The organism is Xanthocytophaga agilis (assembly GCF_030068605.1).
GTDB lineage: Bacteria > Bacteroidota > Bacteroidia > Cytophagales > 172606-1 > Xanthocytophaga > Xanthocytophaga agilis.
In genome coordinates this window covers 173,014-288,356 of sequence record NZ_JASJOU010000002.1, presented here as the reverse complement: position 1 = coordinate 288,356, position 115,343 = coordinate 173,014, and the positions used below count along the sequence as shown (strand labels likewise).

Annotated in this window: 108 protein-coding genes and 1 riboswitch (2 of these 109 only partly in view); of the genes, 61 read left to right on the top strand and 47 right to left on the bottom strand. The window is 38.1% G+C overall.

What is annotated here, in order from left to right:
* Positions 1-1,238, top strand: partial view of a vanadium-dependent haloperoxidase gene (locus tag QNI22_RS07980; protein WP_314510111.1) — the 3' portion only. Its footprint begins 142 nt before the window's first position; the window shows 1,238 of its 1,380 coding nt (coding positions 143-1,380); its start codon lies off the left edge, out of view; its stop codon occupies positions 1,236-1,238.
* A gap of 89 nt (positions 1,239-1,327) precedes the next feature.
* On the top strand, positions 1,328-1,570 hold the full coding sequence (locus tag QNI22_RS07975; RefSeq protein WP_314510110.1) for a hypothetical protein: 243 nt from the start codon (positions 1,328-1,330) through the stop codon (positions 1,568-1,570).
* 398 nt (positions 1,571-1,968) lie between these two features.
* Here QNI22_RS07975 and QNI22_RS07970 read toward each other — a convergent pair whose 3' ends face one another.
* The 3 genes from QNI22_RS07970 to QNI22_RS07960 all read right to left on the bottom strand — a co-directional run bounded on the left by QNI22_RS07970 (position 1,969) and on the right by QNI22_RS07960 (position 6,641).
* A complete protein-coding gene (locus QNI22_RS07970; RefSeq protein ID WP_314510109.1) occupies positions 1,969-3,273 on the bottom strand; it encodes a PAS domain-containing protein in 1,305 nt (434 codons plus the stop codon).
* A gap of 655 nt (positions 3,274-3,928) precedes the next feature.
* Positions 3,929-5,197, bottom strand: a complete 1,269-nt coding sequence (locus tag QNI22_RS07965; protein ID WP_314510108.1) for a DUF418 domain-containing protein — start codon at positions 5,195-5,197, stop codon at positions 3,929-3,931.
* A gap of 106 nt (positions 5,198-5,303) precedes the next feature.
* On the bottom strand, positions 5,304-6,641 hold the full coding sequence (locus QNI22_RS07960) for a hypothetical protein (RefSeq protein ID WP_314510107.1): 1,338 nt from the start codon (positions 6,639-6,641) through the stop codon (positions 5,304-5,306).
* A gap of 147 nt (positions 6,642-6,788) precedes the next feature.
* On the opposite strand from QNI22_RS07960, the gene QNI22_RS07955 reads away from it, so the two are divergent.
* The 3 genes from QNI22_RS07955 to QNI22_RS07945 all read left to right on the top strand — a co-directional run bounded on the left by QNI22_RS07955 (position 6,789) and on the right by QNI22_RS07945 (position 10,107).
* Positions 6,789-8,771, top strand: a complete 1,983-nt coding sequence (locus QNI22_RS07955; protein WP_314510106.1) for a sialate O-acetylesterase — start codon at positions 6,789-6,791, stop codon at positions 8,769-8,771.
* Between the two features lie 32 nt (positions 8,772-8,803).
* Positions 8,804-9,589: a L,D-transpeptidase family protein gene (locus QNI22_RS07950; RefSeq protein WP_314510105.1), complete on the top strand. Its 786-nt coding sequence runs from the start codon at positions 8,804-8,806 to the stop codon at positions 9,587-9,589.
* A 155-nt stretch (positions 9,590-9,744) separates the two neighbouring features.
* A complete protein-coding gene (locus QNI22_RS07945) occupies positions 9,745-10,107 on the top strand; it encodes a DUF4260 domain-containing protein (protein WP_314510104.1) in 363 nt (120 codons plus the stop codon).
* Positions 10,108-10,174: 67 nt separating this feature from the next.
* Here QNI22_RS07945 and QNI22_RS07940 read toward each other — a convergent pair whose 3' ends face one another.
* The 4 genes from QNI22_RS07940 to QNI22_RS07925 all read right to left on the bottom strand — a co-directional run bounded on the left by QNI22_RS07940 (position 10,175) and on the right by QNI22_RS07925 (position 12,070).
* Complete coding sequence (locus tag QNI22_RS07940) at positions 10,175-10,633, bottom strand: MarR family winged helix-turn-helix transcriptional regulator (protein WP_314510103.1); 459 nt, start codon at positions 10,631-10,633, stop codon at positions 10,175-10,177.
* A gap of 72 nt (positions 10,634-10,705) precedes the next feature.
* Positions 10,706-11,191, bottom strand: coding sequence for a glutathione peroxidase (locus QNI22_RS07935; protein WP_314510102.1), 486 nt, complete (start codon positions 11,189-11,191; stop codon positions 10,706-10,708).
* Between the two features lie 8 nt (positions 11,192-11,199).
* Entirely contained in the window at positions 11,200-11,649 is a 450-nt protein-coding gene (locus QNI22_RS07930) for a DoxX family protein (RefSeq protein ID WP_313974940.1), read from the bottom strand.
* Between the two features lie 7 nt (positions 11,650-11,656).
* Positions 11,657-12,070, bottom strand: a complete 414-nt coding sequence (locus QNI22_RS07925; protein ID WP_314510101.1) for an organic hydroperoxide resistance protein — start codon at positions 12,068-12,070, stop codon at positions 11,657-11,659.
* A gap of 341 nt (positions 12,071-12,411) precedes the next feature.
* Between QNI22_RS07925 and QNI22_RS07920 the strand changes: the two genes are divergently transcribed.
* On the top strand, positions 12,412-15,153 hold the full coding sequence (locus QNI22_RS07920; protein ID WP_314510100.1) for a T9SS type A sorting domain-containing protein: 2,742 nt from the start codon (positions 12,412-12,414) through the stop codon (positions 15,151-15,153).
* 105 nt (positions 15,154-15,258) lie between these two features.
* Here QNI22_RS07920 and QNI22_RS07915 read toward each other — a convergent pair whose 3' ends face one another.
* Together QNI22_RS07915 and menD are read right to left on the bottom strand one after the other, a co-directional pair.
* Positions 15,259-15,702 carry a DUF2141 domain-containing protein gene (locus QNI22_RS07915; RefSeq protein WP_314510099.1) on the bottom strand — a complete coding sequence of 148 codons (444 nt, stop codon included), beginning with the start codon at positions 15,700-15,702 and terminating at the stop codon, positions 15,259-15,261.
* A 134-nt stretch (positions 15,703-15,836) separates the two neighbouring features.
* Positions 15,837-17,555: a 2-succinyl-5-enolpyruvyl-6-hydroxy-3-cyclohexene-1-carboxylic-acid synthase gene (gene menD, locus QNI22_RS07910; protein WP_314510098.1), complete on the bottom strand. Its 1,719-nt coding sequence runs from the start codon at positions 17,553-17,555 to the stop codon at positions 15,837-15,839.
* A 171-nt stretch (positions 17,556-17,726) separates the two neighbouring features.
* On the opposite strand from menD, the gene trpA reads away from it, so the two are divergent.
* The 4 genes from trpA to QNI22_RS07890 all read left to right on the top strand — a co-directional run bounded on the left by trpA (position 17,727) and on the right by QNI22_RS07890 (position 23,755).
* Positions 17,727-18,518, top strand: a complete 792-nt coding sequence (trpA, locus tag QNI22_RS07905; protein ID WP_314510097.1) for a tryptophan synthase subunit alpha — start codon at positions 17,727-17,729, stop codon at positions 18,516-18,518.
* A gap of 450 nt (positions 18,519-18,968) precedes the next feature.
* On the top strand, positions 18,969-19,709 hold the full coding sequence (locus QNI22_RS07900; protein ID WP_314510096.1) for a phenylalanine 4-monooxygenase: 741 nt from the start codon (positions 18,969-18,971) through the stop codon (positions 19,707-19,709).
* A 99-nt stretch (positions 19,710-19,808) separates the two neighbouring features.
* Positions 19,809-20,396: an imidazole glycerol phosphate synthase subunit HisH gene (hisH, locus tag QNI22_RS07895; RefSeq protein ID WP_314510575.1), complete on the top strand. Its 588-nt coding sequence runs from the start codon at positions 19,809-19,811 to the stop codon at positions 20,394-20,396.
* 332 nt (positions 20,397-20,728) lie between these two features.
* Complete coding sequence (locus tag QNI22_RS07890) at positions 20,729-23,755, top strand: DUF4132 domain-containing protein (RefSeq protein WP_314510095.1); 3,027 nt, start codon at positions 20,729-20,731, stop codon at positions 23,753-23,755.
* 551 nt (positions 23,756-24,306) lie between these two features.
* Here QNI22_RS07890 and QNI22_RS07885 read toward each other — a convergent pair.
* On the bottom strand, positions 24,307-25,545 hold the full coding sequence (locus QNI22_RS07885; protein ID WP_314510094.1) for a DUF418 domain-containing protein: 1,239 nt from the start codon (positions 25,543-25,545) through the stop codon (positions 24,307-24,309).
* 79 nt (positions 25,546-25,624) lie between these two features.
* The gene (locus tag QNI22_RS07880) at positions 25,625-30,106 is read right to left on the bottom strand and encodes an amino acid adenylation domain-containing protein (RefSeq protein ID WP_314510093.1); all 4,482 of its coding nucleotides are present in this window, start codon (positions 30,104-30,106) and stop codon (positions 25,625-25,627) included.
* Between the two features lie 343 nt (positions 30,107-30,449).
* On the opposite strand from QNI22_RS07880, the gene QNI22_RS07875 reads away from it, so the two are divergent.
* Positions 30,450-31,106, top strand: coding sequence for a 4'-phosphopantetheinyl transferase family protein (locus QNI22_RS07875; RefSeq protein ID WP_314510091.1), 657 nt, complete (start codon positions 30,450-30,452; stop codon positions 31,104-31,106).
* Positions 31,107-31,135: 29 nt separating this feature from the next.
* On the opposite strand, the gene QNI22_RS07870 is transcribed toward QNI22_RS07875, so the two are convergent.
* The 3 genes from QNI22_RS07870 to QNI22_RS07860 form a co-directional block, all read right to left on the bottom strand.
* Positions 31,136-32,023, bottom strand: coding sequence for an SDR family oxidoreductase (locus tag QNI22_RS07870; protein WP_314510090.1), 888 nt, complete (start codon positions 32,021-32,023; stop codon positions 31,136-31,138).
* 60 nt (positions 32,024-32,083) lie between these two features.
* Complete coding sequence (locus QNI22_RS07865) at positions 32,084-32,989, bottom strand: ROK family protein (RefSeq protein WP_314510089.1); 906 nt, start codon at positions 32,987-32,989, stop codon at positions 32,084-32,086.
* Positions 32,990-33,134: 145 nt separating this feature from the next.
* Complete coding sequence (locus tag QNI22_RS07860) at positions 33,135-34,445, bottom strand: NupC/NupG family nucleoside CNT transporter (RefSeq protein WP_313974918.1); 1,311 nt, start codon at positions 34,443-34,445, stop codon at positions 33,135-33,137.
* Between the two features lie 418 nt (positions 34,446-34,863).
* Between QNI22_RS07860 and QNI22_RS07855 the strand changes: the two genes are divergently transcribed.
* Positions 34,864-36,264, top strand: coding sequence for an APC family permease (locus QNI22_RS07855; protein WP_314510088.1), 1,401 nt, complete (start codon positions 34,864-34,866; stop codon positions 36,262-36,264).
* Between the two features lie 228 nt (positions 36,265-36,492).
* Positions 36,493-38,055, top strand: a complete 1,563-nt coding sequence (locus QNI22_RS07850; protein ID WP_314510087.1) for a thiol-activated cytolysin family protein — start codon at positions 36,493-36,495, stop codon at positions 38,053-38,055.
* 62 nt (positions 38,056-38,117) lie between these two features.
* Here the strand turns inward: QNI22_RS07850 and QNI22_RS07845 are convergent, their stop codons facing one another.
* The 4 genes from QNI22_RS07845 to QNI22_RS07830 form a co-directional block, all read right to left on the bottom strand.
* Positions 38,118-38,720, bottom strand: coding sequence for a bifunctional nuclease family protein (locus QNI22_RS07845; protein WP_313974912.1), 603 nt, complete (start codon positions 38,718-38,720; stop codon positions 38,118-38,120).
* A gap of 220 nt (positions 38,721-38,940) precedes the next feature.
* Positions 38,941-39,906 (bottom strand): electron transfer flavoprotein subunit alpha/FixB family protein, encoded by a 966-nt coding sequence (locus tag QNI22_RS07840; RefSeq protein WP_314510086.1) that lies wholly within the window; start codon positions 39,904-39,906, stop codon positions 38,941-38,943.
* Between the two features lie 101 nt (positions 39,907-40,007).
* Positions 40,008-40,388: a type 2 periplasmic-binding domain-containing protein gene (locus QNI22_RS07835; protein ID WP_314510085.1), complete on the bottom strand. Its 381-nt coding sequence runs from the start codon at positions 40,386-40,388 to the stop codon at positions 40,008-40,010.
* 73 nt (positions 40,389-40,461) lie between these two features.
* Positions 40,462-41,199: an electron transfer flavoprotein subunit beta/FixA family protein gene (locus tag QNI22_RS07830; protein ID WP_313974906.1), complete on the bottom strand. Its 738-nt coding sequence runs from the start codon at positions 41,197-41,199 to the stop codon at positions 40,462-40,464.
* Between the two features lie 293 nt (positions 41,200-41,492).
* Here QNI22_RS07830 and QNI22_RS07825 point away from each other — a divergent pair, with 293 nt between their 5' ends.
* The gene (locus tag QNI22_RS07825; RefSeq protein ID WP_313974904.1) at positions 41,493-41,810 is read left to right on the top strand and encodes a tetratricopeptide repeat protein; all 318 of its coding nucleotides are present in this window, start codon (positions 41,493-41,495) and stop codon (positions 41,808-41,810) included.
* A 393-nt stretch (positions 41,811-42,203) separates the two neighbouring features.
* Here the strand turns inward: QNI22_RS07825 and QNI22_RS07820 are convergent, their stop codons facing one another.
* Both QNI22_RS07820 and QNI22_RS07815 read right to left on the bottom strand, forming a co-directional pair.
* The gene (locus QNI22_RS07820) at positions 42,204-42,965 is read right to left on the bottom strand and encodes an SDR family NAD(P)-dependent oxidoreductase (protein ID WP_314003810.1); all 762 of its coding nucleotides are present in this window, start codon (positions 42,963-42,965) and stop codon (positions 42,204-42,206) included.
* A 66-nt stretch (positions 42,966-43,031) separates the two neighbouring features.
* Complete coding sequence (locus QNI22_RS07815; RefSeq protein ID WP_314510083.1) at positions 43,032-44,681, bottom strand: UxaA family hydrolase; 1,650 nt, start codon at positions 44,679-44,681, stop codon at positions 43,032-43,034.
* 307 nt (positions 44,682-44,988) lie between these two features.
* Here QNI22_RS07815 and QNI22_RS07810 point away from each other — a divergent pair, with 307 nt between their 5' ends.
* Both QNI22_RS07810 and QNI22_RS07805 read left to right on the top strand, forming a co-directional pair.
* Positions 44,989-47,028, top strand: coding sequence for a beta-L-arabinofuranosidase domain-containing protein (locus tag QNI22_RS07810; RefSeq protein WP_314510082.1), 2,040 nt, complete (start codon positions 44,989-44,991; stop codon positions 47,026-47,028).
* A 53-nt stretch (positions 47,029-47,081) separates the two neighbouring features.
* Positions 47,082-48,185 carry a glycoside hydrolase family 2 TIM barrel-domain containing protein gene (locus QNI22_RS07805; RefSeq protein ID WP_314510081.1) on the top strand — a complete coding sequence of 368 codons (1,104 nt, stop codon included), beginning with the start codon at positions 47,082-47,084 and terminating at the stop codon, positions 48,183-48,185.
* A gap of 757 nt (positions 48,186-48,942) precedes the next feature.
* On the opposite strand, the gene QNI22_RS07800 is transcribed toward QNI22_RS07805, so the two are convergent.
* From QNI22_RS07800 to QNI22_RS07790, 3 genes are all read right to left on the bottom strand, one after another.
* On the bottom strand, positions 48,943-49,071 hold the full coding sequence (locus QNI22_RS07800) for a hypothetical protein (RefSeq protein WP_314510080.1): 129 nt from the start codon (positions 49,069-49,071) through the stop codon (positions 48,943-48,945).
* Positions 49,072-49,079: 8 nt separating this feature from the next.
* On the bottom strand, positions 49,080-50,315 hold the full coding sequence (locus QNI22_RS07795) for a nucleoside recognition domain-containing protein (protein ID WP_314510079.1): 1,236 nt from the start codon (positions 50,313-50,315) through the stop codon (positions 49,080-49,082).
* A 61-nt stretch (positions 50,316-50,376) separates the two neighbouring features.
* Complete coding sequence (locus tag QNI22_RS07790) at positions 50,377-51,828, bottom strand: M14 family zinc carboxypeptidase (RefSeq protein ID WP_314510078.1); 1,452 nt, start codon at positions 51,826-51,828, stop codon at positions 50,377-50,379.
* Between the two features lie 215 nt (positions 51,829-52,043).
* On the opposite strand from QNI22_RS07790, the gene QNI22_RS07785 reads away from it, so the two are divergent.
* A complete protein-coding gene (locus QNI22_RS07785) occupies positions 52,044-52,430 on the top strand; it encodes a hypothetical protein (protein WP_314510077.1) in 387 nt (128 codons plus the stop codon).
* Positions 52,431-52,497: 67 nt separating this feature from the next.
* On the opposite strand, the gene QNI22_RS07780 is transcribed toward QNI22_RS07785, so the two are convergent.
* From QNI22_RS07780 to QNI22_RS07770, 3 genes are all read right to left on the bottom strand, one after another.
* On the bottom strand, positions 52,498-53,625 hold the full coding sequence (locus QNI22_RS07780) for a trans-sulfuration enzyme family protein (protein ID WP_314510076.1): 1,128 nt from the start codon (positions 53,623-53,625) through the stop codon (positions 52,498-52,500).
* A 169-nt stretch (positions 53,626-53,794) separates the two neighbouring features.
* Positions 53,795-54,622 (bottom strand): energy transducer TonB, encoded by an 828-nt coding sequence (locus tag QNI22_RS07775; protein ID WP_314510075.1) that lies wholly within the window; start codon positions 54,620-54,622, stop codon positions 53,795-53,797.
* Positions 54,623-55,119: 497 nt separating this feature from the next.
* The gene (locus tag QNI22_RS07770; RefSeq protein WP_314510074.1) at positions 55,120-55,632 is read right to left on the bottom strand and encodes a gamma carbonic anhydrase family protein; all 513 of its coding nucleotides are present in this window, start codon (positions 55,630-55,632) and stop codon (positions 55,120-55,122) included.
* A 198-nt stretch (positions 55,633-55,830) separates the two neighbouring features.
* Between QNI22_RS07770 and QNI22_RS07765 the strand changes: the two genes are divergently transcribed.
* From QNI22_RS07765 to QNI22_RS07715, 11 genes are all read left to right on the top strand, one after another.
* Positions 55,831-56,205, top strand: a complete 375-nt coding sequence (locus QNI22_RS07765; RefSeq protein ID WP_314510073.1) for a hypothetical protein — start codon at positions 55,831-55,833, stop codon at positions 56,203-56,205.
* A gap of 199 nt (positions 56,206-56,404) precedes the next feature.
* Positions 56,405-56,932: a ferritin gene (locus QNI22_RS07760; RefSeq protein ID WP_314510072.1), complete on the top strand. Its 528-nt coding sequence runs from the start codon at positions 56,405-56,407 to the stop codon at positions 56,930-56,932.
* Positions 56,933-57,336: 404 nt separating this feature from the next.
* Positions 57,337-58,473, top strand: coding sequence for a hypothetical protein (locus QNI22_RS07755; protein WP_314510071.1), 1,137 nt, complete (start codon positions 57,337-57,339; stop codon positions 58,471-58,473).
* 184 nt (positions 58,474-58,657) lie between these two features.
* Positions 58,658-59,500 carry a hypothetical protein gene (locus tag QNI22_RS07750; protein WP_314510070.1) on the top strand — a complete coding sequence of 281 codons (843 nt, stop codon included), beginning with the start codon at positions 58,658-58,660 and terminating at the stop codon, positions 59,498-59,500.
* A 50-nt stretch (positions 59,501-59,550) separates the two neighbouring features.
* A complete protein-coding gene (locus QNI22_RS07745; protein ID WP_314510069.1) occupies positions 59,551-62,469 on the top strand; it encodes a tetratricopeptide repeat protein in 2,919 nt (972 codons plus the stop codon).
* Positions 62,470-62,635: 166 nt separating this feature from the next.
* A complete protein-coding gene (locus QNI22_RS07740) occupies positions 62,636-63,529 on the top strand; it encodes a hypothetical protein (protein WP_313974877.1) in 894 nt (297 codons plus the stop codon).
* Positions 63,530-63,613: 84 nt separating this feature from the next.
* A complete protein-coding gene (locus QNI22_RS07735) occupies positions 63,614-64,153 on the top strand; it encodes an ATP-binding protein (RefSeq protein ID WP_314510068.1) in 540 nt (179 codons plus the stop codon).
* A 201-nt stretch (positions 64,154-64,354) separates the two neighbouring features.
* Positions 64,355-65,554 carry a GRAS family protein gene (locus QNI22_RS07730; protein ID WP_314510067.1) on the top strand — a complete coding sequence of 400 codons (1,200 nt, stop codon included), beginning with the start codon at positions 64,355-64,357 and terminating at the stop codon, positions 65,552-65,554.
* 234 nt (positions 65,555-65,788) lie between these two features.
* Positions 65,789-66,190 carry a hypothetical protein gene (locus QNI22_RS07725; RefSeq protein ID WP_314510066.1) on the top strand — a complete coding sequence of 134 codons (402 nt, stop codon included), beginning with the start codon at positions 65,789-65,791 and terminating at the stop codon, positions 66,188-66,190.
* 1,006 nt (positions 66,191-67,196) lie between these two features.
* Positions 67,197-68,732: a pyridoxal phosphate-dependent decarboxylase family protein gene (locus tag QNI22_RS07720; RefSeq protein WP_314510065.1), complete on the top strand. Its 1,536-nt coding sequence runs from the start codon at positions 67,197-67,199 to the stop codon at positions 68,730-68,732.
* A gap of 47 nt (positions 68,733-68,779) precedes the next feature.
* The gene (locus QNI22_RS07715; RefSeq protein WP_314510064.1) at positions 68,780-69,451 is read left to right on the top strand and encodes a hypothetical protein; all 672 of its coding nucleotides are present in this window, start codon (positions 68,780-68,782) and stop codon (positions 69,449-69,451) included.
* 44 nt (positions 69,452-69,495) lie between these two features.
* Here the strand turns inward: QNI22_RS07715 and QNI22_RS07710 are convergent, their stop codons facing one another.
* The gene (locus QNI22_RS07710) at positions 69,496-69,900 is read right to left on the bottom strand and encodes a hypothetical protein (protein ID WP_313974865.1); all 405 of its coding nucleotides are present in this window, start codon (positions 69,898-69,900) and stop codon (positions 69,496-69,498) included.
* Positions 69,901-70,496: 596 nt separating this feature from the next.
* Positions 70,497-70,592, top strand: a riboswitch (TPP riboswitch).
* 52 nt (positions 70,593-70,644) lie between these two features.
* Between QNI22_RS07710 and QNI22_RS07705 the strand changes: the two genes are divergently transcribed.
* Together QNI22_RS07705 and QNI22_RS07700 are read left to right on the top strand one after the other, a co-directional pair.
* Positions 70,645-73,008 carry a TonB-dependent receptor gene (locus QNI22_RS07705; protein ID WP_314510063.1) on the top strand — a complete coding sequence of 788 codons (2,364 nt, stop codon included), beginning with the start codon at positions 70,645-70,647 and terminating at the stop codon, positions 73,006-73,008.
* Between the two features lie 132 nt (positions 73,009-73,140).
* Positions 73,141-74,139, top strand: coding sequence for a potassium channel family protein (locus tag QNI22_RS07700; protein WP_314510062.1), 999 nt, complete (start codon positions 73,141-73,143; stop codon positions 74,137-74,139).
* Positions 74,140-74,195: 56 nt separating this feature from the next.
* Here QNI22_RS07700 and QNI22_RS07695 read toward each other — a convergent pair whose 3' ends face one another.
* Both QNI22_RS07695 and QNI22_RS07690 read right to left on the bottom strand, forming a co-directional pair.
* Positions 74,196-74,930, bottom strand: coding sequence for a tetratricopeptide repeat protein (locus tag QNI22_RS07695; RefSeq protein ID WP_314510061.1), 735 nt, complete (start codon positions 74,928-74,930; stop codon positions 74,196-74,198).
* A gap of 144 nt (positions 74,931-75,074) precedes the next feature.
* Positions 75,075-75,656: an RNA polymerase sigma factor gene (locus QNI22_RS07690; RefSeq protein WP_314510060.1), complete on the bottom strand. Its 582-nt coding sequence runs from the start codon at positions 75,654-75,656 to the stop codon at positions 75,075-75,077.
* A gap of 253 nt (positions 75,657-75,909) precedes the next feature.
* On the opposite strand from QNI22_RS07690, the gene QNI22_RS07685 reads away from it, so the two are divergent.
* Both QNI22_RS07685 and QNI22_RS07680 read left to right on the top strand, forming a co-directional pair.
* Positions 75,910-76,521, top strand: a complete 612-nt coding sequence (locus QNI22_RS07685) for a thioredoxin family protein (protein WP_314510059.1) — start codon at positions 75,910-75,912, stop codon at positions 76,519-76,521.
* Between the two features lie 136 nt (positions 76,522-76,657).
* A complete protein-coding gene (locus QNI22_RS07680; protein WP_314510058.1) occupies positions 76,658-76,840 on the top strand; it encodes a hypothetical protein in 183 nt (60 codons plus the stop codon).
* A gap of 61 nt (positions 76,841-76,901) precedes the next feature.
* On the opposite strand, the gene QNI22_RS07675 is transcribed toward QNI22_RS07680, so the two are convergent.
* Positions 76,902-77,381 carry an Lrp/AsnC family transcriptional regulator gene (locus QNI22_RS07675; protein ID WP_313974851.1) on the bottom strand — a complete coding sequence of 160 codons (480 nt, stop codon included), beginning with the start codon at positions 77,379-77,381 and terminating at the stop codon, positions 76,902-76,904.
* Between the two features lie 201 nt (positions 77,382-77,582).
* Positions 77,583-77,987 carry a hypothetical protein gene (locus QNI22_RS07670; RefSeq protein WP_314510057.1) on the bottom strand — a complete coding sequence of 135 codons (405 nt, stop codon included), beginning with the start codon at positions 77,985-77,987 and terminating at the stop codon, positions 77,583-77,585.
* A 574-nt stretch (positions 77,988-78,561) separates the two neighbouring features.
* Here QNI22_RS07670 and truA point away from each other — a divergent pair.
* Both truA and QNI22_RS07660 read left to right on the top strand, forming a co-directional pair.
* Positions 78,562-79,314 (top strand): tRNA pseudouridine(38-40) synthase TruA, encoded by a 753-nt coding sequence (gene truA / locus QNI22_RS07665; RefSeq protein WP_314510056.1) that lies wholly within the window; start codon positions 78,562-78,564, stop codon positions 79,312-79,314.
* 53 nt (positions 79,315-79,367) lie between these two features.
* Positions 79,368-81,170 carry an ABC transporter ATP-binding protein gene (locus QNI22_RS07660; protein WP_314510055.1) on the top strand — a complete coding sequence of 601 codons (1,803 nt, stop codon included), beginning with the start codon at positions 79,368-79,370 and terminating at the stop codon, positions 81,168-81,170.
* A 24-nt stretch (positions 81,171-81,194) separates the two neighbouring features.
* On the opposite strand, the gene QNI22_RS07655 is transcribed toward QNI22_RS07660, so the two are convergent.
* Together QNI22_RS07655 and QNI22_RS07650 are read right to left on the bottom strand one after the other, a co-directional pair.
* Complete coding sequence (locus QNI22_RS07655) at positions 81,195-82,103, bottom strand: hypothetical protein (protein WP_314510054.1); 909 nt, start codon at positions 82,101-82,103, stop codon at positions 81,195-81,197.
* 315 nt (positions 82,104-82,418) lie between these two features.
* Positions 82,419-83,564 carry a leucine-rich repeat domain-containing protein gene (locus QNI22_RS07650; protein WP_314510053.1) on the bottom strand — a complete coding sequence of 382 codons (1,146 nt, stop codon included), beginning with the start codon at positions 83,562-83,564 and terminating at the stop codon, positions 82,419-82,421.
* A 926-nt stretch (positions 83,565-84,490) separates the two neighbouring features.
* Between QNI22_RS07650 and QNI22_RS07645 the strand changes: the two genes are divergently transcribed.
* Positions 84,491-84,673 carry a hypothetical protein gene (locus tag QNI22_RS07645; RefSeq protein ID WP_314510052.1) on the top strand — a complete coding sequence of 61 codons (183 nt, stop codon included), beginning with the start codon at positions 84,491-84,493 and terminating at the stop codon, positions 84,671-84,673.
* A gap of 64 nt (positions 84,674-84,737) precedes the next feature.
* On the opposite strand, the gene QNI22_RS07640 is transcribed toward QNI22_RS07645, so the two are convergent.
* Positions 84,738-85,352 carry a hypothetical protein gene (locus tag QNI22_RS07640; RefSeq protein ID WP_314510051.1) on the bottom strand — a complete coding sequence of 205 codons (615 nt, stop codon included), beginning with the start codon at positions 85,350-85,352 and terminating at the stop codon, positions 84,738-84,740.
* Between the two features lie 620 nt (positions 85,353-85,972).
* Here QNI22_RS07640 and QNI22_RS07635 point away from each other — a divergent pair.
* A complete protein-coding gene (locus tag QNI22_RS07635; protein ID WP_314510050.1) occupies positions 85,973-86,305 on the top strand; it encodes a DUF805 domain-containing protein in 333 nt (110 codons plus the stop codon).
* 95 nt (positions 86,306-86,400) lie between these two features.
* Here QNI22_RS07635 and QNI22_RS07630 read toward each other — a convergent pair whose 3' ends face one another.
* From QNI22_RS07630 to QNI22_RS07590, 9 genes are all read right to left on the bottom strand, one after another.
* Positions 86,401-86,904: a leucine-rich repeat domain-containing protein gene (locus tag QNI22_RS07630; protein ID WP_314510048.1), complete on the bottom strand. Its 504-nt coding sequence runs from the start codon at positions 86,902-86,904 to the stop codon at positions 86,401-86,403.
* A gap of 11 nt (positions 86,905-86,915) precedes the next feature.
* A complete protein-coding gene (locus QNI22_RS07625; RefSeq protein ID WP_314510047.1) occupies positions 86,916-88,100 on the bottom strand; it encodes a leucine-rich repeat domain-containing protein in 1,185 nt (394 codons plus the stop codon).
* A gap of 5 nt (positions 88,101-88,105) precedes the next feature.
* Positions 88,106-89,095: a leucine-rich repeat domain-containing protein gene (locus QNI22_RS07620; RefSeq protein WP_314510046.1), complete on the bottom strand. Its 990-nt coding sequence runs from the start codon at positions 89,093-89,095 to the stop codon at positions 88,106-88,108.
* A gap of 65 nt (positions 89,096-89,160) precedes the next feature.
* The gene (locus tag QNI22_RS07615) at positions 89,161-89,313 is read right to left on the bottom strand and encodes a hypothetical protein (protein WP_314510045.1); all 153 of its coding nucleotides are present in this window, start codon (positions 89,311-89,313) and stop codon (positions 89,161-89,163) included.
* A 376-nt stretch (positions 89,314-89,689) separates the two neighbouring features.
* Entirely contained in the window at positions 89,690-89,989 is a 300-nt protein-coding gene (locus QNI22_RS07610; RefSeq protein ID WP_314510044.1) for a hypothetical protein, read from the bottom strand.
* An 80-nt stretch (positions 89,990-90,069) separates the two neighbouring features.
* A complete protein-coding gene (locus QNI22_RS07605; protein WP_314510043.1) occupies positions 90,070-90,723 on the bottom strand; it encodes a hypothetical protein in 654 nt (217 codons plus the stop codon).
* A 57-nt stretch (positions 90,724-90,780) separates the two neighbouring features.
* On the bottom strand, positions 90,781-91,170 hold the full coding sequence (locus tag QNI22_RS07600; protein ID WP_314510042.1) for a hypothetical protein: 390 nt from the start codon (positions 91,168-91,170) through the stop codon (positions 90,781-90,783).
* 57 nt (positions 91,171-91,227) lie between these two features.
* Positions 91,228-91,749, bottom strand: coding sequence for a hypothetical protein (locus QNI22_RS07595; protein WP_314510041.1), 522 nt, complete (start codon positions 91,747-91,749; stop codon positions 91,228-91,230).
* An 81-nt stretch (positions 91,750-91,830) separates the two neighbouring features.
* Positions 91,831-92,226 carry a helix-turn-helix domain-containing protein gene (locus tag QNI22_RS07590; protein WP_314510040.1) on the bottom strand — a complete coding sequence of 132 codons (396 nt, stop codon included), beginning with the start codon at positions 92,224-92,226 and terminating at the stop codon, positions 91,831-91,833.
* A 106-nt stretch (positions 92,227-92,332) separates the two neighbouring features.
* Here QNI22_RS07590 and QNI22_RS07585 point away from each other — a divergent pair, with 106 nt between their 5' ends.
* Entirely contained in the window at positions 92,333-93,595 is a 1,263-nt protein-coding gene (locus tag QNI22_RS07585) for a sialidase family protein (protein WP_314510039.1), read from the top strand.
* Here the strand turns inward: QNI22_RS07585 and QNI22_RS07580 are convergent.
* Positions 93,584-94,639, bottom strand: a complete 1,056-nt coding sequence (locus tag QNI22_RS07580) for an acyltransferase family protein (protein WP_314510038.1) — start codon at positions 94,637-94,639, stop codon at positions 93,584-93,586. The two genes, QNI22_RS07585 and QNI22_RS07580, sit on opposite strands and share 12 nt — an antisense overlap.
* Before the next feature lie 197 nt (positions 94,640-94,836).
* Here QNI22_RS07580 and QNI22_RS07575 point away from each other — a divergent pair, with 197 nt between their 5' ends.
* On the top strand, positions 94,837-96,015 hold the full coding sequence (locus QNI22_RS07575; protein ID WP_314510037.1) for a hypothetical protein: 1,179 nt from the start codon (positions 94,837-94,839) through the stop codon (positions 96,013-96,015).
* Positions 96,016-96,215: 200 nt separating this feature from the next.
* Positions 96,216-96,956 (top strand): DUF3592 domain-containing protein, encoded by a 741-nt coding sequence (locus tag QNI22_RS07570; RefSeq protein ID WP_314510036.1) that lies wholly within the window; start codon positions 96,216-96,218, stop codon positions 96,954-96,956.
* Positions 96,957-96,970: 14 nt separating this feature from the next.
* Here QNI22_RS07570 and QNI22_RS07565 read toward each other — a convergent pair whose 3' ends face one another.
* Positions 96,971-97,723, bottom strand: coding sequence for a hypothetical protein (locus QNI22_RS07565; protein ID WP_314510035.1), 753 nt, complete (start codon positions 97,721-97,723; stop codon positions 96,971-96,973).
* Positions 97,724-97,808: 85 nt separating this feature from the next.
* Between QNI22_RS07565 and QNI22_RS07560 the strand changes: the two genes are divergently transcribed.
* Entirely contained in the window at positions 97,809-98,096 is a 288-nt protein-coding gene (locus QNI22_RS07560) for a hypothetical protein (RefSeq protein WP_314510034.1), read from the top strand.
* Positions 98,097-98,297: 201 nt separating this feature from the next.
* A complete protein-coding gene (locus tag QNI22_RS07555) occupies positions 98,298-99,245 on the top strand; it encodes a phage tail tape measure protein (protein WP_314510033.1) in 948 nt (315 codons plus the stop codon).
* Between the two features lie 282 nt (positions 99,246-99,527).
* On the opposite strand, the gene QNI22_RS07550 is transcribed toward QNI22_RS07555, so the two are convergent.
* Together QNI22_RS07550 and QNI22_RS07545 are read right to left on the bottom strand one after the other, a co-directional pair.
* Complete coding sequence (locus QNI22_RS07550; RefSeq protein WP_314510032.1) at positions 99,528-99,884, bottom strand: hypothetical protein; 357 nt, start codon at positions 99,882-99,884, stop codon at positions 99,528-99,530.
* A gap of 83 nt (positions 99,885-99,967) precedes the next feature.
* On the bottom strand, positions 99,968-100,855 hold the full coding sequence (locus QNI22_RS07545) for a S24 family peptidase (protein WP_314510031.1): 888 nt from the start codon (positions 100,853-100,855) through the stop codon (positions 99,968-99,970).
* A 31-nt stretch (positions 100,856-100,886) separates the two neighbouring features.
* Here QNI22_RS07545 and QNI22_RS07540 point away from each other — a divergent pair, with 31 nt between their 5' ends.
* The 20 genes from QNI22_RS07540 to QNI22_RS07445 form a co-directional block, all read left to right on the top strand.
* Entirely contained in the window at positions 100,887-101,177 is a 291-nt protein-coding gene (locus QNI22_RS07540; RefSeq protein ID WP_314510030.1) for a hypothetical protein, read from the top strand.
* 55 nt (positions 101,178-101,232) lie between these two features.
* On the top strand, positions 101,233-101,697 hold the full coding sequence (locus QNI22_RS07535; RefSeq protein WP_314510029.1) for a hypothetical protein: 465 nt from the start codon (positions 101,233-101,235) through the stop codon (positions 101,695-101,697).
* Positions 101,694-102,071, top strand: a complete 378-nt coding sequence (locus tag QNI22_RS07530; RefSeq protein ID WP_314510028.1) for a P-loop NTPase family protein — start codon at positions 101,694-101,696, stop codon at positions 102,069-102,071. Before QNI22_RS07535 ends, QNI22_RS07530 begins: the two co-directional genes overlap by 4 nt.
* 54 nt (positions 102,072-102,125) lie before the next feature.
* Entirely contained in the window at positions 102,126-102,419 is a 294-nt protein-coding gene (locus tag QNI22_RS07525; RefSeq protein ID WP_314510027.1) for a hypothetical protein, read from the top strand.
* Between the two features lie 32 nt (positions 102,420-102,451).
* On the top strand, positions 102,452-102,835 hold the full coding sequence (locus tag QNI22_RS07520) for a hypothetical protein (protein ID WP_314510026.1): 384 nt from the start codon (positions 102,452-102,454) through the stop codon (positions 102,833-102,835).
* A gap of 178 nt (positions 102,836-103,013) precedes the next feature.
* Positions 103,014-103,403, top strand: coding sequence for a hypothetical protein (locus QNI22_RS07515; RefSeq protein ID WP_314510025.1), 390 nt, complete (start codon positions 103,014-103,016; stop codon positions 103,401-103,403).
* The gene (locus QNI22_RS07510; RefSeq protein WP_314510024.1) at positions 103,400-103,621 is read left to right on the top strand and encodes a hypothetical protein; all 222 of its coding nucleotides are present in this window, start codon (positions 103,400-103,402) and stop codon (positions 103,619-103,621) included. The genes QNI22_RS07515 and QNI22_RS07510 overlap by 4 nt, the downstream gene beginning before the upstream one ends.
* A 19-nt stretch (positions 103,622-103,640) precedes the next feature.
* On the top strand, positions 103,641-103,955 hold the full coding sequence (locus tag QNI22_RS07505; protein WP_314510023.1) for a hypothetical protein: 315 nt from the start codon (positions 103,641-103,643) through the stop codon (positions 103,953-103,955).
* On the top strand, positions 103,952-104,341 hold the full coding sequence (locus QNI22_RS07500; protein ID WP_314510021.1) for a hypothetical protein: 390 nt from the start codon (positions 103,952-103,954) through the stop codon (positions 104,339-104,341). The genes QNI22_RS07505 and QNI22_RS07500 overlap by 4 nt, the downstream gene beginning before the upstream one ends.
* Entirely contained in the window at positions 104,301-106,544 is a 2,244-nt protein-coding gene (locus tag QNI22_RS07495; protein WP_314510020.1) for a DUF927 domain-containing protein, read from the top strand. Before QNI22_RS07500 ends, QNI22_RS07495 begins: the two co-directional genes overlap by 41 nt.
* A gap of 345 nt (positions 106,545-106,889) precedes the next feature.
* Positions 106,890-107,204, top strand: coding sequence for a hypothetical protein (locus QNI22_RS07490; protein ID WP_314510019.1), 315 nt, complete (start codon positions 106,890-106,892; stop codon positions 107,202-107,204).
* A gap of 186 nt (positions 107,205-107,390) precedes the next feature.
* Positions 107,391-107,729, top strand: a complete 339-nt coding sequence (locus tag QNI22_RS07485) for a hypothetical protein (RefSeq protein WP_314510018.1) — start codon at positions 107,391-107,393, stop codon at positions 107,727-107,729.
* Entirely contained in the window at positions 107,659-108,015 is a 357-nt protein-coding gene (locus QNI22_RS07480) for an HNH endonuclease (RefSeq protein WP_314510017.1), read from the top strand. The genes QNI22_RS07485 and QNI22_RS07480 overlap by 71 nt, the downstream gene beginning before the upstream one ends.
* Positions 108,016-108,022: 7 nt before the next feature.
* Positions 108,023-109,411, top strand: coding sequence for a DNA cytosine methyltransferase (locus QNI22_RS07475; RefSeq protein WP_314510016.1), 1,389 nt, complete (start codon positions 108,023-108,025; stop codon positions 109,409-109,411).
* Between the two features lie 22 nt (positions 109,412-109,433).
* The gene (locus QNI22_RS07470) at positions 109,434-109,778 is read left to right on the top strand and encodes a hypothetical protein (protein WP_314510015.1); all 345 of its coding nucleotides are present in this window, start codon (positions 109,434-109,436) and stop codon (positions 109,776-109,778) included.
* Positions 109,779-109,943: 165 nt separating this feature from the next.
* A complete protein-coding gene (locus QNI22_RS07465) occupies positions 109,944-110,198 on the top strand; it encodes a DUF4031 domain-containing protein (protein WP_314510014.1) in 255 nt (84 codons plus the stop codon).
* Positions 110,192-110,956: a hypothetical protein gene (locus QNI22_RS07460; RefSeq protein WP_314510013.1), complete on the top strand. Its 765-nt coding sequence runs from the start codon at positions 110,192-110,194 to the stop codon at positions 110,954-110,956. The genes QNI22_RS07465 and QNI22_RS07460 overlap by 7 nt, the downstream gene beginning before the upstream one ends.
* A gap of 182 nt (positions 110,957-111,138) precedes the next feature.
* Complete coding sequence (locus QNI22_RS07455; protein ID WP_314510012.1) at positions 111,139-111,735, top strand: hypothetical protein; 597 nt, start codon at positions 111,139-111,141, stop codon at positions 111,733-111,735.
* Between the two features lie 2 nt (positions 111,736-111,737).
* Positions 111,738-112,292: a hypothetical protein gene (locus tag QNI22_RS07450; protein ID WP_314510011.1), complete on the top strand. Its 555-nt coding sequence runs from the start codon at positions 111,738-111,740 to the stop codon at positions 112,290-112,292.
* A 2-nt stretch (positions 112,293-112,294) separates the two neighbouring features.
* A protein-coding gene (locus QNI22_RS07445; RefSeq protein WP_314510010.1) for an SGNH/GDSL hydrolase family protein crosses the window boundary here: on the top strand, positions 112,295-115,343 show its 5' portion. The gene runs 650 nt beyond the window's last position; the window shows 3,049 of its 3,699 coding nt (coding positions 1-3,049); it begins with the start codon at positions 112,295-112,297; the stop codon falls past the right edge of the window.

Below are 115,343 nucleotides of genomic sequence, written 5' to 3'. Positions count from 1 at the left end.
TGACTCAGGTCATTACCCATGATATATTTTCACCGACAGTTGCCAGCCGTATCTATATGTATTCCAGCGTAGCCGCTTATGAGGCTTTGGTACCCCTTAATTCGGATTATCAGTCACTAACTGGCCAGCTAAAAGGCTTTACCGCAGGGCCGAAACCAGAAGCTGCACAAACCTATTGTTTTCCGCTGGCATCTGTACATGCATTTATGAAAGTGGCTCGTACGCTTACATTTTCTGTAGAGATGTATGATGAGTTTGAAAATAAATTGTATGAAGATTACAAAGACATGGGCATACCTGATGATGTCTTTGACAGATCTATTGCCTTTGGTGATAGTGTAGCTGCACACGTGATACGATACTCCTCAAAAGATAACTACAAACAGACCCGTGGATTTCGTCATACCATTACCAATCAGCCTGGTACCTGGGTGCCTACTCCTCCTGGTTATATGGATGGTATAGAACCTCAGTGGTTTAAGATCCGTACTCTGACGCTTGATTCTGCTTCTCAGTTTAAACCTGTGCCACCACCTGCCTACAACACAGATAAGAACAGCGCCTTTTTTAAAGAAGCACAGGATGTATATGATGTAACTACACATATGACAGAGGAGCAAAAATGGATTGCCAATTTCTGGGATTGCAATCCTTTTAAACTCAATGTAGCCGGACACGTAAATTTTGCAACCAAAAAAATGTCTCCGGGAGGGCATTGGATGAGTATCTCTAATATTATTTCGCGTCAGTATAAAGCGGATATTATGAAAACAGCTGAGACTTACGCATTGGTATCTATTGCGTTGTTTGATGGCTTTATCAGCTGCTGGGATGAAAAATACCGCAGTGTGCGAGTGCGTCCGGAAACAGCCATCAATCAATTGATTGATAAAGATTGGACTCCTTTTTTGCAAACACCTCCATTTCCTGAATATACCAGCGGGCATAGTGTGATTTCGACTGCCTCTGCTACGGTACTTACTCATCTATATGGAGATAATATCTCTTTTGTAGATTCTACAGAAGTTCAATATGGGATTCCCCCTCGTTCGTTTAAGTCGTTCCGTCAGGCTTGTGAGGAAGCTGCTATCAGCCGTTTATATGGTGGTATCCATTATCGGTCTGCCATTGAAGTGGGGCTCGTACAGGGAGGTCAGGTAGGAGAATGGGTGTTGGGTCATATACAAACACATAAAGTGATAGCTACAAAATCGGAACCAACGAAACAAGCGAACTAGAATCACCTATTTAGTATATTTGCTATGTCAGACAGAAATGCTTCGTGCGCCTCTGTCTGACATTTGTGTTTTACTAAATACTGGAAAATATGAAAGTTATAGCTCAGATACCCAAAGAAGATTGCCATGTTACGCTTTTTAGCTGGAATGGAAAGTATATTGTTAAAATAGAGCAGGGGCTGCTGGAACAAACCTATAAAATCAATGCAATGGATATTACAGGAGAAAGCGATGTGTACAACCTGATTGAAAACGAAGCCTTTATGCAGTCGGTGCGGACGAGATTTGATGCTATGAATGAGTCATTGCAAATAGCTATGGATATTTTCTGATATATCTAACTCCACAATTTCTTATTTTGGAGTTAGAATTTATTTTGTCAGATCAGTAGTGTGTTTGAGTGTAGTTTGTAGCATAAGTGGAGCATGCGTATAGTTATATGCAAACTGCCATGTGAAGAATAGCTCCAGATTGTTCGGGTTAGAAAGTTTTTTACCCGGAACAAACCGCAAGTTTTGTGTTTGATTGGAATTCGGTGCAAAAAAAATCTACGTGTATGATTCAAGTCACACTTTTGATCTGAATATAACTAGGCACACTATATCCCTATGGTAAGCCTTTGATTTGTCCGTTCGGTTAGAATAGAAAGATTTTAGCTGAACAATAGCTGCTAAAAAAATAGTCAAAGATTGGCAACTAAAATGTCCAATCTTTGACTATTTAAACAGGGTTATGCAGATACTGTATCAGATGCTTTAGAAGCCGAGAGATTTAGTGATTGCAGACATTCGGCATAAAGGACCTCTGCTAATCTATCATCTGGAATGACATAGCGGGCACTGACATATTTTATGGGCTTGCCATTGTCGTCAAGTATAGGGGAGATGGTGGCATCGACCCAGTAATGAGTGCCATCTTTTGCTCTGTTTTTGATAACGCCTCTGAATATCTTTCCTTGTTTGATTGTCTGCCAAAGGATTTTGAATAATTCTTTAGGCATATCCGGATGACGGAAGATATTATGAGGTTTGCCTATTAATTCCTCTCTACTATATTTGGAGACTTTACACAATTTATCATTGACAAGAAGAATGGTCCCATGTTGATCTGATTCAGATAAAACAGTTGTATGACCAAACACTTGTTCCCGATTTTGTAATTCCTCTTTTAATACATCACTTTCATGCAACTGGCGAGTCAGTTCTTCCTGTGTGGCTGAAAGCTCTTCCATGTTCTGCCGCATCTCCTCTTCCTGACTGCGCAATGTTTCGGCCTGTTGTTGTGCCAGTTCCAGTAGATGCTTGGTTGTGCTATTAATTTTTAAAGTAGAAAATGTAGATGCAATACTTTCTCCCAACTTCTCAATAAAGCTAATTTGATAAGGCTCAAAAACATGAAAAGAAGCTAGTTCCAATACACCATATACTTTTTCATTCACTTTAAGAGGAACCAGCAACAGACAGGTTGGATTGGCTTTACCCAATCCGGAAGTGATATTTACATAATCCTCTGGAATATCAGTCAGAAGAATACTATCTGCTTCAATATAACACTGGCCTACCAGACCTTCGCCTACTTCTATTTTTTTGTGAAGGTATTTTTTACGATCATAGGCATAACAGGACAACATTTCGAGAAAGATCTCCTGTGGGTTTTCCTCATTAGTGACAAATAAACCTCCCTGATTAGCACCAATGTATCTGACCAGTTCTTTGATTAACAGACTAAAGATTTGTTCAAGATCAGTAGAATGTGAATGAAGTATTTCTGCAAATCGGGTATGTCCTTCATTTGCCCAGCTACGTTGGCGGTCTTCTTCTGCAATCCGTTTCATTTGTTCCTGCATTTCCAGCAATGAAGAGATCAATGGATTGTTTGTATCTGATATCTGAGTAGTATCCAGTTTCCCCTGGCCAATATTTTGAATCAAAAGCGTGGCATCTTGAGTTGCTACTCTTAATTCTTTGGCTTCTTCCCGAAATTTTTGATATTCTTTTAACTTTCGTCCACTAATGATATTAAATAGAAATGGCATATAGTATAAGCTGAATGACAAGAGAGTAATTACATTTTAACTTAGGCAATTATAATGAGCTTTGATATACCCTATGTTGACTCAAAGGAATAATACCTGATAGCTTCTTATACTTGTAAAATAAGGGAAATTGCCCGAGAAAGCTCAATTTGTAAACAAGTAGCCAGGCTTAAAAAGCGTAAGTAATAGCCATGTCTTTACCTTTTTAGAACATGTACTCTAGGTTTTTCTGTGGATAAGCACTTTAAAAAGTATCAGATACATTTTGGTTATATAAAAGGTTATACAAAGAAACACTTCATGATTTGACTATTACTAGTGCAATTGTATCCTGCAGAAAGCGAAGAAAATAATGAATCATAGCCGTATGTTGGGTGTATCCTTCTGACAAACTTTATATGGATATGCAAATGAAGACAAGAATAACATCTGGTAAGTATCTATATCACTTAAACAACATAGACGCATTTTCTATTTGAGGTATACTTATTTGATAAAACTTTCAATGTAAGACCTGTAGGAGTTTTTGTGTAAAAGTTTGATTAAGAAAAGTATACGAATAGTATAGTTTGTCAATGAAGGTATCTCAACAATAATATATCCACCTCTGAATAAAGCATATATTATTGTTGAGATACCTATACCCTTTGATACATTATAAGCGAAGTGGTTGCCATCTCAGATAGGTTGCGGAACGCCATATCCATTCCAGTGGTCCATACTTGAATCGGGATAACCACCATTTGCTAAACTGCATCTGTAGTAGAAAGATAGGCGCTGATAGCAAAAAGCAGATCCAAGGAGGAATTATTCCAACCAAACCCAAACCACAATACCCGTAAAAAAGTAAAAGGCCTATAATTGTTTGAAAAACATAGCTGGTGAGTGCCATTTTGCCTACTGGGGCAAAATGTAGCAACCTGGAATTCCAGACAGGTTTTGAGAATAAAAGTGTGATACCTACAATATAAAATAGTGTTAGTAATGCATTAAAAGAATCATAAATGGTCATAAAGATAAATAGAATAGCTGGAGGAGGTTGTGGGTTATTATTGTACATGACACCCAGACAAATACCTGTTATCAACAAGGCCAATGCTATAAACCCGCTGTATTGTAAGACCTTTTTGAAAAATAGTTTGTTTACAGGAAATTGTTCAAATATTTTTTTCCTACCTGCATAGAGACCTAGTAGAAAGAAGCCGAATGTAATATAGATGCGGCCACTTTCAATCTGGAAGTTTTTCTTCATTTCTAATGCTTTAAAATTAGCTTTTAGATTTTCTGCATAACTGCCATGCATCATAATCTGGTAGTATTGTTCTGTATCCTTCTCGGATTGCTTATTTTGTTGTTCCTGTTGTGCTTTAGAGGGTTGAGGCAGATATTGCTGATAAATAGCTGTAAGGCGTGTAGGTATGTTAATGACTAATAAAATGGCAAGAGTGAGTATGATTTTGTCAGGTAGTTTTCTGAAAAGGAGCAATAAAAATCCCAGAGGTGCATAAATACTCAGAATGTCTCCTCTCCAGTGTAAGCTGTGTACCAGACCAATCAGGCCAAGGATAACTAGTCGCCAGGCATAACGTCCTAAAAAATTACCTGCTTTCTTCTCAAAACTGAATAACTGGAGTGCAAAGCTTAAGCCAAACAGAAAAGAGAAGAAGGAAAAGAATTTTCCCCGAACCAATACTTCACTGATAAATTGAGTAATGCCATTTAGGATCTGTTGCCAGACTGGAATATTTTCAAATGCCTTCTGATAGATAGAGCTAGGTAAAGGGCCTCCATCAAACCAGCTAACAATATGCGCAATTAAAATACCTAGTAGTGCAAATCCTCGCAGGGAATCTACCACCTGAAGCCGGTTTGTAGCCGACTCAATGGTGAGTGCTTGGGGAAGGGTTTCAGTAGTTGTAGTCATAGTGAGTAGTTTTGGTATAATATCCGAAAACTACTCAACTAATAGGAGAGAATTGTGATATGAGGAGAGTAAATAGGTTGATAGTGAGTATTTTATATTTGTGTTGTTAGCGATTGAAGTGTAAAGATATGGGAGATTGTTCTTCCTGACTAATCATTTGATAGATAGCCTGAATGGTATCATATCCCTGTTGTCCTTCCCATAAAATACAAACGTTATTCTCTGTATTACTATTTGTTAGGCGGGCCCCAAAAACGCCCTTCCCCAAATGTTGCTGTACCAATTGTATCAATCTGTCTGCAACTGGGTTGCTCAGTCCTAAGGCTGCATAACTTGTATGAGATTGAAACATCCAGTTACCTAATTGTTGTAATGATTTTTGTCTTCGTTCTACCTCGTCAGTTTCTGGCATGTGTTGCAAGAGGAGAGAAAAATATTGAGCTCGTATGTTTTCGTAAATAGGATATACTGTAGCTTGAAAGACAGGATAGGAAATGTCTGGAAAGACAGATAAAGCTGGATCAATCAAGATACCTGACTTCTCCAGAAAAGTACTGCCTTGAACGTGCTTGGGTAGCCATTTATAACGATTGTCAAATTCATTTGGGGTAATATTTGCCAAGTAGCCATTATACAGCAGATTTTCTCGATTGCCAGTCTTTCTGGCTTTGTCTAATTCGTGTGGATAGGTACCATCGTAGAGGGAAATCATGGTATATCCTATGGATGCAGCAGTATAGGCTTGCCCCCGCAGAGTTGATTGCTTGTTTGATTTAGGACCCAGGTTAATGGCTGCAAAGCCAAGACCTTCTGGAATGATAAAAGTAGAAGATACGTGGTCAGGCTGACATAGTATTGGCAAAATGTGTCCTGGTTTTACATAGTAACTAGCCAATGTGTTGACCAATGGAAAATGATGGAGACTAAGCAACTGCAATGCAGTGTGAGCAAGCATTGGAAGTTCATTTTCGGTCAATATAATCTGATTAGCTTCTGCCAGTGCTTTCAATATACTTATGGCAAGAGCCTCCTCCTCAGATTCAGTTTCTGTTTGCTTTAAAGGCGATTGTATATAGATATCCAATCCTGTCAGAGCAATATTCTGTTGAATAGAAAACAGTACTATGCAGGCTGCTACTAGACCTGTTGTATAATGGCTAGCAGTAATATCACAAAGAATAGATTGGTTGACAGTACGATCTTGTTGTAGTAATGCAGATATATCAATCTGAAAGTCAGGAAATGCTGTTGTCGATTGTTTGTAAAGGCGAATCGTTGTATCATTGCGTAATGCAAGTATGATAGAAATACACGTCTGTACTGGCGTGAATAATACCAGTGATCCTGCATATTCTGCTGTTCCTCCCATCACATCCAGGCACTCGAAAGTAGATTGTGTAAAACGTGGATTTGTATTATTTACAAAGAAGTTATCTGAGCTCATAGTGCGAAATTAGTGTTTTTTTGCAGGAAATATACCTGAGTTCGTATATCGCTTTGAAGAGTTGATCAGATCCGGCAAAAGAGTACTAACGTTTACATTTCTATCTATCTAGCTACTAATCAGATACAAACCATATACCGTAACCCTATGAATAAATGTTTTACCGCCTCAGTATTTGTTGTATTTTTTCTGCTGAATAGCTTTCGCCTATCTGCAGAAGTTCATCTGCCTAAATTGGTTGGTGATAATATGATTATTCAGAGAGATACCCGAGTAAATATATTTGGTACTGCATTACGGGTAGAGCGGGTGACTGTTGTATTCATGAATCGTATTTATGCTGCATTGCCGGATGAAAACAGCGAATGGGTGATTTCATTACCTCCATTGCCTGCCGGTGGGCCCTACGAAATGGAGATCTTTGGGAAGAATACACTTAAGATCCGTAATATAATGATTGGGGATGTCTGGCTGGCATCTGGACAGTCTAATATGGAATGGAAGCTAGCAGATAAAGTAACTAATCACCAGATTGAAATCGCCAATGCCAATTATCCTGATATTCGATTTATAGATGTGAAAAATACCATTTCAGGGCAAGCAGAAACTGATTTTGAGTCGGAAGGATGGCAGGCATGTTCTCCAAAAACAGCAGGTAAATTTTCAGCGGTAGCCTATTTCTTTGCTCGTGATGCATTCAAAACCCATAATGTACCCGTTGGAATTATTCAGGCGGAATGGGGAGGAACACCTGCTGAAGCGTGGGTTAGTACAACTACGTTGAGGCAGTTTCCAGAGTTTAAAGATGCCGCAGAGAAGCTTGATAAATGTACTATCAATCTGACAGAATTGTCAACTGCATATACTACGCGTCTGGAAGCATGGAAGAAAACTGTGCCTAAACTAGATAGAGGGTATACAGGTAAAAGACCCTGGTATGAGAAAAAAATAAAAGATGAAGAAACCTGGAAGTCTATGAAGCTTCCATGCTACTGGGAAACGGCTGGATTGGGAGGATATGATGGTGTAACCTGGTTCCGCAAAGAAATTGAAATACCCCGATCAGAAGCAGGGCAAACATTGACGTTATGTCTGGGGAAAATAGATAATGAAGATATTACCTGGTTTAATGGAGAAAAGATTGGAGAGACCAAAGAAGCCAATCAAGTTAGAAAATACACTATACCTGGTAAGTTGGTTAAAGCAGGCAGAAATGTAATTGTTGTTCGGGTGAATGATACACATGGTAATGGAGGCATATGGGGTAATCCGGCTGATTTGAAGATATTGTCACCTTATTATTCAGTTTCTCTGGCTGGCGAATGGAAATATAAGACTGCAGTAGATGTAAGTCGTATGCCCAAATATCCAACCGAATTGCGGGATCAGAACTCACCAGGAGTGCTATTTAATGGAATGATTGAGCCTGTCATTCCTTATACTATCAAAGGTGTAATCTGGTATCAGGGTGAATCCAATGCAACACGAGCGTATCAGTATAGAAATCTTTTTCCTGCATTGATACGGGACTGGCGTGCTGCCTGGAAGCAAAAAGATGACTTTGCCTTCTTATTTGTACAACTAGCCAATTATAAGGCTGCTACTCCTCAGCCTGGTGAAAGTGACTGGGCAGAACTGCGAGAAGCACAAACCTTTACATTAAACGAACCCAACACTGGTATGGTGGTGAGCATTGATATAGGGGATGCAAACGATATTCATCCCCGAAATAAGCTGGATGTAGGAAAGCGTTTGTTTCTGGCAGCTCGTAAGGTAGCTTACAAAGATTCGACGGTAGTAAATGCATTTGGGCCTTTGTATAAGTCCATGACTATCGAAAACAATAAAATTCATATTCTTTTTGACAATGCCTCAGGTGGACTTAAATCCAAGAATGGTGCACTGAAAGGATTTGCCATAGCTGGATATGATAAAAAGTTTTACTGGGCTAATGCACGAATTGATAGCAATACCGTGGTTGTCTGGTCTGAGATGGTCCCAAAGCCAACAGCTGTACGTTATGCTTGGGCTGATAATCCGGAAGGATGTAATCTCTACAATGCAGAAGGGTTGCCTGCTTCTCCGTTTCGCACAGATCAATGGCAGGGACTCACATTTAATGCAAAATAAGGATTAAGAGAAAAATACATACTACAATTGCTATGAAAACCAGATCAAATGTTTGGGTTCTTTTTACATTGGGAGGAGTGTTAGTTATTGCTACCACATTGCTTCTATGTAGTGCTATCCCTGCTAAAAGTTTTAAAACTACTCAGCTTGAGTTTGAGCGGGTAAAAGATGCCTATGAGGAAAAAGAAACAGTGACACAGAAATTGTTTTCAGATAAAGGATTGACAATAAATCAATCGGAGATTTTTTTGAGGGTTTTTAAGAAAGAAAAGCAACTGGAGTTATGGGCTAAAGAGAAGGGCGCAAATAAAACTTTTCAGCTACTCAAAACTTATAAAATATGCTCTGCGTCTGGTGAACTGGGACCTAAACGCAAACTGGGAGATTATCAGGTGCCCGAAGGATTTTATGTTATCAATAGATGGAATCCTGTGAGCAATTTTCATTTGTCACTAGGAATTAACTACCCTAATGCTTCAGATCGAATCTTATCAGATAAAAAACATCCGGGTGATGATATTTTTATTCACGGTAATTGTGTCAGCATTGGATGTATGGCAATGACCGATCCTATGATTAAAGAGATCTATATTGCGTTTGTAGAAGCTAAAAATGCTGGACAAGGGCTAGTGCCTGTGCATATTTTTCCTTCAAAACTCAATGATTCATCCTGGGATTCTCTTCAGGTAACTACCTTGGATGATCCTTCTTTACTGGCATTCTGGAAAAATCTGAAACCTGGTTATGAATGGTTTGAGAACAAGAAAACGTTGCCTAAAGTGAGTGTGGATACCAAAGGAAGATACTCCTTCCAGTGAGTATTGTTCTAATGAGAATTTTGTTCGGATAAAGAACCTTGTTATGCATACCGATTTCCAGACAAAACGATTTCTTATCTTTTGTTAACGATTTTTCTGAAGTGAGTCTGTTAGCTTTGTCATATCAATAATCAGTCAACTAACAGATACTCATCATGAAACTTACTATCAAACTTGAAGAAATCGCTATGTTTATAGCTGCTGTCTATTTCCTTTCAATCTATAATCTTGGTTTGTCTGCCTGGGTTTGGTTTTTATTGTTTTTCGCTCCTGATCTGGGAATGTTGGGGTATATAGTCAATACGCGTGTTGGTGCATTGACATACAATTTGTTTCATCACAAAGGCATTGCAATCAGTTTGAGTTTGATAGGTTATTTTTTACATAATGATATACTGATTGCATCTGGAGCATTACTTGTAGCGCACGCAGCATTTGATCGTATGCTAGGTTTTGGCCTTAAATACAATGACAATTTTAAACACACTCACTTGAGCGATGTTGCTTATGAGTTATAAGCAACATTCCTGTAGAGAATAAATATTGCTCACATATAGACTAGAATATACATACTGCGGCTTTAGTCTAATCCATAGATTGATTCTTGTTAAGAAGAAAATCCAGAAGATGATGTAGTTTGTCTCTTAAATCAACTAACTCCTGCAGATTTAATTCTTCAGAGCTTAGGCAAGACATTAGTCTTCCGGGAATGGTGCTGGCTTGTTGTTGTAAGGCTCTACCTTTTTCTGTAAGGGCAACAATTACTTTTCTTTCATCTTCTTCTGAACGCGTGCGTTGAAGCAGTTCCATGCCTTCCATACGTTGCAAAAGAGGAGTCACTGTATTGGTATTTAAAATCAGCTTTTGCCGGATTTCATTGACTGTAATTTTATCCTTCTCCCATAAAACCAGCAGAACCAGGTATTGAGGATATGTTATTCCTAGCTCATCCAGAAATGGTTGGTACTCTCTTGTAATCAAGCGGGATGCTGCATATAAAGGAAAGCAGAGTTGATTTTCAAGTTTTAAGTGCTCTTCTATCATACTTTTAGCAACTATTAGATATCTGTCCAGCTCTCTATGATTTGGAAAGCTGGGTGTTATAAACAGACAAATTTACTGAAAAATCTTTTCCAGGTATTTTTCAATGGCTTCCGGTTTGGTAATAGGAGCAAATCGTTTGACTGGCTTCCCATTTTTATCGATCAAAAATTTAGTAAAGTTCCATTTGATGCGTCCTCCTAATAATCCCGGAAGTTCTTTTTTCAGGTATTTAAAAACAGGATGAGCATCTGTTCCATTTACCTCTATTTTATGAAACATCTGGAATGTGACACCATAGTTGATGACACAACCTTCTGCAATAGACTTTTCATCTCCAGGCTCCTGATTGCCAAACTGATTACAGGGAAAACCCAGAATGACAAGACCTCGGTCTTTGTATTTCTCATATAGTTTTTCAAGTCCTTCAAACTGAGGCGTAAGACCACATTGGCTAGCTGTATTTACTACCAGAACAGTTTTTCCTTTATAGGTATCCATAGATATGTCCTTACCCTGTAAACTGCGGGCAGACAACTGATAAAATGGCGTATTGCTCATATAAGTTTTTAGTTAGTGGATTGTCTGCTTTTTCTCCAACTGCTCCAAGCACCTGTAGACCACAATGCCCAGATTACCAGAACAGGCTGGAAGAACAAGCGGATCAGGCGAGCTTTGTCCGAATTCAATCCAAAAGCATCTATTTTATTTACATACTGAGATATATTTCCCGGAAACACAAGAACAAAAAATAAAGCAACTATCCACCCTACCATTGTACGGTATTTACCCAGAAAGATCAATGCAAGACCTAATGCAACCTCTACAATTCCTGATAAAATCACTACTAAATCTCCATTTACTGGCAGCCAGGTTGGGACTTGTGCCAGAAATTCAACTCGTGCCCAGGTAAGATGTCCAATTCCTGCAAATGCGAGATTAAGTCCCAGCAGTATGCGAAATACCGTCTGTACAGTGCTGGTTTGATCTTCTCGTGTTATGTGTGGATTGGCTTTCATAATCTGTTTATTTTAGCGTTACAGAAACGTTCACATTACTATGGATAGCTCTTGAGTAAGGACAGGTAGCATGTGCTTTTTCCAATAATTGTTGCGCTACTTCTCTGTCTACACCCTGAATATCTGCTTCCAATGCCGTTACAAGAGTTATGCCCTCTGTCTCGGATGACTGAAGACCTACGGTAGCTGTTACCTGACTTTCTATACGTAATTTCTGGCTACGTGCGACAAATTGTAACGCACTATCGAAACAGGCAGCATAACCTGCCGCAAATAATTGTTCAGGATTAGTATAATTGCCTCCGTTACCTCCCATCGAATTAGGTATCCGCACTTCCAGATTGAGTATTCCGTCTTCTGTTGAAACTTTCCCGTTTCTACCACCTGTAGCAGTGGCTTTGGTTTCATAAATTGTTTTCATGACTTTGTATATCGTTTGATTTTATATCGTTCACGATACAAAGTAAGTTGTTTTTTATATCGTGTGCGATATTTTTCTTGGTTTTTTTTGCCTGTTATAGATAATTATTTGATTATGAATTTGTTAATAATTTATGAGTGCAAGTGAATATCTCGGAGCTTGACTTTTACTATAAAAATATCCTGCCATTAGTAACTACAAGGCTTACGAGGTTAAGATATGTCTTGTCCAGTAAATTGTACAATAGCAAGGATCTTTTTTCTTTCTGTTTACTACATATACGCTCAACATACTAAGATTCAGATGTTTAAATCATAAAATTGAATCTTTGTTACTAGACTATGGAAAACTACAAAAACAACCTCTGGAAAAAAGCAGGTACATTATTCCTATGTTGGATGGCAATCTTTGCTGTTCAGGGAGCAACTATTTATGTGAAATCCAGCGCTGTTGGAGCTAATAATGGTAGCAGTTGGACAAATGCCTACACCAGCCTCCAAAGCGCACTTGCCACTGCTGTAATTGGAGATGAAATCTGGGTAGCAGCAGGCGTCTATAAACCATCTGTACAAATAGACTTTGATGCCAGTGGTGGAAGTAATATACGCGAGGTTACATTTTCATTGCCTAACGGAGTGAAACTGTATGGTGGCTTTATTGGAACTGAAGTATCTCTCGTTGAACGTAACTGGACACTAAACCGGACTATTCTTAGTGGAGATATTGATAACAATGATATCAATCTGGATGCGAATGCTATTGCAGAAAGTTGGACAGATATTGTTGGCAACAATGCATATCATGTGGTATATACTGCCAATGTAGCAGCAACTACTTTATTGGATGGGTTTATCATTACTGCAGGACGAGCTTATATAGCATCACCTCCCAATACTAATTCTCCTAATCTGGATGGGGCAGGGTGGTATAATAAAATCAGCGCACCACAAAATGCCAGCAGTCCTACTATTGTTCATTGTACATTTCAGGGGAACTATGCAGAATCTGAAGGTGCAGGCTTTTATACAACACCCGGCACTGTCTTCGTGACTATGGAATCTCAGATACGGGAATGTAAATTTATACAAAACAAAGCAAACTTTGCTGGTGGCGCAATTTTTCTGGGTTCTTTCCAGAAAGGAAAGTATTGGGCAGTAATCAGTCAGTGTGAGTTTACCGGAAATCAGGCATATCGCAGAGGAGGCGCATTGGCACTTACTGGTGACAGTACACGGATAGATACCTGTAAGTTTGTTAACAATCAAGCCATTGTAATTTCTGAAGATGGGACAACTCGTCCAGGTTCCGGAGGTGCTGTCAATATGGCTACTACAAAGGCTGGTTTTCGACGTTGTATATTTATTGGAAATTCTGCTACTGGTAATCCTACCGGAGCGTATGAAGGAGGCGGTGGGGGTGCTGTATATATGTCTACCAATGATCCTCAGACAACCACATTGGGAGCTTCCAAGCCGGTATTTATTGCTTGTGGTTTTTATAATAATGTTGCGCAAGGAAATGTAATGGCATGGGGAGGTGCTGCAGTACATTTGAATGATGCAGGGATTTTGAGAGTAAAATATATTAATTGTGTATTTGCTGGCAATCATGCTCAGAACGATGGTGGAGCAGTGGCTAATTTTACACGGGTAATCAGTCCACCTTCAGGGTTTTCTCCAGAAATACGTACAGAGTTTACCAATGCTACGTTCTATGGAAATTCAGCGAATAGAGGAGGTGCTTTATCTAACGACGGATATGTTTCTTCAGGTATAGAGATTCTGACTTCCCGAATTGAGAACTCAATTTTATATGGTAACACGGCTGTTTCCAGTGGGCAGCAGGTGTATAATGATGGAAATGTAAATACCGTATCATATAGTCTGGTACAAGGTTCCGGAGGTAGCGGAGGCGGATGGATTGCCAGTGTAGGTACAGATGGTGGCAATAATAAAGATGCATTTCCTTCATTTGTCAATGCAGCAGATGTAGATGGTGCCGATAATATTCCTGGTACTACAGATGATGGATTGCGGGTAAACAACGGATCTCCTGTTATCAATGCAGGTACTAATGCAGTACCTAATCTGGCAGGTATTACTACTGATTTTGCCGGTGATGCCCGCATCCAGAATAGTAAGGTGGATATGGGTGCTTATGAACGATACTCATTTATTGTTCTGCCGCCGAAATTTTACTGGCTCTATCCATGGAAAATCATTCGTCCGGGTTGTTTAACCTGTCCTTGGGCCATTCGATTTGATAGAGGGATCAATGAAAACCCGCTGGGTTTTGTCTGGCAATCTCCGGCTCAGTTAACAGATCATGGTGATTATGCAGAAGTAGTGGGTACTATTGTGAGTCAGGAAGATCGATCTGTACAGTTTGATGTATATCTCAAGTTAGTCAAACCACAAGACTGGTCAGAGTGGTCTTCCTTGCAGAGAACGTATAAGACAAATACACCTGAAGCGCGAAAAGTGGCAGAACGTACGCATGTTGACTGGACATACTGGACATTATCAGCTCGTGAAAGTTATTTGAAAGGAAAAGGAAGCATTGAAGGAACATTGCAGGTATCTCATGCACCAAAAGACCTGAATACAGGATTTCAGTTGGGAGTCGGAGCCAATGCTCAGGATGCCGATTCCGGATTGAGTGGAGAATTTTACTATCAGGGAACAATTACCACAAAGGCTCGTCTGAGACAGAATGCAACAGAGTGGAAGGGTATTGGAAGTTTAAATGTGGATGCTACTGAATGTACAGACGATTGTGATACGAAATCTGCCCGTATAGATAATGACTCAAATCTAAATACAGAAACTGAAAGCCGTACTTTCACAATCTATCCTAATCCGGCTCGTGAAAGCGTTGCTATATCTCTACGATCTGGTATAACGACCAGCTATTCTGTTGAGATGTATACGTTTCAAGGACAAAAACTCTCTGTTCCATTGTCTGAAGCAGGAGAGGGAACAAAAATGATAAATATAAAAGGCTTGGCTGCAGGTTTGTATTACTTGAAAGTTACCCAGGAAGGAGGAACTGTACAACATTATAAAGTAGTTGTACAGGAATAATCAATAACTGAAATAATCAATAGAAGTATTATATGGGATGAACCTGTTCTTTGTATAGTTATCAACGAACAGGTTCACAATTCCTTACTAAGATTCTTGTAGCGGTTATAAATATTTGACTTTCATTTCCACTCCAGTATTTGTGGAAGAGAGGTTTACTTTGAATTCATCAAAAGCAGGCTTTTTCATTTTTGTCAGAAAGAAGTTCGAAAAGCCAAATCCTTCCTGAGGTATTCCCACAAAGTTTTTATCTATCTCTCCATTATTGTTTTCATCATCTACCATCGCCATTCCATAAACGCCAGATTCAAGTGGTACAGAGACTATCATCGATCCATTTGTCAGGTCTTTTTTATCAAATACAAGGCGCTTAAATGGTTTCTCTGATTCATACGATTCTGCATTCTTAAAGATACTTACAATAATCTTCCCTTTCTCAGAGCGGATACCTGATACCTTGATTTGTCTGTTTTGCGCCCGCAAGCTAAAGGAGAATGTCACGAAAATCAGTCCGATAACTGACATACAAAAAACAATTTTCTTTCTCATAAACCGGATGTTATGTTTAATCGCTTGTTCTAACTGCTTTTCAACAGGAAGAGTTGTTATGCTATACGATATAAACTTTCGTACCAGTAAGATGTAGAATAGACTTGATGCCTTTTAGCTAGTAGGTTGTTTAGTTATCCCTTTTTAAATTTTTTCCAGACTGTCTCATTTAGTTTCCTCTCAGTTTCAATCTCTAGTAGCTTGGCTGTTCCATCCATTGCAAAGAAATCTGATGTTATCCCTTTTAATTCGTCCATCGTATGACAACGGAAATAAGGAATACCAAAGTCTTTGGCTGTATTTTCAGCAGTCTGATGCTGATGGGTTTCAAAGTAATCTTCGAGTTCGGGTTGTGTAGATGGACCATCAATGAGGCGGAAAATACCTCCACCGTGATTGTTCAATACGATAATGCGCAGATTAGGTGGAATACGATTGTGCCACAAACTATTACGATCATACAAAAATGCCATGTCACCTGTAATGAGAGTAACAAGCTGATGAGTGACCCAGGCAGAGCCAAGAGCCGTTCCTGTACAACCATCAATACCACTGGTACCTCTGTTTGCAAAGAACTCTATCGACTGCCAGTGATTAATTCCGACAAAGTTTGCATATCGGATGGGCATACTGTTAGCTACATGCAGCAGACCACTTTCCGGCAATGCACTCATGATCTCATATACAGCTTCAAACTCTGAGAATGGAGCATCTGTAAAGGTATTTTTCAGGCGTAGTCTGGCTTGTTGTTCCTGTTGCTGCCATAACTGAAAGTAGTCATCATTGTTCTCTACCTCATCTTCATTGAGGAAAGATTGATAATCAATATCTTCAAATAACTTCCTGAAGAAGTAAATTGGCTGTGTAGCGATAGTATCTGTAAGTGTTTGAAACGGATCTGCTACTTTTCCTGCAGGCTGGATATGCCAGTGTATCCGAGGATTGGCTTGGCGCAGAAATAATTTCAGGTTCTTGGAAATAACAGAATTGCCAAAAGTGATTAACAGGTCTGGGGCTAATTCCTTACGCAATACTTCATCTTTTTGCATCAGGATAGCATCTGCCAGCCGAATGGTTTCCGGGATTTCATGCAGATTAGATAGAATATCACCTACAACAGGTATTTGCAACTCCTGCTGGATCTGTTTTAATACATGAATCAGTTCAGGTTGATAAAGAGATTGACCTGCTACTATTAGCTTACGTGGACTATCTTCCCATATTTCTCGTATTTCTACCCATTGTTCTGGTGGTAATACTTGAGTTGTATTCCAGAATCGAACTATCTTCACCTGCTCCGGAAAGGTAATCTGCTCATCCGCTTTTGGATAAAATGGCTCCCGAATAGGCACATTGATATGTACAGGTCCTTGTGGATACGATTGACTTAGATTGATAGCTTCATTGACAGTACGTTCGATAAACCATATAGCATCCGGATGCGAAAAGTCCGCAGGAAGCTCGTAACTAGCTTTTACATGTTTGCCAAATACTTCCCTCTGGTTCAGCGTTTGTCCATCCTGTTGCTCCAGCCACTCCGAAGGACGATCTGCTGTAAGTATGAGCAGTGGTACCTGCTGGTAATAGGCTTCTGCGATAGCAGGCCCATAGTTTAGTACGGCTGTTCCGGAAGTGCATACCAGTCCTACAGTCTGGCGGCTTTTCAAGGCCATACCAAGTGCCAGAAAGGCGGCTGACCGTTCATCGGGAACAACACGTGTATGCATATTCGGATGGCGGGCCAATGATATAGTTAATGGAGCTGATCGGGAACCAGGCGAAATAATAAATTCTGTAACTGCTTTCCGGGCGCAGATCTGAACCAAACGAGTGATAGACTCCAGTACAGGCAAAATGATATCTCTTTAAGGTGAAAAACTTAACTGTCGCAAAAATACTCGCTTTTATGGAAAACTGCTTTTTATCCTGTAATTTTGAAAAGCGTTCAGGATACTTCCGCTTCTGTCGTCTGGTCGTTTGTGTTCAGTGCCAGTATTATTTTGTTCATTCTACTTTTACATACCATGACTAATCGTATTATACAGCTATTTGAGCAGAAGAAAAATGACATCCTGAATGTCTATTTTACAGCAGGTTTTCCACAGCTGGAAGATACCCGTTTGATTCTTCAGACACTTGCTGATGCAGGAGCCGATATCATTGAAATCGGAATGCCTTACTCTGATCCTGTAGCGGATGGCCCTACGATTCAGGCTAGTAATGATAAGTCACTGGAGAATGGCATGTCATTGAAAAAATTGTTTGAACAACTGGAAGGTATTCGTCAGTATACACAGGTGCCTATTTTACTGATGGGATATCTGAATCCTGTGGTACAATATGGAGTGGAGAGATTTTGTGAAAAGTGTCAGGAAATAGGTATAGACGGCCTTATCCTGCCAGATCTGCCTATGTATGAATATCTGGATTCCTATAAAAGTGTATTTGAGAAAAATAATCTTCTGAATATATTTCTCATTACGCCCCAGACTTCTGAAAGTCGTATCCGTCAGATTGATGAAGTATCCAAAGGCTTTATTTATATGGTGTCATCGGCCAGCATTACCGGGGCCAAGTCTGGTATTGCAGAGGAACAAGAAGTTTATTTTAAACGGGTGCAACAAATGAATCTAACCAATCCTACTCTGATTGGATTTGGTATTTCTAATCACAGTTCCTTTACAAAAGCTTGTCAGTATGCGAATGGGGCTATCATTGGAAGTGCATTTATCAAAGTGTTGGAGCAAAGCAATGACCTGAAAACGGATATTACAGATTTTGTGCAGGGCATCAAAGGTATACCTATCACTGCCTGAGGAAAAAATTTTAAGTTCAGGTTTGTTGGAAGATATAAAACGATTCTATTACCTTTGCCATTATGATTCGTACAAGCAACCAATATTATTATTACTACGGCTACCGGGAAGACCTTTTTCGGAGAGTAGGGTTGTTTGTGTAAAACTTGACGATTTTCACACAAATATACAGAAGCCTGATCCGAAAAAGGGGTCAGGCTTTTTTATTTTCATGCTAGCTGGGAATGTGTGAAAAAATTCTATTAATTCTGTGAATATTTTTATTCTGGAAAACGTATTAATAGTACCGGGCTGTTATACGTTATAAACGCAGAAGCTGGAAGTACTCGTCTGAATCAAAAATTAATAGAATGAATAAGTAATCTATGGCATTGAGTGCATAGACAAGAGCGAACCGTACCTATCTATGAAAAATGGTCAGCATCGACAAACAATTAAATTCTATCAACGATGAAACAGGAATATGAAAAGTATACCTCCGAAGATTTTGGAGTTTGGCGTATATTATTTGAGCGACAGATTGCTCAATTGCCCGGTATGGCAACAGACGAATACCTGGAAGGTATCAAACGTATTGGCTTTACAGCACATCAGATACCTGAGTTTGAACAGGTAAATACAGTATTGTCCAGTTATACAGGCTGGAAGCTACATGTCGTAGCAGGTTTGATTCCGAATAAAGAATTTTTTGAATTGCTGGAAAACCGATATTTTCCTTCCAGCACCTGGCTACGACGTATGGATCAACTGGATTATTTGGAAGAGCCAGATATGTTTCATGATGTATTTGGACATGTTCCATTATTAACTAATCCCCACTTATGCAATTTTCTGGCTGATCTGAGTCGTATAGCCCTTCGGTTTATTGATAATCCGTATGCTATCGAACTTATTTCCCGGTTGTATTGGTATACGGTAGAATTTGGGCTGATTCGGGAAAATGGTGAGCTACGGATTTATGGGGCTGGTATTTTATCATCTAAAGGGGAGACTCATTATTCTCTGAATGATACTACTCCCCGGAGAATTACTTATGATGTGAAAACAATCCTTCAAACACCTTATATAAAAGAACGTTTCCAGGATCAGTATTTTGTAATAGAGTCGTATGAGCAACTGTATAACTCAGTGAGTGAGGTTGAACGATTGCTTGTTGAAGCTATCGCTGAAGAAAATCTGATGCATCAATAATACGCTCTGTCGGAAAATCATTTGTTTGCCTGTCGGAATGATGCTATTTTTGTATATTGTTCATCAGGCGACAGTATGGCTTGCCTAATTATTGAATTTATGGAAGTAGCTATTATTAAATACAACGCAGGAAACGTTCAATCTGTTATTTATGCTTTACGCCGTTTAGGAGTTGAGCCTATCTATACAGATAATGAAGAAACACTGCGAAAAGTTGACAAGGTTATCTTTCCAGGAGTAGGAGAGGCTAGCTCTACTATGACTTATTTAAAAGCCAAGGGATTAGATAAAGTTATTCCTTCTCTGACACAACCTGTATTGGGAACATGTGTAGGAATGCAACTGATGTGCCGGTATTCAGAAGAAAATGATACAGAATGTTTGGGTATATTTGATATAGATGTAAAACGTTTTCCTCCTGTAAATGGCATTAAAGTACCACAAACGGGTTGGAATGATATTTATCAGTTTCAAAATCCACTTTGTACCGGATTAAAGGAACATTCCTATGTATATTATAACCATAGCTACTATGCTCCTTTGTGTGAGTATACAGTTGCCAAAACAGACTATGGTGTTGAATATTCTGCTATGTTGCATAAAGATAATTTTTATGCTGCGCAGTTTCATGCAGAGATTAGTAGTAAGGTAGGTGCCAGTATTCTGGAAAACTTTCTGAAGTTATAACATAGGTGAACACATATATCCCAAACAAAAAGCCGCCGACAAAGCGGCTTTTTGTTTGGGATATATTTTAAGGTATCTACCTACTATATTTTACGTATAAAGACTACATCTTGAGTTGTTAATTATATTTTTATTTGTATTGGTAATTTTTATTTAAAATAGTTATTAAAATATTTGTTTGTTGGATATTTGTAGCTACTTTTGAACTGCCAATATGAACAGAACTACTACTTATTCTTGCCAGTAAGGTATTAGTTAGCTTTCAGAATCAGTTATTTTCCTTATTCACAAACACTTATATTCAAATTATATTTTACCTAATCTTCATTTTTATGTCTTATCAGAAAATTACTCCCGAGCAGTTTCTTGAACAGATGGAACAGTATTCCAAATGGTACAGTGACCTTCCGCAACTAGCTCAGGAGATTCTGGATTATGTGAGTGGTGGTACTTCTACTATGCCACAACTAAATAATCACCATGCATGGTATTTCTCAAGTGCTGTGAATCTGCTCAATTTGCCTGACGCCTGGACAGAGATGGATAAAAATATTATCAAGCTTATTGTGCAGCATGATCAAAACTGGCAAAAAGGTAAGCCTAACCCTGATTACTATTTCGGACGTCGTTTCATGGATTGGGTAGAGGAGGTGATCAGAGAATATCCACAAAAGAATTATTTCCCGCTAGTTGTAGACGAACTTAAACGGAATGGGTTGAATGATGCTTGTATTTTAGAAGATACAATCAGTGAGTTAAAATATGTATTGATGGACAGAGAAGGTGGGCTTACCGGTGTGGGAGAGTATGTATTGTCCTTTTTACCTAAGAAAGAGAGTCAGATCCTGGGATGGGTTAAATCAAATAATGATAGCAGTCTGAATACTCTATTGGGATTCCTTCTAAAACATCGTGAGCAAACAGTTGAAGATCGGATAGAGAATTTTCTGGAAGTATACAATGGATACTATTCACAGACATATATCAGTGTAAGTAATATTGAGCTATTACTACAACACAATGCTCAAAAGTATGAGCCTGCTATCAAAAAAGCATTACATGCAGGAGGAATTGGGGCTGCTTCTACCTATGAAGCATTTGAAGCTCTAGCTAAACATTTACCTGATGAATATGAGCCAAAACGTCTGGAGGCTGGCTTTACTTATCTGATTACTCAGAAGAAGGAGGCCAATCCTAATCCTATACCTACTGGTTACTGGTATTATAGTGAAGGTAGTAAGCGTATACCTCCTGCCAACCCCAATGAATACTGGAAGTACATTCCGTATAGTGTCTATATTATAGACTATCTGCTGGAAAAAGATCCAGTAAATGCCAAGACTGCTGCTGTAGAATACTTAAAAGACAATACAAGTGTCAAAAGTGAGTTTTTAACAACGCTTGAAAAACATCTGCAGGGTGATGCTGTAGATATTTTGATAGAAGGTATTTACGCTGATCCAGGAAAGGTAGACAGTGATTATTTCCGAACCCTTCTGGGAATACTGTCTAAGCATGACTATAAACGTCATGAGGAAAAAGTATGGGCTTTGACCAGACACAAATCCAAACGATTGCGTGAGATTGTAGCTGTAACACTGAGCAAATTGGGAGATTCTTCTATTGCGAAAGCAGAACAGCTGCTGGCTGATAAAAAAGGGGATGTACGTCAGGCCGGAGCGTTGATTTTGTCTCTAATTGGAACAGATACGGCTAAATCTATATTGAGTAATGCCCTGAATGCTGAAAAAAATGATGAAGCACGAGATGTGATGTTGCAGGCATTAGGCGAGAAGTTATTTGAAGGTGCTTCAGAAGAAACAATAAAAGATATGGTTGCTGCAACCAAAAAACGAGGTAAGATTGAGAGGCCTGTTGAAGACTGGTTGCTGGAAAAAGATCTACCTGCCTTGTATTACAAATCAGGTGACCAGCTAGATGAAAACACGATACGTTTTCTGTTATATCGTATGGGACGTTCGAAAGATATTCGTCCTGACATAGAGGCTAAACCTTTGCTATTACAACTAGATCGTGAAAAAAGTGGTGACTTTGCAAAAAAACTATATGAATTATTTATCCAGAAAGGGTCTGACTCAAAGCAAAAATATTTACTGGCGTTAGCTGGATTATTAGGAAACGATGATCTGGTAGATAAGTTGAAAGCACAGGTAAATCAACTGGTTGAGGCAAACAGAGGAAAGATGGGAGAGTATACTGTGCAGGCTCTGGCATTGATTGGCTCCAACAAAGCACTTCGGGCAGTAGAGTTTCTGTCACGTAAATACAAGAGCAAAAACCGGAATGTAGGTGCTGCTGCTATGGATGCCTTTAAGATTGCAGCAGAGGAGTTGAATATCAGCTTTTATGAATTGGCAGATAGTATCATTCCTGATTTTGGATTTGAAGGCTTGTTTAAGTCCTTTTTGGCAAAAGACCAGGAATATCGAGCCTTTATTGATACAGATTTCAAACTGGCTTTTTTTGATGAAGACAATCGTAAGTTCAAATCACTACCTAAGGGAACTGCTAAAGAGGTACAAGACGAATTTAAGGAGATCAGTAAGGAGGTTCGTGACATTGTCAAATCACAATCTGGCCGGATGGAACAGTATCTGGTGATTCAGCGAAAGTGGGATGTGGAAACCTGGCAGGCATTTTTCACTGGAAATCCGATTATGTTTGTCTATGCAGTTCGATTATTGTGGGGCGCGTATGATGCTCAAGGGAATCTGTTGTATCCATTTATGGTAATGGAAGATACCTCTCTGATCAATCTGGATGATGAAGAGGTGATGCTTGAAGACGGAGTACAGCTAGGGATGGTGCATCCATTATCGCTTTCAGAGGACGATCTGCAAGCATGGAAAACCAAACTGTTTGATTATGGTATGGAACCTATCTTCCCGCAACTTGATCGGGCGATTGTACGGGTAGAAGACAAAGATCAGAATGTGAAAATCTCAAATGAGTTTGACAAGAAGAAGATTTCCAGCTATGCTTTTGGAGGTCAAATGGAGAAGCTGGGTTGGGCAAGAGGTTCTGTCGTAGATGGAGGCTATGTATCTGGATATTATAAAGCCTTCCCTGAATCTGCTATTGAGGTGTTTATAGAAACTGATGGTATTTACGTAGGTGGATATTATGAAGATTCTGCCTATTTAAGTCGACTGTATTTTGTGAAAATGGGTGCTGTTGCGATAGGTAATTATACATACGACGAGCCAAGCAATGAGAAAGACGAACGTCTTATCGCTTTTGGTGATGTCCCGGCTATTATCTACTCTGAAGTTATGAGTGATTTGAAACAGGTGATTATCCCAGAAGAAAAACAACAGGAAGAGCTTCAGGAGGCTTGAGCTGAATGATAAACGTTGAGTTATATTGTAAAGCCTGACTATCTACGTCAGGCTTTTTACTTAATGAAACAGATCTTCCTCAAAATGTATATCAATTCATGTTGTGGGGTACTATTTCAGGTATAAGTATTTGTAGTAAAATGTTTTATTTTTCTGTGTGATATGCTTTCCGGAAAATAAGAATGCTTGAGCAGAGTTATACAGAAATTTTCTGTTGAGTGTAGTTTGGTTCAAAACTTTCTGCTGAGCATAATTATGCTCACAATGTCGATTTACGAAGCGATCGACATACTGGTGTCAAAATAGTTTTTCGCTTGGAGTTTACCACAAATTTGCCTATGCGTTGAATAAACCACAACAATTTATTTTGAGCGAAACAAACCGCAAGAATTGTTTTTGAACAGATTTCACCACATAAAAAATAGTTGAACCGAATTCAACATAAATTATTTATGTTGAATTCGGTTCAAACTTTCAGATTGCATCTACTTATGCATACAACAGTATTATTTATAAAAAATCGTGCAACCTATAGTATTACAAGCATGTCTTTATCGTAGAAGAATCCGCCAAATATATTCCAGTGGTCCTGATTTAAAATAGGACAGATAAAGTTTACTACCCCATACCTGAAGCAGAAACAAGCCTAATGTAAGAGGAATACAATACGTTGGACCTACTGTTCCCCAAAAACCTAGACCAATTCCATAAAAGATGAGTATTCCAAACATGGACTGCATAATGTAGTTTGTCAGTGTCATACGTCCTGCATAGGCTAACACAGACAGTTGTTTTTGCAGGAAAGGAATCTGCAACAGAATATATATGCCCACAATATGTGACAGTACAATGAATGGCGTTTTGCTATGGAATAGAATAACTCTGAAAAGTCCATCCTGAGCAAAAAGCGACTTGATAGATACTCCTGCATAAACTAATGCTCCTACAGTGATAATTCCTGCTATAATCGCAGCACTGAATAGAACAATTGCCAGCTTAAAAATTTCCTGCTTGTGGTTCAGATATTGTTTTTTCCACTGGCCGGGAATAAACAATTGTAATCGGCCTACCCATACGCCTAACAAAAAGTAACCTGTAATGACTAATACATGACATAAATTAGCCACAAAGTTCATCCATTCTGCATTGACAATGATAAAGTTGGCTTTGAGCATTTCCCAATAGGAATGTGTACTTGTTAAGGTATATACAGCCAATGCCTCATCCGGTTTGGCGGATGTTGTATCAACAGACAATTGATGATATAGATCTTCTGCAATATTAGGAGTTACTACCAGAACTGCTCCTGCAAAGAAGAGAGCACGTGTAGGTAGTTTATAGAGTGGAATCAGAATTAATCCGGCAAAAGCATACCAGCGCAATATATCGCCTGACCAGAGCAGATAAGTATGTACTAATCCAAACAGAAAGAGTACACCCAGACGTTTTAGGAAATTCTGTGTAAAGGAAAGACCTTTCTGTTCGAATTTTTGTAACTGAAGATAAAAGCTTAAGCCAAACAACAGAGAGAATAAGGCTCTGAACTTTCCAATCGCAAAGAATGCAACCAGTTGATGCAGTAGCATGTCAGTATGAGCTGTCGGTAGGGTAGAAGCTTTTCCCGTAGTCCAGCCTGAGTATACTTCAACCATTCGAACAAGAAAGATACCAAATAAGGCATATCCTCTCAGTATATCTATTAGTGGAATACGTGTAATCGACAATGGAGATACAACTGCCTGAATACTGGACGGAGGCTGACTCGGAATAGCAAGAATTTTTGTGAGCATAGAGAGTTGGATAGAGTATAGGTAGAATGGGAACAACCACTGGCTATATGCTGAAAGTTATAGCCAGTGGCTACTTTTCTCAGGCTAGAATTTCCTGAGGAGTATGAGTTAAAGCAGATTTATTTAGTTCAGATTGAACAATGTTGCCTATCTGAGTAAGACTGTTTTCATTTTTAAACAGAGAGAAATGATTACCATCAATCTCATAAATACTAAGATTAGAGGTAATATGTTTTTTCCAGCCAAAATCTGAATTGGAGAGATACTTGGCTACATTGTTCTTGGCACGTATAAATACAACATTGCCATCATAGTCTTTATGCTGGTAGTTTCTTCCTGCTTTCCATGAAGCCCGAAGAACTTCTTCCCGTGTTACATATTCATCTCCAATATTTTCATCAAGCTCCTGTTGGGCATTACGAGCCGGAAGATTAAAATGAATGGCTACCGTATTTAGAAAATCCAGATGCATCTGCCGTATATCACCCACAATGCTCCACTTTTGTTTGAATGGAATACGGGGTGAGAATAACTGATTTTTCCAGCTTTTGAATATATACTTCAAGCCTACATGTTTATACTTGGCAATTCGGCGCTTTCTGGCTGGATAAGTATCAAAAAGAATTAATGTTGGTACTTCTTTACCCATTTCTCGTAATCTGATCGCAATTTCGTAAGCAACTAACCCTCCTATAGAATAGCCTGCCAGATGATAAGGGCCTACAGGTTGCTGGGTTAAAATTAGTTTCAGGTAATGATCTGCCATAGTATAGGCGCATTCGAGTGGAATATCTGTTCCATTCATTCCAACAGCCTGTAAGCCATAAACAGGTTGATCTGTATCCAGGTACGCTACGAGTTTATTGACATATTCAACACCTCCTGTAACAGGATGTATACAATACAATGGCGGTTTATGGCCATTGGGCTGTATGGAAACCAATGAGTTCCAGACTGAGTCCTGCATATTCTCTTCTAAAAATCTGGCAAAAAGAGTAATAGTAGGATTTGAGAATAACAATGACAAAGGCAGATTTTTACCTGTTTTCTGACTGAGTTGTGAAATGAATTGTACACCTAATAGTGAGTGTCCACCGATTTCAAAGAAATTGTCATGTATGCTGATTCTGGAACGTTGTAGTATTTTTGACCAGAGTTCAGCTACCAGATATTCAGAAGGAGAGCGGGGTGGTACATATTCATTCTGGGTATCTTCCTGTTCAGAAGGGGCAGGTAGTGCTTTGCGATCTATTTTACCACTTGGGTTTAGAGGCATGGCATCCAGAAATACAAATAGGGAAGGAACCATATACTCCGGCAATTTATCTTTTAGGAATGCTCTCAGGTCGGCTGACGCAGTTCCCTGAGCCGATTTGAGAACAACATAGGCTATCAAACGTTTATTTCCGGAAGCATCCGGCTGAGCAATTGTTAAAATTTCCTGTATGTTGGGATGCTCAGTGAGAACTGCTTCAATTTCACCTAATTCAATCCGATAGCCGCGTATCTTAACCTGATGATCTTTACGTCCTAAAAACTCGATATTGCCATCTGGCATATAACGAGCCAAATCACCTGTTTTGTAAAGCCGAGCACTGGAATCATTACTGAATGGGTCTCGAATAAACTTTTCCTGATTTAGTTCGGGGCGTTTAAAGTAGCCTTCTGCCAGACACTGTCCTCCAATGTAAAGTTCTTCTGCTACTCCCGGAGGTACAGGCTGTAAATTCGAATCAAGAATGTGATATTTAGCATTCTGTATTGGATACCCATACGGAATACTTACCCATTGTTCATCCAGTTGACGGGGAATTAAGAAATAGTTGGACCATACAGTTGCTTCTGTAGCTCCTCCCAGACTTACTACCTGTGTATTGGTAAAATGCTGTGTGATCCAGCCGGGCATAGCCAATGGTATCCAGTCACCACTTAGAAAGGCTAACCGTAATGAGGTTGTTGTTGGTTGTTCTACAATACTACTGAATGGCAGCAACTGGCTTAGAGTAGCAGGAGCAGAGTTCCAGAGTGTAATAGGTTCCTGATAAAGAATTTCCAATAGTTGCTGGGGATTTTGTAATTCGGTCTTGGACGCAATACGAACCGAACCTCCTGCTGCCAGCATTCCAAAAATATCATATACTGATAAGTCAAACCCAAGAGAGTTAACAAACAAGACCCTATCGGAAGCTCCCATCTGAAAGGTATTGTTTACCCATTCAATTAGATTGATAGCTGGCTTGTGGCGCACCATTACTCCTTTGGGAATACCTGTAGACCCTGATGTATAAATAATGTAGGCCAGATTATCAGAAGTGACAAAACTTATAGGATTACTGGTCCGTTGCGCCTTTAGTTTCTCGGTCTCTCCATCTACTGCAATGGTTGTAAAATCGTAGGTGTCAAACTTATATTTGAGTTTTTCCTGAGTAATAAGAAGTGTTAACTGTAAATCGTTAAGTACAATTCCTAGTCTGTCTTTGGGGGCCGTAGGTTCCAGAGGAACATAGGCCGCACCTGCTTTTTGAATTCCCAGTACGCCAATGACCATTTCCAGCGATTTTTCCATGCATATACCTACCAGCACTTCTGGTGCGGCACCATGTAATATAAGCAGATGAGCCAGTTGGTTTGCTTTCTCATTTAATTGAGCATAGGTCAGTTGGGTATTGTCAAAGATAACAGCTACTGCATTGGGTGTACGTGCGGCTTGCTGTTCAACCAGTTGGTGCATACAGATGTTTGTCTCATAGTCTTTTTTTGTGGCATTCCACTCAACAAGTATCTGATACTGCTCTGGTACAGAAAGGAGAGTATGTTGACTTACAGGTTCATGCAGATTCCGGATCAGTTCCTGTAACAAGGTAGCAAACTGATTGCTGATTCGTTCTACTGTCGTGAGATCTAGTTTAGAGGGATTTGCCACCAGATGGACAGATTGATCCTCCTCTGTTATCCAAACTGTCAGATCTCTTCCTAACTGCAGGTAATTCTCAGGATGTTTCTGCGCGTTAACAACTACAACCGGATATAATGGATTTTCTTTTATTTCATTTTTATTGCGAAGTGTCGAATAACGTGTTGTTACATCCAGAGCATACGTCTCTGATTTGAAAACGCGGGTTAATTCTTTTTGGGTTGCATTATAGATAGGTTCAAAGTCACTTTGTGAGTCAATATCTACCTGAAATGGAAGTGTAGTGGCAAAAAAATCAGGCAATTCATGAAGTTTGGTAAGTAAATGAGTTGTACTAAAACCCACCTGTATTTGTGTATTACCTGTAATCCGTGCCAGATACAACAGGTACGCAGATACTAAGAAATGGGTACTTTGCGAATTATTTTGGTAAGCAGTAAGAAAGTCTTTGGTAAAGTCAGAAAGGGGTATTGATACAATATGAGGCCGATCTGAATTGATCCCTGTCAGTGGAAGACGAGAGGCGAATGGAAGAGATGTGGGTTGAAGATCTGTTAATTTCTTTACCCAATAATTTTGAAATTTGGCAATCTGAGAGTCTATCTCTGTAATTCTCTGAATAGCTTGAGTTGTAATTTCTGGTAATTGAGAGCCTTCTTTTACTTTATATTTATCTTTTAGCTGAGAAACACTAAGGTTTTGACCATCTATTGTTGAGAATTGAGACAATACAATATCCTGAGTCGATGTAGCTATGGTTATTGTATCCTCTGATAAGGCTACAAGGGTTCCTGGTAAACTTATTGACTGTTTTTCTGCTATCTGACACTTACGCACCAAGATAAAAGTATTGTCTAGTGCAATTTTAGGCAAACCCAGCGGATTGATATAAAATCCAAAATCAGATGCTCTACATAGCAGTTCAATGGTTGTTGCCTCCTGGTTCCAGGAAAGAATACCACTATAGGGCGGACGTTTGTCGGTACCAAAATAAGATCTGGCTTGTGGATCTTGTTGAGTAAAGACAAGCTGATTTTGCCGTATAGCGTTTACTAATTCAGAAAAAGCATGAAATGCACCTTCAAAACATTTTATATTAAGTGTAAAGGATGTTTCATCCGGATCAATGTCAACCAGATGTTGTGTAAGAATAGCCCCTGTATCAATACCTGGTTCTATTACATGCCAGGTAATACCATGTTTTTTTTCTTTGTTTAGTAGAGCCCAGTAGGTGGCATGTAAACCTGCATATTTTGGAAGCGGGCCATCATGATAATTAATTGCCAGTTTTTTAACACGTGAAAGGGTTCTTTCAGGTATAATGTGGTGATTAATGATACTAAAAAGATAATCTACTGAATGTTTTTCTATAAATTCGGAGAGTGTATGAAACGAGTTTGAAACAGGAAGGTTTAATTCATGTGCAAAATTTTGTATCTGCTTATCTGCAGAGATGATCTGAATAATGGAAAATTCATTTTCTAGTAATAACCGGGCACATTGAGCTAACAATGCTCCTTCTCCAATAAGTACACATGTTGGATGATGGGAAGACTGTGTATTATTGGCTGAGACAGTAGAAAGATTATGTAAAGAATGATTAGTCGCAATGAGATCATTGCTTTCCAAAGCTGGCGTATTTTGCATAGAAAAATAGGATTTTTGTTATATCCTACTGATAGCGTGAATAGTAACCGCAAAATGTAAACTAAAAACATATTGTTTGTGTAACCAGACAGATTGTGACCTGTAACAGAAGAAGAAGAGCTGTTACAAGAATATTGGCTATGAAAAGGAGAGAGGGAGTTACTATTATATATGATTAAGGCTTACATAGGAAGGAATGGATTTGTTTCAGTATAACCTCCAGCGTATGGTGGTAAATAATATATTTCCGTGAATTAGGTGTAGTTGCTTGATAGGCAGTACTTTATGTTTATTCAGTGTTTGAGAATAGATACCATTGTTATCACATAAGTATGAGTTACATATGATTACTATTTTGTATGCAGATTGTTCTTCCAGCTATGTTTCAGAAGAGGCTTATTTTTATTGGCTGCCTTATCTCTCTGATACCATGCAAAAACAAGTGTTGAGTTATAAAATAAAACGGGATGCTTATTTATCACTTGCAGGAAAAGTTCTTTTATATAAGGCGTTACAAAAAGAGGATTCTAGCCATGCCAAACTATCTGAGATAACATATACAGATTTTCGCAGACCTTTTGTGCCTGATTTAGATATGGATTTTAATATTGCTCATTCAGAAGATTTTGCCATCATTGCCTATACCCGGTATGGAAAAGTAGGAATTGATCTGGAACGAATGATTGCAGTAAGGCCTGAGGATTTCAAAAGTCAGATGAGTATGGATGAATGGATGAGAATAGAAAATGCTGTAGACCAACAAACTGCATTTTATGTATACTGGACACAAAAAGAAGCTGTGTTGAAAGCCAATGGCAAAGGGATGTATATTCCTTTACAAAGCTTTCAGATTCAAACTGATTTTACTTACCTGGAAGGAGATAACTGGTTTCTAAAGGAAATCCAGATAGCGGATGGATACAAATGTCATCTGGCAATGAATCAGGAACAATCGGTTGAAATATACAATCTGACCAGAGAAATATGGAATATAGACTAATCAGATCAAGTGAACCACAACTGAATTTTCTATGAGTCAATGGTTTTGATATTGTACTTACGAATCACTCTTGATAGCAACGTTGGAAAAAATCGCTTCATATAGATACCAAGGATTTCTTTGCCTCCTATATAAACCTCTTCTTTATTCTTTTTGACAGCCTTTAGTATATGCCTGGCACAGACATCTGGCTGCATACCTTTCTCCTGGTTTGTATCCATTTTATTGTATTGCTCCCCATTTTCATCAATCGCATGTAGGGAGATCGCCGTTTTAATATATCCTGGACATACAATAGTAACTTTGATCTTGTCTTTCCAGTGTTCAGCTCGTAGAGAATCAAAGAAGCCATGCAAAGCATGTTTAGATGCTGCATAGGAAGAGCGCATAGGTGTTCCTATATACCCTACTACACTACTTGTAACAATGAACTGACCGCTTTGCTGTTTGACAAATGTTGGTAATACGGTTTTGGCAAGTCCTACTATACCAAAATAGTTAATTTCCATAATACGCCTGTCTACTGCTAAAGGGGTATCCTTTATAAAGGAACGTTGGCTGATACCTGCATTGAGTATCAGTACGTCAATTCTTCCGAATGTTTGAATAACAGTCTGTGTAGCTTTATCAAAGGTGTCACTTTGTTCTACATCCAATGGCAATATAAGAATATGTGCTGCAGGTAACTGAGTTTGTTGAGCTACACGATCCAATTCAGTTTTTCGACGGGCAGATAATACCAGTCTGGCCCCTTGCTGAGCCAGTGCATATACTAATGCTTCTCCTATTCCAGAGGAAGCTCCTGTAATCCAGACAACTTTGTTTGCGAAGGTATTGATAAGACAAAAATGTTTTATACAGTAAAATCCTGATCGAAGATAAGTAGAGGGAGGAAATTGGCAAAGGAGGGAATACAAAATAAAAACGCATTCCGAATAGTAGTCAGAATGCGTTTTTATATAGCTGATAAGTTTCTTCTACTTAAAACACAAGGCCGCAGCACCTAATATACCTGCATTATTACGTAATACTGCCAGTCTGATATCCAGTTTATCAAGATAGTATGGAGTTAGAAATTTTTGCATGGACTTCAATACCTGTTCCTGCATGAATGGATATCCTTTGGCTACACCACCTCCAATAATAAAGGTTTTAACATCCAGAATATAGGCTGCAGTAGCCAATGCTTCTCCTACATATTTGCCATAATAGGCAAATGCTTTTAGAGCAACAGGATCATCATCACGGGCTGCTTCCAGTAATACATCATCATCTATTTTGGCTACATCGCGCAGCACTGACTTGCCTTTATGTTCTTTAAGCAGTTCAGCTGCTTTGGCATAAAATCCAACTTTACCAATATTCTGCTCTATACTTTTTCCATTCCCTGCTACAATATGACCAAGCTCCAGTCCATTACCATCCGCACCTTTGAATATCTTATGATCTATGATCAGCCCGCTACCTACTCCTGTGCCAAGAGTAACCAGCAGGAAGTTTTCGGGAAGTTGCTGGCCTGAAAAATAATACTCCCCCAGTGCGGCTGCGTTGGCATCATTTTCCAGATAGAATGCAATACCAGGATTCGCTTTTTCCAGTAGTTCAACAATAGGAAGGCCATTTAATTCAGGCATATTGGCCAGTTCTACCAGGCTACGCCGATCCCGGGAAATCATTCCGGGGACGCCAATGCCTATTTCTTTGACCTGAGGATGATCTTTGATCCACTCTTGGATCGATGCTAATATATTTTCAGACAGAACACCTGAAGCACGTAATTCTTTGACTGGTACTTTCTTTTTCTCTAATAATTTTCCATCACTTTCTACCAATCCAAATTTAACACTACTTCCGCCGATGTCTATGCCCGTGAATATTTCCATGAGATAACTAATTAAGTGGTTAATTGTTACTTTGTTGTAAGTTGATAGCAAGTCCTGATATTTTTATACACAAATATAAAGATCCATGTTGGAATGGAAAATGATATCAGACTTGCTGGGTAATTGAATTATAGGTTGGTAAATCTTACTCTTCAATCAGAGTGCCTGCAATGGTTGCTGTCATCATGGTTGTTAATGTGCCACCCAATAGTGCAGTCATTCCTAGTTTGGAAAGATTTCCTTGTTGATTAGGAGCCATATTGCCAATTCCACCTACCTGGATAGCGATAGAACTGAAGTTGGCAAACGAACACAATGCATAGGTGGAAATCGTTACAGAACGGCGTGAGATTACTCCTGTACGTTGCATTTCTGCCAGATTAAGATAGGCTACAAATTCGTTGATGACTGTTTTCTGTCCAAGCAAGCTGCCTACCAGTAAGGTGTCCTTCCATTCTATACCCATCACAAAGGCAAAAAGTCGGAAAACCTGACCAAAAATGTATTCCAGCGAAAACTCTTTGAATGTACCTTCCGTTGAGGCTTTCACCCATGCATTCAGACCTGTAATGTCTCCTATACTGGATAAACCAGCATTGACCATATAGACAACTGCAATAAAGGCTATTAGCATGCCACCTACATTGAGTGCAAGTTTTAGTCCATCTGCGGCTCCAATAGACATGGCATCAATAATATTAACACCCAATTGCTCTTTGTGTACAACAAGCTTTTGATCTATGCTTTCAGTTTCTGGAAGCAATATTTTAGAGATTAAAATACCAGCAGGTGCACTCATAATAGAAGCACTCAGGAGATGGGCCGCAAATTCTGCTTTGGATTCGGGGCTATCTCCTCCCAGAAAGTTAACATAGGCTCCCATGACACTCCCTGCAATATTGGCCATTCCGCCTATCATCAGACAGAGTAGTTCTGAACGTGTCATAGTAGGAACAAAAGGACGTACCAGCAAAGGAGCTTCTGTTTGACCCAGAAATATGTTGCCGGCAGCAGAGAAACTTTCCGCTCCGGAAAGACGCATCGTGCGCGACATAACCCAGGCAATCCCATATACTACCTTTTGTAATATACCCAGATAATATAAGCCAGAAGTTACGGCTGAGAAGAAAATGATAGTGGGCAATGCCCTGAATGCGAATAAATAGCCTAAATGATGGGTGGCTTTAGGATCATTGGCTGCAAAGTCTTTAGTCAGATCTCCAAACAGGAACTTGGCTCCTTCTGCAGAGAAGTCCAGAAAGCGAACGAATCCCCGGCTAATCCAGTCAAATCCATCTGCTACAACATCCACTTTTATAACCAGTAATCCAAAAATCAATTGTAGTAAAATACCAGTTCCGACTAGTTTCCAGTCAATGGCCTTGCGATTGGATGAAAACATATACGCAACGGCAATCAAAAAAGCTAGTCCAAAGACTCCTCTAAGATAAATCATTTACGAAGAATGTGACTAATAAGGGAAAGATAAGGATAAATTAAAGGATGTTTAACACATGAAAGGCTGGTGCCTAAAAATAGTGTATTTCTATGAATGAAACAGGTTAATTCGACAAAAGATGACGCGGGCCTGTAGGGGAGGATGGGTAGATTTCTTCATATTTTATTGGTTAGGTTTGTTTTCTCAAACTTACTAAATCCTTCTTTGCTACCCAAACCCTGGTGAAGTGTTATTTGTGGAAGTGTTACCTTATGGGTACTATTGAAGCCTATAATTTGGAATATAGTCCCTAGTTTTGCAATTTGGGAAAAGAATCCAGGCATCTTTTTCTTTAGAAAACACATTTTCGGCAAAAAAGCCTTCGATTAACTTGCATTCAATTAGTTAGAAAAACATCCTTCATCTTATCAAACATATGTCTGAAAAACCACAGAAATCACTTACTCTACTTGATTCGGTTATGCTCATTATGGGCTCTATGATCGGGTCAGGGATCTTTATTGTTGCAGCAGATATGACTCGCGACCTACAATCGCCTGGTTTGCTGATACTTGCCTGGATCGTTACCGGATTTATGACATTTGCTGGTGCACTTAGTTATGGCGAGCTGGCTGGTATGATGCCTCAGGCTGGAGGGCAGTATGTGTATCTGAAAGAAGCCTTTAACCCATTGGTTGCTTTTATGTATGGCTGGACTTTTTTTGCAGTCATTCAGACTGGAACCATTGCTGCTGTAGCAGTAGCTTTTGCCAAGTTTACAGGTGTATTCTTGCCGATGATATCGGCAGAAAATTATATCATTGACTCTGCTTTTTTGAAAATATCAACACAACAAGTATTGGCTATTTTTTGTATAGTTCTGCTGACATTCTCAAATTTTAGAAGTATTAAAACAGGGGCCTTGATACAGAATCTGTTTACGTTTGCCAAGATAGGATCACTGGTAGCTATCATTTTGTTGGGTATATACATTGCCTTTACCAAGTCCGAAGTAACACAGAGCATATGGGATTTTAACAGAGCGGATGGACAAAGTCTACCTATGCTGGCTTTAGTAGGCATCTTTTTCTCGGCTATGGTTGGTTCTTTGTTTTCATCAGATGCCTGGAATAATATCACCTTTACTGCCGGGGAAGTAAAAAATCCGCAACGCAATGTACCTCTGGCGTTGGCCATTGGCACTGCCTCGGTAAGTCTGATCTACATTTTTATCAACATTACGTATGTGAGTAGTCTTTCGCTAACTGAAATACAAAATGCTCCTGCAGATCGTGTTGCTACTGTATTAATGGAAAAGATTGTAGGTGAAAAAGGTGTATTCTTTATTGCAGCTATGGTTATGGTTTCTACCTTTGGCTGTATCAATGGATTGATTCTGGCTGGAGGACGTGTGTATTATGCTATGGCAATTGATAAGCTTTTCTTCAAACAGGCTGCTCGTCTCAACCGTAACGGTGTACCTGCCAATGCATTGGTTTTTCAGGGAATATGGGCTTGTGCACTCACACTGAGTGGAAGTTATAACAGCCTGCTGGATTATGTTATGTTTGCTACCGTACTCTTTTATATTCTCACTATTTTGGGAGTCTTTATATTACGTGCCAAACAACCTAATGCATTGCGTCCCTATAAAGCGTGGGGATATCCCGTATTGCCTGCTCTATATATCTTATTGGCTAGTGGGTTTTGTATTAGTGCATTGTATTATAACTATCAATACACCTTGATAGGGTTGGGCATTGTGTTGGTTGGTATCCCAATATATTACCTTATCAAGACGGGCTTTAACCATAAGCAAGCGGAGAAAATAGCATAACTACTGTTAACCATAAAAGAGAAAAGCTCTATTCCGGATTAGAATAGAGCTTTTCTCTTTTACTGCCTTGTCTGTTTATATCAGATAATGCCTTTTCGTCAAGCATATTTTATATGTGATGCCTGTAAAGATATATCTGCTTGACAGGCATTATTTTTTATGCTATAACCTGTTGAATGGGTACTACACCAAACAGTATAGCCAATTTATTTATATAACAGCATAAGTATGTATTCAAACTTGTTACAATCCCGAAAACTGATTTCTGGCTTTCTACTTGTAATTGTCTACTTTGTTAGTAGCTGCAAAAAAGAAGAAACAGATCCTTTCACCCAGAATGTGAGTTCATTGATTAATTCCCTGGAATACGATCCGGCTAAATTGCTCAATGTTCAGAATATAGGCAATGAGCCTGATAAACGTGTAGAAACAGGTTCTGAAAATGGAGCATCCAGTCAATCTGGGGGATATATTACTACATGTGGAAAGACTATTTACACTTTGCAGACTAACAAAGAAGCTATTACCATACTTCGGCCTTTGCATGGAAACATCTGGCCTGGGGCATTGGTAAAAGGAAATGCTTCTCTATTGGATGGTGATCCGGATACAATAAAAATTGCCCGAAATCCTGTGACTATCAAGATAGATCTGCCAGGCATAGGAAACAATGGCTCTGTAACAGTCGATAACCCTTCAGATACAGCTATACAGAACGCTGTTACGAATGCCTTGAACTGGTGGAATGCAAACGCCTATCAGGAAGGATATGTAAATCCAAACTATACTTCGTATAAGACAGCACCTTCCTATTCTGCCCAGCAAGTAGCAATGGATCTGAATATGAATACAACCTGGGCAAACAGTACTATTGCCTCCCAATTTAATTATCCATCATCTTCAGCGAAGAAAGTTGCCATGATGGTGGTAAAACAAGGCTTTTATACAGCTTCAATGCCAGAACCCAATTCGCCTGCAGTTGTATTTGGTCAGGATAGTGACATTGCCACTATTGATGAAACTATTTCTAAAATCAAAGCGGTAGTTAGTAATGAGGCTCCTCCTGCCTATATTCAGACCGTGACATATGGACGTGTAATTCTGTTTCGTATGGAGACATCATTGTCTGTTACTCCCGAAGATGTAGAGGTTGCCTTACAATATGCAACTGGTGTAACGAGTGTAAGTGGGGATACAGAGACCAAAGTGAAAAATATTCTGGCCAATGCTACTATTACATTGGTAAGCATTGGGAAAAATGCTACTGTAAATTCAAGATCTTTGAGTGCACGAAGTTATGGCGAACTGGCAGGATATATAAATGATAAAAATAGCTTGTATACAATTCAGAATCCAGGTGTTCCTATCCAGTATACTGTACGCTTTTTGAAAGACAATCAGGTAGCCCGTATGGGATACACAACACAATATACTATAGAAGCATGTACTCGTACTTTAGTTCCTGAAGCTGCTGTTTCTTTAACAAATAATACAGGAACCCAGGGAGGCATAGGTTGGGATGTGCAGTATACCTTATCTTTTAAGGATAAAGATAATGCAGATCAGAAGCTGGAAAGTGGAACCATTGAAAAAGGAGCTAACAAATCAGTCACACTGCCTGCTGGTAGTTATAAAATTACTATGGAAGCAGAGTACAAAGATATAAACAAGTGGAAGAGCTTAGGAAAACAAAGTTGGGAAATAGCTACAAAAGGATGTTTTGAGGCTTATGGTAATTGGGAACTTTTTGGAAAGAAAGGTCCGGAATTTCGTTCCATTACCTGTCAGTAAATGATCTGACTAAGTGAAAAAATGAAAAGCCCCTTCCTAAGAAGAGGCTTTTCATTTTTATGTTAGTTTCTTTTATTCAATTCATCACGGATTTTAGCGGCACGTTCATAATCTTCTTTTTCCAGCGCCTCATCCAGCATTGTCTTTAGCTGATCACTGGAGATATCTTTCAGTTGTTCAGAAGTACCCGATTTTTTTACAGGATTCTTCTTTGTTTCTTCATCTTTACTTACTAATGTTTCGTCTTCTTCTGGCTCTGTAAGTACAATGCCTGCTTCTGATAAAATTGGTTCAAAAGTATAGATAGGCACTCCAAATCTTAGCCCAATAGCAATGGCATCTGATGGCCGAGCATCAATATCTATCATCTTTACTCCATCTGTACACACAATCTTTGCATAGAATACTCCTTCGCGCAAGTCAGATATCACAATCTCCAGAATAGAAAATTTAAAGGATTGTGCAAATGACTTAAACAAATCATGAGTCATAGGCCGGTTGGGAACAATTTTCTCAATTTCAATAGCAATAGCCTGAGCCTCAAACATGCCAATAATAATTGGTAAACGGCGGTTGCCACGTTCTTCACCTAACACCAATGCAAAAGACCCTGACTGTGATTGACTGGAAGATAGTCCTAATATTTCTAATTTAATTTTATCCACGTTCGTACGTTAATTTATAGCAATAGTCAGATATCGGATTTCCGGTTGCAATTTTATAATATTTTATGGATAACAAAAATTAATCACCAGATCATTCCCATAATTTTATGTGTTGAATCAGAAATGTATAGCTCTTTTCTGAAATAAAAAAACCTCTGACAAGTTTACTCTCATTCCATGAATGAGCAAAATGTCAGAGGTTTACTAAATAAGAGCAGATTTATTTGGCAGCCTGCACTGCTTTAGTCAGGCGGGGAAGTACATCAAATGCATCCCCCACAATGCCATAATCAGCTGCTTTGAAGAATGGTGCTTCCGGATCTTTGTTTATAACTACAATCACCTTAGAGGAATTGACGCCTGCCAGGTGCTGAATGGCTCCGGAAATACCTACTGCTATATACAGGTTCGGGCTTACCTTGATCCCAGTTTGTCCTACGTGTTCGTGATGTGGCCTCCATCCTAAATCTGATACAGGTTTAGAACATCCGGTTGCTGCATGTAATGCATGTGCCAGCTCTTCAATGATCCCCCAGTTTTCCGGACCTTTCAGACCACGGCCTCCGGATACAACGATATCTGCTTCAGTCAGAGAGATTTCTCCTGAAGCTTTCTCTTCGCCTGTGACTTTAATAGCAAACTCTGCCTCAGATAAAGTAGGTGTAAACGCTTCAATGGGAGCTACACTGCCTGTTTCTTCTGGTGTAAACACATTTTTCTTAATGGTCAGAATCTTTTTGGCAGATTTCATTTCGGTTACTGCAAAAGCCTTTCCGGTGTAAATGCTGCGTTTCACTTTAAACCCATTGCTCAGGTCTGGTAGTTCTGTAACATTAGAAGCAAGGCCCGCCTTTAATTTAGCTGCCAGTCTTGCACCAATAGCATCTGTTAATGCTGATTTGGCCAGAACTACAACTTCAGCATTTTCTTTTTCTGCAGCCTGTGCTATCACAGTGGCATATGACTGACTACTTGGTACATTCAAGCGATCATCTGTAGCATGCAGAATTTTATTGGCTCCCGACTTTCCTACACTATCCAGTTCGCCTGCATCAATTGTTCCAATGACAATAGCTATGGTAGTGCTACCTGTTTTTTTTGCTATTTCTGCCGCATATCCTGTGGCTTCCAAGGCTGATTTTTTAACTGCGCCTTCAGCAGTTTCTATAAAAACAAGAACAGACATATCAGAATTTTAATAATAGATTCAACTTGAGAATACCAGAAACGTGTGTTTCACCTGTCTGGTGTTTAAGAAATGATACATTCTTGTTTTGATATCTTGTTTTACTTCTTCGGCCTTCTCATCAGATAACGGGTAATGAAGATCCCTTTTCCGGAATCATCTGTCGCTCCGGTAGATACCTGGGCTACTTCCCAGCCTTGATCAGATAGTTCATTGATCTTATCTGTAATGACTTTGTCATTATTTCGAACATTCGAAAAATTGATACCACCCAGGCTAAAGAAATTTTCTAAGGGAAGTTCCTGTAGTTTTCCATTTGGATCTGTGGAAATCATCCGTGAACGACCCATACCTCCGGCAACCAGAGACTCAATGGTTGTTACCTGCATGTATTCATATTTCGGAACAACAGGGGCTTGAGAAAATGAGTGTTGAGTGAAAGCAAGAATAACAAATGATGCAAGAATGATTAACTTTTTCATAGTGTAGTTTAGATAAAATTTGAGTGTTAATTTAAAATTAATTGCATAGTCAGTTCAAAGCAAAAGTCGGGCCTTATATTACTTTCGCTTCATTTTTTAGTAGAGAAATTAGTTGTTCTGCATTTTCAGCTGGTATCATTTTAACCGCACCTTTAGGAGCAGGCAACTGAAACTCGGCAACTTGAGTAAGTGTGTCTTTAGAAGATGGTTCTATAACCTGAAGAGGTTTTGTGCGGGCCGACATAATACCACGCATATTAGGTATTTTCCATTCCGCAATAGGCTCCTGACAGCCAGCCACCAGTGGGAGAGATACTTCCACATATTCTTTTCCACCTTCAATCTCACGTGCCATCTTGGCTGTAGTACCTTCAATATCCAGTTTCATTACAGGTGAAACAGATGGAATACCCAGCATCTCGCCCACAATACCATGAACCTGACCACCATTGAAGTCGATGGATTCTCTACCCATCAGAATCAGATCGTAGCTATTTTGACGGGCTATATTGGCAATCTGTTCTGCAACAAAATAAGCATCTGTTGGCTCTGCATTGATGCGGATAGCGTCATCAGCTCCTACTGCCAGTGCTTTGCGAATTGTTGGTTCTGTATCGGCTTCTCCTACATTCAGAACTGTTACGGTTCCTCCTTGAGCTTCCTTCAATTCAATAGCACGAGATAATGCATAATCATCATAGGGACCTGTAATAAACTGTACTCCAGCCTTATTTAATTTGGTATTATTATCAGTAAAGGCAATTTTAGTTGTCGTGTCGGGAACATGAGTAATACAGACTAAGATTTTCATAAGCAATAAAAATGGTTATTTAGTAAAAATTGAAATACCTACAGAACGATTCCTGAATACCATTCATTGTTCTGTAACGTAACAGTGCAAATATAAAAGAATCTTCATGTGAAGAGTCATAAAGATCAACCGAAAAATACAAAAATGTGTTACAGAGTGTGATATTTGTATGTTGAATTGTAAAGTGGTTGGTTGTGAGCGGAATACAAACTAAAGTAGGAATTTGTTTTGCCATTCAAAGAAGCCTTACTTTGAGCCATAAGCGAAAGCAGATGATTAATTTTATTTATACAATGAACAGACTTGAGCAACTATTTGATTTTCTGAAGGAAGATCCCAATGATCCTTTTACTTTATATGCCATAGCAACCGAATACCTGAAATCTGATGTGCAGAAGGCTCTGACGTATTATGAAAAGCTCCTGACAGAGCATCCGGATTATGTAGGCACCTACTACCATGCCGCTAAATTATATGCAGACTTAGGACGCAATGAAGAGGCAGAGAACACCTTTAAGAAAGGAATCGAAGTAAGTGAAGCTGCTGGCAACCGAAATGCAAACAGAGAATTAAAAGGAGCTTACCAGCAATTTCTGGATGATCTGGAATAAAATAACCCTAATAGCAGAAACCTGATTCAGCCCAAATTTTAGAAAAAGCAGTATTAATAAGTCCAGCCACAAAGAGAGGGTAGATTCCTTTGATCGCGAAAGGTAGTGTAGGTGCGTTGGCCTTCTTTCCGCCGCGAGGTTGGCTTTGGGCCTTGCGGGCAGGAGGATCAGAGAAAAGGGTCTTTTTTTGCCTACTTTTTTGGACAAGCAAAAAAGTAGGATGCCACAAGTAGAGTGAGGTAAGGGAATTTGAGAAGACGAGGGAAGAGAAATTTCTGAAAAACTAATCAGCGCTTATACTTTTCGGAAGCATAAGCGCTGATTTTATAATCAGATTCCCATCCAAAATTTGGAATGACTTATGTAAATATAAAAGCAGTTTAAACCAGTTCTTTATTTAAGAGAAACAAATCCTCCATCTATGGAATAATCTGCACCTGTTACAAATCCAGCTTCATCTGAACAGAGATACAATGCCAGGGTTGCCATCTCTTCTGGTGTACCCATTCGGCCTATAGGTTGAGTCTTTGCCAGTTTTTCGAACATCTCCTTTTCCTGCCCTGCATAATTCTTTTTCAGGAAGTCATCCACAAACGGTGTGTGTACACGTCCTGGTGAAATGCAGTTACAACGTATCTTCTGATCAATGTAATCTCTTGCTACAGAGAGAGTCATTGTTAGCACCGCTCCTTTACTCATTGAATAGGCAAACCGATCCGGTATACCTACTGAAGAAGCAACTGACGCGAGATTCAGGATGACGCCTCCTCCTTGCTTTTTCATTTTTTCAACTGCAACAGACATACAATTATAGACGCCCTTTACATTTACCCTGAAAATGCGGTCAAAATCTGCTTCAGAGGTGTTTTCAAGCTTTCCGACATGAGAGACGCCGGCACTATTAACCAGAATATCTACTTTGGATGCCAGATCAAGCACTTTCTTTACTTCAGACTGATCTGATACATCACAACGGTAAAATACAGCTTTGCCACCTTCTCTGAGAATATCAGTTACAGTTTGGCTGGCACCTGTTTCATTCAGATCCAGAATAATAACTTCGGCACCTTGTTTGGCAAATAAACGGGCTATTGCCTGCCCAATGCCACTGCCTCCGCCTGTGATGACAGCTGTTTTATGAGTAAGAGAAAACATGAAACGAATAAAAACAGAATGAGTAATAGGTTGTATTAATTATAAAAGAGTCTCAATTTTTTACGTTTACAGACTTACCCCACGTTTCCATGGAATGAAGTCATCTTGTCCCAGTTCTACAGATTTGATCTTTTCCAGACCGCTGGCCGCACGAATACAATATTCCAGAATCTCTTCCCCTTTTTGCTCAATGGTGGTTTGTCCTGTAATAATATCGCCAGTATCAATATCAATAATGTCAGCCATGCGACGAGCCAGATCACTGTTTGTGGCTACCTTGATAACAGGGCATACCGGATTACCTGTCGGAGTACCCAGACCCGTTGTAAATAAAATCAGGGTAGAGCCTGATGCTGTTTTTCCTGTAGTTGCTTCTACATCATTACCAGGGGTACATACCAGATTCAGACCCGGCTTGGTAGCTGGTTCTGTATAGTCGAGCACATCTACAATAGGAGCAGTGCCTCCTTTTTTCGCTGCGCCTGCTGACTTGATAGCATCTGTAATCAGGCCATCCCGAATGTTGCCGGGTGAAGGGTTGGCATGGAAGCCTGAACCTACAGATTCTGCCTGTGCATTATAGGATTTCATCAGGTGAACAAACTTCGCCGCAATCTCTTTGTTGATGCATCTGTCGGCAAGCTCCTGCTCTACACCGCAGAGCTCTGGAAACTCAGCCAGTAATACAGTGCCACCCAAACCTACCAGCAAGTCAGCTGCATAACCAACTGCGGGGTTGGCTGATATACCCGAAAAACCATCAGAACCACCACATTTTACACCCAATACCATTTTGCTTAAAGGAGCCGGCTGGCGTTGTTGTGTATTGGCCTTAACTAAGTGTACAAAAGTTTGCTTGATCGCTTCTGAAATCAGACTTTCTTCCGATTGACTCTTTTGTTGTTCAAACATCAAAAGAGGTTTATCAAATTTGGAGTTACGCTGAAATATTTCCTGTTTGAAGTCATCCATCTGCAAGTGCTGACAACCTAGACTTAATACTGTAACTCCCGCTACATTTGGATGATCTGCATAGGAGGCTAGTAACTTACTCAATACAGCAGAATCCTGTCGTGTACCTCCACAGCCACCCTGGTGAGTCAGAAATTTGATGCCGTCGATATTTGGAAACAGGCGTTTGGTATGAAACATTTCTTCCTGCAAAGACAAGTCAGCTGATAACATAGTATCTGGCGACTGTCCTGATTCATACATGGATATCAGTTGACGGGTGTAATTCTTGTATTTTTCACTCTGACCATAACCCAACTCCTTATTCAATGCCTCTTTTATTACTTCCAGGTTCCTATTTTCACAGAATACAGTAGGCACAAATAACCAGTAATTAGCAGTGCCTACCCGTCCATCTGAACGATGATATCCCATAAATGTTCTGTCATTCCATTTGGAAACATCCGGAGGAGTCCATGTATAGTCTTTCTGCTTTCCAGAGTAATCTGCAGCAGCATGTTTGAGGTTTTGTGTATGGATTAACCCTCCTTTTGGAATCGGATGCATGGCTTTGCCTACCAATACACCATACATAATGACAGGATCTCCGGTATTCAGATCCTCAGTGACAAACTTGTGCTTTTGCTGTATGTTATCTTGCAAGATGTAGGTCTCGCCTTCGTATGTCAGCGTTTGCCCTTTGGATAAGTCAGTCAGTGCTACAATGACATTGTCCGATGGATGAACTTTCAGGAGGTGTCGCATATATTTTCAGAATAAGATAACTGTCTTTGTCTAAAGGAATACTTATGAATTAATACCCCAAAGAAAGTAAAAACCTTAGGTATAAACCAACTGTCAACAAGAGTAAATCAGAGATTTATATAATTAAAACTTACAGACAGATGGAATAGTTCTGGGTGCTGTAACCCGGTTGTTTCTCCAAAACTCCTCCAGGATAGTTATCAATAACTCATGTCTTTCTTTGGACTGATGAAATTTTTCATAGGATAAATATAGTATTTTTGGTTTATTGGGTTGAATTTAATCAGGATTTACTACCCGTTCATTCATGAATACCTATCTGCGCTACACTATTTTCTTATTTTTTCTATCAATAGTACTTGTTTTTTCTGGGCATTCGTCTTTTCTGAAAGCACAAACCATACAATCTCCTATCTATACAGAGTTGCCGCTTGGATCTGTTAAACCCAAAGGTTGGTTGCTGCATCAGCTTCAGATTATGCGGGATGGAACAACCGGACATCTGGATGAAGTATATGGAAAGATCAAAGATGACAATGGTTGGCTGGGAGGAAAAGGAGATGGCTGGGAAGAAACTCCTTACTGGCTGGATGGGGCAGTACCACTTGCCTACCTGCTTAATGATCCGGTTTTAAAGAATAAAGTGAACCGATACATTGAATGGACGCTAACTCATCAACGCCCTTCCGGATATTTTGGTCCTATCACGAAAGCAGAGCGGGAGAAAGGAGCTACCATAACTGTTGACTCCTGTCAGTTGGGTGAAGATTGGTGGCCTAAAATGGTGATGCTGAAAGTATTGAAACAGTATTATACAGCTACACAAGATAAACGGGTGATTCCGTTTATGAGCCATTTCTTTAACTATCAGTTGCAGTCACTCAAAAAATGTCCTATTGGAAAATGGACTGACTGGTCTGCTTCCCGTGGCATTGACAATGCTATGATTGCCCAATGGCTGTATAGTATTACGAAGGAAGCCTCTCTACTGGAGTTGGCTGCACTGATTGAGTCGCAGTCATTTGAGTGGAATACCTGGCTGACAAACCGGGATTGGGTCATCCGCGCTGCTGCTTATCAGGATAATGAAAACTGGATGAGTCGTCATGGTGTCAATGTGGGAATGGCCATAAAGTCGCCCGCTATAACTTATCAGCGTACCGGCGATAAAAAATATCTGTCAGGTTTAAGCACAGGCTTTCATGACCTGATGACTTTGCATGGTTTACCTATGGGTATTTTTTCGGCTGATGAAGATTTACATGGAAATGATCCGGTACAGGGAACAGAACTTTGTGCTATTGTAGAATCGATGTTTTCACTGGAAGAGATTATCGGAATTACGGGAGATATCCACTATATGGATGCATTGGAACGAATGACATTCAATGCGCTGCCTACCCAGACAACAGATGACTACAATGCCAAACAATACTTTCAGATTGCCAATCAGGTACAGGTAAAACGTGGAGTATTTAACTTTTCCTTACCCTTTGATCGGGAAATGAACAATGTCTACGGTATGCGTAGTGGTTATACCTGTTGTCTGGCAAATATGCATCAGGGGTGGACAAAGTTTGTTGCCCATATGTGGTATGGTACTCCTGATAAAGGGTTGGCTGCATTGGAATATGGTCCTAATCAGATTGTCGCTAAAGTAGGGAAGACTCAACAGGAAGTTACCATTACTGAAACAACAACCTTTCCTTTTGAAGAGTCTATTCAATTTGCATTCTCTACAAAGAAAGAAGTTAGCTTTCCTTTGCAACTACGCATTCCTTCCTGGTGTAAGGAAGCAACTATCTTGTTGAATGGACAAAAACTACGTACAGAAAAAGGAGGACAGGTAATAACTATTGACCATACATGGAAAGACAAGGATAAATTAACCCTGGAGTTACCTATGCAGGCCCAGTTCTCAACCTGGGGACGTAACACCCGGGCTTTGGAATATGGACCATTGGTCTATGCATTAAAGCTGGGTGAACGATGGGAGAAAGAAAGTCAGAAAGAAGAAGGCGATTATTTTAATGTCTTTCCTGTAGGTGACTGGAACTATGGAATAGTGGCAAAGACTGTTGCCGAACCTGTTCAGTCTGTATCAATAAAAAAGGTGAAGCCTGTATCGGATCAGTTTATCTGGAATCTGACTAATGCACCTATTGAAATTACTGTAGATGCCAAAAAGATTCCAGACTGGAAGATTGTCAATGATGTAGCCCCTTCACCTGTAACGGAAAGGTCTGGGATTTACAAAGGAAAAGTAGAAAACAAGACAGAAAAGATCACATTGATTCCTTATGGATGTACCAAAGTACGTATTGTGGCTTTTCCTGTAGTGCCCTGATAATGAATAAGTACACCTAATCTCAATTATACGTTTTCCCTCTATTCATTCTTATGAAAAAGATAGTATTACTTTTTTTGCTGTGTTTGAATGCATCCGTTTTTGTTGGGGTAGCACAAACAAAGTCACCCAGGCAACCCCGGACCAGTCAACCCGTACAGGCAGGTCGCTGGACTATTGAGAAGGCCAATGCCTGGTATGCTAAACAGCCATTTTTAGTTGGGGCCAATTTTATTCCATCTACAGCGGTTAATGAACTGGAAATGTGGCAGGCAGATACCTTTGATCCTCAGACTATAGATAGAGAGCTAGGTCTGGCAGAAAGTTTAGGCATGAATATCATGCGGGTATTTTTACATAACATTCCCTATGATACAGATAAAGAAGGTTTTCTGAAACGCATCAATGAGTTTCTGACGATTGCAGATAAGCATCATATCAAAATTATGTTTGTGTTGTTTGACTCCTGTTGGAATGACAACCCAAAAGCTGGCAAGCAACCTGAACCTAAAACCGGCGTTCACAATTCCGGATGGTTGCGTTGCCCTGGCACACAAATGTTGTTTGACTCACGCACCTGGGGTAAACTGGAAGATTATACAAAAGGAATTATCAGCGCTTTTGCTAATGATTCGCGTGTGTTAGTATGGGATCTGTTTAATGAGCCATCCAATTCTGGCTATATGGATGCAGTAGTACCATTGCTGAAGAAATCCTTTGAATGGGCCAGAGCTGTCAATCCTTCTCAACCACTGACAGCAGGCTGGTGGCATGACCATCCTATGAGTAATGAAGTAATGCTGAATAGTTCGGATATCATTACTTTCCATAATTATGTAACACCTGAAAAACTTGAGGCGCAAATCAAAGACTTACAAGCTACTTACAAAAGACCGTTGATTTGTACAGAATACATGGCTCGTAAACATAAAAGCACTTTCGAAGGATGTCTGCCTATATTTGACAAATACAAGGTAGGGGCTATTAACTGGGGACTGGTAAAAGGAAAAACGAATACTATCTATGCATGGGATGAACCATTACCTGGTGGGGAAGAGCCAAAACTATGGTTTCATGATATATTCCGTCCGGATGGTACACCCTATCAGCAACAGGAGGTAGAAACAATCCGGAAATTTACCAAAGCAGGAAAATGATTTACAGATTATAGATTTATCATATCTTCAAAGAGGTAAATTTATCTTGTTATCAAAGAAGTAACAACGCCTGCACTTCCTAAAGAGTGTAGGCTTTGTTTTTAGAGAACCTCTTACTCTCTTCTATAGTATTTAGTAACCCAGTTTATGGTATAGAATAAAACAGCTTAGATAAAAGCAAGATACAGCAACTGATAACTGACATAAGATATACTTGTATCAATGGAAAATAGCTACTAGTTATCTTGTTAATTTACTCTACTCTATTCATTGGTTCACTGGTTCACTCTCCTATAGGAGAGTGAACCAGTGAACCAATGAATAGAAAAATAGTACGTCAACCAAAACAAGCCAAAGGTTGAACTGGGAAATTTGAAGTAAGTCGTTGTATTTTAGTTTGTTATATTGATTTTGTTGTAAGGGTGATGAACCAGGAATGAGCTAAAAAAGTAGTGTTTCTCTAGTTCAGCTTTTAGTTCAGTAGATGAACCAGAAAAAGCTAAAAACTAAATCGCATAATATAAAGAAAATACAATTTTTGCCTCAGAATATGTCTTAGGCACTGGTATTATCTATTCTGATTTCCCTTGTTCAATATTATTGACCTGTGCATTATCTACTGCAGCCTAATGATAGTGCGGTGAACTATACGCAATAGTCAACATGATCAAAGTTCTGGTCAAAAATAAAATCTGCTGTGAGTTATGCGTAAATTAAAAAATGATTGGAGTTATTCTGACGCGCAAAACTGCTATTTTCAACAGGCAATCTGTCCACGGATCAGTGAATTTGTTTTGCCTGCACAAAAAATAGTATGCAACAAACTATGCACATGCAATACGACTTCTCCAAAGAAAATCATTGCCTTATATTCGGGTTGATTCATGCTGATTGTTAGTGGAAGAACAGATACCCCAGAAATATACCGGCAATGACACCCACAATATCTGCAATAATACCAGCTACAATTGCATAGCGTACTTTTTTGATCCCTACAGACCCAAAATACAAGGCAATAATATAAAACGTGGTATCTGCTGAGCCGTTGAAGATACAGGCTACCCGTCCAGGAAAAGAGTCTGCTCCATAGGTTTTCATTACATCTATCATCAGGCCACGTGCGCCACTTCCACTAAAGGGTTTCATGATAGCAACAGGTAAGGCGGGTACAAAGTCTGTATTGACACCCGTCATCGCAAGCAAATGGCCTATACCATCAACAACGTATGCCAGAGAGCCGGAATTGCGGAATATGCTGATTGCTACCAACATACCTATAAGATAGGGGAGGATCTTTAAGGAATCTTCAAATCCGTTTTTGGCTCCTTCGATAAAGGCATCGAATACATTTATCTTTTTACGTATGCCTCCCAGAATAAAGGCCACCATAATCACAAACAGAAGTAACGGACCTGCTACCTGTGAAAACACTTCCAGTTGGGTTTTATCCAAACCTGACAGATACCAGAGTAATAGTGCTATAATTCCTGTAAATCCAACTATCCATGCCAGCATCACAGGATGTAACAGATTGATCTTTTGCCAGATAGCAACTACGATCATTCCTATAAGCGTGGTGATATAGGTACCAATCAGACATGGGATAAAAACATCGGAAGGGTTGGCAGCACCTAATAATGTGCGTTGAGCCATAATGCTGAGAGGGATCAGTACCGGACCTGCCGTATGTAGTACCAGAAACATAATCTGAGCATTGGAGGCTATTTCTTTTTCTGGATTCAGTTCCTGAAGGCTTTTCATCGAACGTAGTCCAAAGGGAGTCGCAGCGTTATCCAGTCCCAGCATATTAGCTGAGAAATTGATCATCATATGTCCGCTGGCCGGATGGTCTTTGGGTACTTCAGGAAATAGACGATTGAAGAAAGGACCAATAATACGCGAAAGAAACTGAATAGCTCCCGCTTTCTCACCTATATTCAGAATTCCCAAAAAAAACGTCATAATGCCAGCCAGAGGGAGTGCAATATCCATGATGGCAATTTTAGCTGTATCAAATGTGCCATCAATGATGAGCTTAAAGATCTGGGTATCGCCCAGAAAAATAAGCTTAAAGAGTGCAACAAGAAATGCAATAAGAAAAAAGGCGATCCAGACGTAGTTTAATGCCATTTTCTAAACTAATGAATAAAAGAATGAATAATAACCCTGATTGTAGCTTCAATACTGGAAATCAGGGCTCAACTTTATGTAAAAAGCCATTAACGACTGCATAGCGAATCTTTCCGTTTTCTGTCAGGAAAAAATTTGCTTCTTTACCTTCGCCTATTTTGGAGCTGAAATCATCTTTAGCTGAAATAATATGTATAGGCAATGTATGTGTAGTCCGTTGTTCAGGTGTAATCTGATCAATTTGTACTGCCAGATACCCTTGCTGTAGTAATTCAGCTATAGGCAATCTGGCTACATCGTCTATTACTGATAGTTTTTGAGGATACAGTTTTCCTTCCTTTACCTGAAGCTTTTGCCCATCTAACTCTTCATACCCATAAAATACAGACAGATCTCCCCAATCATAAATTTGACCGTTATAATAAAACGAAGAACCTACTGTAGTCTCATTATGAATAATACCAATGTCTACTATACTGTCCTTTACCTTCACATTTTTAATCAACAGGTCGAATAGCCTTTTTTCATTGGGAGGAATAGCTGTGTAAGGTTCCAGTTTTTCATTCTGATAGCTTTGTGTGGCTATCTGATAAAATGCATCCAGTAATACTATAAAATTGAGTTTACGGATAAACTGTTTTTCAGGATCGTTCGGATAGCCTCCTGACTCTACTAAAATAGTGCTGGTTCCCCATTTTTGCATATTCTCACCAAATGCACGAGGCTCATATTCATCTGACCAGCGCCCTACCTGATTAGGAATAAAGGTTTGTATATGCTGATTCAGCTGAACAATTAATTGAATGGCTCTTTTGCGAACATCATTTATTGTATTTTGAGCATCTATAGGTGGTGCTAAGAATGTAATGGTTGCTGGATTGCGGGTGGCACCTGCTGTATAATGCGTATTTTGATCATGCAAATTGAAACCAAAATCCGGTTTGAGATCGTGTTGGAGCTGCTTCAGTAGTTTGGCTTCGGGAGTTTGCAATTGCAAAGCATCTCTGTTCATATCAATGCATTGCGCTGTACGACGTTCAAATGGTTCGGCCCCATCGGGATTTAACATAGGAACAAAGTATAATGTAGTTTCTGACAAAATTTTTTCCCGGAAAGCATTCAGTTCATCATTGGCTGTCAGGAAATTAAATATGTCCAGCAAGGCCATAGTGGCTGTTGCTTCATCTCCATGCATCTGCGACCAGAGCAGTATCTTGATCTTTCCAGTACCAGCTTTAAGAAGGTAAATATCCCGTTTTTGATAGGATTTTCCTGTAATACTATTACTTAAGATGTTATTTTTCTCGAACTTATCAAGTAATACAACCAGATCCTTATGTTTGAAGCGCCGATATTTGATTTCAGATTCACAATACCTGGAATAACTGTCAAATAATTGCTGATAAAAATTTGATAATTGCATGCTTTTTTGTAGACTATAAATAGATTCATCCTTACCAATCCATAGTAAAAATACCACTGAGAACGTCAGATAAGGCTTTTTGGAAATCATGCTGGCAAGTTAAGATTTCTTAGGAAAGATGTGTGGTTTACTCAAAATTATAATTTTTCATTCTGACGAATGGGGCTTGTTACACGCGTAATTTTTTAGTCGAAGAATTTATATTTTTTGTCGAAAAAATACTAAATTTGATATATGAAGTTGCTATCTTTCGTAACCACTGTTTTGAAAGTCTATACATTCTCTAAACTTTAACATAACTCCCTATGAAAGAGTTATATTCTCATTGGCTTCGTATTCAATGTGAGGCATGGATGAAAGAAAATCTTCCTGATTTATTTCAGGTATCTTACGAACGTGTTAAAAAGATGTTTGAAGAGGTCTTAGAAGAGGAAGCACCCGTTGCACAAGATGAATTTCTGATATCACAGATCGATATGTCTGTAGGACCCTGGAAGAGTGTTATCTTCCATTTTAAAGAACCTGGAGAGATTATATTTCCATTAGAAAAATGTAAATTAAGCTACCTGCGGGAGAGAAATAACCTTGTATTAATAATTCGTTGTCTGGAAGACTTTCAGACTTTGATGCAAACATATTTTTACATGCATATGCGTACAGGTAGAACTATGTATTCTATAAAATCAGCTTAGATTTATTGGTTCTTTATTGAGGTAGATCCTTTCTGTAGTACGAAGTTACAGAAAGGATCTGACCACATTACCCGATTGCCTGTTGCAAATCAGCGATAAGATCGTCTATATCTTCAATCCCAACACTTAAGCGGATAAGCGTATCTTTTAATCCAGATTGCAGACGTTCTTCTTTGGGAATGCTCGCATGTGTCATGGATGCCGGGTGTGTAACAAGACTTTCTACACCTCCTAATGACTCGCCTAATGAGAACACATGGAAGCTGGACATAACCTGTAAAGCTTCATCCCAATCATCTCCTTTTAATGTAAAAGAAACCATTCCCCCAAAATCACGCATCTGACTCTTGGCAGGATGGGTAGAAAATCCAGGATAATTAACTGTATCTACCTTCGTATGTTTGGCAAGATATTCAGCTACAGCCCGTCCGTTTTCACAATGACGTTGCATCCGTACATGTAGCGTTTTTAGCCCGCGTAATACCAGAAAGCAATCCTGAGGACCTGGTACTGCTCCACTGGCATTCTGGATAAAGGCCAGTCGCTGAGCCAGTTCATCATCATTGACAATCAACGCTCCCATTACCGTATCAGAGTGCCCCCCCAGGTATTTGGTTACTGAGTGCATCACAATATCAGCCCCCATCTCCAATGGCAGTTGAAGATAAGGTGTGGCAAAAGTATTGTCAACAGCTAACAGGACATTGTGTTTCTTTGCCAATGTACCAGCTGCCTGTATGTCAATAAGACGCATGAGCGGATTGGTAGGAGTTTCCAGCCAGAGCATCTTGGTATTGGCGTTGATGTATTTTTCAACAGAAGCCATATCCTGCATAGGTACAAAATGAAACTTCAGGCCAAAGTTGCTGTAAATCTTTGTAAAGATCCGATAAGTACCGCCATACAAGTCATTCGTGGCAATGATTTCATCACCTGGCTTAAAAAGCTTTAGGATGGCATCTATGGACGCCAGGCCAGATGCATAGCATAATCCATGTTTGCCATTTTCCAGTGCTGCCAGTGCTGCCTGTAACGCATTACGGGTTGGGTTCTGGGTGCGGGCATATTCATATCCTTTGTGTTTGCCAGGTGCTTCCTGCACATAGGTGGATGTCTGATAAATAGGAGTCATGATAGCGCCTGTGGTTGGATCGGGCTCCACCCCAGCGTGAATAGCTTTGGTTGCGAATTTCATGATATGGTAAGAAAATGAAGTACAAAAAAGTTATTGATACTGACAAAGCTAGAGTTATTCTTATCAAAACAAAAGCCCGTAGGTAGAACCAGCGGGCTTTTGTACGTAACCAATAAACTCCTCTTCACTTTACATTGGAAGATTCTTATAGAATAAACAATGTTGTCTGTTATTGAGTGATTGCAAAACGTAATGGCAATGAGTAACGTACTGTTACATTGCGACCATTCTGACGGCCAGGCTTCCAGTTTGGCATTTTCTCTACTACACGCACTGCTTCTTTATCACAAGCTTCATCAATGCCTTTCAATACTTTAATATCTGACACAGCGCCCGTATTACTCACTACAAAGCTTATGTACACAACCCCTGAAACTCCTTTTTGTTGTGCAGAAGCTGGGAAGCGAAGGTTTTTAGAAAGAAATCTGTTCATTTCTTCTCTTCCACCTGGAAACTCAGGCATTTGTTCAACTGCTGTAAAAATTATGTTCTCAGGATTGTCTACCAGGCCTCCTACAATACTATTGGTTGAGGTGTTAGGATCTACCATCAGATCTTCAGTTGGAGGAGGACCATCCTTTGTTTCATTAGAAATCTCAATATCTTTAATATCCTCATTACGGGTAATTTCTGCACTTGGTGTTGCTTCTTCTTCCTGTACTACTTGCATTTCCCGAAAATCAATAGTTTGTACTTGTTGTTGCTGTTGTACTACAGGTGGAGGTACTACTGGAGGAGGAGGTAGTATAATATCTTCAATCCTTTTTAGTTCTATTTGACCATCCTTTGTTTCTGACGTTGTACTATCTTCAGGTACTTGCTTAAACATATTCCATAAAATTGCCAGTACAATAGAGAAGGCTACTACTCCAAGAAACGTAGCACGTTGCAGATAGCGTTCATAGATAGAACGTAACTGATAGGCACCATAACTTTTGTTACGGTTCTCAAATATGATATCATTGAGTGAAAGGGCAATAGTGTTTGCTTTTTCCATGATCAATGGATGGTTAAAGTGAATGAACAAACTATTGCAACGCGCTGCTGATCTATTGGTGTAAGCAGTAGCCTTTTTCCATAAAAAAAAATGACTTTTTTTTATGGAAAGTGTTGGTGTTGAGATAATGCGTTGTCTTTTAGGGAGTTATGTTGAGATATTTTTAGGGATTTGGAATGTAGAATATAATTTGTGTGGTTTTGTAGAGTGACATATGGAAAATATATCATGAACTCAGCACAGAAAATTTTTTGTGCTGAGTTCAAAACAGGTTGGCTGAAAAGAAGAGGTTCTTTCGACTTTTATGTGGAAACTTTTTACGTTGAAGGATGTGTCCATTTGGGCTTGAACTTAATTCTATTCAACTTTTTCTTTCTTCCTATTTTAGCACAAGAGCTTTAATTGAACTGTATATAGAGAAAATAATCACAGCATATACAATTTCATAGCAAAAAAGCGTAAATAAAGAAAAGGATCAAAGCTTTTTGAAGAGTCTCTTATTCTTTAAACCAATCTTTATACATAACATAGTTATTTGCAGTGCGAAGGAAAACCTCTGCCTGTTCCGGACTTACTTTTTTGATAAACTTCGCTGGATTTCCGCCATAAATACAACCTTCTTCAATCACTGTATTTTGTAATACAATAGCTCCTGCAGCTACAATGGCATTTTTCTTGACAATGGCTCCATCCATCACAACGGCTCCCATACCAACCAGTACTTCATCTTCAATAGTACAGCCATGAACAATGGCATTGTGTGCGATAGAAACATAGTTGCCAATAACAGTTTTATGTTTCTGGTAAGTACAATGGATCACAGCACCATCCTGAATGTTGGTATGATGTCCAATGGTAATAGAGTTAACATCCCCTCTTACAACAGCGTTAAACCAGAGGCTGCAATAGTCTCCCATAGTTACTTCTCCAACAACTGTAGCGTTGGGAGCTATGAAACATTCTTGTCCAAACTGAGGCATAATGCCTCGTACAGGTAAAATAAATGACATATATGAAAATCAGTATAGATTCTAATTGTGTGGCGAAAATTACATATTCTCACATAATAGCCAACGGATATCTGTTTTTTTAACAGAATTTGCCCTTTTAGAAAAACTGATTTATATCATGTAATTTATTACTGATTTTTGTTTGGATTAAGTCTAAATAAGCTATACCTTTACTGCACTTAATCCTTAATGAGTCGAATGTGTAAGAAAGTTGCCCCCGCCATTACTGAATCGTATCAGGAAGTTTTTCGTACAAAGTCAGGTTGTATTTATCAGTCAGATATTGAAAAGTCTTTGTTGGTTGAGTTTGCAAACAAGATTGCTCGTTTTGATATACGCTGTCTGCAACGGTTAAAAAGTGCTGTTTTTAGCATTAATCTTGCTGAAATGGCTACAGATACCTCCCGGACCACTGATGTAGAAATCATATCATTGTGTGCGTGTGAACATTGTTATGTATTGACGTTGGGAGAGATTATCAACTTCCGTGAGTTGCTTGCCGGGGCATTCGTTATGTTTGAATTGAATAGTATCATTCAGGAAAGAATATACAGTATTCCTGTGTATGCTTAACGCATTCTATTTCTGAGTAGTTATATAAACTTTTTCTTCTAAAAACGCATTCTGTGTAACAGGGTGCGTTTTTTGTTTCTATTCAGATTATTTATAAATTTCTCAAAAAAGCCCCTCATTATTTGGAGGTTCGCATAGAACGACGGAACTTTGGGATATCGAAAAAAAATATTTCGAATCGACTAAAAAATAGATATATATGAAAGACTTAATGCGTTTAAGAAGTTTGCTTGGCACGGAAGTAGAGGCGTTGCTAAACAACCAGATCAAAATGGAAGCTTATAATTCCTCTGTATATTTAGCTATGGCTTCCTGGTGTGATCGGAATGGTTTTGACTACAGTGCAGACCATTTCTACAAGCAGGCTGAAGATGAGCGTGAGCATATGTTGCGCTTCTTCAAATATGTGAGTGATATGGGCGGAACAGCCGTATCTCCTAGTGTAGATGGTATTCCTCAGGAGTTTGAATCTTTCAGAGAGGTATTCGAAACTGCATTGGAACTTGAAGTAAAGACAACTCAGGCTATCAATAATATTGCAGATAAGTGCTATAAAGAGAAAGATCATGTTACTGTGGAATTCCTAAATTGGTTCCATAAAGAGCAACGTGAAGAGGAATATGTAGCTCGTCGTTGTCTAGAACTGTTTGAGGTAATTGGTGAAGAAGGTACAGGACGTTGGGAAATCGATAAAGCTATTCCTTCTGTTTCTTACGGAAACGAATAAAAATAAAGCTCGATTAAAAATAGAAGGCTGGAGAGTATCTCCAGCCTTTTGTTTTATAGGGTATCTTATAGTGAATCGGTCTATGTAAGATTTTAAGTAATTAATAAATTTATGTATTGGCTTTAATATGCTATTAGTCAGCCTGTAAAATTGTTTTTCTACTGGAAAATCGCCAACTTTCAGCCTGAAATGTATGTAAAAAAAGACATCATTTCGTTTACAAATCCTCGGTGAAGCTGATTAATAAAAGAAATACGGAGTTTGGTATCTAAATTGATAGGTTCTTTATACCTATTGCAACTTTATCTTTAATTTTCTGGTAAAACACCTGAGAGGTGATACCATAAGGGTTGGTATTTAAATCTTATATGCAGAATCTTTATCCAAACCAAATGAACTTAAATATGTTTACCACTTTGCGCAAATATAGTCTTGTATTTGCAAGTTTGCTTGTATCTGTATTGCCGACCGTGGCTCAGGATATTGTTTACCAGAATAATGGAAAGAAGGTAGATTGTAAAATCATTGAGATTAATCCTCAAAAAATAAAATATAAGATTCCTCAGAATCCTGGCCCTGCCTATTCTATGGATGCTGGAGATGTTTTAATGGCATTTAGTAGTACTGGTAATTATGTAGTATATCCATTGAATGGAGATAATGCACAGGCTGCCGGATTTATGAATACACCTGCCAATAAACAGAATGATCTGATTATTACACTAGACAATCAGGTTATTGCCGTAATTGAACTATCGCTAAATGACAAAGAGGTAAAGTTTAAGAAAGCTGATGATAAAAAGCCTAAAGAACAGAAACTACCTAAAAGCAAAATTGCTGTTATTTTGTATAAAGATGGTCGTCATGAACTGATAGCAGATCCTGCTGCTGCTGCTGCAAGTCTGAAAGCTACTAAAACACAGACTGACCAGATCACGGGAGTTGATAATACATTAAAAACAGATGCCAACGCCAATACTGGTAATAAAAATGCTTCCAATGCCTCAGATGATGCCGTAGCTTTTCCTGGCGGACCTGAAGAATTTGAGAAATTCCGGAATAAGGCACTTATCAAAGTAGATGAACTAGGCACTTATCTGGCAACTATCGTTGATCCAAAGACTCCTGCAGAAAAGGCTAACTCTACTATTGGACTTGCAGTAACTCTATTTGTAAATGAGGATGCCAGAGTAGAAGTATCCAATGTAAATACAGGTATCAAGAATAAATATAAGATCAGAGATTACCTGCGTCGTTTGAAACTGGTAGGTGCAGACTATCAGGAAGTAGAAGTTTCTTATGCTGATATCAGCTACGCGACTGATTTTCGTAAGGGACCTGATGGAAACTACTACGGAGTTGTATCATTTGTGCAGACATTTAAAGGGTTAGTAGATGGGAAAGTGGTATACGGTGATGTGACGCAACGAAATGTGACAGTGATCTTGAAATTATATGAAAAGGCTGTAGACGGAGAAACAAAGAAATTATGGGATGTGTTTTTGGCCGATGTAGGTATAGAAGAAACACGTAAACTGTAAAAATTGATGCACAGGTTAGTGTACAGATGATAAAATCTTTGCACTAACTGACTGTATACTAAGTTTATTGCAAACTAATCGAAAAATGCGATTACTTCTCACCTTTAATTTACACTAATTAATATGAAGCAAATCTACATCATCATTATACTATAATCATAGTAGTAAATTAATATTTCTTTCAATGAAAGTTCTCGTTTGGTTGCTGGCCTTTTTTGCTTTTCATCCTGTTTTCTCGCAAATATTTCAAGACGAAGTCACTGCTAATTTTGCCTATCAGGTTAAACAAATAGATGAATTTATAGAACGTTTTAACAACAAGGAAAATACCTTGATTAAGCAATATGTCAAAAAGAAGGACACAACTGCACAGTTTAAACGTGAGCAAATGATTAAAGGTCTTTTCAATGCTTCTGACACAAGTTGGAAGAAAGCGGAGATTCTTCAATTTATTGGCCAGGTAAGTAATACAGAGGACCCTGTCTATTTGAATTTCTTTGACGCCAACTGGTATGCTGAAGTAAACTGTGCTGCGTCTTATAAAGGAAAGCCAAGCACGATTACACTGATTCTGAAAATTCAGCGTGAGAAGAATGGCATGTCAAAATGGATTGTAGTAAGTGCCATTGCAGATTTTCTGCGACTACCTATTCGAAAAGACACTACTACAGGACTGAATCCTTTGAGTCATGCAACCGACTTTATGAATATAGATTTGCTGACTACAGATAAGAAAAACATCCGGAATTATCTTCCAAATCACTATCAGGATGAAGTATTATCAGTATTTCTATATGAAGCCCAGCATAATCAGCTTGTTATTAAGCAAGTAAATAAAATTACTTACCATTTTTTACAGATAGACGGGTGGATATTTACTGTCAATCGCTTTAGCAGGCAAACACGTAACTCTGGATGGTTACTGAGTAAATTACTTCCTGTTACTGTAAGTGCCAAACAGAAATATGCACATGAAAAGTTGAATTTACCAGATGAGATGTGCCAGTTTCAGACCTCATATCGGTAGATTTTAGAGATGATTTTATGAGCTTACACACATTCCCAACCTGAAATGTCATGTACAAAATACGCCAGTTTCTCTTTTCATACAGTATTCTTTCTTTTTTTTGTATAGCTGCGTTTGCCCAGGAGCTTACAGTAAAGGAAGGTGCTGAGATTAGCTATCAGGCAAAGAATGCCATTGTCGAATTACAGGATTTGTTAAACTTTGTGACATTTGCAGATCTTCCCCCTAATGAGTTAAAAGATGTAATTACGAATAGTTATTCTTCTTCCAAGAATCAAATCTTCTACAATAAAGATGTAGTTCTTGAAGATGATATAGACCCTGCTTATAAATTAGGTAATACGAAGGATTTAAGTGCAGAGAAGTATCTGAATACACTGGATGTTTTTTACGAAAAAACCATAGATGCTTCTATCACATTTTCAGATATTAAGGTGTCCAATGTGAAGAAGAAGGATTTTATTTATGTTAAAGTCTATTTTGAAAGTCATTTTGGAAGCAAATATAAAAAGTCAGGAGCTGGGTATTCTCCTGTCAAAAGAATAGCTCAGATCCGTGCAGAGAAAGCTGGTAGCAGATGGAAAGCAAAAATTGTAGGAATTAGCTTTTATGATCCCAATTCTCCTTTGGAAGGGCATGAAAATGATGTGGCCTTGTTAGCCGGGCCTTCAGAGGAAACCGGAGCTAGTGGGAATACCGGTGGGGTAGCTTCTCAGAAGGACATAGAAGAGGCTGTGTCCAAATACATGCGCGAACGGGAAGAGGCTGATAAGAAAGAACGGGAAAGTGAATACCTTCAGGCAATCCAACGGGCCGATCTGGCTTTCTCAACAGAAGATTACTTGGCTGCTAAAGATGCTTATCTGGCAGCAGCAGAAGTATACCCTTTTCGGACTTATCCCAAGATCCGTATAAATGAAGTAAACCGGATTATTGCTACTTATTTCTCATATGATGAGTTAAAAAAGAAAGGTGATATTGCGAAAAATTTTCGGGATTATGAATCCTCTATAGAATATTACCGAAAGGCTCTGAATGCAAAGCCTGAAATGTTAAGTACACTGGATCCGGAGATTAAACGGTTGTCTAATTTCGTACAGGAGATATCAGGATTAAAGACTCAGTTTGAAGCAAAGAAATATAAAGATGTAATAGAACAGACAGACGACCTGATAAAACAGAAAAAGAAACAAAAAGCGATAAACAACTATCCGGAGTTATATTTGTTAAGAGGCAAGAGCTATTTGCAGGCAAATGAGAAGAAAGCAGCTGAAAAAGCTATAGAAGATTTTAATGAAGCTATTGCCCTTGATCAGAATTATCTGGAGGCTCGTCTGGCTCGGGCTGATTTGAATGAAACACGTCGCAATGATGTAGTATCGGCTATTGCTGATTATGATATTATTACCAAAGCCATTGACCCTCTTAATCCTGCTTATCATGCCAAAAAAGCAGAATTAAAAGAGAAGGTTAATAATATTAAAGGGGCTCTGGAAGATTATGACAAAGCCATTGCATTAGCACCTAAAAGAGGTTTATATCCTTACCAGAAAGCATTGGTATTGATTAAGATAAAAGATTTTACGGCAGCAAAAGAAAATCTTGAAAAATCAATTCGGGTAGAACCTGAATTTGCAAAGGCTTATTATCAGCGGGGAATGTTGTGGATGGAAGTTAGCAAGCTTAAAGAAGCGGCAGCTGATTTTAATAAAGCAGAAGCGTTAGGTCTGGAATCTGCATTAGTTGTAAATATTCAGGCTAAAGCTATGAAGTTTTATGATGAGGGCACTCTTGCCATGAAACAGAATGACTGGTTAAAAGCGCAGAAAGCATTGGGCAATGCAGTGGCTATCCGACCTAAATATGCGGCAGCATGGTTTATGCAGGGACAGCTATGGGAAAGGCAAGGGAACTATAAAAAGGCAATTGAGCAGTATACTCAGGCCTTACAGGTGAATGAACGCTACAAAGAAGCCTATTATGCCAGAGGTATGGCTCGTATTCAATTAGGTAACTCTGCAGATGCACTAGAAGACTTTAGTACAGCTGTAGAGCTGGAGCCGACCTATATAGATGGACTAAAGGGAAGAGGCTTTGCTTACACTCATATAAAAAAATATACAGAGGCTAAAGCAGACTTAACAAAAGCTATCAATCTGACACTACCTTTGTTATCACAAGCCCAGAAAGACAAAAAGAATGAAGCTAAAGCAAATGTGTTATCATTTAAAACACAATTGGCAGAATTATATAGTATGTTGGGGTATGTCCGGTATCTGTCAGGAGAAAGCAATGCAGGACTGGAAGATGTGAAAAAAGGACTGGATTATGCAGATAATTATGCAGATGCGTATCGTTATCGTGGGTTGATCTATCAGCAGCAGGGAGATCATAAAAAAGCAATCAGTGATTTTGATGATGCTATCAAACGAAATAATAAGAATTATCTGGCTTATAGAGACAGAGCCGTTTCATATATGGAGTTGGGGAAAATGAATGAAGCTTTAGGTGATCTTAATACTGTAATCAAAGCAGATACTCAGGCTGTAGCGAAAGATGCTATCTTTACAAGAGGAATAGTGTACGCTCATCAGAATAAATACAATGAGGCATTACAGGATATGCAGGCTTTTATGAAAAAATATCCTGAATCAGCTGATGCACATTTTTATTCTGAGCTGGGTTTTGTGTATCTTAATCTGAGTAATGCTACAGAAGCCTTAAAGCAGTTTGAAAATGCGTTAAAAATCGAGAATCCATATGCACAGGCACAATATGGTATGGCTTGTACCTATGCAAAGCAGAATCAATGGGAAAATGCACTGGCCTGGTTAGAGACTTCCTTTAAGACTGGAAAGATGAATAAAGACCAGGTAAAGCAGGATGAAGAACGATATCTGAAAAATTTACGGGATAATAAAGATTACCGTAAAAAATATGAATCACTAAAAAAGAATTATTTAAAGTAGTATCTTTCTGTACTACTGATGAGATTTGTACTTATTCATATACATTCATTATACCAAACAAACACTCTAAAATCAATAAATTCGATTTCACCTGAATTCATTTTTGGATGTATTTTGTGAAATGGTATGGAATTTGATTTTAGCCTACAAACAAAACAATTCAAAAATGAAAAACCTTCTTTTTGTTTTATTACTATTTATCAGTCATTGGGCTATTGCACAGAAGGCTCCGGATAAAATTCAGAAAAAAGATAAATCAGTAATTGATGCTCTTGTAGTGGAGATCTCTAAAAATGAGATTCAATACAAAAAGTTTTCCTCACCTAATGGGGCTACCTTTTCTATTCCTACCAGTGAAGTATCAAGTATTGTATATTCCAGTGGATACATTGATGTGATGGATGCAGATGAATCTGTTGCTGCCCCTGTTGTAAAAAACACAACAATGGACCCTAAAAGTACAACTGTAGAACCTGTAACAAAACCAGAAACAGGAAAAGAAGGGCCTGCAGAGCCAATAGCAACTACAGAGCCTGAAAAAAAAGAGAAAAAGGAAAAGAAACCAAAGAAAGAGCCTGAGACTAAATCCAATGATACAAGGGAGGCCTCTGTATCCGGGGATGAATCAAAAACAACTGTTACAAAATTAGATGGAAAGCAGGAAACAATAGTATTGCCCTCTTCTGATTTTACCGGACTGGATATTGATAAGCTGCCAAAATCCGGTCTTGAAAAAGATGAAAGATTACCAGCTGAATATGCAGGAGAGTATCAGTGGAAGACTTCAGAGAGAGGTGGGCGGGAAACTGCATGGCTGTTTGAATGGGATAACATTACATTGATAGCTAAAGAATGGATGGGATATGGATGGCGTGTGCAATCAAATAATCCTAAAGACATTAAGCTGGATGGCAATAAATTAGTAGTAAAGAAAAAAGTCATAGGGTATTTTGTGAAGTTTAGCAGAGGGGGGCAGGAAATCAGAGGTTTTCAACCTGTTGTAGATAAAAAAGCAAAGAAAGATGGCAAACAGGATCTTTTCCTGATAAAAGTTAGTTAAAAGTATTGCTACACTATACAGCTTATTGGATAACAACTCTTTTTCAAAAGGGTTGTTATTTTTTTATGTATGAATGTTAATTACATGAATTTTTCCAGATCACATCATCCAAAGATAAAAATTACACTGTTTGGTTCAGAATCCACAGGCAAGACTACACTCGCTGAACAGCTAGCTTCACATTTTCATACAATATGGACTCCCGAGTATGCACGGATCTATCAGGAAAAACACAATCGTTTACTCACTTATCGTGATGTAACACCTATTGCCAAAGGACAAATTAAACTGGAACAATATTATCTATCTCAAACAAAAAAGCTTTTAATCTGTGATACCGATATTTTGGAAACCAAAGTATATAGTGAAGCCTATTACGGCAAATGTCCTGATTGGATAGTAGAAACCATTCCTGGTTGCTATGCAGACTTGTATCTGTTTATGAATATCGATCTACCCTGGATTCCTGATGGGATAAGAGATCGTCCAAATGATAGAGAAGAGATGCATGCTCTTTTTCAAAAAGAGTTAGAATCTCGTGGATTGCCTTTCTTTCTACTGTCAGGAAATATGGAAGACCGTTTTATACATGCATTGGAGTATATAGAAGAGTTAAAGTTATAGTAAATAGACCATAGAATATTTTCTGAGTCTGTAGATTGAATCATTGCATGCGCTTAAAAAAGGAGGTACTGTTGGGATGAATGAATAATATAAGGCTTGTAAACTATATTTTATAGGCGGTAAGGAGATTACTTGTGGAAAATAACATTTTTGATATTTTTGATATATCATCATTACCCACAACTAATTTACGAATAACCTATGTTTACGAACAAATTTCTGACAGCAAATACAGAGAAGCTAACCCGGTTAGCGCGTTGTTTTCCTCACTATGTATATGAAGAGATTATGGAGCCTATCCATCAGATCGAGCAGGAAAGCTGGAAAAATATTGATGCAGAGAATACTATGTTGGATTTTGTATTCGCACGAGCCATGAAACAATTCACCAAAGATAGTACAGACAAATATGAACATATCTATACTAAGAAATTTGAAATACCTCAGATTCAATTGTTTGAGCTTTTGATTAAAAAGTTTCCAATGATTAGTATGACCCAGCAGTTAGCTAACACTCTTATCTGTGAGCGGCTTAGAGGTTGGAAAGAGGCTGTGTTAGTTGATATTGGTGCAGGAACAGGATATCAAGCCAGGGAAATAGTACGTCGATTGGGAAACGAACCTCTACGTCAGCTACAGAAAATAACTATTGTTGCTATAGAACCATTTGCTGAAGCATTGGAAGCCGCAAAACAAAACTTTGAAGAGATAGCCAAAGATGTTCCTTTTGAAGTTAACTATATTCTGAAAAATGATTTTTCTGAGAACATGTCTTTGCAGGATTGGTCTGCAGTACTATCCGGATTAGGTGATAATATTGTTGTGAATGCATCATTTGCATTGCATCATATTAAATCTAATCGAGATAGAATTAAGGTGTTTCAGAATTTAAGGGATATATCTGTAAGAGCTATTGTGTTGTCAGAGCCCAATGTCGATCACTATGAACCCAACTACTATCAGCGATTTAAAAATTGTCTTCATTTATTTAGTTTAATATTTGAGGCCATTGATGAATTACCATTGGCAGATGAAGAAAAGAATGCTCTAAAACTATTTTTTAGCAGAGAAGTTGATGATATACTGGGTGTTCATGAAAGTGATCGGGTTGAAAAACATTATGCTGTTGGCCAATGGTTAGCCTTATTGCAGGAGGTTGGTTTTATTGCTACTAAAAAAGATTTAAATCTGTATTTTGATAACTATTGCAGTATAGAAATACATGGCAGTATAGAAATACATGACAGTTATTATGATTTTTGGAGTATTAGGTATAAGGACCAGGATGTTATTTCTGTAATTATGGCAGAGCCTCTGGAAGTGGTTTTAACAGATTTATTTGAAAAGAAGGCAAATAAGTACCTGGTTTCTATATCTAATTCTGAATTTTTTAATAAATAAATAAGTAATTCGCCCGAAAATTGCGCAATAATTAGTTAATTATTGCGCAATTTTTGTTTCTGGGAAGGACATATTTTCTATATAGATAAAACCTTAGAGAAATAAAAATAGTTAAAACGTGAAAAGACTTTCATTGTAAGGAAATTTGCAAGATTTCTTTGAAGAAGGGATGTCACTTTTTCATTTTTGTATTTTAGCCTGTAACTATTTATTACTAAAACTTCATAAGTAAATATGAAAATTCTGGAAGAGAAATTTGTTAATATTGATTATGATGCTGCCAGTGAAACACTTATACAAACATGGTTAGGCTTTATAAGTAGTGAGAATTTTAGAAATGCTATCGACAAAACTGTTGATATATCCAGAGAGAAAAATGTAAGAGCAATCATTTCAGATACATCTCAGCTTTCTATTGTACGACGAGAGGACACTGAGTATGCAGCCTCTGTTATGCCTGAATTAATACAGAATGGACTAAAGAGAATGGCCTTTGTTCTATCTGAGAACGCATTTGCACAGATGTCGGTAAAGAATTTTTCAACCCAGACAAAAGAAAAGGTAGAAGAAAATGAGTTGGTAAAACATTTTGCTAGTATGGAACTAGCTAAAAAGTGGATAAATTCTGTAAGTTAACTATAGATAAAATAAATATAATACCTTGTGACTCTTAACCCTCAAGGTATTGCATTTATAAAGTTTCATGAGATTATTGTATTAAACCTATGATGATCTGGGTTCAGTAAAATAAATATGAAAACAAGTAAGTTCTTCCTTTCAGATAAATCCAATCTAAACTATGTGAAAATGAAACAGATATCTTTTAAATAAAGAGATTTATTATAGATACATCTCTGTAAAATGTGTATATAGTAATAAATCCCTGTGTATAGTTTTGGCATTTGTGTAAGAAAAGAGTAACTTTAGAAAAAATGGAATAGTTTATTCTTGATTCAAATCTCAATGTTTTCTAGATCCTTCTTGCATATATGGTGTACTCCTCGGAAATTACAATGTTCAGATCTTTACTCATTTGCTGAAAGATTGTCTACTCTAAACTTAATAATCTGAACGATTAATTATTATTTACCTGTTAATTTGTTTTCAACAGATCAAAAATACACCAATCCAAACTCTTTTGATTTTCAGATAGCATACAATTCCCTTTTGCTATAGATTCTAGTACGACCTATCCAACTTACAACAGTAAATCCGCTAATTAATAATTGTCTTTTTCTTGTATGCTCTCTTCGTTATCTATGTGAGTAAGAATACGTTATTTGTAAATTTAATATAACTTTTATGTATATATTGAAAATATGTATCTTTTTTTTGTGAAAATTGTAATTTATACTATTCTTTTTTAGTATATTATGGAAAAAATATACATATTGTGATATGTAGTTGTTTAGAGCGATACATAAAAGTGTTTTGTATTATTTTTATTTTTTAATTGTATTTTAACCAATGTCTAAGTATTTGTGTGTCAGATACCATTGGATGAGAACGGTTTATGCTAAGTAGATAATCTTCAGAAAAGCGATTCTAATGTACTGTTAGTCTTAATACCCTTAATTATAACCAAGCCTATTTAATCATATACCCAATTAATCATTACTTATTTCTGAATTATCTCCACATTATGTTTGATTCTAAAAACAGTTTGCAATTATCTGACTATGCACAATTACAGCTATCTCAGGAAGAGATGCGCAGATTTGGTTATAAGGTTATTGATACCATTATCGAGCACTCTGTAGTTCTTAAGGACAAGCCTGTTGTAAATATGGTAGGCCGTCAGCAAATGGAGGCCTTATTGCGGGAGCCCGCACCTCAAAAAGGAGCAAAGTGGGAAGATGTATTCGAACAAGCGATATGGGATATTTTTAGCCATATTATGCATATGAACCATCCACGTCTTTTTGGATGGGTACCAGGTCCCAGCAATTTTGTAAGTGTTATGGCTGATTTGCTGGCCACAGGATTCAATATTACTACTGGGGCATGGATGCTCTCTTCCGGACCCACTCAAATAGAAATCATTGTCATTGATTGGCTTAAGGAGATAATTGGTTTTCCCAAAAAAGCAGGCGGTATTATGGTGGGAGGGGGATCTATTGCAAATCTCAGTGGACTTACTGTTGCCAGAAAGATTAAGCTGAAAGATAAGATTGAGAATGCTGTGTTATATTTCTCAGACCAGGCGCACTGGTCTAATGAACGTGCTGCCTATATCCTGGGATTTGCAACTGACCAGATTCGAAAGATTCCGGTTGGCGCAGATTATTGTATGGATGTAGAATATCTGAGACAACAGATAGAAACAGATAAAGCTGCCGGACTACGTCCATTCTGTATAATTGCAAATGCTGGCACAACCAATACCGGAGCAATTGATTCATTAATGGAAATTTATGCTATCTGTGAGCAGGAAGATATGTGGTTGCATGTTGATGGTGCCTACGGAGCTGCTGCTGCTTTGAGTAAAGAAGCAAAAGAAATGCTGAATGGTATACAGTATGCTCACTCGCTCACTGTAGATCCTCACAAATGGTTTTTCCAACCTTATGAAGTGGGGTGCTTGTTAGTGAAAGAAGATAGATGGCTGGCAGAAACTTTCGATATGACTGCTGATTATATGCGTAATCTTGAAGAATCCATGAATGATGTTAATTTTTATGGAAAAGGTCTTCAGCTTACCCGATGTGACAGAGCACTCAAACTATGGATGTCTATCAAAATATTTGGTCTGGAGAACTTTAGCTCTGCTATTGATCGTGGTATCAAACTAGCAAAGTATGTACAGGATTTGTGGGAAGAGAGGGAGGGATGGCAGGTTATGAGTGATGCCAGGCTTGGTATTGTGACTTTTCGGTATGCGCCAGCTTCTCTTGATGAGAAGATGATTGAAGAACTAAATGATGCTATAGCTCTGGCTGTTGCAGATGATAAGTTTGCATTAACCCCAACTACAAGACTTAACGGAAAGCTGGTGATGCGTATGTGTACCATTAATCCTCGTACATCTGAAGATGATATACTCGAAACAGTTACCCGTATTCAGATGATAGCGAAGGAAGTGTATAACACACTAATGGTAAAACAAGTAGTGGCAGAAGATACTACTGCTGCTATGGTAAATATCGAGTATAAATATATGCAAAAGCAAAATAGTTAAACCTAGTTATAATTCATCCTATAATCTCAAAACCCTTTATCTAATTTATGCTAAACGCTGTTTATTCATCTGCACCTGCACAAGGAACAATTACTTTCAGTGTACTTACTAAAGATGATGTGGAAGGTGCTGTAGACTGCATTGCTTCTACTTTTACTTATGGAGAACCTATGACTAAGTTACTTGGTATTTCCAAAAAGGAATTTGATCATTTTGCAAAGTTGTTTGTAAATAAAGCTGTAACAGATGGATTGTCTGTTGTTGCAAAGGACAGTGTATCTGGAGAAGTTATTGGATGTTTGGTTTGTGAAGATTTTATCACTGAACTTCCTGAAGGGATTGAGACAATCTCAGAAAAGTTCTTCCCAATCTTTGGATTACTGGAAGAGCTGACCAATAAATTTAAAAGCCAGAATGTTGTAGAGCAGGGAGAATTATACCATTTATTTATGGGAGGGGTACGAAAAGAATTTGCTGGAAAAGGGATTATTGATGAACTTACTCTGGAAGCGGAAAAACTTGCACAGTCAAAAAACTTTAAAGGTGCAATTGGAGAAGCAACAGGACCAATCTCTCAGCATGTGTATGTAAATCGCTTTGGTTACCAACCACTTGATATTGTTGAATACAAAGATTTTTTATTTGAGGATACACCTGTATTTGCCGACATTCAGGATTGTGAGAAATGCCAGTTGATTATCAAATATTTCAATAATTAAGTTAAAAAGAATCCCACTGTTTGTGTGCAGTGGGATTCTTTCTTTTATTTGCTTTTAAACCATTGATAAGCTTGCTCAAAAGATGCTGCGAATTTTTCTACAGTATGCAGAGAAACAAACTTTTCTCCCAAGGCTTTCTTATTCGTGATTTCTCCGAAAATGCTTTCAGGCAAATTTAATGCGATTTTCTGTAAACCTGCTTTCTTAAGATCTTCACTCCAAATGTCGTTGACATACTGAGCTGTTTCAGGCAAGCCACCTTTAAACTCGATCAGATCAGCTATCATAAAAGGCGCTTTGTATTTAATGATCGCTTCTGTTATTTTTTGCATACCTTCTTTGGCTTTTGCATCGTTAACGAAACCAATCCATTTATACTCAACAGTTTGATGTGTTGGATTGTACACCACTTCTACGTGGGGGGCCTTGTAATAAGATATCTTTTCCATGATCTTTAAGAAGGAATTTTTATATGTAGTATAACTAATTTATAAATGATCAAACAAAAATAATGTCTTTATTGACTATTTAATAATCATAGAGGGCAGATAATGAACAATGTAATAGATTCTTTTTAAAGAAAGTATATATAGATGGATGCAATAATAGAATAAAAAAAGACAACTGGATATTAAAATTAGCAGTTGCTGTATTTATAAATAAGTAATGAAAAATAGTGCGAATTTTGGAGTTACAATTATTCCTATTTTTCATTTATGTATTTAAAAATCATTTTTATGTTTTTAAGTATAAATGTTCGTGCATTGGCACAATGAAGCTCGTTTAATAAATAAAGAATAAGGTTTGTAGAGTAATTTTATCCCATTTTTTGAAATTTATGTCTTTTAGATGCTTTTGATTACCAGTTTGTTGTATATGTATTATAGGTGATCAGAAATTAATTTTATGCTAACATCAAAAGAACTGCAGGTAAGTTTTTTAGAAGATTAGTCAAACACATACATAAATTTTATACCTTTGCAGTGTTCTCTTTATTTTTTAGAGAACCTATCATACTAAGAGAATACAATTATAATGTAAGAATAATTGGTCTTAGGGGTGCCTTATTATTACGGGCTGAGATCATACCCTTGAACCTGATTCGGTTAGTACCGACGAAGGAAAAGACAAAAGAAGGCTTGTCAGCCCCTGGCATACCTTATGTTTTATCCTGCAAAACTTCAATTGCATTCATGAAGAAATTTACTCTTCTTTTTATGGCAATGATGCTAGCATCTTTGTCATGGGCACAATACACTATTTCGGGTAAAGTAACCTCTGCAGGACAGCCATTGCCAGGCGCTACGGTAAGTCTGCAAAATACTTTTAAAGGCTCTCTCTCAATGACTGATGGCAGATATTATTTGCGTAATCTCCCTTCTGGAAAGTATGTAGTGATAATCAGCTTTATCGGATATGAAAAATTAAGTAGGGAAATCGACTTAACTTCAGATCAGATACTGGATATCGATTTGAAAAAGATGGAATACATAGCAGACGAAATCGTAGTTGCTGCAACAAGAGCTTCGCAGAAATCAGGCACTACTTTTACTTCTGTGGACAAAGCGACACTCGCCAAACAGAATCTTGGACAAGACCTTCCATTTCTATTAAATCAAACTCCTTCTGTTGTCGTTAGTTCTGATGCAGGTGCAGGAGTAGGATATACAGGTATTCGCATTCGGGGAAGTGATCCTACGCGTATTAATGTCACTGTCAATGGTATTCCTCTTAATGATGCGGAATCACATGGAGTGTATTGGGTAAATATGCCCGATTTTGCTTCGTCTGTTGACAATATTCAGATTCAACGGGGTGTTGGTACATCAACAAATGGTGCTGCTTCTTTTGGCGCAAGTGTGAATGTGCAGACAAATCAGCTGAATGAAAAACATTATGCCGAAATCAACAATGCCTATGGATCTTTTAACACCTGGAAACATACTGCCCGGGTAGGTACAGGCCTGATAAATGGGAAATGGACTTTTGACGGACGGCTATCAAAAATCAGTTCAGATGGGTATGTAGACAGAGCGTCCAGCAATCTGAAATCCTTCTTTTTATCGGGTGGATATTATGCTGGTGGCACTATGATTAAGTTCAATGTCTTTTCTGGTAAAGAAGTGACCTATCAGGCATGGAATGGTGTACCTGAATATCTTCTGAAGACGGATCGTACATATAATGCCTATACGTATGATAATCAGACTGATAATTACCAGCAAGATCATTATCAGCTCTTCCTGACACATGAGTTTAATCGTAATTGGAATGCTAACCTAGCACTACATTATACACATGGAGAAGGCTACTATGAAGAATATAAACCAGGAGAGAGCTTGAGTTCCTATAATCTTCCTTCTATTAGTATTGGAGATTCTGTGATTACGGCAACGGATTTAATTCGGAGGCGTTGGTTAAATAATGATTTTTATGGTCTGGTTTGGTCTGTCAGTTATAATACATTAAAACGATTCTCTGCAATATTGGGTGGCGGAGCAAATAATTATACTGGTGAACATTATGGGGAGATAATATGGGCAAGATTTGCCAGTACCAGTGAAATCAGACAACGATATTATAATGATGATGCCAGTAAAGGAGATATCAATTTCTATGCAAAGGGGAATTATGATTTTTCAGACAAGTTTAATGCCTTTTTGGATTTACAATATCGATATATTGCTTACTCATTTCTTGGCTTTGACCATAATCTGCGTAATATAGAGCAATCTGCTACCTATAACTTCTTTAATCCCAAAGTAGGTATTACCTATCTGTTTTCTGATGAAAACAGTGCTTATGCTTCCTATAGTGTCGGCCATCGGGAACCTACCCGGGATGATTTTGTTCAGTCTACTCCAGATAGTCGCCCTAAGCCTGAAAGCTTACAGAATCTGGAGGTAGGATTTCGAAAACAAAATAAGAGCTATCTTCTATCTGCCAATTATTATCTGATGAATTATAAAAATCAACTGGTACTTACCGGGCAAATTAACGATGTAGGTGCATATACCCGAACCAATATTGCACGAAGTTATCGTATGGGAGTTGAAGTAGAAGGAAATGTGAAACTTTCGTCAAAATGGACGCTAGGTGCTAATGCAACGTTCAGTAAAAACAAGATTCGTAACTACCAGGAGTATATTGATAACTACGATACACAGATACAGGAGGTGAAGAAGTATAAAGAGACAGATATTTCATTTTCTCCAAATATTATTGCTGCCGGAACTTTATCCTATAAACCTCTGGCTGGCCTGGAAGTAAGCTGGTTATCTAAATATGTAGGAAAGCAATATCTGGATAATACCTCCAGCAATAATCGTAAACTAAATAGTTTTTTTGTAAACGATATTCGGGTCAACTATATGATTAAACCAAAGTTTGTGAAGGAAATTGGACTCAATTTATTGGTAAACAATCTTTTCAATTACCTGTATGAATCCAACGGATATACATTCAGCTATATCTCTGAAGGTACATTTACTACCGAAAATTATTATTACCCACAAGCAGGAACTAATTTTCTCTTATCTTTAAATCTTAAGTTCTAAGAAAATATAAAACTCATAAACTAAGAGGCAACTTTACAAATACATCATTTGTAAAGTTGCCTCTTAGTTTATGAGTTATTAGTAATAACAAAATTTTGTAAGTTGTGTCTTGTACTCTGTTACTCAATTTACATGCGGTCTTATCTATACGTTATCTCTAAGATTTATATTCCTCTACTACTTTTTGCAGGATCTATCTTGTCAGGTGTAGTTGGATATGTGGTGATAGAAAATTATTCATGGTTAGATGCTCTTTATATGACATCTATTACCGTATCGACAGTTGGATTTACAGAGGTGCATCCTTTATCATCTACAGGAAGGGTCTTTACTATCTTTCTGATATTGTTTAACATCAGCATTTTTACCTATTTTATCACAGTAGTGAGTCGTTTTGTGTTTGATGGGGAGTTTATTCAGTCTTACAAAGCCTTTAAAATGAAAGAAGCCCTTAATGAGATTAGAGATCATGTAATTGTCTGTGGATTTGGACGTAATGGAAGAGAGGCTGCCTCTGTTTTATACAGAAATAAAATTCCATTTGTGGTCGTTGAGATGAACGCGGACAAATTTGAGAATGCAGACTTTCCTTTAACACACAGAATGATAGCAGATGCTACCAAAGATGAAATATTGCTGGAAGCAGGAATAGATCGTGCTCGTTCATTGATTTGTGCTATGCCTAACGATGCAGATAATGTATTTGTAGTATTAACGGCACGCGATCTCAATAGAAAGATTACCATTATTAGTCGTGCTTCAGATTATACCAGTGTTCGCAAACTGAAGATTGCTGGTGCTAACAATGTGATTATGCCTGATACAATAGGAGGGGCGCATATGGCTATGCTCACTCTAATGCCAGACGTAAAAGAATTTATCGACTTACTAAGTACACAGATGAGTGATAACTTTCAGATTGCTGAACTGATTGTGGATAAAAATGTCAGCTTGGTTGATTTGGATGCCTGGCGTACTACTGGTGCTACAGTATTGGGAGTAAAAACAATAGCTGGAGATTATATACTCAATCCTGCTCCGGCTGTTCAGTTACATACTGGTGATCGTTTGATTCTAATGGGAGCACTGGAGCAAATCAGAGATGTAAGTAAAAAAATAGGAGTCTTATAATAAGTTCCGGATTGAGATAGCTGAGAATATGTCGATCCGGAACCACTTATAGCGAATTACTTCAACTCTTTTGACAACTCCTGTGCTTGTTGATGATAAGGATGTGCAGGTGTTTGAGCAATATTTGTCAATAGTTCCTTTGCTTTGTTCGTTTCTTTATTCTGGAAGTAAGCTAATGCAAGATACCACTGTGCCTCATCATAAAATGTAGATGTAGAGGAGATCTGTTTTAGTGTTGTAATGGCTTCAGTGGGCTGTTCCAGTTGCATATGTACATTCGCTTTGTAAAACAAGGCTGAGTCAGATGCGTTTCCTTTATCTTCCAGTGTTTCCAGTATGCCTAATGCCTGTGCATAGTTTTTGGCACGATATAGCTGTAGAGCATGATTTAAAGGATCCTGGTTGGCAGATTGAGTTGCCGTATTTTCATATGGAGTGAAATAGCGTGCAAAAAGTGCATCATGAGAGACATTCGCTTTCAACAGGAGATATACAGGTATCAGTAACACGATAGCTGCTGCTGCTGCCCAGTAAAAGCGTTGACGTGTACGTTCATCAAATCGAATAACCTGAGTAGGAGGATGATAGGCTGACATGTTACTTTCAACTTCTTCCAGTTTAGATAGCATCCGTCCACGTCCAACAGCGCGTAAACCTTCGCGTATCGTTCTTTGTAAAGCAACCTCTTCTGAAAAGGAAGTTTCCTGAGCTACCCGAGTTTCGAATTCCTTTCTCTCGTGAGGACTTAGTTTGCCTTCAAAGTACCGTTCGATTAATTCTGTATTTTCCATAATGTATAGTGTTTGCAATTTTTATTCCAAAGTGTTTGGACTAATCGGATAGCTGAGAAAATATTTTACTTTAAACAACTTCTTTAAGAGGTGTATTCCAATCTATATAGTAGGTAAAGAGTATACTTGTATCATTCTAAGATCCTATATATTTTTAATGCCAGGAACAGACTCCTGAAAGATTTTCTTTAATCGGGTTAAACATTTGTACTTTTGTGTCTTGGCAGAATCTGTGCTTTTGTAATCCATTTTAGTAGCCAGTTCCTCAATACTTAAATCCTGATAATAATACATCTCCAGTACAGTGCGACAAGGCTCGCCCAATTCCACTAACGCTTTTTCCAGCATTTTGTACATCCCTTCTTTCTCTTCTGAAGTCTCACCTTCAATATTCTCTAACTGAAAACCATCTTTTATTTTATCTTGTTCAAACTGCTGAATTTTCAGGTCCCGTTCTCTGGCTACCTGATTTTCATGTAATTTGTTTTTTCCAATAGCAAAAAGATAGGTTTTAACAGAGCTGCTCAGCTTGGAAAGTTTACCCGACATAATGTTCTCATAAAAGATAGTTATCGCAACCTGAAAAACATCTTTGGCAATTTCTTCATTACAAGAGAAATGACGCATTGCCCAAAAAATGAAATCGTTTCGGTATGCTCGATAAATAGCCATCAATTTTGATTCATCACCTTGCCGGATGCGTGCTATTATATTTTCGTCTGACATAGTTCAATGGTTAATGGCATAGAGGGGATTTGGTAACCCCGATTTCACAAAAATAGAGGAAGAATTTATGGCAGACAAAAAACGTTCCCCTTTTTCCATCCTTCATGGATTACTATCCCATATTTATGTAACATAATGCTATTTGAGTGTCCTTCTTTCTTAAGAAGCATTGCTGATGTTGCTTTACAGGATTATGGAACTTTTGTGAGTAGAATAAAAGTTTGATTGGGACAATATAGTTATAACAAGAAACATGCAACAGGTTATTTTTCAACAGGATATTGATCATGCCATGTCGTATGAACAATATAAAGATCTCATTGATAAATTGTTATCGGAGCATAAAACCACTGGTCCCAATCAGTCAGAAGGACTGGTGAAATATACAGAATTGAACCGACAACGGATGCGTAAGTGGGATAAGACAATTGTTTTAAGACATGACCTTATAACTAAGTTACAAAATTGTAAAACACCTATGATCTGGGTTGTTGTGACAGAAGCATGGTGTGGGGATGCTGCGCAAAATATTCCTGCTATCGCAAAAATGGCTTCTATAAATCCCACTATTTCCTTACGAATAGTACTTCGGGATGAAAATCCCCTAATTATGGATGCTTATCTGACAGGTACAAGCCGTTCAATCCCTAAACTTATTGCTTTGAAAAAAGATACCCTGGAAGAGCTAGGCACCTGGGGGCCTCGTCCGGTAGAAGTTCAGAAGTTTGTTATGGATTTTAAATACAATCCAGGCACTATGACTCAGGAACAAATGTATGAGAAAGTACATGCCTGGTATGCTAATGATAAGGCACAGTTAATCCAACAGGAATTTATAAATTTACTCGACCTCTGGCAGGCATAGATATTTTGAACATTATTTACAAAGATAGCAGTCGGTTAAGTGTATGTAAAGAACTTAAGTGAATAATCAAAAGACTATGCACCAGAACTACAAATTTTCGATAGTATGCGTTACGGTATATCTTATTTTATATACAGTGAGTCCACATATAGGTATTCCTTCATGGATAATAGGGACTGCCTATCTGATATCTCCTTTTTTAGTAGTATGGATGGTTATAAGTATCCTGAAAGGAGAAGCATATTCAGGGAAAACATTTGATAAGGGATATTTTTATGCAGATGGAAATGCTCCTAAATCGATAGATGCAGATAAATAAATACAATAGGGCTGGATTTTATACTTGTTATATAAAATCCAGCCCTATTGTATTTATAGAATTAGTTAAGAGGGATAGGTACTGTCTTGCTGTCTTTCATTACAGAAAGAACAATCATAGATTCCAAACTGCCAATTTCTTCCAATTTACTCATTTCGCCCATAACCAGATCTTGGAATGAATGTAGATCTTTTGTTACAATCTTTAATAAAAAGTTTGATGATCCTGTAATATTGTGACATTCTATCACTTCATCCAGTTCATCAATTTTCTGTAAGAATGAATCCATCGACTTTCGGCTATTATTCGTTAGAGAGATCTGCACAAAAAAAGTAGCTCCTAAACCTGCTTTCGGTCCATCAATTTGTGCATAGTAATTTTTAATATAGCCATCGTTTTCCAACCTTTTTACCCTTTCAAAGATAGCAGCCTGTGATAATCCAATTTGTTGAGACAAATAGGCATTCGTAACTTTTGCGTTGTTTTGTAAGAGATTAAGTAGTCTGTAGTCAATCTTATCTAGTTTAGTTAAATTTTCCATAAGCAAAGTTGGGATTAAAAAAGTTTTTGGAATGATTTGCTTTTATTTTTTGCTTTCAGTTTGTTATGATCCAAAGTCTTCCCGTGTTTCTAGCTGTACAGTTGATTGCTTATATAAAGAATAACTGTAAATGTATCTGAATTAGTATCTGTATATAGTAAAAAACTCTTCCAATGATTAATTGGAAGAGTTTTGTGGAAATTATTCTACCTGTACACTACGTGCACTAACTGTTTGTAAGGCAACCTCTTTTACGATATACTGATTGCCATTTGATATTTCAAAACGGTAGGCTCCATCAATCAGGTTATTCAGATCAAACTTACGTATATAATTCTTTCCAGAAACCACCTCTGAATAAACCAACTGGTTTTGAGCATCACGTAGTTGAACTGTGACCTTTCTGCCTGAATTGTTAAGAAAATGTACTTTGAATTTGGTTGTTTCTGGAATTTGGTACACTACAGCTTCGAGTGCTTTGGGAGCAGCAAGTGTTTCTGATTTATTTCCACTTGCCATAGTTTGAGCGTAACCACTTACTGCGATTACGGTTGTTAGCGTTAAGCCAACGAGGATACCTTTTCCTCTTTTCAGAAAGGTTTTCATAGTTTTCATTGTTAGTTGTAGATAAATGTTATAGTTGTAGTGCACACTTATTATTGTCTAATAAGTGATGTATTGCTCGCAAAATAAGTATTAATGACTATAAGATGCATCAGCGAGGCAAAAGTTGCATCATTTTTTTTGATTTACAGGAATGCGAAAGTTTTTTATATAAACGGCTCTAAATATAGGTTGAGTGGCTTATAAATTAACTTGTCTTTTCCTGAAAATTTTTTCTGCATTTCTTTCTGAAAAATAAGTTTCCATATTCGTGCCATAAAATTGTATAAGGCTTATTTTGTTGATTTTCAGCGTCTTGATGTTTTGTGAGCTTGTGCTTTTTTCGAGATTACGTCCGGTTTTGAGACTGCTTTGTTCAGTTTCGGACAAAAGATGGATTAAATAGACAATAAATCATATATTATATATGTAGTAAATATACAAATAAGTAAAAAGGTTATGTTTTACATTTTTTAGGTATATAAGTAAATTTCCACTTTCAAATTAGTGAATTTCGCAATTAGGCTTTTGGTGTGTATTTTTGTTGTTTGTTTGAACTGAAATTTCAAGAATCGGAGTGAAAAGATATTTTCTGGAAGTAGCTTATAATGGGACAAATTATCATGGCTGGCAGGTACAGGCAAATGCCAATACTGTACAGGCTGAATTAAACAAAGCTTTGGCAATCCTACTGAAAGAATCTGTAGAAACGTTAGGAAGTGGGCGAACAGATGCAGGTGTACATGCAACACAGCAGTTTGTACATTTAGACTGTAAGGCAGATCTTTTGAAACGTTCTGTTGTTCATTCTTTAAATGCATTGCTACCAGCTGATATCTCTGTTATAGATATTTATCTGGTTGAACCAACTGCCCATGCACGTTTTGATGCTTTTAGCCGAAGTTATGAATACAGGATTTCACATCAAAAGAACCCTTTTCTACCAAAAATGTGTTACCGCTACAGAGGTACTCCTGATATAGCTCAAATGAATGAAGCGGCACAACTTTTACTTCGCTATACAGATTTTGAATGTTTTAGTAAAGTCAAGACGGATGTAAATAACTTTAGGTGTACTATTACAAAGGCATTCTGGATATATGAAAATGATTATCTGGTATTTCATATATCCGCTAATCGTTTTTTAAGAGGCATGGTCCGGGCTATTGTTGGAACATTGCTGGAAGTGGGTGAGGGAAAAATGAACATTGAAGATTTTGAAAAAGTTATACAAGGACAGGATCGTCAAAAGGCTGGGCGGGCGGTTCCTCCGGAAGGCCTTTTTCTAACAAGAGTAGAGTATCCCTTTGAATTGAAAAGAAATAAGTGATAGAATAATTACTTCGAGTAAACATGTTTGATAAATACTAATATTTTTTACTAATGCAGCTAGAAGAGAAAAGCGGTAAAATTTTTGACATGGTGATTCTGCGTCGTTTGTATGGTTTTATGAAGCCATATATGGGGTACTTTATCATACTTGTTATTTTAATTCTGTTACTGGCTGCCATAGGGCCTGTAATGCCTTTGTTGATTCAGTATACGATAGACCACTATATACTACGTATGGATTATCAGGGACTCACTCAGATGGTATTACTTATGGTTGCGCTATTGTTTAGTCAAGCCATTCTCCAATATTGTAATACCTATCTTTCTGGGTGGTTAGGACAAAATATTATCCGGGATATACGTATTAAGTTATACCGACACTTGCTCGACTTACGACTTAAATTCTACGATAACACACCTATTGGCAGATTAGTGACCCGTACTATATCGGATATAGAAACACTGGCGGATGTTTTTAGTGAAGGTATTGCTGCCATTGCTGGGGACTTGCTTCAAATAGTAGGTATTTTGGCTATTATGTTCTATACCGAATGGCGTTTGACCTTGGTGAGTTTGTCCATATTGCCTTTTATGTTTCTGGGGACCTATGTGTTCAAGGAAAAAATCAAAGAATCATTTAATGAAGTTCGTACAGCTGTTGCCAATCTGAATTCATTTGTGCAGGAACATATTACAGGGATGAGTATTTTGCAGATCTTTAACAGTGAAGCAACTGAGTATAAGAAGTTTGAAGAGATAAACAGGGAACATCGTCGGGCAAACCTTAAATCGGTATTGTATTATTCTGTGTATTTTCCTGTTGCAGAGGTAATTGCTGCAGGCTGTACTGGATTATTAGTATGGTACGGTGCTAAAGGAGTGTTGGCTGAACATATCACATTGGGGACATTGATTGCCTTTATCATGTATATCTCAATGTTTTTTCGTCCTTTACGTATGATCGCAGATCGATTCAATACATTACAGATGGGGATCGTGAGTACAGAGCGTATTGTGAAATTATTGGATAGTGAAGAGTACATTCCTAACCAGGGTAATATTACGCCAAATTCCATTGACGGAAATGTAGTATTTGATAATGTCTGGTTTGCATATAATGATGAGAATTATGTATTGAAAGGTATTTCATTTGAGGTAAAGAAAGGACAGACGGTTGCGTTGGTAGGTGCTACTGGGGCTGGAAAATCATCAGTTATTAATCTGTTGAGCCGATTTTATGATATCAATAGTGGCAAAATATTGGTAGATGGAATAGATCTCAAAGAATATGAATTAAGCGCATTACGCAGTCAAATCAGTGTAGTACTTCAGGATGTGTTTTTATTTTCAGATTCTATTCTGAATAATATCACATTGGGGAACCCTGCTATTTCGTTGGAGCAGGTTATGAATGCTGCAAAACTGGTAGGTGCTCATTCTTTTATTGAGAAACTACCTGGAGGATATCAATATAATGTAATGGAAAGAGGTGCTACTCTTTCCGTAGGGCAGCGTCAGTTAATCTCGTTTGTAAGAGCATTGGTATATGATCCTAAAATTATTGTTTTGGATGAAGCAACCTCTTCTGTCGATAGTGAGACTGAAGAGATGATAGGAGATGCAATTCAAACACTTATGCAGGGACGTACCTCTATTGTAATTGCACATAGATTAAGTACCATTCAGAATGCTACTAAGATTATTGTATTAGATAGAGGTGAAATCAAAGAACAGGGAACCCACGAAGAATTGTTGTTACTGGATGGCTACTATGCTCAGCTTTACCGGATGCAATACAAAAGTATATTACAGCATGAAAAAACACATCATGTAGAACGTGAGAGTAAAATATAATTATTGATTGACTGACCCAATAATTTATTGGGTCAGTGTAAATACTTGCTTTTGACCTGATGAATAAGCAAACACAATGCGTTGAGGAATAGAAAGCTCTCCATCCTGAGTATATTCTTCAAATTGGGCAGATACTTTCTTTCCATCTAATTTGAATTCATAATTGTCAGGCTTGTTTTTGGTCGCTCCCATAAAATCTAGGTTGTGTTGTTCTCCTTCTTTATTCTCAAAATAGTAGTGTTTCTCTTTTTCCTGCCCCATAACTGTATAAATAAATATATCCGAAGTGCTTGTTGACTCATAGTGGTATTCCTGATAGAAGGCACCTTCCTGTTCCTCTTCCGGATGTGTGGCTGCTTCTGTGACATTATTAGCAGATGTATTTGTAATAAGTTTTATCAAGCCATTGTCTACAACTTGAAATTTTTTCTCGGTTTGTTCATCCGAAATAATAGTAGAGTCTGTTTCAGAAGCCATACTTTTTAATCGTTCATTGATACTAATGGCATATTTCTGATCTATGATGGCAGAAAAAGTACCCATTGTGAGAATACCTACTACCTTATCCTGAATCAGAGCAATATCACTTAGCAAACTATCTGAAAGTGAGTATGTAGCCAGACGTAGTTCTGATGCATCAATATCGTGATATGTGTATAATAACCCATACCATTTTGGATTAGAGATCTTGCCAATTATTTTCCATTCCGGATCTGAGCCGGTTGTATCTGGTTGTAAATGGAAATGACTAACCAGAACAGAGTCTGCTACCCTTCCCGTATCAGGAACCTGTTTCCAGGTTTGTGGTAATTGTATGATAGCAAAATCAGTTTTGGGTTCTGCAGTGGTGGTATGTTTTGTTGATGTATTGTCTGTACAACTATACATGATGATACCTATGCAAATGAGAAAGAAATAAAGCTTGTTTGCCATATCAACTATTGAATATACGCTTTTATATAGATTCCTGGAAAAAGGTAAATGGATGAAAAACCAGATCACTGATTGCAGACAATAGGAAAGAACCAGTGAAGAGTATTTTTTAACGTGAATATGGAATGAAATGTTATCTCCAAAAAAGTAGACTAGCAGGAGGATAAATACGAATAGTAATTTGCTGGTTGGAGATAGATCGGGATTAAAAGTATAAATTTGAACTTATAAATACTCCATTTTGAGGAAGAAACTTTAATAAATTGTTCATTGTGTATCTTTAACATAAAACGAATGGTAATCTATTTAATGCCGTTATTCAAATCTAATATCACAATTGGGTAGCCATGAGCTAATTTTTTCTTTCTCTGAATCTGTAATAGGATTATCCAGTAAACTTAACAATTCCAGATTTTTCAGTCTATTTATTTCGCCTGGCAATCCTTGTAAAAAATTATAGTTTAAATCCAATCGTTTAAGATTGATAAGGTTACCTGTTTCAGCGGGAAGTGTCTTTAACTGACCCAGCTGTATAAGTAAATCCTGTAGTTTTGAAAGGTTCCCGATTGTTTCAGGAAGTTGTTGTAGTTTTGTTTCCTCTATTTGTAATGCACTTAGCTGTTTAAGATTCCCAATTTCCTGTGGTAGAGATTTTAATGGATTTCTACTGATGTTGAGACTATCCAGATTGGTAAGATTACCAATCGTTGAGGGTATACTGCTAAGACGATTAGAAGATAAAGACAAGTATTCCAACTGCATACAGTTTCCAATTTCCAACGGAATGGATTTGAGTCTATTATTGTCAAGAGATAAGTGTTGCAACTGGATCAACTCTCCAATTTCAGAAGGAATAAATTTTAATCGGTTAGCCACTAAATTTAGCCCCTGCAATTGAGTCAGAGTGTTGATTTGTGATGGCCAGGAGGTTAGTTCATTACTCTCTAAGTGTAATCGTCTTAAATTAACCAGGTTTGAAATCTCTACAGGAAGCGAATCTATTTGATTGTAGCTCAGACTTATATCAACCAGTTGGGTCATCTTACAGATTTCAAGAGGGAAGGTGGTTAACTCGTTATTATCCAGATACAGTTCAATGAGGTTTTCTAATGAAGTAATTTCGATAGGTAAGGCAGTAATGTGATTGTTAAATATTTTTAGTGTTTCCAGTTTTGTCATATACTTAATCTGCATCGGAATAAAGGTCAGATTGCATTTATCCAGATAGACTTCTGTTGCGGTAGTAATTTTCTGGAGTTTTTCTGCAAAAGAGAACTCTTTTGGAGCTAGAAACCTTCTTTCTGGTGCAAGCCATTCAAATAGAAGCTCAATATCATTTTTAAATTCCTCAATATCAATTAGTAGGGACTCTGTTAGAGCCAGCCCCAGTTCAATATTTCCCAGTTGTCCTGATTGTAGTAAACGCAGCACATTTGTTTTTTCATTGCTTGCTTCTGACATAAACATTTGCTATTATTTCCAATCGTTTTAAATTTAAAAGTATGTACAAAGTTGTTGCCCTTTACCAAAATAAAAGCAGGCATGTTACAAGGTAACATGCCTGCCGGTAAAATTACAAAGTGATCGTGAGGGAATGCAGACAAACTGCATAGCAGTATGTTTGCGCCAGCTTATATGATGATAGATAAGGTTTTAAATTTAAGCAAAGAGAGGGGAATGAGAAACCCAGAAAACAAGTCTTAACAGAGATATAACAGAGACAAACTTTATGATAACAGTTCAATAATAAAGCAGGCATGCTACAAAGTAACATGCCTGCCTGGGGTAACAAAGAATTTTTTCCAAACATTTAATTAATAAGTAGTAAAAATACAAAAACAATGCCTGTGCTTTATCACCTGTATCCCTTCATATGTAAATTGCCTTAAAGCTCCCTGGTTTATAAGGTTAAACTAGGTTCATTTTGAGATGCATATAGTATGAGTTAAGTCCGATAAAAAAGTACTACATATATATCTATTACAATAAACCAATCTGAGTATTATGAGAATGGCCTCATAAAATTGTGGGGAAATTTTTCTACTACTGCCTATGTTAAGATTACACAGTCATACTTCGCTTGTTAAAGTATAATCATTCTCAAATACTAATACTGAAGGCTATGGTCAGGATACTTTTACATTTGCATACATATGAAATGGCTTACAGATTGCTGAGGTATTATTATTGCATAATCACTTTACACAAAGCGGACTTGCTCCGATCCTCCAGCTAGCTATCAAATAAATTGATCCAACTATCAAATAGTATTTTCTTCAATGCCAGATTAGTCTGCATATTCCGGCAAGGGTACTATTTGTCGTATACCAGCTCACTATTTACAAGCCACAAGCAGTTTTGGAAAAATTATTCAAAGAACTGAATTCATGGAAACCGAAAAGATCATTTATGAAAAGATATGCCAGCAAACGTCTCTCTCTTATCAATTTATATTGGCTCCTGACAGAAAAACAGAAGGAATTCAATGTTTGTTATGTGGTCAGATTAGTTATGATCCTTCAGATGTAAAATTCAGGTTTTGTTCAGGTTGTGATAAGTTTCATAGCTAATATAGTTATGCTCTAATAGAATGGCTGCATCAACTTTCCTTTTTATATATACTATACAACCTCTTTATGTAGGCTGAAGATAAAAGTTCTCTTCTTCTAGCCTGATTGTGTCAAGTTCTTCTTTTGTTAAGTGGAAATATAGGTTTTGAAGTACATGAATTTCCCCAATATCAAATGTGTTATCCATGAATTTTTGTGCATCCCATCCACCAAACAAGTCTTTGTATCGGTTATTAGTCATTACAGAGACAGGTTCTTTTAATGATACATATCTTGATGGATAGTGTGTCCCATTTAGTGTAAATTCTATTTTAAAAATTGTGACAAGGCTGTTTTGAGACGTGGATAGTTTGTCCCAAACTTCACTGATAATATTAAATCCCTGACACTCTTCCCTCAGGCTATTTACATAATTCTCATTTAAAATCTTAAAATTTGTTGCCTCCAGAATTTGCCTGTTCAAAGGTATTCCCTGTATTTCCTGTTTATTCCTCCAGATATGTTTTTTCTCCCCCTGCTCAGAATAAGTTTCTAGTTGATAATCAGGATGTGTTTCTATCTGACCGGGTTTAGAAGAAATTACTTTCGCATATTGTTTAAAGTTGCTATCACTAATGCCGGATTCAACAAAGTTTCCGGTTCGTAAGCCTGCATACAGAGTATTGGAAATAAAGTCCATAACAAATAATAAAATGACTAGAATAATACATAGGACAAAAACAATAAATGTTGAATTCTGTATTTAGCAACTTGTTTATTGTTTATAGCTTGATTTTAACTGAATAGATTTTGTTTTAACTCCAGATGTGTTGATAGTTATTCTCTTTATGGAACAATGTCTTATTTAGTTTTTAGAATAGTTTCATACAAAAGAAGCTAAGTTTTAATGGTAAATGGATTCAATAGAGATTCCTTCGTTATCAATATTTGTACAATGTACAATAATAATACCTGTCATAAATGGCTTACTGTATTTCTCCGTTGTTGTTTTCCTTTTGATCTGGCGAATTATACATTGAATAGTGAAAATTAGATCTTGCCTTATTTCTCCATAGTATTCATAACAAATGGAAAATGGACAAATCTATTCGAGCAGAGATAGGATGTATAGATAATAAAAGTATAAATAGAAGTAACTGTTACAAGTGGGATTCAGATACTTTAAAGGGAAAATATTTTGCGAGATAACTTCATTGATAGGTTTTTTCTTACATAATGTGCCTCAATAGCTGTGTTACAGTCTCAACGTTTATAGTATATACGGGTAATTCTATATAAACTACTATAAACTCAAGCACTATGTTTCAAAATATTTTCTCATTCGAAGGCCGTATTCGAAGGCTTGAGTATGGACTTACCCGGATTTTAGTCCTGTTGGGTTGTGCACTTATTGGAGGCCTTAGTGAAGCTGCAGGTGGAATAGTTTTAATTCTACTTATTCCAGCTATTTGGATACTCCTTGCTCAATCTGTTAAAAGATGCCATGACCTAGGTAATTCAGGTTTTTTCATACTTATCCCATTCTATGGCTTGTTCCTTTTATTTGCTGATGGCACATATGGTACTAATGAGTATGGTGCAAATCCAAAAGGTGTAGGTGAGTTTAATCCCAATGTCGATTATACAGCATAAATACTTACTTTGTAACCAGTATTGAGCCATCGTAATCCGATGGCTTTTCTTTTGGCTAACTGGTGTTATACAAATTCATTGTTTTGCTGAAGGCATTATTCAAATATAGTTTCGCAATTCGGCAATGCAGATCGGATACGCTCTCTTTCAGGGGCCGCTATCCTAGTGCCTACAAAACTTAACTTGACCAGCTTCGTAAGCTCATTCATTCCAGGGGGTAAAAATAGGAGTGGATTTCCTGTCAAATTTAAAATTGTAAGGTTGGTACAATTAGTGATTTTAGGAGGTAGTCGAACCAGTTGATTGTTTGATAAATCCAGAGATTGCAGATTTATCACATATTGAATCTGACAAGGTATCGATGTCAAGTCTTGACCCGACAAGTTTACATTTTTTACTTTATGTATAGCTTTTAGCTTTCCCTGTATGGAAGAGTGCATTTGTCGTGTAAACCAGTTTAAAGCAATATCAATATCTTGCTTGATCTCCCTCTCAAGTTGTAAAGATTCGGCAATAATTAATCCCAACTGTATACTTTCTTCCTGTCCAGAGAGCAGTAGTCGCATTATATTCTCTTTTTCGCTATTGGCTTCTGACATACTTTGTTGCTTTAATAGAAATCCCCTACATTGTTAAAACCCCAATCGCTGATCCATTTATATTCTTCCTCAGAAAAGGGATTTCTCCTTACTGAGAACACTTCTAACTTGGTTAATTTGGTTATTTGAGAAGGTAAAGATCGTAATTGGTTATTACGTAAAAAAAGCTCATCAAGCATAGTTAGATTACCAATTTTTTCGGAGATAGATTCCAGTTGATTGTTGGTTAAATCGAGGGTTTCCAGTTTAGTAAGCTCAAAAATGTGATCTGGAATAGATCTAAATTGATTACTACTTAGATCCAGATATATAATGCTCTTACTCACTAAAGGCAATGATTGCAATTGATTATTAGATAAAAATAAGTATGTAAGGTTGGTTAATTTTTCTATTTCAGAAGGTAGCGAGGTAAGGTTTGTACCAGTTAATGATAAAGTAAACAGTTGAGGAAAATTTCCAATTTCAGCAGGAATACTTTGTAGTGGATTTGAATATAATTTTATGTCTGTTAAGTGAGTCATTGTATTGATTTGAGATGGCCAACAGGTTAACTTGTTATTGCCTAGCGATAAGTCTGTCAAATTAGTGAGGTTGGCAATCTCTGGTGGTATTGATCCTATTTGGTTATTGCTGAGAGACAATGACTCCAAATTGGTTATATTAGCAATCTCTGCTGGTATTGAGGTTATTTGGTTATCATCCAGGTTTAACTTAATGAGTTGAGTCATTTTGCAGATTTCAGCAGGAAATACTGAAAACTGATTATTATACAGACTGAGTTCTCTAAGATATTGTAGTGTAGTAATTTCAATAGGTAATTCGGTGAGTTGATTTTCATATAAGTTAAGCTTTTCCAGATTCACCAGACACTTAATCTGAGTAGGAATACATGTTAGATTGCGCTTTTCTAAGCGAATTTCCTTTGTTAGGGTTACTGTCCTAAGCTTTTTCGGAAAAGGAACCTCATTTTTAGGCATAATTCTATCCTCTATAGCAATGGTTGGGTCAGGATCATCCCAGTCAGCGAAACGATCACCACGAACAAGCCAGTCAAAGATAAACTCAATATCGTTTTTGAACTCGGTTAAATCAACTTGTAGAGAATCGGCCAGCGTTAAGCCCAGTTCAATATTTTCCAACTGGCCGGAGAGTAACAGCCGCATTACATTCTCTTTTTCACTATTTATTTCTGACATGGTGTTTACTCAAAATTAATCTCACAATTGGGTAACCAGGATTTGATCTTCTTTCTTTCTTCAGCTATGATTCTGTTATTCTTTAGATACAAGTGTCTAAGATTTGTAAGATTGCTAATTTCTGAAGGTAAGTGTGTAAGTTGATTGCTCTCTAAAGATAGAACTCCAAGTTTTTTCATTATTCCAATTTGTGAAGGAAGTGAGGTTAACTCACTATTTCGCAGAACTAAACCTATTAGTTTGGTCAGATTGCTGATCTCAGGTGGTAGTTCACCTATTGGATTATGATCAATAGAAAATTCAATAAGATTAGTCAGATTGAATATTTCTATAGGTATAGATTTTATTTGATTAGTTCCTAAATGTAGATTAGCTAAGTTGGTCAGTTTGCCAATTTCAGCAGGTATTGATTGAAGCTCATTAACAGTCAGATCCAGGAAGTCAAGTTGAGTGAGGTTTCCGATTTGATGGGGGATATGAGTGAATTTATTGGTACTGAGATAAAGTTCAGTAAGTTGTGTCAAATTACCAATCTCTGGTGGTAATATTTCTAAGTGATTATCCTCAAGAGTTAAACGAATGAGGTTATGCAGATTTCCAATTGCTGGATCAATGGAAGTCAAATGATTACTACCTAAGTTGAGATCATTCAGTTTAGTGAGTGTATACAGCTCCTGAGGCAGGGACGTAATACTATTAGTATTCAGATTTAATGTTTCCAAATTGGTCAGGTACTTGATCTGAGATGGAACATCCGTTAATCTGTTATTCGAGGCGTCAATATTTTTGATTGTAAGGGACTTGAAAAGCTTTTCTTTAAAAGAAATGTTCTTGTACTTCCCAATCCACTTAAACAAGATTTCCATATCCTGTTTAACATCTCTCAAGTTAATCTTTAGTGACTTGCTGATTTGTAATCCTAATTCGATACTCTCCATTTGGCCGGAGTACAGCAGCCGCATTACATTCTCTTTTTCGCTTTTTACTTCTGACATAATAAAACTTGTATGAGATAAACCTATAAAGAAAGGCTACCTGGATAAGGTAGCCTTTCGCTTTATTAATCCAGAGAAAACTCTTCTACCTTGTCTTTTTCCCTTCGGTATGTGCTATTAGTAAGAGCTTTCCGGATGTGAGCATATACAGAGTCTGGATTGCGTTCTATTGTGATGGGTTGGAGTTTGTTTTTTGATTTACGGTTTTTGACTTTCATAAGAATTGTATGGTATTTATTGGTATGAAAAAGACAAGCAAGTGGCGCCTTTATGGAGAGGACACTTGTTTAAATTCGTTATTTGACAATTAAGGTTGAATACACCATAATATCTGATTTTCCATCAGTGAGTTGTGTTTCCACTCCATTCTTCCAGTATTTAGCTACTTGTTTAGGGCCACTATCATCTATTCCAGCTACATATACATCTTTACCTTCAATAAAGAGTGAGGAGGCGCTAGAGGAAGGTTTAGCATCTTTGATAGTAACAGGTTTGCCATTTTTCCAGTATTTAGCTATTCCATTCTCGTCTCCACAAACATAGACATCTTTGTTGTGTATCAGTATTGAGGCTCCTCTAGCATCATAAGTGCCATCAGTAAGAGTAACAGCCTTTCCATTTTGCAGTCCCGTAACCCGTAGTATCTCGTGTGTACCCAGTTATATATACATCCTTTCCCGCAACATAGATATTAGTGGCTGTCGCATCCACAGGTCCTGTTGCTAAGATTGTTTTTATTCCGTTTTTCCAATACACAGCACTTCTATCTTCTGAGCCTACCACATACACATCAGGCTCTGTTTTGGGTTTGAATGAGGTAAAGCTTAAGATAATGCAGCTAATGGCTAGGTATAGAACCAATGGTTTGATGGGTGGATGTAAAATCTTGAACATAGAAATGATTACATGTTACTGCTACACAAAGACATTAATTAAAGATTGATGGAATAGGATATTCTACTCTCTAAAGAAAGCTAATCTGGAGAAGTTTTCGTTTGATAATGGAGGTAATCTTTCTGAGATTCATACCATAAATATTCATAGTTGTTAAATCGTAGCGACTGCATTGCGTATTCAAGCGAATCGTATAGGTCCTCCTCATCATAACTATAGTGAAGGAGTGCTCCAACAAATCGAATGGTACGAGTATCTTTGCCTCGGATACTTGCTTCAATACCTTGCTTCCGAAGTTTTTGATTGAGTAGGTCAACCCATGCTTTACGCATTAAAGGGAATTCTTTAAGTCGGAGTGGTAGTAATTTAGACCTTAATACTAATGCCAATTTCTGTTCTTCTGGGTCATCACTGAGTTCTCCATCTGTTATTCTTATGTCCCAATAGTCAAATAGATCCACTTCCATCAGTATACTATCTTTACTGGTTTTGTACCTGGCTAAATTCATTGGTTTTTTTAAGGCATCAATTCCCCTTTGCAGGATTTCTTTGTTGGGTCTTGTGGGTGTGTGAATAGTATCTTCATAAAAATCCGCAGGTGATCTATAATAAGTTATTTCGTTAGTATCAGTATAAAATTTTGCTGTCTTAGGCTTTGATGATTTAACAAGCAGGTAACCTATGACTGTAAGACCAGCAAAGACGTACAAAATCCACTTAAGTTCCTGTTTCATTGTGGGGGTGGAGATTGAAGGCTTGAAATGATTATAGGTGAAGATGGATATAGCTGTTTATAGGTTTAGTGTAATGGAGCGTCTTCCACTTTTGGAATAGATGATTGTTGGAGAATCAGTGCCATCATCTTCGGATAGACCACCTTCCAGCCCTTTACAGTAGGTATCTGGATCAATTTCAAATTTGTCTCTGCTTGATTCTTTCAATACATTAAATCGCCAATCTAAAAGATCTACAGCATTACGTAATCCGATTTGTAAAGTGTCTTTCGTTAATACAATGGCTTTCAGGTTCTGATTGGTGAAGATTAGTGAATCAACTTCGGCTTGCTGCTCACCGGATAATTGCTCAAACCAAGTTGCACATTTACATGTGTTGCAGAAAGAACTTTCCTCAGATTCTGACATCTCGATGGTGCATTTTTTACAAGCTCTTATTTCTGACATAGTTGAATTCTCTTTAGTGAAAATTCTTGAGTCAACTTGTACTTGTTGTCTGGATACTTATTTAGTCACAAAAATGGAAGTTGCATTATAAAACGGCAGTGCCACTTCTACACCGTTCTTCCAATAGATCCCATTAGGAGCGTTTTCTATATCTTTATACCCTGCTACATAAACATCATTACCAGAGACATAGATAGATTTTGCCTCAGAATAATACGGGCTTCCATCCAAATTTATTGCTGTTCCATTTTTCCAGTATTTAGCTGCTCTAATATATCCATTATTTATATTGGCTAGACCAGTTGTTTCCGTTCCTGCGATATAAACATCGTTTCCAGAAACATATATTGAATTAGCAACAGAAAGAGTTGTATCTCCAGAAAGCGTATTTACTTTTCCATTTACCCAAGTAGTAAGGAGAGGCGCTTGAACAAATCTATCATAGATATAAGGTTTATAGATTGACCCGGTTACATGGATAGTCGAATTCTTATCTACTCCATCATTTTTACAGGAAATCAGGATAAATAAAGTAACTAAAAACAGGGCTTTCAGGCTGGATTTGTACAGATTTTGCATAGAAGGGGTACTAAAAAATATGCTAATAGAATAGCTATAGAAAGAGCAATTGTTTATAAGGTATTCTTCAATGAGTGTGTCTCAGCGTTTTTCACGTAACAAAGCAATTACTTCATCCTTGCTCTTGATCATTTCCTCTTTATCGTTTAGTCTTTGTTCCAATGAAGTGATTTTGTCATAAGCCCGCTCCAGCTCCTTCTGGCAATCACTCAAATTGCCTACTCTTACATTCTGGTTCATTGTTCCTGTATTCAAGCCAGATGCTTGATTGATATTGGTTGAGTCTCCAGATTCATTAAAAAAAATCACCGGGCTAACACCTAGTATGTTTGCTATATCCTCAATAGTCCGAACCTTAAAAGACTTATTCTTTACTGCCATATAGAATCCACTTTCTGTCATTCCTATTTCTTTACAGAGTGCGGAGATGGGCATATTTTTTTGTGCAGCTATATCTTTTATTTTATTGTAGTTCAATGTCTTGTGTATTTTACTTGAATTTATTTGTATTTTATACAAAAAAAATCTAGTTCCGCTTATTGAAAATATTAAAATTTACTCAAACCACAAATTTTAATACTGCATGAAGCTAAATAGTAAGCGGTATAATGGGGTGTTGCCTTTTATTGGTGGTATCCATCGTATTGTTATTTATCAGGATGTACTTTCTATCCGTGATAGACAATTGTTGCAAGCCTCCAAAACATGGACACCTAATACAATAGCTAAGAAACATATCGAACCTGCTGTGCGATTAGTCGCAGATACAAACGATTATATATTAGGCAATGCAGTACTGAAAAATCCGGTCACTGGAAAAGTTGTTGCTCTCTATCAACATACCCGGTCTCATTTTGAAATCAGTGTGCCGTGTGATGTGTACATGCGTACTTCAATAGACGGTGGTTTGTCTTATTCTGACGAAGTAAAGTTGTGGGATGACAATATTAATAAGAAAAGTATATACGGACTTTACCTTCCTACTGGTCGTTTGGTGGCTTTGTATACAGAGTATTCCAGGACTGAAACTGTGGGTTCTACTAGTAGAGCCGGTATGGAGCTGGGAGCTTACTCACGTTATTCAGATGACGATGGCGTTACATGGTCTGCCAAAACAGCTATTACTGGGGTTCCTGCCTATTTTGTGCGTTGGTTAAACTATGAAAATCCAATAGTTGGTTCAGATGGCAACATTTATGGAATAGCATACGGAATAAATGGGAAGCTGGATACACAAAGTTCTTACGCTATACATATCATAAAAAGTACGAATAACGGGGTAAGTTTTGCATTTGATAAACTAATTTATCAGGATACTACCTACGTGAATGAAAGTTCAATCATTGAAGGCTCTGCAAATATTTTCTGGATTGTCTCACGTGATGAAAGTAATTTAGGACAGCATCGGCTTTTCAAGTGGGATAAGACAGCCAATACAGTAACAGCCTACGGCTTATTTTCCTTGGATGGAACAACCAACTTTGCACATCCTCCCATGATCCGATTAACCACGATTAATGGTCAAAAAGTAGTTGCCTACTATTTTAACAATAGAGTACAACGCAGACTAAAGGTTTTCTACTGCAAACTATCTGATCTGGAAACAAATAATAAGGTTGCCTTTACGGGAAAAACACGATGGTTTATTATGTCTATGCTGCCAGAACGGGAGTTATCAGGCTATATGAATGTGATTCACACATCTGGACTGGAAGGCATTGGAGCCTATAGCAATGAAAAAGGACCCACTTCTACCAACAATGCAAGTTCAATGCGTTGTGAATTAGTGTATTTTAATCTGCCAACCAATCACCAAGCTACCATTATTGCAGAATTAGGATTGTGATTCAACGGGTAAAGGAGTAGTCAGCTTCCTGCATACTTCTTTACCCCATGCCATTGCAGGATACTCAATTAAAGAATATACGATATGAGAAAGAAAGAGCGTCGATACAAAGCTTAATCCAAATTTTATAGGAGTAGACAAATAGGATATATGATAGAAGTGATAAACAATTGGATGAAGCAGGTAAATAGAATAGCTTTTTTCACCTAAAAAATGAAGGGTTTTGTGAATCAGATTTGGAAACTGCCAGTTGGATACAGCGAAACACCAGCACAGGGCAAAAGAAAGCATTGCAAAGAAAAGTCTATTGTACCCCCATATGTGGTCTGATAGATTGGACTCTGTAGGAAAGATCGCAAAAAGAATCAGGCAAATAACAATGCCTATGTTGAGCAGTGTTTGATTCGGGTAAAAGAAGTTCTTTTTAAAGTATCCTAATGCAATGCCACCAGCGAAAAAATAAAGATGGTTGCCAGGCTTGATGTAAACTTTAGACCATTGATCCTCAATCGGAATGTTTGGATTGATCAAAATAAATGCATAGTAATAACCAACTGCAAAACTGACAATTACTAAAAGAGCAAATAACCAATACTGTTTCCATCTTAATAGAAGGAAGAAGACAGGGAAGGTGAAATAAAACACTATTTCCATTCCAATACTCCAAGACGCATGAGCTATACCTCCGGTATATTGAGTGAAGCCAAATAATCCTGTGAGATTAAGTAATATATTTTTCCAGTGCGGCCAACCGGAAAAAAGCATAGTAAGAGCTATACATAAGTACAATAAAGGAAATATTCGCGTAACCCGTTTTATGCCAAAAGTGACAAAGGATTCCAGATCAAAATTAAATGTTCTGGCGTTGACTAAATAAAGGGTAATACCAGAAAGAATATAAAAAATAGAAACAGCGTATGTAACCAGTCTTTGCAATAAATCTTCAGAATCCATGCCATGGTAAAACCAAGCATAGTAATGCCCAAGCATTACGATTGTTGCTGCCAAGCCACGAAGGTAGTCAAGAGAGTAAATACGACCCATAGATTAACATTTTCAAAATTCAAACATAACGCATTTATTGAGATTCTCATATAGATATACACACAAAGGTTAGGTTTTGATAGACTGAAAGGACACACTCACTGGATGTGTCTTTTTTATGCCCTTACGAATCTGAAATTTTGTACTGCTGATTATAACAGGGACAATACCTGAACCAAACATAAATCACCATGTAAATGGCACGCAACAATTTCAAACTTATTTCTGCCCTTCGTCGCGGTCTGTGGCTTATAGATATGAACTATGCAGCAGCGTTTCTTCCTACGGCTGCCCGGTTACCTGTGGCGTGGTTTGATGACGATGAAAAGGAAGAAGAAAAACCTGTATTCTATGCCATTTCTTCCTCCAATGGACAGACAAAACGGTTTGACTCCCTTGATATGGCAGAACCCGGATCTATTGCGGTGATTCCCATTCAGGGACCCATTATGAAGGAAACCTATTGCGGATCACCCGGAACACAGGAAATGGGCGTATTTGCCAGACAAGCAGACAATCACCCGAATATAGTAGGGCATGTGCTGCATTTGGATACAGGTGGGAGAGCTCCCCCGAATGGGACACTCAACTATCAGAAGCATGTGCCAGATATCAAGGTATCTGAATTCTTTACAGCCATCCAGCAACTGTTTGGCTTGGCATATGATTTCGATGTAAAGAATAAAGTACTCAACATTATTCTCTACAAAGATTGCATTCAGGCCACAGACTACATAGACTGGACAGAGCAGACAGAAAGAGCCTATTCAGAAGAAACGGTGGAGAAAACAGGGTTTACCCTGAAACAGACTGTTGAGTCAGAAGATGAATTGAATAAGACACTGAATACGGATTGGGCAGAGTATAAGATTGGGGCAGGAGGGGAACAGATACCCACTACAGCATCTACGCTTCACATGGTTCGGGTACCACAAGGGGGCAGGAGCTGGCTTGTGCCAGCCACAGAGCAGAAGGGGAGTAGTAACTTTGTAGGTACGGGTGATAATAATAAATTCTCTCTCAGACTGCTTTTATACGCTGGGTTAAAGAATGATTCTATGGGTAATTCCTATCCATTGGGTTCCGCTGTGAATGAAAACTATACAGGTTCACCCTTCACAGATAGAAGCCTACACTATGCAGGCCAGTGGGGGTTGTACGAAAACAACTGGAAAGAATGGATTGCTTTTCTGAATCAGACACGAACCATTCAGCGGTCAGTACTTATGACAATGGCTGATCTGTTGAACCTGTCACCTACTCAGAAAATCATGATTGATCATTCGAAGTATTTCTATGAGAAAATAAGTTTGTCGATTTCTTCCAAGGACGGAATTGGTAAGGCTAAAATAGATTTAAGGAAAGTTACAGTGTGAGTAGTTGTGTAAAGATTTCCTTGTATCTTGACAATGGTATTCAACTATGCCTCCTTTATGAACCTTAGCCATTATACGTTATCCACTCCCCCTCGCAAAGTTCCTCTCTCTCGTACACTTGTTATTTTTGTTAGGTCATCCATTATTGCAGTTGTTTCTATGGGGATGGATATGTTTTGGAGTGTTAATGGTTTTTAAATGTGGATTGGGATATTTCTTTACTGAATCCCACAGAAGTTGATCGGTTTGGTGTCAAATATAAATACACTCAAGCCACACTAACAGATATTCGTACAATTGATATGAAAGTAAAAAGCGAACTGCCAACTTATGCTTTTTATTATCGTTTTCAATTCAAGAATCAAAGTTTCACAGGAGTATCCTTTCAAGAGGAGAATAAGAGAAATCTACCCCATATTGGCGATACATTGAAAATACAATATGTGGTGAGTAATCCAGCTAGTTCCTGTGTGTTGGGAATGCGAACTCGTTCAGGCAACCTGCAATCTATATTTATAAGTTGGTTTATGCTGTTATTCGGCATTGGAGCATTGTTTATTTGTTTTTGGTTGGGTAAAAGACACAACTATCTGATGCAATATGGCCATCTGGCTGTTGGAAAATTCGATCAGCAAATTGAAACCTCAGATAGTGGTGGAGATAAATATTATGAGGTTCAGTATCAGTTTGTCGCATTCAATAGGCAATTCTACTATGCAACACAAAAGAGTTATTTTCCTGTTTATGAGGAAGATGTAGTTATTCTGTACAAAGAAGAAAACCCGCAATACAATAAAATTCTTCAGGTACACAAGCTATACGAAGAATATGATGAAAATTTTCAACCTCTCTCTGCCTCATGGGACGAAATATTTTTCCACAGTTGCATTCCTGTCGGTATGTTTATTGGGTTAATTTATATATATATTGTTTATTGTTAACGGAGAGAATGGGTTTAGTATGCAAACTGTTGGTAATTCTTTCTCCAATATCTATCAATAAAATCCCACTTAGCTTCGAACTTAGGGATATACTTTTGATAAGGGAGTGATTTATAAAGCATTTCTTTTTCTTTTCGTACTTTATAGATACTGATTTTGTTCTTGGTTGAATCTGGCTCACAAGCATCTCCTTCTATGTGTCCCATTACAATCAACTGATAATTAACAATTTTAGACAGATGACTCTCCCAGTTATAGTCTGCACATCCGGCAGCATTATAGGAATAGTAATAGTGAGTCCCTTTTATTCTTTGTAGTGCTAAATCACAATTTTCCAGATAACGAAACCTTCTTTGTTTTGGATCAAACAAATATGTCTCAAAATCAGGATTATTAGAAATAATCTCCACTTCAATGTCTTTGTATCCATCCCCATTGATATCCGGAAAGATAGCATCATTATAGAATTCTTCAAACTTTATAATTGTATCTCCCCTTAGTGTGGTTAATCCATAGAATATCTCATTCACATCTGTAGACAGAACAAGTTTCTCAGTATTGATAGTTATAGTGTCTTTGATAATTTTTGCTTTTGCTTCAATAACAGGCTGGGGATTAGTTGGCATTGTCTCAGATTCAGACGCTTTATACACTGCAGTTACTGGCTTATTGCTTATGGTATCATTCAAATGATCATTTTTTCTCTCAGCAGCAGGACGACAAGTAAACAAGAAAAATAGAATAGCTAGTAAAAAACAGAATTTCATAGAGTATGGTTATCTGACAAAAATAACTTTTCTGTGGGATTCTTCCGTCTTTTTATTCCCCCTTTTGTTCTGCCAAATTTATATCATGGCAGCAACGAACGAACAGGTTGCCCGCAAATGGGCAGCGGTCACTTGTAAGAAATTCCGATCGGAATTACAGCGTCTCAAAGTTAGAAAATCCGGTAACCTGAGCAGTTCCTTTCAGGCTTTTGTACAGGCAGAAGCGGGGGGAGATAGTGTGAAGATTCGCATGTTATATCTGTTGTATGGCAAGTTTTCTGATATGGGAGTGGGGAAAGGCAAACGGCTGGGATCTGGCAGTAACGTAGTAACCAAGTTGGTAGGAGGTAGCGCAAAAAAGCCGGAGGGCTAAAAAGTGGTATTCAAAGACGATTGCAAAGGAGACTTTCATTCTCGCTCAGATCCTGCAAGAGAATGCAGGCAATAAATCCCTCTCTGTTTTAGAGCAAATCACCAGCACTGTAACCATCGAATTATAATGGCAACCACGAAAGAAACCCGTGAGGTCGAAATTATTGTCTAGGGTAAAAAAGTAGATTCTTCTATTAAAGATATGGAGTCTGCTGTAAAAATCCTGAATGGACAACTAAAGAAACTCCCACAAGGTACAGAAGAATTTATTAAAAAGAGTGAGGAACTTAAATCTGTACGGCAAAGGCTCAAAGATGTTAAGGACGATGTGTACGCATTGGATAAAGCCTCGAAAGATGTAGCTGTTACTTCAGAACAGGTAACTAAAAGTTCCGGTTCCTCCTGGAGTTCATTGGGTAGCATCATTGCCGGGGGTATTGTGGCTGCCATTGGAATGGCTGTCATGGCTGTGATCAATTTCGGTAAAGAAGCTTACGAGCTGGCAAAAACCTATTCTGATTCCTTTGCTGACATACGGAAAAGCACAGGAATGACAGCAGATGAAGTACAGGCGTTGAATGATCGGATTGGTGATCTGGATACCCGGACCTCACAACTAGATCTGTTGGAAATTGCCAAAGTAGGAGGGCAGATAGGTATTGCAGCAAAAGAGATGGACGGGTTTGTAGAGTCGACGGATAAAGCAGTGGTTGCACTGGGAGATGAATTTTCGGGCGGGGCTGAAGAAGTAGCGGGTAAACTGGGAACGCTGAAATCCTTGTTTCAGGAAACCAAAGATCTGGATGCGGGTACTGCTATTAACAAAATAGGTTCTGCGCTAAATGAACTGGGAGCCACCGGATCTGCTAAAGCTCCTGTGGTGGCTGACTTTGCTTCACGTATTGGACAACTTGGAAATTTGGCTCCTGAGATTGGGCAAACGTTGGGTCTGGGTGCTGCTTTTCAGGAATTGGGTTTGTCTGCCGAAATTTCAGCTGGTGGGTTATCAAACATCTTATTAACAGCCTCCAAGTCTACTGATAAATTTTCTCAACACCTGGGAATGACTGAGCAGGCTTTTAAGGATTTGATTAACACTGATCCTAATGAAGTAATTTTTTCAGATCTGTATCCCAGACCTGATATTTGATGAACCATCTTTTATCCCAGCGACCTTTGTAATCATACAAAACCGGTTCAAAACTGGGCATCCATTCAGGCTTTTTAGCCATACGTGCGAGTGTTTTGGTATACGGTAATTTGGTATCAATTTTGGTATCAAATTGCTGAGAAGACAAAAAAAAAGCCTGTATTGCGAATACAAGCGTTTTTTTCTAGTGCCGAAGACGAGATTTTTTTGTTTACCAATGTCTTAGTTGATTATCAGGTATTTAACTATGAAAAGTTGTAGCAGGTTTTGTGTAGCAGATATCTACTTACACTCTTTCAGGGCGTAAATAGTCACTATGGAAGAAATACTATCAGGCATTCCATACTTCTTACAAAGCTTTGGGAATTCTTCAAGTTGCCTCTTTTCTGAAAATTTTACTTTCTCATAGGACTTATCCTGGCCTTGTGGGATCTCTCCATACTTTTCGTCAGCCTCATGATTTATTTCCAGAGCTTTTTCATCTAGTTCTTTAGAGAAGGCACAAAGATTGGTGTTATGATCATTTAGGTAATCTTTGAGATTTGCCAGATCTGATTGTTCTTTAGTTTTAGGAAGGAAATTACCAATGATGCCAAGTATAACTAATCCGGCAACGACAATTAAAATCCACTTTTTCATTTTTGGAGTGTAAAAAATTGAAGCATAGAAGATGATTTTATATTTAAAAAGTGCACAAAGAATCACGAAACTTTAATTAAAGTTTAGCGCTTAAAAGCAAGAACAAAGTATTCCATACGCCACATACCTTGAATTTCATCAATATTTACTGTCATATCTCCATACAATTCATTATCTGACTTAAGTACGATTGTACCTTTTTCTCTGTCACTGGCAACAACTCGTTTTAAGATCAGGCTTCCATTTTTCAGACTGACTACACATACATCTCTAACTATATCCCACCAATCAGTATCTATCCAGGTGCATAGAATTTTTTCTCTTTCCCGATAATTAGGATACATGCTATCACCACGAATCTGAAATACTAAGGTTAGGCTGGTATATTTTATACCAGGAATTCTTTCTATGGTTTCTTTATTAAAGGCCACATCATTAATACTATATTGTCCGTTCACATTTTGAACGAAAGAAGCTGCTACTTCTATTTCTACTACTGGAATCTTGATTCTTTTAACCTTGTCAAGATCTACAAGATCCAATTCTTTATAATAAACTACTCCTGATTCTTTATCTCCATTTTTAGAAACAATGTATTCTGTCTGATTATCATTAACAGAATGATCATTGTCTGGATGAGTGAAAGTCATTATATCTATTGGATTCAATGGATCTCCCGCACCCGTTTCCAAGAAGTCTCTGTTGATCTGGGGGAATGTATCGTATAGGTTTGTAAGAAATTCTTCCTTTTGTGGAGTTTTACCCTTTTTTAAATCTGTAATGTACTGATCTTTAACGCCAAGTAAAGCAGCGAAATGAGCCTGACTTCTGATTAATAATCTGTCTTTTAGTGATTTAATAACGACGTCAAGCCTTTTTAAATCTATTTTCTTGAACTCTGGCATTATGTAAGAAATATCTTCTAAATTGGTTTGCGTTCCCTGGGAATGATAGTAGTTTTGTAACAACATAATAACAATAGGTCAATAATAAAACAAATCTATGATTACACAAAATCTAGAACTTGCATCTGATGTAGAGTATCTGCGGATAATGCTACTTCCAATAGAAAACGGAGAGCTTAAACTACCAAATGGCTGGTCTAATATGGTTATCTCTCGTGCTGCTGAAGAAGGTTACACCCAATCCGAAACAGGAATGCCTATCAATACAGTGTATGTAAGTCTAGTGAAAAGGCGAATTCGCTTTAATCGCTATCTGGCTAAACTCATTAACCAGATAGCAAAAGAATATACAGAGTCATTAGCGCTCAATGAGAAAACTACTGTATAAGTAATCCTGCATTTCGATGAATCTCATTTTTTCATAGACTAAATCCAGTAAAACCATGGAAAACTTAGGTCAAACCCTACAAGAAATCAGAGAAAGGCAAGAGATATCTGTTTACCTGGATGAACAGGAAGCAGGTAAAGATTACTCGTACAGTCAGACAGTGGCTACTTTCAAGAGTTGGGCTAAAGAATACCTAAATCGGAAAACAGATAAGAGGTTAGTGATCGTGCTCACAAGAAAGGCAAAGGATCGTAGTCATATGCGATTTTATTCTATGGAGATCTGGCATGTAAAATATGATGGAGACTTTTGGAGTAGAGCAGATGGACATAAGATCCACAAGCAAAGAGCTAAAAAATACTTCTATAAGGCTGTTAGTGGATGTAATCCAAAGTTTTATGAGGCGTGTGAGAATGATTACAAAAACTGGAAAAAGATAGGAGGGGATACAAATGGACTTTTGATTTATCTGCACACTCAATCTCCAGAAGTACTAGCTGGAACTCTCGTAAAATCATGAAAGGAAAAAGAATTCTCATAATTGGCAAGCAAGGTTCAGGAAAAACAGCTGTAGCAGAACATTTTAGCCAGTTTGCTAAAAAACGTGTTTTTGTAGAGAGTAAGGATCTATCAGACATTATCATTACCTCTGAAACTGATTATCTGATATTTGATGGAGTTCCAAATATAGATGCACTTCTGAAAACGCTTTTTTGTCGGTTTCTCAGATCCAAAGATATTCCGCTATCACCTTTACTATCACAAGTAGTTAATTTTTCCGGAACTATAATACTAACCATGCAAACAACTAAGGAAGCTCTAAAAGGCTGGGATGCTCTTGCAAACTTCACAGTTTTAGAGATTATAGATCTAGGACCTTTCTTTAAAGGATAACTCTTACTTCCCTTTACCCATACAACTTCTGAGCTTTAAAAAAGCACTTTTTAAGTGCACTGGAATCCTTTTGCCCATACAAAATCAAGTCCTTCTGAAACCAGCTTACTCATTACATATTTATTACCCATTTCAAAATCCTATGTTATGTACACAGTAACAGTGAATTTTCCAGACAAACTCCAGGCTAATGCCTTTGCCATGCTTTTCGAAACCGATACAATGGCTGATTTTTTAAATGAGCAATTTCAAAAAGTAGAAGTCCCAGAAATAGAGCCATACTCGTCAATCCAATATGACGAAAGTGATGAACTATCACGTGGTGGCCATGTCGTAGATGTTGATTAATCCAGTTTTAAACCCTTATCCTTTCTTCCAAAATGCAAGAACAAGAGAAAATAGAGACCTGGGGAGTACTGGAACTCATGGGTCACGGCAAGATTGCTGGCATGATCAGTACAATGGTTATTGGTGGCGCTACTTTGATTAAAGTAGATGTTCCGGAAACGGAAACTATCCCAGCGTTTACACGCATGTTTAATCCTTCTGCAATGTATGCTCTGAATCCCACTACAGAAGTATATGCCAGAAGGGTGGCTGAAAGTTTAAAATCTACTCCTATCATTCCTTATGATGTAGAACAACAGGTCAGAAGAACTGTACAGTTTGAACTGAATAAGCAAAATCAACTGGCAGCTACTACAGTGCCGGCTAAACCAGATCCGGATGATAAAGAAGATTGGCTAAATGACAGGAACTATTAGCCTATGCACTCCAATCGCAGCCAAGGAAAGTTCCTAATGCTTCACATGCAAAGCCTGGAACTGAAGTGTAGAAAGAAAGATAAACGCCGGCTACAAAGGCTGTATTTCTTTCGAGGCCTGATAATCGGATTGATCACCCTGATTTTATTCTTAGCCCTGTTTTATCCGGAAATACTAAATGGTTTTAAAAGTCCATAATCTGACTACTCTAAAAAGAAAAAGAAAGCCCACACTACGCGTATCCAGGCGTGGGCTTTTCAACCTGTCTGCTTCTTTACTGAATCAGCTGGGAGTTTGCGACGATAAACCGCGAATCATCATTATTGAGAACACACTAACGAAAGATTACTATCTCAGTGCAACAGATAGTATTCACGGAATAATACTTAGAACTACATCTAATAAGAAAATAGTCTATTTCAATTCGGCAGATCTTGCCAGAAAGCTATTTACCCAGGGAAAGGTACTTGAACAGACAGAAAGTGCCATTTTCCGAATATCCGAAACCCCTATAGAATACAAAGGAAACAACGCCTATTTAATAATCAACCAGCCATTGTCTTCATGAAAATCTACCTACTACTGATCGTATGGATCTTCCTGGCATTTCTATGTCCGGTCTATGGCCAGCGAATCGATAAAAAAACCGGCCTTCACAAAGGAGGAAAACGCTCTTACAAATACATGAGTGAGAGACAATACAGGAAACAGAAGCCTAAACCACTCCCAAAGAAGTTTTACCCGGCTTTGGTAAAGCGTAATAAAACTTTCAAACATCATTTCTAACTCTCTATTCTCCACACATATGAATCATATAGCAGTTGCCAAATTTTCCAACCTTACAGAAGATCAGCTTTCACAAGGTTCTATTGCTCTTAATGATAGTATATCATCACTGAGCAGAAAGATAGCAGATCTTCAGAAAACTGTTCCTAACAGTGAAATACTCCCACTCATGAAAGAAAATCTGCAACAACTCACTTTAGTTAATAATTGTCTGTTGTTGCGCCTGGGAGAATTACAGGTAGTAGAAGCCATCCTTCAGCACAAGGAAAAGGAAGAAAGAAAACAGGGAGCCCAGCCAGCTGAAGAAGTCAAGCCAGCCAGTGTAGCTGCATGAAGCAACTTTCAGACAGAAGCCGAAAGCTTAAAACAGATTTTGTCAGAGCTCAGGCCAGGCTGTTGAATGTAGTTCAGGAACTGGAAGATGAATTAGATAGAATCGGTAAGAAACCTGGGATGGAAGCATTATTGGAAAAGAAAGATAACCAGGCTCAAACCATTGTCGATTTTATCAATCATTCTGAAGCCATCATAGATGAACTATATCAGGAAATAGCAATGATTTCCGGCCTTGCAAAAGGTTACGCAGCTATTAACGCGATTCAGGAACAAATGCTGGCTAATCCACCCAAAGTAACCAAACAGGATTGGATTGAAGCTGGCATAATCCCACCAACTAAAGATGATTTCACGGACAAAACGAACACAACCAGCCCAGCCTGAAAAGGAGCCTGCCAATAAAGAAGCTAAAGTTATCTCTATTGGTAAGCCTGAAGACTGGGACTATGCACAAAAGCAGCATTACGATAAAGCAAAAAAGCTAGTCAATCAGATTAAGAATCTGAAGTTGAACATAATAGAAAGCAATGGTGATCTGAACACAGTAGCCAGCAGCCTGGCAACATTTGGAGAATTTGGGAGAGGGATGTTTCTGCAGGTAGCTGAATTGATGGAAACTTTCAATGAAGAAGCAGCTCACAAGATTTTTGAAAGTTATCTGAAAGAGAATCCAGCCAAAACCCCTGTACAGTTCTTTAAAATGTGTAGGGATAATGATATCACAACAAAGGCAGAGAAACAGAGAGATCCAGAAGCTGAAATAAAAGACAAGCTGCCTAATGGTGTAGACATGAATGACTATATGGAGTTCGGATTTTTTGAAGATCCGGAAAAAGGATCTTACTGGTCTGTAGCTCCCAAAGGTCAGCTGTATGAAGTTTCCAACTTTCTGATGAAGATCCTTTATCACGTTCAAACCAGCCAGGATAGCGCTTACAGGATGATTGAAGTAAAAAACAAGTTTGGCTATAAAACCCAGATTGCGCTTAACACAGATGATTTTACATCTGTAGGTAGTTTCAGAAAGGTAATCGCCAGGCGTGGTAACTTCATCTTTAAAGGATCTGAAACAGATCTGTATAAACTCCAGGACAAGCTACAACGGGAAGAACGGTTTTCAATCATGATTGACTTTCTGGGATATCACAAACGTGGCCAGTTCTACTGCTTTTCCAATGGGCTGATTGATGTTTCTGGCCAGGAGGAAGAAGTGGAATTCAAAGAAGCTGATGATAATGGAATCATTGATCATAATGATATCAACTACTTTATTCCTGCACAATCGCAGATGTTTGGTGATAAAGACGAAATGTTTTCGAATGACAAGAAATTCAAATACATGGAATCAGATATCATCTTTAAAGATTGGGTTAATCAGTTTGTAGAAGTGTATAAGAAACGTGGGAAGATTGGTATTGCTTTCTATCTATCGTGTTTGTTCAGAGATGTAATCTATGATGCCATGGACAGACGTTTTCCTATCCTGTTTTTGTATGGACAACGCGGATCAGGAAAGGGAACAATGGCACAATCTATATTAAAGCTCTTTGGTGAAGGTCAGGATCAATTCATGTTGGGTGGTACCGGAACAACAAAAGGCTTTATGCGCAAGTTTGCCCAGTTCGCAAATGCAATAGTCTGGCTGGATGAATACAAAAACAACCTGAATAAGCAGATCATAGAATCTTTAAAGAACGTCTATGATGGTGTGGGTGGTGAAAGAGCCAAAACAGATAACTCTTTTCAGACTCATACAACACCAATCAGGTCTGGCTGTATTTTGTCAGGACAAGAAATGCCCACTATTGAACCAGCTCTATTTACACGTGTCGTTTTACTCACTTTCAAAGAATCCAGCTTCACTGCTGATCAGAAGAAAGAATTTGAGAAGCTGAAGAAAATGGAAGCAGCTGGTATCAGTCACCTTACTGTAGACATGCTTTTATACCGGCAGGAAGTGATTGAACAGTTTCCGGAAAATTTTAAAGAATCCTACAAAATCCTAAGTCAGAAAGTAGGTAAGCTTAAAATGGATGATAGGCTACTGATCAATTATGCTTCTCTAAATGCGATTGCTTCTATTTTCTGCAAGCTGGATCTACTCCCTTTTACTAAAGACAATTTTCTTGAAGTTCTGATATCTAACATTGAAATACAGCACTCAGTACTTCAAGGATCTGACGACGTGTCAAAGTTCTGGGAAATAGTAGAATCTCTGTTTAATGAAGGAGCCATTGCAGAAGGAAAGGATTTTATGCTGGAAGATGGCTATGTGTATTTACGCGTGCAGAATATCCACGGCTTGTATATGAAAGAAATGGCCATGCGTCGAGATCCCAATGTTCTGGCAAAATCCACACTGGAAGACTACCTGCAATTAGATCCGGAATGCTTTGTAAAAAAGCTTAAAAAGATGTTCAAAGACGGTTCGTATTCGTGGTGCACGCAGTTCGTGTACAATAAGATAAATATCAATCTAATAAGGATGGAAGACGCTACTGAAAGATTAAGAAAGTACAAAGAAATGGGAATAGACCTACCCGAATCTGAAGGAGTGATTGACATCGACTACAAAAATTTTCTATAGCGTCTGGTAAGTAAATCACTAGAAAAAGCCTTGGATACTTTGGAATATTGGATACAGTACAATTTTATATAGCTATATCTATTCATATACATAATATCTACTATAAAAAGTACTATCCATTCCTATCCAAGAAATCCAGTTATATCCAAAAAACTTCTTTTATATCCAAAAAACTCCAAAACGGGAAAATTTACGTGGGTGATTTTTTTGGATATAAGGCCCAAAATGAGGGATTTTTTTGGATACTAAAATAAGGAATGATTGACCTAATAATCTCATTAATAAATAGTTAAATAAAACCACTATCCAAAAATCCAAAATCTCCAAAGCTAAATTTTAGTTATTATGGAAGAAAAAAAAATAATTGTTTTTCCGTTGTTTTTTCGCTCTGATGACAACGCTGTACATATCAAAATGCTGGATGCGTCCACTATGGTCTATGTACGTACCTTAAAAAAAGACAATTTCTTTGACTATTGTCTTTACCGTACCAAACTCACACCAGAACGTTTGGAATCTACACAGAAATTGTACCTACCAGCTACTGAAGAACAGTACAATTCAGCCCTTCAAAATCTATTTAGCACAATGGCTTTTTTCAGTGATAAACTGAAAGAAGCAAATAGCCAGGACGAAGATCATGCAAGACTTTCAGCTTGAATTGCTAATGAAGGCAATGGAGAGACACAGAAACCTTCACAGAGTACGGACTAAGTTGTTGATGGAACAGAGATATGATTCTTTAGCCAGATGCAAGATGGGTATTTTAAATCTAGAAGGTGAATTGGCTGCCTTCATTCCAAGAGAGATAAAGGAAATGAATTTTCTAAAAATGGCTGAAGAAAGATGAAACGGTTTTTGACCTATGCAATCATTCGGGAATATGTAGATGGAAGTGGCCAGCAACGCCTGGCTACTTTCGAAAGCATATACGATACCCACAGTACTGCTGAAGATCGGGCTAAAAAGGCTTTGCTGAACATGTATGAAGAAGCTGATCGTATGCAGGAAGAACCTGAATGGCTTTCTGAATCCACATTTAGTACTCTATTCTATATCTACTTCATAGCTGTTGTTCAAGTTTCTTCCAAGGTTAACAGACTTTATATAAACCATGCCAATAGACTACAAGGATTATCATCCGAAATGGACTCTGATCAGACGCCTGATCTTAAAACGGGCTAGTAATAAATGTGAAAGCTGTGGTGCAGATAATCACGAATTGCATCCCAAATCAATTGAGACAATTACTACTCCTGATATTTTCACTGGTGAAGAATTGACCACAGTAACCGGCACTAAAGTGATCCTGACAATAGCACATCTGGATCATGATGTAAAAAATAACAGGTTCAACAACCTGAAAGCCTTATGCCAAGCCTGCCATCTGAATTATGATCGTGAAGACAATATTCAGAGGAAAAAGTATGGCAAGAAATTAAGTGAAAACCAACAATATATAACCTTCTAAATAATTTATGAATTCAAATCAAATTACACTTACAGATATGTTTTGTGGGTGTGGTGGAAGTAGCCAGGGCGCAAAAAAAGTAGCTGGTGTTGAAGTAAAGTACGCTCTCAATCATTGGAAGCTGGCTATTGAATCCCATAATACAAATCATCCGGACACTCACCATGACTGTGCTGATATTTCTGAAACACATCCTGCCAGGTACAATAGAACCACTGGCCTTATTGCTTCTCCTGAATGTACAAAGCATTCGGGAGGGTCTGGAAAAAAACGTAAAAACCTCAATCAACAGGATATCTTTCAGAATAAGGCCTTTGATCCATCTGCTATCAAAAGTAGAGCAACTATGTGGGATGTGCCTCGTTTTGCTGAAATCCATAATTATGAATTCATTATTACTGAAAATGTAGTTGAAGTCAGAGACTGGATTATGTGGGATGCTTGGCTAAAGGCGATGCATCTGCTAGGCTATCAGCATGAGTGTGTTTATCTAAATGCACAATTTGCTCATGGTGAAGGTATATCTGGCTTTTCGCCTCAAAGCCGTGATCGAATCTATGTTGTTTTCTGGAAAAAAGGTAATAAAAAACCTAATCTTCAAATTAGGCCAAAAGCACCTTGTATTCGATGTGGTGAAGTAGAAGCATATCAGGCATGGAAGCCTAAAAGCCCAAAATATGGCAAATACAAAAAACAGTATATATATCAATGTTCAATTTGTAACACTGAAGTAGTTCCCTATTACTATGCCGCACTTAATGCTGTTGACTTTACCATTCCTATGGTTCGTATAGCAGACAGACACAAGCTTAAGATGAAGGATCTTTGTGATAATACCATCGCTCGTATCAAATATGGATTACAGAAATATAGCAAACCAACTACCGAGGTAAATAATAGCTATCTATTTGAGCCTTTTGTCTTGGAAACAGCCTATACACATTCGAAAAGCGATAGAACACGTAGCTTGATGAATGTACTAATGACTCAAACTACACAGCAATCTTTAGGAATGGTAACTCCATTTTTCGGAATACATCATGGAAATAGTAAAGTCCATTCTGCTGAAGATCCTTTATCCACTGTCACAACTGGAGGTATACATAGTAGTATTATTTTGGCTCCTTATCATGGTAAAAAGCAAGCTTCTTTGGTTTTAGATCCTACTTCTACTATTCCGACAAAAGATAGCATTAGCTTGATAGAGACAGCACCAAAAATAGAGGATTGTTATTTCAGGATGCTACAGCCATCTGAAACAGCCAAAGCCCAAGGATTCCCATCTGATTATGTAATACTGGGTAGTAAGAAATTACAGCAAAGACAAATTGGCAATGCTAATCCGCCTCCTACTATGGAATTACTAGTATCTCGTTGTGTAGCTTCTCTAACCTAATTATTACAAAATCAATATAAATATGAGTCACAGAACTGATCTTCAAAAAGCCTATGCTCAATTAGACATGGCACTAATGAGCAAAGACAGAGCCAGCACACTGCTGGCTATTCTTCACCTGGCAGCTGGTCAATTTGAATTCAATGTATATCCTGATTTTATGACAGAGATACAAACGGCTGCCAAAGTTTTCAGGATCGTTCCTGGGCAAACTCCTGAGTCTGGTGCTTTCGAAATTATAACAGAGAAAGCAAGACTGATCAGCCAGGCGAAAACAGAAGGTAAGATACCAGCCTTCATTTTTGAGCTGGCCATAGAATATCCTTTTATCAGACAATGGTGGAACCTTTATATCAATAGCAAATGATACCACAATTTATAGTACTGTACCTCTTATTTCGGTTGTTGTATAGAGGTTTTCGGAATAATGGCAAAGTGACAACGTATACAACAGATCGTGGTTATGTCATTCGGTTGGTATCATTTTAACACTGCTTTTAGCCTGGGGTGGGTTCTTTGATGTATTCTTTTCATGATCTATACAGATGGCATTCACATGGTAGCGGATTCATTACAGGAGTTACATGAATTTGCTCAGAGTTTAGGTGTAAAGAAATGTTGGTTTGAGGGTGTCCGTAAAGGTCACCCTCACTATGATCTGGCTAAAGTTGTACGTGGTAAGGTGGTCAGAGATACAGAGAAGGTAAGGAAAGCAATGGAGGCTGGAGCTATAAAAATTAGTAGTAAAGAACTTTTACTCAAATCCAAAAGTCTAAAAACATGGTAAAAACTAAAACTAATGAAAAGCCACTAGCTCTAAAGGTAGAGTTGGTAAAGCAGGTTTATAAAAACGAGAAAACTCAAACCAGAAGATTATTTGCAAATGATCTGATTATTAATCAAGATCCCAATAGATATAGGCTAGATGGTTTATTTAATCTGGAAGAAGATAAGCAGTCTCATATCAAAAAAGATGGTTTATATGCTTGCTTTCATGATCTTAAGTTGGATGTTTCTGTAGAACCTATTTTATGTCCATACGGGAAAAAGGGTGATTTACTTTGGGTTCGTGAACCATGGGCAAAAGTGCCACGTACTGCTTATTGGCATGATCCCACTATCCCACATATTGAGAAAGATAGTTGGTGGTATATTTTCAAGGCTAGTTGGGAAAGAAGTACAGCCGGCTTTAGTTGGAAATCATCCCGATTCATGCCAAAAGAAGCTGCCAGGACTTGGTTAAGAATTAAAGATGTCAAAGTAGAACGACTGCATTCTATTAGTACTGAAGATATAAAGGCAGAAGGTGTTCGTGTTCCTGTCAGTGAAAGAGGTGGTGTTTTATTTGTGTTGGGAAAAGCTGATAGCCCATTTAAGTTTATGCCAGAGTCTTACCAAAATGGTTCTAAAGAAGGGGTTACGGAACATGATTTTATGTTTGCTCACTGGGCTTCTCTCTGGTGTGAAATTCATGGAAAAGCAAATTGGCTTTTTAATCCCTGGGTATGGGTGATAGAATTTGAAATTGTTGCTTACTCTAATTGATACTAAATTAAGGCTAAAATAAGGCCTTATTCTCTAACACTGCCAACACTCAGGCAGTGTTTTTTTGTTATAAACAGCTTTTTCTGTATTAAAAATCTATCTTTTTCAGAGCAAACATTACATACAGGCGCTGGCGCTTCTATGGCTTCCCGTTGGTGGGACAATCAGGGGTAATTTTAAGTATGCAACTAGCCGTTCATATACCCGTCAAACCCCACATTCATTCTTATTTGAAGTCAAAATATGGATCAGACAGAATCCTGTTACGTGGCTCCAAACAAGATCCGATAGCGCAGTACGTAGCCAGCAAAATATCAAAGCCGGCAAAGGTGCAGAAGGTTTCTGAAAACAAGCATACCTGTAAGATCACATTCCTGGTATCAAAAGATTTCTTTGAAAAAGTAGGCTGCCTTGTAGATAATGAAGCAGCTATTCACTTTAACTTCTTTGTTGATCATCTGATCAAACAGGAATTCTATACACACATGTACTTACGCCTGGCGTATGGTGTATGTCGCAAGGATGCGATTATAGAATTTATGGAAAGGTATGATCTGCATACGGATGGACTTACTTATGAAGCTTTGAAAAAAGCTTTTTACCGGTTTGAGAAGAAAAATAATGTGAAAATTTTCGGGAACATTGTCCCTTCTGTTGGTGAAAACAAACAAGAGCCAACTAGGACAAAATCCACGAATCCGAATACCATCCGCTGGCATAAATGGAAAGCAAAACAGCGCCGGCTTTCTAAGATGAAAATTACCCTTAATCTCAATTGATCATGCAATCTATCAACAGATACGAGATTGGGGATAATATTGGAGGTTTGGCAAAGCTTAACTTCATTCCTACTGAAGATATTATTTATATCCCTCCAGCTCTCGATAATGAAATTTATCAGGATATCCAGCTTCAGCCAGGTAAAACATGGTATGAGGCTTATTTCAGTCTGGAATCACTGGGATATCAGGAAACCATGCAACAAACCAAACATGGTGAAGCCTTCAATATGGAGTTAAAAGGCTTTCTTCCTAAAAATCAACCTTCCCTGGCAAGAGTATTAGGCCTAATGAAAAGAAGAAAGTTGGTTTTCGCTGCTGATGACAACAATGGCCAACGCCTGCTAATTGGAAGTATTGAGCATTACCTGCGTTTTGAGCGGACTTTAGATACAAAAGATTCGACCTCTGGCAGAAATGGCATTGCAGTTACTTTTACTGGCAAATCACGCCACGAAGCTTATTTCTATTCTGGGAAACTGCCAATCTCTGAAAGCCAGCTGGCAGAACGCAACAGATATCTATTACTCGAATCAGGCGCAAGAATCAAATTATAGCTATGGAAGATAAAAAAATAACCGAACTGGAAGAAGCCCAGAGTATTTCGGCAGAAGATATTATTCCGATTGTAGATGTAGATGAACCCAATCCGGATAAGCAGAATAAATTTATACGCTGGGATAAGCTTCAGCTTCAGCAAGGTGTACAAGGTCCAAAGGGAGATCCAGGAGCACCTGGAACGCCTGGCGCAACAGGTCCACAAGGTCCAGCTGGTCCGCGTGGATTGCCTGGTGAAAAAGGTGATAAAGGGGACAAAGGTGATCCAGGTTTACCAGGTGTAGAAGGTCCACAGGGTCCACAAGGTGAAGAAGGTGAACAAGGTGCAACTGGCGCGACAGGTCCACAGGGTATTCCAGGTGCTGATGGCAGAACCCTAAGAAATGGTGTTGGTGTACCTTCTGACAGCTTTGGTAATGATGGTGATTGGTACATAAATAAAACTGACTACACCTTTTATGGACCTAAAACCAATGGTAGCTGGGGTTCACCTGTTGGTATTTGGGGTGCACAAGGTCCACAGGGTTTACAAGGTCCACAAGGCCCAGCTGGTCCACAGGGTGCAACAGGTCCACAGGGTCCACAAGGAAATGCAGGTGCTCAGGGACCGCAAGGCCCAGCCGGTGCAACAGGTCCACAAGGGAATCCAGGTATAGATGGTAAAACAATTTTATCCGGAAATGGAGCTCCTTCTTCAGGTTCTGGCACAAATGGTGATTTCTATTTTGATCTCACCAATGCTTTGTTTTATGGACCTAAGACTTCTGGAAGCTGGGGAACAGGTGTAAGTATTAAAGGTCCAGTTGGCCCAACAGGTCCACAGGGACCGGCAGGCCCACAAGGTCCGCAAGGTGCTATTGGTCCACAAGGTCCAGCTGGTGCAGCCGGCACTCGTACACGTACCAGCATCACAGTTACTGGAACTGTCATAGATCTGACTGGAAAAGAAAGCTTTGATATCATTGATCTGACTGCTTCATCTGATGTTACTATCACTGGTATCACAAGTGGTACACAGTTCAGAGAATATGAGTTTGTCGCTAACAACGTCAATTTCCTGTTTCAGGAACCAACCTTTGATATGGAAGGTGGTATTCCTTATCAGATCAAAGGAGGCTATAAGGATAGTATCATTCTCAGAAAAGATTCTGATATCTGGCGCCAGGTGGGTGGTAGCAGCTATGAAGATCCAGGTGATATAGAAATAGGTGCTGGCAAAAGTGCTTATGATATCGCTGTAGAAAATGGATTTGAAGGTGATGAAGCTCAGTGGCTGGAATCCTTAATTGGTCCTGAAGGTCCACAAGGCCCAGCTGGTCCACAGGGTGCAACAGGCCCACAAGGTGCCACTGGCGCAACGGGTGCTACAGGCGCGACAGGTGCACAAGGTCCCAAAGGTGATACAGGTGATCAAGGTCCACAGGGAGATGCTGGTCCACAGGGACCGCAAGGCCCAGCTGGTGCAACAGGTGCTCAGGGTCCGCAAGGAAATACGGGTGCTACTGGCGCGACTGGACCAAAAGGGGATAAAGGAGATCAGGGAGCTCCAGGCCCACAAGGCGCAACAGGAGCTACTGGTGCTCAGGGAGCACAAGGCCCTCCTGGCCCAGATAGTTATACGCCATCAGATTCTAATAATGCTACTGGTTTTTGGGCTGGAATGCTTTCTGCTGGATTGACAACCTTTACATCTGCTGTTGATCGAATTGCATCCTTAATTGGCCTTTTATCTTCTTTAGTCCAACTAAGAAAAGATAGTATAGTTTCCGCTATTAATGATGTATATGGACAGGCTTATGTATTAGGTTTTTTTATCTGGGACGATTTTAACAGAGCATCATTAGGAAGCAGCTGGACAAAGTTTGGCAATGCATCTACAATAACTATTGTATCCAATAAACTTAGATTAGCAGGTACAGGAGTTGCAACAGATTATGCCCAATATGAAAGACCTAGCAATCTGGAAAACTATAAGGCAAGTTGGGATATGACACCTATCACATCTTCAGCATCCTATAGTTTTGCTCATATTGGATCTAATCCCTTATATCTGAGAAACAACCTAATTAATATCAATTTGACTGGTAGTGGTGGTCAAATAAGAATATATGCACCTAAACCATCATTAGGTAGCTCTCCTGCATTGGTAGGTGAAAGCGTAAGTGCTCAGAATATTAGTTTTGCAGCCGGTGACGCAATGAAGGTATTTATAGGTTTTTCAAAGATTACATTCTCAGTTACCCTATTAAATACTGCTAATGGTCAATCTATTACCTTATCTCATTCATTAGGTACATCCGCGACAGAAAGGGATACCTATGGTGATATGATAGGTGTGTTTAAGTTTGGATTTTATGCCATCTCAGGGACTGTAGATGTAGATAATTTTAGTGTTTACTCTGATGAAATTAAAAATCCGGAAATTGTCATCATTGGAGACAGTAATACTCGTGGAGTTGGCAGAAATGCGCCTGGCGAACGTTGGCCAGATCAATTGCAATTAGAATCTTCTCGTAAAATAGTGGTTTGGGCAGGTAGTGGAGATACTACACAATCTGCCTTAGATGCTTCTGATGCCATTATTGCAGCGAATCCAAAGGAAATCTGGCTAAATATTGGAGGTAACGATATTGCATTAGGTGTCGCAACGGCAACATGGCAGGCTAATTACTTAGCTCTTACACGCAAATTTCAGGCAGCAGGTATACATGTTAAACACATTACACCAACACCTAGAACTACAGCGACTGTAACACCTCTTGCTACTTATATAAATAATACTTTTCAAGCTACGACTGTAATTGATTGTACAACAGGTTTTAATACTACTGATTCAGGAAATGGATTAGATCCCAATTCTAACATGGGAATGCTAACAGATGGAACGCATTTGAATCAGATAGGAGATTTGTTTGTACTCAATAAAATCCGTAATAACCGTAATGCAAGAGGATTCTTGGCACCGTCCGGATTTAACTCAGCAATCACATCAGCGGTTACAAACATCAAAACATGGTTTGCCGGTGACAAATTCAGAGTGTATTTCACCA

Coding starts and splice junctions, on each gene's coding strand:
- QNI22_RS07975 (WP_314510110.1), top strand. CDS start 1,328: ATGAAAGTTATAGCTCAGATACCCAAAGAAGATTGCCATGTTACGCTT.
- QNI22_RS07970 (WP_314510109.1), bottom strand. CDS start 3,273: ATGCCATTTCTATTTAATATCATTAGTGGACGAAAGTTAAAAGAATAT.
- QNI22_RS07965 (WP_314510108.1), bottom strand. CDS start 5,197: ATGACTACAACTACTGAAACCCTTCCCCAAGCACTCACCATTGAGTCG.
- QNI22_RS07960 (WP_314510107.1), bottom strand. CDS start 6,641: ATGAGCTCAGATAACTTCTTTGTAAATAATACAAATCCACGTTTTACA.
- QNI22_RS07955 (WP_314510106.1), top strand. CDS start 6,789: ATGAATAAATGTTTTACCGCCTCAGTATTTGTTGTATTTTTTCTGCTG.
- QNI22_RS07950 (WP_314510105.1), top strand. CDS start 8,804: ATGAAAACCAGATCAAATGTTTGGGTTCTTTTTACATTGGGAGGAGTG.
- QNI22_RS07945 (WP_314510104.1), top strand. CDS start 9,745: ATGAAACTTACTATCAAACTTGAAGAAATCGCTATGTTTATAGCTGCT.
- QNI22_RS07940 (WP_314510103.1), bottom strand. CDS start 10,633: ATGATAGAAGAGCACTTAAAACTTGAAAATCAACTCTGCTTTCCTTTA.
- QNI22_RS07935 (WP_314510102.1), bottom strand. CDS start 11,191: ATGAGCAATACGCCATTTTATCAGTTGTCTGCCCGCAGTTTACAGGGT.
- QNI22_RS07930 (WP_313974940.1), bottom strand. CDS start 11,649: ATGAAAGCCAATCCACACATAACACGAGAAGATCAAACCAGCACTGTA.
- QNI22_RS07925 (WP_314510101.1), bottom strand. CDS start 12,070: ATGAAAACAATTTATGAAACCAAAGCCACTGCTACAGGTGGTAGAAAC.
- QNI22_RS07920 (WP_314510100.1), top strand. CDS start 12,412: ATGGAAAACTACAAAAACAACCTCTGGAAAAAAGCAGGTACATTATTC.
- QNI22_RS07915 (WP_314510099.1), bottom strand. CDS start 15,702: ATGAGAAAGAAAATTGTTTTTTGTATGTCAGTTATCGGACTGATTTTC.
- trpA (WP_314510097.1), top strand. CDS start 17,727: ATGACTAATCGTATTATACAGCTATTTGAGCAGAAGAAAAATGACATC.
- QNI22_RS07900 (WP_314510096.1), top strand. CDS start 18,969: ATGAAACAGGAATATGAAAAGTATACCTCCGAAGATTTTGGAGTTTGG.
- hisH (WP_314510575.1), top strand. CDS start 19,809: ATGGAAGTAGCTATTATTAAATACAACGCAGGAAACGTTCAATCTGTT.
- QNI22_RS07890 (WP_314510095.1), top strand. CDS start 20,729: ATGTCTTATCAGAAAATTACTCCCGAGCAGTTTCTTGAACAGATGGAA.
- QNI22_RS07885 (WP_314510094.1), bottom strand. CDS start 25,545: ATGCTCACAAAAATTCTTGCTATTCCGAGTCAGCCTCCGTCCAGTATT.
- QNI22_RS07880 (WP_314510093.1), bottom strand. CDS start 30,106: ATGCAAAATACGCCAGCTTTGGAAAGCAATGATCTCATTGCGACTAAT.
- QNI22_RS07875 (WP_314510091.1), top strand. CDS start 30,450: ATGATTACTATTTTGTATGCAGATTGTTCTTCCAGCTATGTTTCAGAA.
- QNI22_RS07865 (WP_314510089.1), bottom strand. CDS start 32,989: ATGGAAATATTCACGGGCATAGACATCGGCGGAAGTAGTGTTAAATTT.
- QNI22_RS07860 (WP_313974918.1), bottom strand. CDS start 34,445: ATGATTTATCTTAGAGGAGTCTTTGGACTAGCTTTTTTGATTGCCGTT.
- QNI22_RS07855 (WP_314510088.1), top strand. CDS start 34,864: ATGTCTGAAAAACCACAGAAATCACTTACTCTACTTGATTCGGTTATG.
- QNI22_RS07850 (WP_314510087.1), top strand. CDS start 36,493: ATGTATTCAAACTTGTTACAATCCCGAAAACTGATTTCTGGCTTTCTA.
- QNI22_RS07840 (WP_314510086.1), bottom strand. CDS start 39,906: ATGTCTGTTCTTGTTTTTATAGAAACTGCTGAAGGCGCAGTTAAAAAA.
- QNI22_RS07835 (WP_314510085.1), bottom strand. CDS start 40,388: ATGAAAAAGTTAATCATTCTTGCATCATTTGTTATTCTTGCTTTCACT.
- QNI22_RS07830 (WP_313974906.1), bottom strand. CDS start 41,199: ATGAAAATCTTAGTCTGTATTACTCATGTTCCCGACACGACAACTAAA.
- QNI22_RS07825 (WP_313974904.1), top strand. CDS start 41,493: ATGAACAGACTTGAGCAACTATTTGATTTTCTGAAGGAAGATCCCAAT.
- QNI22_RS07820 (WP_314003810.1), bottom strand. CDS start 42,965: ATGTTTTCTCTTACTCATAAAACAGCTGTCATCACAGGCGGAGGCAGT.
- QNI22_RS07815 (WP_314510083.1), bottom strand. CDS start 44,681: ATGCGACACCTCCTGAAAGTTCATCCATCGGACAATGTCATTGTAGCA.
- QNI22_RS07810 (WP_314510082.1), top strand. CDS start 44,989: ATGAATACCTATCTGCGCTACACTATTTTCTTATTTTTTCTATCAATA.
- QNI22_RS07805 (WP_314510081.1), top strand. CDS start 47,082: ATGAAAAAGATAGTATTACTTTTTTTGCTGTGTTTGAATGCATCCGTT.
- QNI22_RS07800 (WP_314510080.1), bottom strand. CDS start 49,071: ATGAATCAACCCGAATATAAGGCAATGATTTTCTTTGGAGAAGTCGTA.
- QNI22_RS07795 (WP_314510079.1), bottom strand. CDS start 50,315: ATGGCATTAAACTACGTCTGGATCGCCTTTTTTCTTATTGCATTTCTT.
- QNI22_RS07790 (WP_314510078.1), bottom strand. CDS start 51,828: ATGATTTCCAAAAAGCCTTATCTGACGTTCTCAGTGGTATTTTTACTA.
- QNI22_RS07785 (WP_314510077.1), top strand. CDS start 52,044: ATGAAAGAGTTATATTCTCATTGGCTTCGTATTCAATGTGAGGCATGG.
- QNI22_RS07780 (WP_314510076.1), bottom strand. CDS start 53,625: ATGAAATTCGCAACCAAAGCTATTCACGCTGGGGTGGAGCCCGATCCA.
- QNI22_RS07775 (WP_314510075.1), bottom strand. CDS start 54,622: ATGGAAAAAGCAAACACTATTGCCCTTTCACTCAATGATATCATATTT.
- QNI22_RS07770 (WP_314510074.1), bottom strand. CDS start 55,632: ATGTCATTTATTTTACCTGTACGAGGCATTATGCCTCAGTTTGGACAA.
- QNI22_RS07765 (WP_314510073.1), top strand. CDS start 55,831: ATGTGTAAGAAAGTTGCCCCCGCCATTACTGAATCGTATCAGGAAGTT.
- QNI22_RS07760 (WP_314510072.1), top strand. CDS start 56,405: ATGAAAGACTTAATGCGTTTAAGAAGTTTGCTTGGCACGGAAGTAGAG.
- QNI22_RS07755 (WP_314510071.1), top strand. CDS start 57,337: ATGTTTACCACTTTGCGCAAATATAGTCTTGTATTTGCAAGTTTGCTT.
- QNI22_RS07750 (WP_314510070.1), top strand. CDS start 58,658: ATGAAAGTTCTCGTTTGGTTGCTGGCCTTTTTTGCTTTTCATCCTGTT.
- QNI22_RS07745 (WP_314510069.1), top strand. CDS start 59,551: ATGTACAAAATACGCCAGTTTCTCTTTTCATACAGTATTCTTTCTTTT.
- QNI22_RS07740 (WP_313974877.1), top strand. CDS start 62,636: ATGAAAAACCTTCTTTTTGTTTTATTACTATTTATCAGTCATTGGGCT.
- QNI22_RS07735 (WP_314510068.1), top strand. CDS start 63,614: ATGAATTTTTCCAGATCACATCATCCAAAGATAAAAATTACACTGTTT.
- QNI22_RS07730 (WP_314510067.1), top strand. CDS start 64,355: ATGTTTACGAACAAATTTCTGACAGCAAATACAGAGAAGCTAACCCGG.
- QNI22_RS07725 (WP_314510066.1), top strand. CDS start 65,789: ATGAAAATTCTGGAAGAGAAATTTGTTAATATTGATTATGATGCTGCC.
- QNI22_RS07720 (WP_314510065.1), top strand. CDS start 67,197: ATGTTTGATTCTAAAAACAGTTTGCAATTATCTGACTATGCACAATTA.
- QNI22_RS07715 (WP_314510064.1), top strand. CDS start 68,780: ATGCTAAACGCTGTTTATTCATCTGCACCTGCACAAGGAACAATTACT.
- QNI22_RS07710 (WP_313974865.1), bottom strand. CDS start 69,900: ATGGAAAAGATATCTTATTACAAGGCCCCCCACGTAGAAGTGGTGTAC.
- QNI22_RS07705 (WP_314510063.1), top strand. CDS start 70,645: ATGAAGAAATTTACTCTTCTTTTTATGGCAATGATGCTAGCATCTTTG.
- QNI22_RS07700 (WP_314510062.1), top strand. CDS start 73,141: ATGCGGTCTTATCTATACGTTATCTCTAAGATTTATATTCCTCTACTA.
- QNI22_RS07695 (WP_314510061.1), bottom strand. CDS start 74,930: ATGGAAAATACAGAATTAATCGAACGGTACTTTGAAGGCAAACTAAGT.
- QNI22_RS07690 (WP_314510060.1), bottom strand. CDS start 75,656: ATGTCAGACGAAAATATAATAGCACGCATCCGGCAAGGTGATGAATCA.
- QNI22_RS07685 (WP_314510059.1), top strand. CDS start 75,910: ATGCAACAGGTTATTTTTCAACAGGATATTGATCATGCCATGTCGTAT.
- QNI22_RS07675 (WP_313974851.1), bottom strand. CDS start 77,381: ATGGAAAATTTAACTAAACTAGATAAGATTGACTACAGACTACTTAAT.
- QNI22_RS07670 (WP_314510057.1), bottom strand. CDS start 77,987: ATGAAAACCTTTCTGAAAAGAGGAAAAGGTATCCTCGTTGGCTTAACG.
- QNI22_RS07660 (WP_314510055.1), top strand. CDS start 79,368: ATGCAGCTAGAAGAGAAAAGCGGTAAAATTTTTGACATGGTGATTCTG.
- QNI22_RS07655 (WP_314510054.1), bottom strand. CDS start 82,103: ATGGCAAACAAGCTTTATTTCTTTCTCATTTGCATAGGTATCATCATG.
- QNI22_RS07650 (WP_314510053.1), bottom strand. CDS start 83,564: ATGTCAGAAGCAAGCAATGAAAAAACAAATGTGCTGCGTTTACTACAA.
- QNI22_RS07645 (WP_314510052.1), top strand. CDS start 84,491: ATGGAAACCGAAAAGATCATTTATGAAAAGATATGCCAGCAAACGTCT.
- QNI22_RS07640 (WP_314510051.1), bottom strand. CDS start 85,352: ATGGACTTTATTTCCAATACTCTGTATGCAGGCTTACGAACCGGAAAC.
- QNI22_RS07635 (WP_314510050.1), top strand. CDS start 85,973: ATGTTTCAAAATATTTTCTCATTCGAAGGCCGTATTCGAAGGCTTGAG.
- QNI22_RS07630 (WP_314510048.1), bottom strand. CDS start 86,904: ATGTCAGAAGCCAATAGCGAAAAAGAGAATATAATGCGACTACTGCTC.
- QNI22_RS07625 (WP_314510047.1), bottom strand. CDS start 88,100: ATGTCAGAAATAAATAGTGAAAAAGAGAATGTAATGCGGCTGTTACTC.
- QNI22_RS07620 (WP_314510046.1), bottom strand. CDS start 89,095: ATGTCAGAAGTAAAAAGCGAAAAAGAGAATGTAATGCGGCTGCTGTAC.
- QNI22_RS07615 (WP_314510045.1), bottom strand. CDS start 89,313: ATGAAAGTCAAAAACCGTAAATCAAAAAACAAACTCCAACCCATCACA.
- QNI22_RS07610 (WP_314510044.1), bottom strand. CDS start 89,989: ATGTTCAAGATTTTACATCCACCCATCAAACCATTGGTTCTATACCTA.
- QNI22_RS07605 (WP_314510043.1), bottom strand. CDS start 90,723: ATGAAACAGGAACTTAAGTGGATTTTGTACGTCTTTGCTGGTCTTACA.
- QNI22_RS07600 (WP_314510042.1), bottom strand. CDS start 91,170: ATGTCAGAAATAAGAGCTTGTAAAAAATGCACCATCGAGATGTCAGAA.
- QNI22_RS07595 (WP_314510041.1), bottom strand. CDS start 91,749: ATGCAAAATCTGTACAAATCCAGCCTGAAAGCCCTGTTTTTAGTTACT.
- QNI22_RS07585 (WP_314510039.1), top strand. CDS start 92,333: ATGAAGCTAAATAGTAAGCGGTATAATGGGGTGTTGCCTTTTATTGGT.
- QNI22_RS07580 (WP_314510038.1), bottom strand. CDS start 94,639: ATGGGTCGTATTTACTCTCTTGACTACCTTCGTGGCTTGGCAGCAACA.
- QNI22_RS07575 (WP_314510037.1), top strand. CDS start 94,837: ATGGCACGCAACAATTTCAAACTTATTTCTGCCCTTCGTCGCGGTCTG.
- QNI22_RS07565 (WP_314510035.1), bottom strand. CDS start 97,723: ATGAAATTCTGTTTTTTACTAGCTATTCTATTTTTCTTGTTTACTTGT.
- QNI22_RS07560 (WP_314510034.1), top strand. CDS start 97,809: ATGGCAGCAACGAACGAACAGGTTGCCCGCAAATGGGCAGCGGTCACT.
- QNI22_RS07555 (WP_314510033.1), top strand. CDS start 98,298: ATGGAGTCTGCTGTAAAAATCCTGAATGGACAACTAAAGAAACTCCCA.
- QNI22_RS07550 (WP_314510032.1), bottom strand. CDS start 99,884: ATGAAAAAGTGGATTTTAATTGTCGTTGCCGGATTAGTTATACTTGGC.
- QNI22_RS07545 (WP_314510031.1), bottom strand. CDS start 100,855: ATGTTGTTACAAAACTACTATCATTCCCAGGGAACGCAAACCAATTTA.
- QNI22_RS07540 (WP_314510030.1), top strand. CDS start 100,887: ATGATTACACAAAATCTAGAACTTGCATCTGATGTAGAGTATCTGCGG.
- QNI22_RS07535 (WP_314510029.1), top strand. CDS start 101,233: ATGGAAAACTTAGGTCAAACCCTACAAGAAATCAGAGAAAGGCAAGAG.
- QNI22_RS07530 (WP_314510028.1), top strand. CDS start 101,694: ATGAAAGGAAAAAGAATTCTCATAATTGGCAAGCAAGGTTCAGGAAAA.
- QNI22_RS07520 (WP_314510026.1), top strand. CDS start 102,452: ATGCAAGAACAAGAGAAAATAGAGACCTGGGGAGTACTGGAACTCATG.
- QNI22_RS07515 (WP_314510025.1), top strand. CDS start 103,014: ATGGTTTTAAAAGTCCATAATCTGACTACTCTAAAAAGAAAAAGAAAG.
- QNI22_RS07510 (WP_314510024.1), top strand. CDS start 103,400: ATGAAAATCTACCTACTACTGATCGTATGGATCTTCCTGGCATTTCTA.
- QNI22_RS07505 (WP_314510023.1), top strand. CDS start 103,641: ATGAATCATATAGCAGTTGCCAAATTTTCCAACCTTACAGAAGATCAG.
- QNI22_RS07500 (WP_314510021.1), top strand. CDS start 103,952: ATGAAGCAACTTTCAGACAGAAGCCGAAAGCTTAAAACAGATTTTGTC.
- QNI22_RS07495 (WP_314510020.1), top strand. CDS start 104,301: ATGATTTCACGGACAAAACGAACACAACCAGCCCAGCCTGAAAAGGAG.
- QNI22_RS07490 (WP_314510019.1), top strand. CDS start 106,890: ATGGAAGAAAAAAAAATAATTGTTTTTCCGTTGTTTTTTCGCTCTGAT.
- QNI22_RS07485 (WP_314510018.1), top strand. CDS start 107,391: ATGAAACGGTTTTTGACCTATGCAATCATTCGGGAATATGTAGATGGA.
- QNI22_RS07480 (WP_314510017.1), top strand. CDS start 107,659: ATGCCAATAGACTACAAGGATTATCATCCGAAATGGACTCTGATCAGA.
- QNI22_RS07475 (WP_314510016.1), top strand. CDS start 108,023: ATGAATTCAAATCAAATTACACTTACAGATATGTTTTGTGGGTGTGGT.
- QNI22_RS07470 (WP_314510015.1), top strand. CDS start 109,434: ATGAGTCACAGAACTGATCTTCAAAAAGCCTATGCTCAATTAGACATG.
- QNI22_RS07465 (WP_314510014.1), top strand. CDS start 109,944: ATGATCTATACAGATGGCATTCACATGGTAGCGGATTCATTACAGGAG.
- QNI22_RS07460 (WP_314510013.1), top strand. CDS start 110,192: ATGGTAAAAACTAAAACTAATGAAAAGCCACTAGCTCTAAAGGTAGAG.
- QNI22_RS07455 (WP_314510012.1), top strand. CDS start 111,139: ATGCAACTAGCCGTTCATATACCCGTCAAACCCCACATTCATTCTTAT.
- QNI22_RS07450 (WP_314510011.1), top strand. CDS start 111,738: ATGCAATCTATCAACAGATACGAGATTGGGGATAATATTGGAGGTTTG.